Raw genomic sequence first — 115,343 nt, forward strand, 5'->3', positions numbered from 1 at the left:
AAAGTCAACCACGTGTGGCTGCAGGTGGCCGGCGTGCTGGCCGACCGCACGCCCAGCAAGTCGGAGTTCGAAGGCGTCAAGCTGGGCCTGGACGACGAGCGCCTGTTCGTACCGTGGGAAACGGCCCGCGCGCGCTTCAGCTTCCGCCGCATCGAGGACGAGGTGGACGGCATCAGCGTGCGCCTGGACGGCCAGGTCGCGCCGGACGACGCGGCGCGCGTGCTGCAGGCGGTCATCCACCAGCGCCATGGCGGCGTCGACGACACGAACCTCATCGTGCCCATGGGCCTGTACCGCCAGAACCAGCAGACGCAGCGCATCTTTACCATCGTCATGAGTTCGATCGCGGCAGTCTCGCTGCTGGTGGGCGGCATCGGCATCATGAACATCATGCTGGCCAATGTGCTGGAGCGCCGGCGCGAAGTGGGCCTGAAGCGCGCACTGGGCGCGCGCCGCCGCGACGTGGTGGAACAATTCCTGGCCGAGGCGCTCGTGATCGCCGTCAGCGGCGCCCTGCTCGGCCTCGTGCTGGGCGCCGTAGCCGCGTACAGCATCGCCGCGCTGGCCGGGTGGTCGGTGGCGTGGTCGCCGGTGAGCCTGCTGCTCGCGGTGCTGGCATGCGTGGCGGTCGGGCTCGGGTTCGGCGTCTACCCCGCGCGCCAGGCGGCGGCGCTCGACCCGATCGCCGCCCTGCGCAGCGACGGCTGAAGGTCAGTCCATGTGGAACACGGGCTCCATCATCGCCCAGTGCTCGCCTTCGGCCCGGCTGGCCAGCGGCACCTGGCACGGGCTGCAGAACGTCCACCAGCGCTGCGTTTCCGGATCGGCCGCGATATGCGCCATGTCGGCGGCGAAATCGGTGCCGTGGTATTCCCAATAGCCGAACAACAGGTTTTCCGGCTCGCGCAGGAAGATCGTGTAGTTGCGCACATTGGCTTCCGCGAGGCGGGCCAGCACTTGCGGCCACACGGCCGCGTGCAGCGCTTTGTATTCCGCGATCTTTTCCGGCTCGATGCCGATGACCATTCCCATTCTTTGCATATAAGACTCCTCAATCGATACGGTAGAAACGCAGGGCATTCAGCCCGAACACGGCAAGCCGGTCGGCACCGGCCAGTCCGTCCAGCAGGGACGCGCAGGCGGCGAGCCAGCGCCCATAATCGGCGGCCAGGTGCAGCACCGGCCAGTCGCTGCCCCAGATCAGGCGCTGCGGCCCGAAGCACGCGAGCAGGTGGTCGACGTACGGCCGCAGGCAGTCGACGTCCCAGTCGGCGCCCGCTTCGGTGACGAGCCCGGACAGCTTGCAGCTCACCTGCGGCAGCGCGGCCAGGCGCGCGATGTCGGTGCGCCACGGTTCCAGCACGCCCGCAGCGATCAGCGGCTTGGCGCCGTGGTCGATCACGATGGGTAGAATCGGATGCCGCTGCGCGAACGCGAGCAGCGCGGGCAGATGGCGCGGCAGGACGAGCGCGTCGAAGCTGAGGCCATGGCGCAGCATCGCCGCGACCGAAGGCGCCAGCGCCGGATCGGCGATCCAGTCGTCGTCCTCGATGTCCTGCAGCATCGGCCGCAAGCCCTTGAGCAGCGGGTCGGCCGCGAGCGCGGCGATCCGCCGGGGCGCGTCGGGCGCCTTCAGGTCGGCCCAGCCGACCACGCCGCCGATGAACGGGTGAGCATGCGCCAGGCCGAGCATGAAGCGCGTGTCGTCCTCGTTGGGCATCGATTGCACGAGCACCGTCCTCGCGACGCCGTGCTGCGCGAGCGTCGGCGCCAGGTCGGGCGGGAAGAAATCGCGGTAGATGGCGGCCAGGTCCGGCGGCGGCCACGCGCCGTTGCGGTCGGCCAGCCGCCAGAAGTGTTGATGGGCGTCGACAAGCATCATGCTCCCTCCCGCGCCCGCGGGAGCGTCAGCCCGGGTGCGCCTTCATTTCTCTGACTCGGATCGATTGCAGCAGGGTGCTGCGTGCGGAACTCAGGTGGACACGCATCGCCTCGCGCGCGCCCGCGACGTCGCGCCGCGCCAGGGCCCGCAGGATGTCCAGGTGCTCGTGCACCGCGTACTCGTTGCGCACCATTTCCTGCGTCTTGTCCCACTGGTAGTGGTAGTGGAACACGAGCGACACGAGGTCGAAGAAGCCCTGCGCGAAGCGGTTGTCCAGTTGCCCCATCAGGAAGGCGTGGAAATCGCGGTCGAGCGCGGGAAAATCCTTGTGGTGCGTCGGCATGACGGAGCCCAGCTGCTCGTGCCGCGCGATCAGTTGCAGCAGCTCCGCGAAGGCCGGCGAATCCGGCGGCAGCGCGGCGAAGCGGTCGATCGCGGCGAACTCGAACATCTGGCGCACGTCCGCCAGCTCCATCGCGAACGAGCGGTCGAACGCGCACAGGCGCCAGCCGCCACGCGGCTTTTTCTCGATCAGGCCCGAGTGCGAGAAGCCGATCAGGAATTCGCGCACGCTGATCGTGCTCGTGCCGGCCGCGCGCGCCAGTTCCGTCTCCGAGAACTCGGCGCCGGGCGGCAGGTCGCTGTGATAGATGCGCTCCATCAGCACTTCGCGGATGCGGTCCGCGCCCGTGCGCAGCTCGTCCAGGTCGAAGTAGTCCGTGCGGACGGGCTTGCGCAGCAGCCGGCGTTCCTTCAGGTCGCTGATCAGGCCGCACTCGTGGAAGTGCGCCAGCGCGCTGCGGATCGCCGTGCGGCTGCCCTCGCCCAGTTCGGCCATGTGCTGCTCGGTCGGCAGCGCTTCGCCGACCCCCACGTGGTCGGCAATGTATTGCAGCAGCAGGTTCGCGCTGCGCTTGAAGATGGTTGGAGGTCGGGCCATGAAGTCCGGAGTCGAGAAGGCCGGGTGGACAATCCCCCATTCTACCGGAACTCGCTGCCGCGCTGGGAAGCGGCATCGTTCAAACCTCGACGATGGCCTTGATCACGCCGCTGGCCGGGTCCATCCAGCGCGGCAGCGTGTCGATGAACTCGTCCAGCGTGGCGCGGTGCGTGTTCATCGCCCGCGTCGGCACCAGGCCCGCCTTCATCGCCGCGAGCACCTCGCGGAAATCGTCCACGGTCGCGTTGCGGCTGCCGAGCAGGGTCGTCTCGCGCTTGTGGAATTCGGGATCGGCGAACGAGATCCGATCCAGCACGATCGACACGAGCACGTACGTGCCGCCGTGCGCGACGAACTCCAGGCCCCGCTCCATCGCCTTGATGTTGCCGGTGGCGTCGAACACGGCGTCGAAGAAGTCGCCGCCCGTGATCGCGCGGAGTGCCTCGACGTCGCCCTCGCCCGCCGTCACCGTGTGCGCGACCTTCAGCACGTCGCGGCAGAAGCCGAGGCGGTCGTCGCGCGCGTCCAGCACCGTGACCTGCGCGCCGTTCAGCGCCGCAAACAGCGCGACGGCCACGCCGATCGGCCCCGCCCCGACGACGAGCACGCGCTGCCCTGCCGCGACGGCGCCGCGGCGTACCGCATGCAGGCCGATGGCGAGGAATTCCACCATCGCGGCATCGTCGAGCGAAATGCCTTCCGTCTTGAGGACGAACTGCGCCGGGACCGCGAGGTATTCGGCCAACCCGCCGTCGCGGTGCACGCCCAGCACCTGGATCCGCGTGCAGCAGTTCGTCTTGCCCTTGCGGCAGGCGACGCAGTCGCCGCACGACAGGTACGGCATCACGAGCACCTCGTCGCCCGGCGCGAGGCCGGAGCCGGCGGGCGCCGTGGCCACTTCGCCGGACAGTTCATGTCCCATCACGCGCGGATACGCGAGGAACGGCTGCGTGCCGCGGAAGATGTGCATGTCCGTACCGCACACGCCGATACGGCGTACGCGCAGCAGCACCTCGCCCGGACCGGCCTCCGGCACCGGCTTGAAACCCAGCTGCAGGTCGCCGGGGGATTCGCATACCACGCACTTCATCTGACTCATGTCGTTGCCTTTCGTTTTGTATTCTATAAATTTAAGACATTTATAGTCGTAAAGCAATCGAAAACCGCCATTCCCGCGTATGAAATTGAATAGCCGGCGCGGCCGCGCCGGCGCAGAAGGTCAGGCCAGGCAGTCCGGCCCGATGTCGCGCACGGATTGCACGCCCGTCAGGACCATGCTGGTGCGGATGTCTTTTTCGAGGATGGCGAGCAGGTTGCGCACGCCGGCCGCGCCGCCCGTCGCGAGCGCATAGATGAACGCGCGGCCGATCAGGACGCCGTCCGCGCCCAGCGCCAGCAGCCGGACGACGTCCAGGCCCGTGCGCACGCCGGAGTCGGCGAAGATCGTCAGGTCGCCCTTCACCGCCGCCGCGATGGACGGCAGCGCCTTCGCCGTGGACAGCGCGCCGTCCAGCTGGCGCCCGCCGTGGTTCGACACGACGATGCCGTCCGCGCCGAACGCCTTCGCGTCGCGCGCGTCGCCGGCGTCGAGGATGCCCTTGATGACCATGGGCCCCTGCCACTCGTCGCGGATCCACTGCAGGTCGCTCCAGCTGATGCCCGGATCGAAGTTGGCGGCCAGCCAGCCGATGTAGTCCGCGAGGCCCGTCGCGTGGCCGCGGTACGCGGAGATGTTGCCCAGGTCGTGCGGCCGGCCGAACAGACCGACGTCGAACGCCCAGCGCGGATGCAGCATCGCCTGCAGCACGCGGCGCAGCGGGCCGTGGCGCCCGCTCATGCCGGAATGGGCGTCGCGGTAGCGCGCGCCCGGCACCGGCATGTCGACGGTGAACACGAGCGTGTCGATGTTCAGCTCGCGCGCGCGGCGCAGGTAGTCGCGCATGAAGCCGCGGTCCTTCAGTACGTACAGCTGGCACCACAGCGGCTGCGACGATTGCGCCGCCACCTCGGCCAGCGGGCACACGGAGACGGTGGACTGGATGAACGGGATGTTGCGTTCCGCCGCCACCCGCGCCGCCTGCACCTCGCCGCGGCGCGCGTACATGCCCGCGAGGCCGATCGGCGCCAGCGCCAGCGGCAGGCCGCGCTTCACGCCGAACCACTCGGTCGACAAATCGAGGGTTTCGGAACCCTTCAGCACGCGCTGGCGCAGGCTCACGGCCTGCAGGTCGTCCACGTTGTGGCGCAACGTCGACTCGGTGCCGGAGCCGCCGTCGAGGTAATGGAACAGGAACGGCGGCAACCGGCGGCGCGCCGCCTCGCGATAGTCGGTGGCGGAAGAGATGATCATCAGGCGGCTTTACGTGTTCAGGGTGATGAAGCCGCCGTCGATCGGATAATCGGTTCCCGTGATGAAGGCAGCTTCGTTGCTGCACAAGTATAGCGCGAGCGCGGCCACTTCGTCCGGCCTGCCCATGCGGCCGATGGGCTGCGTCTTCGACAGCTGCTCGAACATCTCCGCCTCCCGGCCCGGATAATTCCGCGCCAGGAAACCGTCCACGAACGGGGTGTGCACGCGGCCCGGCGAGATCGAATTGCAGCGGATCCCGTCCTGCAGGTAGTCTTTCGCGACCGACAGGGTCATCGCCATCACGGCGCCCTTCGCCGTGGAATACGCGAAGCGCTCCTTGATGCCCACCGAGCCCGCCACCGACGCCATGTTGACGATGACGCCGCCGCCGTTCGCGCGCAGCTGCGGGATCGCCGCGTGCAGGCAGTTGTAGACGCCCTTGACGTTGACGCTCATGACGCGGTCGAAGTCCTCTTCGCTCGTCGTGTCGGCCTTGCCGATGTGGGCGATGCCGGCGTTGTTGACGAGGATGTCGAACGGGCCGATCGCGGCCATCAGCGCTTCCACGTCGGCCTGGCGCGACACGTCGCAGGCGTGCGAGGTGACGCGGCCGGCCTCCTCGCGGATCTCGCGCACCGCCTGCAGGCAGGCGGCGTCGTTCAGGTCGACCACATGGACATGCGCCCCCTGGCGCGCGAACAGCTGGGCGATCGCCTTGCCGATGCCGCTGCCGCCGCCCGTGATGACGGCTTTCTTGTCGTTCAATTCAAACACGTTTCGTGACTCCCATGGAAGATGGCGTGGCGCGGGCTTCGCGGCTGGCCTGCCGCAGCGAGGCGCGCGCGAACCAGGCGATGACGACGAAGCACAGCAGCGGCACCGCATAGCCGTACTGCACGTTGTGCGTGACGTCGCTGACGAAGCCGAACAGCAGCGGCAGCAGCGCGCCGCCCACGATGGCCATGATGATCAGGCCACTGCCCATGTCGGCGTGGTGGCCGGCGCCCTGCAGGCCCAGCGAGAAAATGGTGGGGAACATGATCGACATGAAGAACGCGATGCCGATCACCGCGGCAAGGCTGGCGACGCCGGTCGCCACCATCGCCACCGCCGCGAGCACCGTGCACGCCAGCGCGTACATCCACAGCAGCCGCGCCGGCGCCACGACGCGCATCAGGCCCGTGCCGACGAAGCGGCCGACCATGAACGCCATGCCGCAGCCCCACCCGAGGTAGTCCGCCGCCGTCACGGGCGAAACGCCCGCCGACCGGGTGGCGTACAGGATGAAGAAGCTGAACACGCACACCTGCGCGCCCACGTAGAAGAACTGGGCGATCGCGCCGCGGCGGATCGACGGCACGGCCAGCGCCTCGCCGAGCGAGCTCTTGGCCGGCGCATTGTCCGAGCGGCCGCCGACTTCCGGCAGCTTCAGGAACCAGAACACGACGGCGATGGCGAGGATGACGAGCCCCAGCATCATGTACGGCCCCTTCACGCTGGCCGCTTCCGCCGCCAGCGCCGCCTGGCGCGCCGCTTCCGGCATCGCGGCGAGCTGCGCGTCGTCGGCGCCGTGCACGAGGATCAGGCGCGCGCCGATGATCGGCGCCAGCGTGGCGGCGAGACCGTTGAACGACTGCGCCAGGTTGATGCGCTGGGCCGCGCGGTCCGGCCGGCCCAGCAGGGTCACGTACGGATTGGCGGCCGTCTCCAGGATCGTGAGGCCGCACGCGATGGTGAACAGCGCGGCCAGGAACACGATGTATTGCTGCGTGTTCGCGGCCGGGATGAACATCAGCGAGCCCGTGGCGAACAGCAGCAGGCCGCAGATGATCGCCGCCTTGTAGCCGGCGCGGCGGATCAGGAGGCCCGCCGGCAGCGCCATCACGAAATAGGCGATGAACACGGCCGAATCCACCAGCGCCGACTCCAGCACGGTCAGGCTGAACGACCGCCGCAGGTGCGGGATCAGGATCGGGTCGAGATTATGGACGAACCCCCACATGAAAAACAGTGTGGTGATCATCACGAGGGAAAACCGGTACTGCCGCGTCGAGGGGTCCGTCATGTCTGCAATGTCTCCGTATTGGCGCTCGTGCGCCTTTTATTCACGAACGATCACGAACGATCAGCCGTCGATCAGCGCCTCGTTCCACGCGTGGACGGTCTGCGCCTGCTCGCCCAGGCCTTCGATGCCGAGCCGCATGCGGTCGCCCGGTTCCAGGTAGACCGGATCCGGCTTCTGGCCGAGGCCCACGCCCGGCGGGGTGCCGGTGCTGATCACGTCGCCCGGCTGCAGGGTCATGAAACGGCTGATGTAGCTCACCAGGTGCGCGACGGTGAACACCATCGTGCGGGTATTGCCCGTCTGGTAGCGCTTGCCGTTCACTTCCAGCCACATGTCCAGGTTCTGCGGATCGGGCACTTCGTCGGTCGTCACGAGCCATGGGCCGACGGGGCCGAACGTGTCGCAGCCCTTGCCCTTGTCCCATTGGCCGCCCCGCTCCAGCTGGTATTCGCGCTCGGACAGGTCGTTCACGACGCAGTAGCCGGCCACGTAGTCGAGCGCATTCGCTTCGTCGACGTAGCGCGCGCGCTTGCCGATGACGACGCCCAGTTCCACTTCCCAGTCGCTCTTGACGGAACCGCGCGGCAGCACGACGGGGTCGTTGCAGCCGATGATCGAACTGGTCGCCTTCGTGAACAGCACGGGTTCCGCCGGCACGGCCATGCCCGATTCGGCCGCGTGGTCCGAATAGTTCAGGCCCACGCAAATCAGCTTGCCGATGTCGGCGACGACCGGCGCGTAGCGGACCGGCTGTTCGACGACGGGCAGGCGGCTCGGGTCGAGGTCCGACAGGCGGGCGATCGCGCCGGCGGCCAGCTGGGCCGAGGTCAGGTCGGGCAGCACGCCGGACAGGTCGCGGATCACGCCGTCGGCGTCCATCAGGCCAGGTTTCTCGGCGCCCTTCGGGCCATATCGCAGCAGTTTCATGGTATTCCTTTGTTACGGTGATATTGAAAAATCAGGCCGGAGATCAAGTCGACGGCACTGGCGCGGCCGGGTCCAGCAGGCCGGCATCCTTCAGCGCGGTCCACAGGCCGGCCGGCAGCGGCTGGGAAAACCAGTGCGCGTTGCGGCGCAGCTGGTCGATGTTCTGGGCGCCGGGAATGCACGACACGACGGCCGGATGGGCCATCGGAAATTGCAGCGCGGCGGCCTGCAGCGGCACGTCGACGTCGCGGCAGACGGCGGCGATGGCGCGCACGCGCTCGACGACCGCCGCCGGGGCGTCCTCGTAATTGAATTTGTTCGTGCCCGCCAGGATGCCGGAGTTGAACGGCCCGCCGATCACGACGCGCGTGCCTTGCCGCGCGCAGCGGTCCATCAGCGGGGCGAGCGACGCCTGCTCCAGCAGGGTGTAGCGCCCGGCCAGCAGCACGCAGTCGAGCGCGCACACGTCCATGGCATCGGCGATCACCTCCCACTCGTTGACGCCGAGGCCGAAGCCCTTGATCGCGCCCTCGTCGCGCAACTGCGCCAGCGCGCGGAAGCCGCCGCCCTCGGTCAGTTGCCCCCAGTAGTGCGCATGGCGTTCGCCGTGGGTGACGCGGCCGATGTCGTGCACGTACAGCATGTCCACGCGGTCCAGGCCGAGGCGCTGCAGGCTGTCCTCGTGCGAGCGCATGATGCCGTCGTGCGTGTAGTCGTAATGCGGCCGGAACGGCAGCGGCGCCGCCCACCCGCATTCGCCCGGCTGCACGTCCGGATCGGGCCACATCAGGCGACCGACCTTCGTGCTGATCGTGTAGTCGCCGCGCGGCCGCGATCGCAGCGCCGCGCCCAGGCGGTGCTCGGACAGCGTAAAACCGTAGTACGGCGCCGTGTCGAAATAGCGGATGCCCAGGTCCCAGGCGGCGTCGACGAGCGCGTACGCGTCCGCTTCCGCCATCGGGTCGTACAGGCCGCCCAGTTGCGCGCAGCCCAAGCCCAGTCGCGTGACGTTCATGTCAGGCTGCCTCATATCAAGCTGCCTTCAAGGGCAGGCAGCGCGGCCCGATCGGCTCGAACTGCTTGTACGTGAGGATGAATTCCTGGTGGCCCAGGTCTTCCGACTTCGTGCACTCGCCGTTCGCCACGCGGGCGACGAGGTCGACGATTTCGTCGCCGACTTCCTCGATGGTCGCATGGCCCGTGAGGATGCGGCCCGCGTTGACGTCCATGTCGTCCGCCAGGCGCTCGTAGGTCGCCGGGTTCGCGCACACCTTGATGACGGGAGAAATGGCCGAGCCGACCACCGACCCGCGGCCCGTCGTGAACAGCGTGACGTGCGCGCCGCACGCGATCAGTTCCACGATCTCGGCGTTGTCCGAGATATTCGGGAAGCCGAAGCGCGGTTCGCCGTCCGGTACGACGTCCAGCAGGTACAGGCCGCCCGTGGGCGGCTGGTCGCCCGGCTTGATGATGCCGCTGATCGGCGACGCGCCGCTTTTCGCGTATGCGCCCAGCGATTTTTCTTCCAGCGTCGTCAGGCCGCCGTCCGCATTGCCCGGCGCGAAGCTGCCGTGGCCCATGATCGTGTAGTAGCGCGACGCCTTCTCGACCGTCTTGACGATCTCGTCGCCCAGTTCCGGCGTGACGGCGCGGCGCTTCATGTGGAATTCGCAGCCGACCAGTTCACCGGTCTCCTCGAACACGCACGCGCTGCCCGCGGCAATCAACCGGTCGAACGCCGCGCCGACGGCCGGATTGGCCGTGATGCCGCTCGTGCTGTCGGAACCGCCGCAGATCGTCGCGACGACCAGTTCGTCGAGGCGCATCGGCACGCGCTCCTGGCGCGCCAGGTCCTCGACGGCCCACTGCACCCATTCGACGCCGCTCTTCACGCCGGAGCGCGTGCCGCCGACGTCCTGGATCGTCACCGTGTGGACGGGCCGGCCGCTGTCGGCGACGGCTTGCGCGACACCGTTCTTGTCGAAGCTCTCGCAGCCGAGCGACACGAGCAGCGCCGCGCCCACGTTCGGGTGCGTCAGCACGCGGCGCATGATCGTGTCGGCGTATTCGTTCGGATAACAGCCCGGGAAGCCGATCAGGTGCACGGGCTGGCCGGGGAACGCATTCACGATCAGTCGCGCGACGTGGTGCGCGCACTCCACGAGGTAGGCGACGACGACGACGTTGCGGATGCCCTTGCGCCCGTCCGCGCGCGGATAACCGGACAGGGCGGCCAGGGTGATGTCGGTGGAGGTGGTCATGGTGCTTTGCTTCCGATGAAATGGTGGCCGTCCTGGTCGAGCGTGAAGGTCGGGATGTAGTCGCTTTCCAGGTTGTGCGTGTGGATGTGCGCGCCGATGGCGACGGGCACCGTGGCCGTGCCGATGATGGCGCCATAGCGCAGCACCTTGTCGCCCGGCGCCAGGTCGCGCCGCGCGACCTTGTGGCCGAGGCGGACGTCGCCGGGTAGCGCAACCTCGCGGCCGTCGATGACGACCGTGGCGCCGGCCTTGAGGTCGACGCGCGCGATGAGGCAGTTATCCTCGCGCGACATGAGCAGCAGGCTGCCCGCCTGCGCTGGGGTGGTGCTGGACATGACGATCCTTTGCGGCTGACTTAAGTAACAGCATAATTGTATTCTATAAATTGAAAACATACGACTATTTGCTTTGTTGCGCTGCAGCACAAAAGGAATCGGCAATCGTAAGTACGCACGCGCAATAAATGTTACTCTTACGCAATTCAAAGCCTTCAGGTCAGTCATCGTCCCTTCATGCATCCCAAGCTGCTCCTTCGTCTTGCGGCCCTGGCGCTCGCGTTCCTGTGCGCGCGCGCGCCGGCACAACACCTGCCGCTGAAGGCCTACGGCCAGGCCGAGGGCCTCGGCAACCTGTCCGTCACGGTGGCGTCCCAGGATGCCGCCGGCTATGTATGGATCGGCACGCAGAACGGCCTGTTCCGTTTCAATGGCACCGGCTTCCGCCGCTACGGTCCGGCGCAGGGCTTTCCCGACAAGATCGTGACGGCGCTGGTCGACGGCCGCGCGACGGGCATGTGGGCCGGGACATACGAGAATCTATACCGGTTCGACGGCAGGCGGTTCCGTTCCGTCCGGTTCGACGGCAAGCCGATCGAGGTCTGGCCGGGCCAGCCCGTCGCCGCGACGGCGGACGGCCGCGTGCTGGTGGTGGCGCGCGACCGGCTTGTGGAGATTACGCCACGCGGCGACGGCGGCGACGTCCGCGCCTACTTTACGCCCGATCAAATCCGCGCCTACCCCGGGCTGGCAACGATCCTGAGCATCCACGCCGACGCGGACGGCGCCCTGTGGATGGGTTGCGGCACGGCCCTGTGCAGCGTCGCCCGCGGCCGCGTGACCGTCCGGGACGGCAAGGACGGATTGCCCGCGGATGCCTGGAGCAGCATCCTGCGTGACGGCGCGGGCACGCTCTGGGTGCGCAGCGCGACGCACGTCTTCGTGCTGCCGGCGGGCGCCACGCGCTTCCAGGAGCGGACGCCGTCCGAGATCCGCAAGCGCCAGCTCCTCACGGAGATGCGCCTGGACGCGGATGGCCGGGTGCTGACGAACGCCGACGACGGGCTGCTGCGCTGGCAGGACGGCCGGTGGCAGCTCTTCGGCCGCCAGAACGGCCTGGACGTCGGCGGCGGCGTCACCGCGATCCTGCAGGACCGCGAACACGGCATCTGGCTGGGCACGCTGGGCCGCGGCCTCGTGCAACTACTCGGCTACGGGAACCTCGAAAACTGGACCACGTCGCAGGGCTTGCCCAACGACGTCATGATCTCGGTGCTGCGCGACCCTCGCGGCATCCTGCACGTCGGAACGCGCTCCGGCCATGCCTGGCAGGTGCCCGGCGAACGCCGCTTCCGCACCGACCCCGCCCAGCCCGCGTACGCGACACAGGAATGGGGCAGTATGGCGCTCGACGCGGACGGCCACCTGTGGGCGGGCACCTACGGCGGCGCGCTGCTGCGGCGCACGCAGGAGGACGGCAGGACCGCGCTGGTCGCGCGGTGGCCGCAGATCAACCAGGTGCTGGCGGACGGCGGCCGCGTCTGGATGGCCACGGAAGCGGGCATGCACGTCTTCCCCGCGACGGCGCCCCTCCCCGCCGTCGGCAACGAACCGGTCACCGATGCGGTGACCGACGGCTGTACCGACGGGCGCGGCCATCTGTGGTTTGCCGGGATGAGCGACGTCAGGCGTTTCGACGGACGGGCCTGGGAGACCCGGTCGTACGACGCGGCGCTGGGCGGTGCCGAAATCCTCAGCCTGGCCTGCGCGCGCGACGGCAACCTGATCGCGACCACGCACGACGGCGTGTGGCGGCTGCAGCGCGGCGGCCGCGCGACGCGGATCGATGCGCCGGTGTTGCGCGACCGGTTCATCCTGAACGCCCGCGAAGACCGCCGCGGCTGGCTCTGGGTCGCGCTGGACGTGGGCTTCGCGGTATGGAACGGCAGGCACTGGCGCACGCTGGACCAGACGCAGGGCCTGGCGTGGAACGATTCGAACGGCCGCGGCACATACGAAGACCGGGACGGTTCGATCTGGCTCATCACCAGCAACGGCCTGTCGCACGTGCTTCATCCGGAACGCCTGTTCGCGTCGGCGCTGCGCCAGCCCGTGATCGAAGAGGCGCTGCGCGGCAACGGTCCGCTGCCGGTGGGCGACGCGCCGATGCCGTGGCGGGCGGACCAGATCGTGTTCCGCCTGGCCCACCTGCAGTTCGACCAGGGCCGGGGCTGGCACTATCGTTTCCGCCTGCTCGGCGTCGACGACGCGTGGAACGACACGGTGCAGCCGGAAGTGCGTTACGCGGCGCTGCCGGGCGGCCGGTACCGCTTCCAGGTCGCCGCCGTCGACAGCGCCACCGGCGAGCAGTCGGCGCCGGTGGAACTGGCGTTCACGATCGCACCGCCATGGTGGCGCAGCGTCCCGTTCTACGTGCAGTGCGCCCTCGGCGTCGCGGGCGCATTCGTCGCGTTCCACCGCCTGCGCCTGCGCGCGCACCGGGCGCGCGAAGCGAAGCTGACGGCGCTGGTGCGCGCGCGCACGCACGAGCTGGAACAGTCGCGCGAGGAAATGCGCCTGCGCGCGCTGAAGGACGGGCTGACCCAGTGCTGGAACCGGGTCGCGATGATGGACATCGTCGCGCGCGAAATCGAACAATGCGCGCGCTCGGGCGAAGGCTTCGCGCTCGTGCTGCTGGACCTCGATTACTTCAAGCGCGTCAACGATACGCACGGCCACCTGGCGGGCGACGCGGTGCTGGTCGAAACGGCGCGACGCCTGCGCGCGGCCGTGCGGCCCTACGACGCGGTGGGCCGCTACGGCGGCGAGGAATTCGTCGTGGTCCTGCCCGGCCTGAACCTGCCGGCCGACGCGTCCCGCATCGACGCCCTGCGCGCCGTCGTGCGCGGCGAACCCGTCGACATCGGCGAAGGCAACACGCTGGCCGTCACCGCCAGCTTCGGCGTCGTCGCCTTTACGCCCGGCACCCCGCCCGATCCGGTCGCCCTGCTCGGCCGTGCCGACGAGGCGCTGTACCGGTCGAAACACGCGGGCCGCGACCGCATCAGCTACGCGGATTGATCGGCCGCGGCCTGGGCCAGCGCGACGAACGCATCGACGAGCGGGCCGCCGCCTTCGGCATGGCGCGCGAGCAGCATTGCCGTGGTGGCGTCCGGATCGGCGAGCGGCCGGTAGACGACGCCGTCCATGTGGATGCCTTCGAATGAGCTGGGCAGCACGGAAATGCCGCAGCCCGCGGCGACGAGGCCGATGATCGTCGACGGCTCGCCCGCCTCCATTGCGATGTGCGGCGTGAAGCCGGCGGCGCGGCACAGGTCGAAGATCTGGTGGTAGATGCCGGTGCCCGTCTTTTCGGGGAAGACGACGAACGCCTGATCGGCCAGGTCCTTCACCGCGATCGTCTTTTTCCGCGCCAGCGGCGCGTCGGCCGGCAGCACGAGCAGCAGCGGATCCCGGCGCAGCATCGTCAGCGCGACCGTGCGCGGCAGCGGCATGGGGCCAGGCCGCACGAAGCCCACGTCCAGTTCGCGCGCCTCGATCTGCGCGAGCTGCGGCTGCGTGGGGATCTCGAGGAACGTCAGCCGCACAGCCGGATACTGCTGGCGGTAGCGCCGCACGACGCGGGCGAACAACGGCGTGAACGGCGTGGAAAACGTGAAGCCGACGCGCAGCTCGCCCGCTTCCCCCAGGTGCGCGCGGCGCGCCGTCTCCTTGGCCTGTTCGGACAGCGCCAGCATGCGCCGCGCGTCCGCGAGGAACAGCCGCCCCGCTTCCGTCAGCAGCACGCGCCGCCGGTTGCGCTCGAACAGCCGCGCGCCGATCTCGTGTTCCAGCGCCTGGATCTGCTGGCTCAGCGGCGGCTGGCCGATGTGCAGCCGCTCGGCAGCGCGCGTAAAGCTCAGCTCCTCCGCCACGGCCACGAAGTAACGCAGGTGCCTGAGTTCCATCTTATATTTTCAAACGATAAGTAACGCCACAAATATATATTGGACAGCCATTTCCGGCAATCCTAGGATGGCCCCATGACCAATCGCACCAACCGCGCCCTGTTCTTCGGCGGCTTCTCCTGCTTCGCCCTGCTGTATTGCGTGCAGCCGCTGATGCCCCTGCTGGCGCACGATTTCGGGCTCACGCCCGCGCAGAGCAGCCTGTCGCTGTCGCTCTCGACGGGCGCGCTGGCGGTGTCGCTGCTGTTCTCGTCCGTCCTGTCCGACCGCCTGGGCCGCAAGACCATGATGGTCGTGGCGCTCGTCGTGGCCGCGCTGATGACGGTGCTGGCCGCGGGCGCGCGTACGTACCCGCAGCTGCTGGCGGCGCGCACGCTTCTCGGCTTCGCGCTGGGCGGCATGCCGGCCGTCGCGATGGCTTACCTCAGCGAAGAGATCGAGCCGGCGGCGCTCGGCGTGTCGATGGGCCTGTACATCAGCGGGAATGCGTTCGGGGGCATGGTCGGCCGGGTGCTGGCGGCCGTGCTGTCCGACTTCGTGTCGTGGCGCGCCGCGTTCGCCGTGATGGGCGTCGCGGGCCTGCTGGCCGCATGGGAATTCTGGCGCAGCCTGCCGGCGTCGCGCAACTTCCGGCCGTCATCGGGCGGCGTGCCGGCGCTGCTGCACGGCCTGCGCGGCCACTTCGGCGACGCCGGCCTGCCCTGGCTGTTCGTCCTGTCGTTCCTGCTGATGGGCTGCTTCGTCAGCGCATACAACGTGATCGGCTTCCGGCTGCTGGGCGCCCCGTTCGGGCTGCGCCAGAGCGTGGTCGGCGGGATCTCGCTGCTGTATTTGCTGGGCATCTTCAGTTCGGTCTGGGCCGGCCGCCGCGCCGACCGCCTGGGCCGGCGCCACGTGCTGTGGACCGTGATGGGCACGATGTTCGCGGGTCTGCTGCTGACCATGGCCCACAACGTGGCCGTCATCGTGGCCGGCATGGCCGTGTTCACGTTCGGCTTCTTCGCGTCGCACTCGATCGCCAGCAGCTGGGTGGGCCGGCGCGCGCGCACGCAGCAGGCGCTCGCGTCCGCGCTGTACCTGTGCTTCTATTACCTCGGCTCCAGCCTCGTGGGCTGGCTGTGCGGCGTGCTGTGGGAACACGGCGGCTGGGGCGGCGTCGTGGCGCTGCTGGGCGTGCTGCTGGGCGCCGCCCTGCTGATCGCGCTGCGCCTGCGCCGGCTGGAACCGGTCGGGCAGGCGCTGGCGCCGGCGTGACGATCCGCTCCCCTGCCACGGTCGGGTAGATGGCGCCGGCTGTTACGATAGCGAACCGTCACCCTGGACCGCTACCGTCATGTTCACCCGCATCCACCACGCCGCGATCATCTGTGCGGACTACCCACGATCCCGGCACTTCTACACTGAGGTGCTGGGCTTGCGCATCGTCGCCGAAAACTACCGCGCGCAGCGCGACTCCTGGAAGCTGGACCTGGCGCTGCCGGACGGCTCGCAGGTCGAGTTGTTCTCGTTCCCGAACGCGCCCGCACGCCCGTCGTATCCGGAAGCGTGCGGCCTGCGGCACCTCGCGTTCGCGGTCGACGACCTGCAGGCCTGCAAGCAGCATCTCGAAGCGCACGGCGTCGCCGTGGAACCGGTACGCACGGACGAATTCACGGGCAGGCGCTTTACCTTCTTCGCCGACCCGGACGGCCTGCCGCTGGAGCTGTACGAGACCTGATCCCGGCCCGCGCAGCTACAGGTAATGCGCCCCGCCCTGCCAGACCAGCTGGAGTCCGGTCACGAGCAGGCAGGCCTGCGAAATCCGGTAGAACCACACGAGGTTGATCCGGCCCTGCAGCCAGATGCCCAGCTTCACGCCCAGCGGCACGAGCGGCGCCAGCACGAAGCTGGTGCCGAGGTTGTCGAGCGACAGCTGGCCCAGCCACGCGTATGGCACGAGCTTGACCGCGTTGACGGCCGCGAAAAACACGCTGATGGTGGCGACGTAGCGCACCTTGTCCATCCGCTGCGGCAGCAGGTAGACCATGGCGGGCGGTCCGCCGGCATGGGCGAGGAAGCTGGTCAGGCCCGAGACCGCGGACCAGAAGGTGCCTTTCGCCAACGAGGGGCCGGCCTGGCGCTGGTGCGCGGCCAGGCCCAGCACGTTGTTGACGGTGAAGGCCACCGCGATGCCCCCGATCAGGATGCGGATGACGTCCTCGCCCAGCATGCCGAACGTGAGGAAGCCCGCGACGATCCCGAGCAGGGCGCCGGGCAGCATGATGCGCAGCGTCGGCTTGTCCCACTTGCCGAAATAGGCGCCCAGGCCGACGAGATCCATCAGGCACAGCACGGGCAGCAGGATCGCGGCCGCCTGGACGGGCGAGATCGCCAGCGCCATCAGCGGCACGCCCACGCCGCCCAGCACGCCCCCGAAGCCCCCTTTCGAGATGCCGGTCAACAGGACGGCCGGTACGGCGACGGCATAGAACAAGGGGTCGGCGATCAGCATGCTGCCCCCTCCGCCACCAGCTGCCGGATCAGGTTCTTCACGGCGGGCGCCCCTTCGCTGCGGCGGAAGAGGGCGGCCAGTTCCGACGTGACGGGGTCTCCGGCCAGCGGCTTGTAGACCACGTCCGGCAGCGCGAGGGTCGTGGCCACCACGTCGGGGACGACCGCGACGCCCTTGCGCAACGATACCTCGGTCAACACCGTCAGCAGATTGCCCGGCGCCGAGACGATGCGCGGCACGAAGCGCCCGCGCCGCCCGACTTCGCGCGTACCGAGGTCCTGTTCGGGCACGACGAAATCGTCGTCCTCCAGCGCGTGGGCGTCGACCGCGGCGGCGCCGGCCAGGCGGTGGCTGGCCGGCAGCGCGATGCAGAAGCGGTTGCGCTGCAGGACGTGCACGCGCAATTCGTCCGGGAGCGCCATCGGCAGGCGCACGAAGCCGATATCGACATGGCCCTCCGCGACGAGGCCCGGCAGCCGCCCCATCGGCTGTTCGTTCGCCTGCAGCTGGACATCCGGCCACTCGGCACGGAAACGCCGCATCTGCCGCTGCAGGATGCCGGCCAGGGCGGCGGAGCCCACATAGCCGATCACGATCCGGCCGAGCTCACCGCGGCCGGCGCGGCGGCCGACGCCGACGGCCTGGTCGAACCGCAGCAGGCTGGCGCGCGCCTGCTCGAGGAACAGCTCGCCGGCCGCGGTCAGGCCCACGCTGCGCTTGGTCCGCTGCAGCAGCCGCGCCTGGAGCGTCCGCTCGATTTCCTGGATCTGCACGGTCAGCGTGGACGGGGCAATGCCCAGCCGTTCGGCGGCGCGCGCGAAATGCAATTCTTCGGCCACCGCCACGAAATAGCGGAAATGTCGCAGCTCCATCCGTCTCCAGCAGGCATGAGTATTCGATAGGAACGAATTATTTCACGTTTTCCCGTTAATGAATGAAATTCCCGGCTGGGGTGTAATGCAGCTTTCATTCGAACTCAGGAGCCCCCGCGATGCCTGCCGACTCCCCGCCACGCCCCTCGTCGACACCGCTGCTGCTGACGGCCTCGCTCGGCTGTGCCGTCACGGTCCTCGACACCAACGTGGTCGGGATCGTCCTGCCGACCATCGCGCGCGAGCTGGCCGCGACGTTCGCCGACATCGAATGGGTCGTGAGCGCCTACCTGCTGTGCTTCGCGGCCCTCCTCCTGCCCGCGGGCGCCATCGCCGACCGGGCCGGGCGCAAGCGCGTGCTGCTGCTGGGCCTCGCCATCTTCGCCGCGGCCTCCCTCGCGTGCGCCGGGGGCGGCGCACGGGCACTGTACCTCGCCCGCGCCGCGCAGGGCGTCGGCGCGGCCTTTCTGCTGGCGCCGTCGCTGGCCGTGATCGGCCATGCGTTCCATGGCGAGCGGGAGCGCGCCCGCGTGTGGGCCTTCTGGGGCACGATCATGGGCCTGACGATGGTGTGTGCGCCGCTGATCGGCGGCGTCATCAGCCGCTGGCTCGGCTGGCGCTGGGCATTTTTCGTCAACCTGCCCGTGTGTGCCGGGCTGGCGCTCGCCGTCCTGCGCCACGTGCCGGAGTCGCGCGGTGCGGCGCAGCGGACGCTCGACGTGCCGGGCATCGTCCTGTTCGCGGCGGCCATGTTCGCCTTCACGTGGACCCTGATCTCCGGCCCCGCCGAGGGCTGGACCAGCCAGGCCGTGCTGGCACGCGCCGCGGCCGCGCTGGCCCTGTTCGCGCTGTTCCTCGCCACCGAGCGCCGGGTCCGCGCACCGATGCTCGACCTGTCCCTGTTCGCGCAGCGGCGTTTCGTCGGCGCCGTCGCGGCCATGCTGGCCTATGCGTCCTGCGCCCAGGTGATGGCCTCCCTGCTGCCGCTCTATTTGCAGAATGCGCGCGGCGCCACGGCGCTGGGAGCCGGCGTCGGCATGCTGCCCTTCGCCCTCGCGATGCTGCTGCTGCCGATGGCCGGACGGCGCCTGGCCGCGTTCATGCCGGGCTACCGGATCCTCGCGCTCGGCCTGATGGTCGTCGCGGCCGGGAACCTCGTCATGACGTGGGCGGCGCACCTGCCGGGCAACCGGCTGCTGGACGGCATCGGCATGGCGATCCTCGGCGCGGGCGGGGGCCTGCTGAACGGCGAGACGCAGAAGGCGATCATGGGCACCGTCGCGCCGGAACGGGCGGGCATGGCGTCCGGCATCAGCACGACGTCGCGCTTCTGCGGCATCCTGCTGGGCTTTGCCGGCATCGGCGCCGTACTGGCGAGCGGCACGCGCGCGGCGCTGCTGGCCAGCGTGGCGCAAGCCGGCGCGACGATCGCGCCGGACCTGGTCGAGCGGGTGATCGCGGGCGACACCGGCGCCCTGCCGGCCGGGCTGCTGCGGCGCAGTGTCGAAGCCGGGTTTGCGCATGGCTTCCTGGCGGCCGGGATGGCGGCGGTGCTGGCGAGTGCGGTCGTCATGCGCTGCATGCACACGCCGACCGCGCGCTGACGTCAGTCCCGACGCCCGTTTGCGGCTGCGTAAGGACCGACCACGACGCCCACGAATCCGCCCGCCTTCTGCGTCGACAGGAAGCGGATATCGAGCTTGTCGGCCAGGGTCGTCGTCGTACCCCCGTCGCGGTAGCGGTAGCTGGCCTCGCCGCCGTTCATGTCCATGACGAGTTCGACCCGTTTCGACGCAACCGGCCGGCTGGCGACCAGCGTCTCCTTGCCGCCCTCCGTCTTGTACAGGGCGACCACGTTCTTCCCGGCGCTGCGCGCCACGCCGAGGAACACGTGGTTGCCGTCGTCCTGCATGGCGACGAGGCCCGCACGGTCGCCATCGTGCTGCGGCACGAAGTCGACGACGGTCGATACGGTCGCGACGTGATGCTGCTGGCGCCGGCCGACGAAGGCGGGCACGCCGCGCAGGTCGCCCAGCGGCGCGCCGGCACGCAGAACCAGTGCCCCGCGTTCGACGGAGTACAGCCGTGCACGCGGAATGCGGATGCCGATCCAGGCCGAGGACAGCGGGCCATCGAATTCGTCGACGTACGCGAAGTTGCCGCTGGTGGGCACCGGTACGGGCGGTTGCGCCGGCAAGGCGGGCTTGGCGACGGCATACGGCACCGTCTTGCCCTGCTCCAGGATCAGCGGCCAGCCATCCTTCCAGTCGACGGGCAGCATGAAGGTTTCGCGCCCGATGTTAAAGAAATTGCCCGGATAAGGCCGCGTCGCCAGGAAGACGGCCCACCATTGTCCGTTCTGCGTCTGCACGAAATCGGCGTGGCCGGCCGTGGTGACGGGATGCGGACGTTTCGGATCCAGGTCGCGCTGCGTCAGGATCGGATTGACGGGCCCCGGCACATAGGGTCCCGTGACGGTGTCGGACCGGAGCACGACTTCGGAGTGGTTGTCGGCGGTCCCGCCTTCGGCGCAGATGAGGTAGTAGTGGCCATCCTTCTTGAAAATGTGCGGGCCCTCGATCCAGATCGGCCGCTTGTCGGGCGCCACGCCGCCGTCGACGAGGACTTTCGGCTTGCCGGCGAACTGCAAAGTGCGCGGGTCCAGCTCCGCGATCCAGATCGCGCGATGGCCCTCGTAGCGCGGCTGGCCTTCCGGGGCATTGTTGTATACGACGTAAAGCTTGCCGTCATCCCAGACGAGGGACGGATCGATCCCCTGCAAGCCCCGGATCGTGACCGGTTGCGACCACGGGCCGGCCGGATCCTTCGCCGTGATGACGAAACTCCCCGTGCCGCCCGGGCAGCTCGAACACGTGGTGACGATATAGAACGTGCCGTCGTGGTAAGAGATGTCCGGCGCATAAATGCCCTGCGATGCGCGCACGCCGGTGAAATCGACCTGGCCGGGGCGGTCGAGCGCGTTGCCGACCTGCGTCCAGTTGACGAGATCCCTGGAGCGGAAGACGGGCAATCCCGGGAAATTCGTGAACGAGGAATTCACCAGGTAGTAATCGTCGCCCACGCGCGTGACCGACGGGTCCGGGTAATAGCCGCTCAATATCGGATTGACGAACTCGCCGGCGCGCGGCCGGACGTTTTCCTGAGACTGGCCCCGGTAGGAAAACCGCTCGAAGCGCGCGACGGTCGCGCCCGGGGCGTCTGCTGCAACTGCTGGCGCCATGGAAGAGGCGGTGCCCAGGGCCAGTGCGCCCAGGAGACACATGGCCCGTACGGAAAATTTTTTCATGTGGATCGAGCTCCCGATGCTGGACCAGCCTGTGCGCTGTTCCGGTTCTTGCGTGGGAGCCACTCTATGTCAACTAATTATCCAAAACCAATGCTTTGTTTGGATTAATTAATACATAAACGGTATCGATCGGGTGCCCGGGCGCCATCCGTACCGAACTGCCCCACCAGCGCCACGAGCCGGTCGGCCTGCTGCTGCAGGCTGTCCGCGGCCGCCGCCGCCTCCTCGACGAGCGCCGCATTCTGCTGGGTGATCCCGTCGATTTGGCCGATCGACGCGTTGATCTGGGCCAGGCCGACACTCTGCTCGGCGCTGGCGGCCGCGATCTCGGCGATCGTGGCCGTCACGCGGCGCACGCTGTCCACCACCTCGTCCATCGTCCTGCCGGCTTCGCCGACCAGTGCCGTGCCGGCGCCCACCTGCGCGGCCGCGTCGCCGATGAGCCCCTTGATTTCCTTCGCCGCCGCGGCGCTGCGCTGCGCCAGGGTCCGCACCTCGCTCGCGACGACGGCGAATCCCCGGCCCTGCTCGCCCGCGCGTGCCGCTTCCACCGCCGCGTTGAGCGCCAGGATATTCGTCTGGAACGCGATCCCGTCGATCACGCCGATGATGTCGACGATCTTGCGCGACGCCGCATCGATCGATGCCATCGACGCCACCACCTGCCCGACCGCGGTACCGGCGCGGCCCGCGACGGCCGACGCGGCGGCGGCGAGGCGATCGGCCGTGCGCGCATTGTCCGCGTTCTGCTGGACCGTGCCCGTCAATTCCTCGATGGCCGCCGCCGTTTCCTCCAGCGCGCTGGCTTGGCTTTCGGTGCGGGCCGACAGGTCGGCATTGCCGCGCCGGATCTCGCCGCTCGCGACCGCGACGTCGCCGGAACTGCCGCGTACCTGCGCCATCACGTCCTGGATCTTCGCGACGAAGCGGTTGAAGCCGTCGGAGATCGTTGCCAGCTCGTCGTTGCCGCCGACTTCCAGGCGGCGCGTGAGGTCGGCCTCGCCGCCGGCCAGCGCCGTCATCGCGGTCCCCAGGCTGCGCAACGGCCGCGTCAGGCGATGCAGCACGGCGACCAGCACCGCCGCCGCGAGCGCTGCGCACAACAGGGCTGCGACCACGGCGTGGCGGACCAGCTCGCGCGCGGAGGCGGTCGCCACGCTCTGCGGGAACGACAGCCTGACGGCCCACGGCGCCGCGCCATACCCCAGCCGCAGCGGCTGCAGCAGGTGGATCGTGCCGGCGCCGTCGCGGTATTCGTAATCCCGGCCGGCGCGCACGTGCGCCAGTCCCGCGGCCGGGACGTCGTCCGCCCTCGCGCCGTTGCGCCTTGCGTCCGGATGGCTCGCGTACACGCCGCCGTTGGAGACGAGCGCCAGGCGGCCGCCGTCGATGGTCTTGATCCCTTTCAGGATGGCGCCCAGCCGCGCCAGCATGAAGTCCGCGCTGGCGATCCCCTGGAAGCGGCCGTCGATGAGGATGGGCGCGGACAGCGTCGTCATCAGGACCTTCTGCCCGTTGACGGGATACGCGTACGGTTCGCTGAAATAGGCGTGCCCGGTGTCGCGCGGCACGTTGTAGACGTCGATCGCGGCCGAGGGGACGGACGGTTCGACGTTGATCGTGCCGCCCGGGCCGCGGCTGAAGTAAGGCATGTAGCGGCCGGTGTCGTCGTACTCGGGCGCCTTGCCTGCGAACTCGGCGTCCCTGCCGTCCAGCGCGTTCGGCTCCCACAGCACGGAGGCGCCGACGAGATCGTCCGAACCGAGCAGCGTGGCCTTGACGAGGGCGCTGACCTGGGGCCGCGACAGCGCGAGGCCGGCGCCGCGGCTCGCGGCCATCGCGCCGGCCAGGTTGCCCACGGCGGACAGGCTGGCGCCGAGGCGGCTTTCCAGCGCATACGCGGCTTCGTGCGCGGACGTACGCGCCTGGCGCATGGCCGCCGCCTCGGCCGCCCGGCTGCCGCTCACGCCGATGACCGTTGCGGTGGCGGCCAGGCTCAGGATCACGAGTGCGGTGGCGGTGGCGCAGATGCGTGCGTTCAGGGACAGCGGGAAGCGGGGCATGGGGTCGTCTCAAGCTGGATAGTGTGAGCCATTCTAGGCATCGATACGGCGGCAGCAGTATCGAAAATCGGCAAGCAGTTCCCTGCGCAGGTCTGCCAGTTTTCGATAACGATGCGCGCGCCCCGCCCCGGATACTGGCATCGACAACAGGGCGGCGCACGCCGCGCCGCCCGCTCGCAGTCGGACAAGGTGCATCATGATCAATATCGAAACAGCGACCTATTACACGGCAACCAAGAAGTACGACCTCAGCTTCCCCAGCCTCGAGGAGGACATCGACGTCGACATCGTCGTCATCGGCGGCGGCTTCAGCGGCGTCAACACGGCACTCGAGCTGGCGGAGAAGGGTTTCAGGAACATCGCCCTGCTGGAAGCGCGCTACCTCGGCTTCGGCGGCACGGGCCGCAACGGCGGCCAGATCATGGCCGGCATCGGCCACGACCTGGACAAGGTCAAGAAGGACGTCGGCGAAGACGGCGTGCGCGCGATCTTCGAGATCAGCGACCTGGGCGCCGACATCATCCAGGACCGCATCGACAAGTACGGCATCATGGCCGACTTTTGCCACGGCTACGGCTACATGGGCTTCAACGGGCGCCAGGGCAAGACGCTGCGCGCGTGGGAAAAGGACTTCAAGTCGTTGAACTCGAAGCACGAGATCCGCTACCTGGAGGGTGCGGACGTCAAGTCCATCATCGGCTCCGACGCGTACCACTGCGCCCTGCTGCACATGGGCGGCGGCCACGTGCACTCGCTGAACCTGCTGCTGGGCGAAGCGCTGGCCCTGACCGGCCATGGCGCGAAGATCTACGAATACTCGCCGGCCGTCGAAGTGACCTACGGCGAACGCATCAAGGTGCGTACCGCCAAGGGCAGCGTCACGGCCAACAAGCTGCTGTGGGCCTGCGACAGCTTCCTCAACCGCATGGAGCCGGAACTGCACCGCTCGACGATCAACACGTTCGCCTTCCAGTGCATGACGGAGCCGCTGTCCGACGCGCTGATCGAGCGCATCAGCCCGATCCGCGGCGCCTACAGCGACATCCGGCCGATCATCGACTACTACCGCGTGACGAAGGAAAACCGGCTGCTGTTCGGCTCCGCCACGCCGCTCCTCGACCATATCCCGAACGACCTGAAAGCGTGGAACCGCGACCTGATGCTGAAGATCTTCCCGTACCTGCGCGACGTGAAGATCGACCTGGCCTGGGGCGGCCCGATGGCCTGCAGCCCGAACCTGTTCCCGCAGATCGGCTCCCTGCCGGGCCGTCCGAACGCGTTCTTCGTACAGGGCTACTCCGGTTTCGGCGTCACGCCGAGCCACATCATCTGCAAGATTCTCGCGGAAGGGATGGCGGAGGGTTCGCCGCGCTATGACCTGATCAGCTCCGTCCGGCGCGCGACCGTGGTCGGCAAGGACCAGTTCCGTCCCCTCATCTGCACCGCCGGCAAGACCTGGCACCAAGTTTCCGGTTATTGGACCGGTCGTCGCTAATCGAAAGGACTTTCATCTATGAGCATTACCCGGATCACCACCTCGCTGCGCCAGCAGGACCTGCACCCGATCGGCTCCGTCGCCAACCTCGGGGCCACCGTCGAAGCGGGCGACGTCCAGGCCTTCGTACGAGGCACGTTCGGCGGCCCGACGGATCCCGTGTCGGCCGGCTACTTCGGCGTCACGCACGGCACGTTCCGCATGACCTATCCGTTCAACGAGCAGGCCACCGTCGTGCAGGGCAGCGTCAAGCTGACCGACGTCGCCGCCGGCACCTCGGTGACCTACAACGTGGGCGACAGCTGGTTCGTCACCCAGGGCACCGAAGTCCTGTGGGAGATCCAGAGCGATTTCTTCGTCAAGCATTTCCTGGCCGTGGTCGACAAATAAGCCAGGCAATCTCTCCACTTCCCCACTATTTCTTTTCCAAAAAAATAGTGTTTTGCCCGCCTGTATCGGCGGGTTTTTTTTGGGCTGTGCTCGCGGCGCAGTTGTCGCCGGACGACTTGGCCCGGTTGCAGGAATGGATCGCCGCGAACAGGCTTGGCAGCCGGGGCGCCCCCTTGATGACGATGCGCTGCCGGTGGTCGTCGCGTAGACGACAGGCTTCGTCGACGCTCCCCGGCCCCGGGCAGGTGACATCCCGCGCATCCGCGCGGAACGAAAAAAGGCCGCGAGCGCTCGCGGCCTTTCTCTCCTGCGCTGGCGTCCGGTCACGCCACCCTGGCATCCCCGGCCACCGGCACCGGCCCCGCCGCGAACAACCGCTGCTTCATGAAACACTTGACCCAGATGGCCGCCACGAGGCCGAAGACACCGATCACGCTGCCGCTGTACAGCACGATGGACCGGGTCATCGCGGGATCCGGCGAGCTGTTCGCGATCACGTAGACGATGCCGGCGATCGCCGCCAGCTGCGGCAGCGGGTAGAACGGCGTGCGGAACGGGCGCGCCAGGTCCGGGCGGCGCGCGCGGAGCACCAGCAGCACGACGTGCGCCAGCAGGTAGACGAGCATCCAGCAGATCGTCGCCGCGATCGTCAGCGGCAGGATGTTGTTGGCGTCGCCCCGCGCCCACACGAGACCCACGACCGGGCAGGCGGCCACGAACAGCAGCGCCGGCACGGGCACCTGCCGCGTGCGCGACACGCGCTTGAAGAGCGGGAACACCTGGCCGTTCAGCGCCATCCCGTGCAGCATGCGCGGCACGGCGCCCAGCACCGCGTTGATCAGGCTCGCGCTGGCGGTCAGCGCGATCACGGCGAACACGATGCGGCCCGCGTGGCCGAACACGGCCGACACGACGTCCAGGTGCGGCGTGACGGATGCCGTCAGGACGGCGCGCGGCAGCACGTGCGCCGTGCCCCATGCGAACAGCAGGTTCACGGCCGAGATGCACGTGAGGCCGACGATCATGGCGCGCGGCAGGTCGCGGCGCGCGTCGCGGGCCTCTTCCACCATCGGCGTGACGTATTCGCAGCCGATCAGGGTCCAGAAGCACAGCACGGCCACCGGCGCGATGGCCGTGTGCACGGTGAACCCCTGCCATACCTGCGCGGCCGGTTGCGCGCCGGCGTGGAAGCCGCCCGCCACGTACAGGCCCACGACGAGGAAGAACGAGACGATCACGAACGTGAGGATCTGCTGCGTCGTCGCGAACACGTCGGTGCCGGCGAGGTTCAGCACGACCAGGATGCCGAGGAGCGACAGCGCCCAACCCATGTTGGGCATCAGGCCGGGGAACAGCTGGCCAATGACGCTATCGAACAGCATCAGCTCCGCCGGCAGGCCGAAGATCGCCGGCACCACGTAGCCGGCGAACACGGCGAGGATCGCCGGGAACTGGCCGACGGTGACTTCCGCATACGTGCTGATGCTGCCCGCCTGCGGCAGCGTCAGCGCCAGCTCCGCATAGCTCAGCGCATTGCAGATCGAGAGCAGGAACGCGAGTCCGTACGCGATGAAGAAGCCGGTGCCGCCGATGCCGACGGCCTGCAGCAGCGATACGGTGCTCGTCTGGCTGACGATGACGCCGATCGCGATCGAGAACAGCGCGAAGAACCCGAGGGTCTTCGCGGCCGGTGGGTGGTACGCCCGTGTTTCCATGTTCATCCGTCCTAGCGCTCGCTGATCGCCCGCAGGTTTTCCGACGTGTAGAACGATTCCTTGAACTTCTGGCCGTCCGGCTCGACGGCCCAGCGCATGTCCTTGCCGGTGCCCGCCGCGTGCTCGTCGATCACGTAGCGGCCTTCCAGCAGGTTGTACTGCGCGAACGCCGTGGCATCGCAGGTGCCGGTCTCGTACACGGGAATCGTATAGCCTTCCTTCACTTTCCACATCTTGCCCTGGCCATCATAATCCTCCGCGGCCACCAGGTTGTAGCTGTCTTCGTCCACGTAGAAGACTTTTTTCGGCGACGAGTGGCGCGTGCCGTTCTTCACGGTCGCCTCGACCACGTAGACGCGGTGCAGCTCGTAGCGGCGCGCATCGTTGCTCACGAAGTCGTTCTGGGCGATCTTGTGGAAGTCGCCGTCGAACTTGTACAGCCCGAACGAATTGTAGGGCACATACAGTTCCTTCTTGCCGACCAGCTTCCAGTCAAAGCGGTCGATCGGGCCGTTGAACACGAACGGCTCGTCGAGCGTGTACTGGTTCTCGAAGCCGATCTGCGGCGCATCGTAGGCATAGGCCGGCATGCGGCGCACGCGGCGCTGGCCCGGGAAGTAATAGAACGTTTCCGTGCCCGGCTTGTTCAGGAAGTTCTTGATCGTGAGGCCTTGCCCGGCCAGCGCTGTCGGCGTGTTGTAGGCGAAGTAGACGAACGATTCCGCGTCCGGCAGCGTGTTGAAATGGCGGCTGCCCTTGGCGCCCCACGGATAATAGTTGGTCTGCTCGGAACCGGCCGTGATCCAGTCGGTGCTGCCCTTGCGCGGCGAGACGGCCGTGTAGTTGTTCTTCCATTCGACGCCGACGCCGCGGTAGCGCATCTTGCTGTCGTAGATGACTTCCGTGCCGGTTTTCGGGAACGGGAACGGATAGCCGGGGACGATCGCGTCGGCCAGCGTCCAGCCGTCCGCGCCGATCTTCGCGACGCCCACGTTCTTCTTCGTGTTCTCGGCCACGAAATCCGGGACGCCGCACGAGCGGTGGCTCGGGTAGACGTCCATGCGGTAGCCCTTGTTGCCCTTCACGAGCGCCACCTGGCCGGGCGTCAGCTTGTCCTTGTACTTGTCGACGTTGCCCGCGTCGATCGAGAACAGCGGCTTCTCGGCCTTGTGTTTCCAGTAGTCGCCGCGGAATTTACCGTAGGCCCAGCCGGACGCCGGCGCTGCGCCGCCGGTCCAGGCGGGGATGGTGCCGTCCTTGTTGCCGGCCTTTTCCGCGCCCGACGGGGTCAGGTCCTTGCCGAGCCGGCTCGCGTCGTCGTCGGCCGCGCCGGCGGCGCCGCAGGCAAGCAGCAGGGTGGCGAGCAGCGCGCTCGCGCGCACAGTGCGGGAATTCCTCATCGATGTTCTCCTGTAGTGAAAATAGGCTGCGGGCGGGACATTCATCGTCCTCTCGGGCAGGTTCGAATCGATGGTAACGAGGCGGTCATCGTCGCCGGTATCGAAATTCGGCAATCTTCCATCGCCCATCTGGCGGATAGGCGGCGCGCGCCCTGCCCGGCAAAGTGGCGGCATGTTCAACCCACCGAGGATCATCATGACCACGTCCCCTACCTGGATTCCCGTCGGCGCGCTCGGCGACGCCTTCGCTCCCGACAACCACTGCCTGCCGCCGGATGCCGGCCTGGATGGCCGCACCCTGCAGTTGCACGGGGAAGATGGCCGCGCCACCACGCTCGCCTTCGGCACCGGCGGCACGCTCGTCCGCGACGGCGTCGCCACGAGGCAGTGCAACGTCACGCGGCCGCGGCCCGGCATCTGGTTCGTCGACTACCTGACGGAGGACGCGCCCCGCGGCGGCATCAGCCTCGTGCTGGACATCGAGCGCGGCAGCTACATCGAGATCGACGGCACGCTGCCGACGCGCGAGGAGGCCCTCGTGCCCCTGCTGACCCGCATCGCCCGCGGCGAAGAACTGACGCCCGTGAAGGCGCGCATCGTGCGCGGCACCATCGACCGGCCGTTCGCGCCGGACGCCGACCTGCCGCAGCCCACCCGCGACCTGCTCGGCAAGCGCGTCGAATACGTGTACAGCCCGCACGAGCGCTACGAGCACATCTACCTGAACGACGGCCTGTACGCGTGGCGCTGCATCGAGGGCTCCGAGCGCGGCCTGGGCGACACCGATGCCTGCCACTATTACCGGATCGACGCCGACCTGTACCTGTTCATCTGGCGCGAAAAGATCATTCCGACGCTGGGCATCGTGATGGTCGACCTGCGCGCCATGAAAACGACCGGCAAGATCATGGGCTATGAAGGCGACGACTTCGCCGGCGTGCGCAACTTCGGCGTCGGCGCCCATGCGCGCGTGCTGTCCGTGATCCCGGCGGAGTGACGGCCATGGCGAACCCGCAAGGACGATTCGCCGGCCAGGTCGCGCTGGTGACCGGCGGCGGCACCGGCATCGGCGAGGCCTGTGCCCACCTGCTGGCGCGCGAAGGTGCGCACGTCGTCGTGCTCGGACGGCGGCGCGAACGCGTCGAGGAAGTGGCACGCGCCTGCGGCGGCACGGCCCTCGCCTGCGATGCGAGCGACGCCGCGGCCATGCGCGACGCCGTGGCGACGGTACGCGCCCGTCACGGCCGGCTCGACGTGCTCGTCGCGAACGCGGGCGGCTTTGGCCAGGGCGCGTGCGGCGACACGACGGACGCGGACTGGCGCCAGGCCTTCGACGCCAACCTGAACACGGCATTCGTCAGCGCGCGCGCCTGCCTGCATGCACTCCAGGAATCGCGCGGCAACATCGTGTTCGTCGCCTCGATCGCGGCGCTGGCGGCGGGACCGGAGGTATGCGGCTATACGACGTTCAAGCACGCCCTGGTCGGCCTCGCGCGTTCGATCGCTCGCGACTACGGCCCGGCCGGCGTGCGCGCCAACGTCGTGTGTCCGGGCTGGGTGCGCACGCCGATGGCGGACGCCGAGATGGCGCCGCTGATGGCCGCGCGCGGCATCGGCCTCGACGCCGCCTACGAGGCCGTGTGCGCGGACGTGCCGCTGCGCCGTCCCGCGACGGCCGGCGAGATCGCGGACGTGTGCGCGTTCCTGGCGTCGCCCGCCGCCGCGATCGTGACCGGGGCCGTGCTCGCGGCCGATGGCGGCTCGACGATCGTCGACGTGCCCACCCTCGCCTTCGCGCGGCTGGAGGCGGCATGAGCGGGCGCAAGGACATCGACTTCGCGGGGAAAACCGCCATCGTGACGGGTGGCGCCAGCGGCATCGGCGAGTCCATCGCCCGGTTGTTCGCGGCCCACGGCGCATCCGTGCTGGTCGCTGACCGCGATGCGGACGGTGCCGCGCGGGTCGCCGCCGGCCTTGCGCACGGCGCGGCCCTGGCCTGCGACCTTGCCCGCGCCGATGCCCCGGCCCGCATCGTGGCGGCGGCGCGCGAGCGCTTCGGCGGCGTCGACATCGTCGTCCACAACGCGGCATATTTCCCGCTGACGGACTTCGCGCACATCGACCGTCCGCTGCTCGAACGCACGTTCGCCGTCAACGTCCACGCCGCGTTCGGCCTGCTGCAGGCGGCCCTGCCCCTGATGCGCGCACGCGGCGGCGGCAGGATGCTCGTGACGTCGTCCGTGACGGGGCCGCGCGTCGCCTATCCGGGCCTCGCGCACTATGCCGCGTCCAAGGCCGCCGTGAACGGTTTCATTCGCGCCGCCGCGCTCGAGGTGGCGGCGGACGGCGTCACGGTCAATGGCGTGGAACCCGGCATGATCCGCACGCCGGCACAGGGCAACCTGGGCGGCGACGACGTCGCGGCGCGCCTGCGTGCACGGATCCCGCTGGGCCGGATGGGCGAGCCGGACGACATCGCGGCGGCGATGCTGTTCCTCGCCTCCGACCATACGGCGTACGTCACCGGCCAGACGATCGTCGTGGACGGCGGTGCGCTGCTGCCGGAGGGGTGATCAATAGGCCAGCCGCGCCAGTTCGCCGCGGCTGGCGATGCCGCACTTGCGAAAAATGTGCGCCAGATGGGTTTTGACGGTGGACGGCGCCATGCCCGCATCGCGCGCCACCTGCTTGTTCGGCATGCCGGCGGCGACGGCCAGTGCGATGTCGAGTTCGCGCGGCGTCAGTTGCGGACACCGTGCCGCGAGGCGACGGCGCGGATCGGCCCCGGCGAGCAGCTGCGCCGCCAGTGCGTGGAAATCGGCCAGCGCGTCCATCTGGTCGTTCGAGAAGCCGGGATGCGGCGCATCGCGCAACAGGCTGACGCCCAGGCGCGGGCCATCCGGGCCGGCGGGCAGCAGCATGTCGAGCGCGTCGCTCAGCCGGTACGGACGCATGAAGTCCTGTTCGTACCGGGCGACCCGGCCGTCCCCGTGATCGAGGCGCTGGCGCAGCCACCCGATCGCGTGCGGCGCTGCGGCGATGCGGTGCGGCGCCAGCGGGTCGTCGCGGTGGTGGCCGGAAAAATAGGCGGCGCAGCGGCGCGCGTCTTCCTCGGCCCACAGCACGCGGCCCGCATTGCCGTCCGCGCCGATCGTGTAGACGACCCAGCCCTGCGCCTGCACCAGCAGGGCAGCCACGCGGCCGATGCGCCGGGCCGTTTCGGCGAACCCGCTACGCACCGGCGAACCCGGCGTCGAGCGCGGCGACGATGACGTCGGCATGCGCTTCCTCCAGCACCAGCGGCGGCGACAGGATGATCTTGGTGCCGACCGGCCGCACGATGGCGCCGTGCTGGCGCGCGATCTCGGCGACGCGGGCGGCGTGGCCGGCCGTGGGATCGAGCGACTCGCGCGTGCGCTTGTCGGCGACCAGGTCGATGGCGAGCATCAGGCCCTTGCCGCGCACCTCGCCCACGACGGCGTAGCGGTCGACGAACGGCTGCAGCCGCGCCAGCAGGTAGTCGCCCATGCGTGCGGCGTTCGCGGCCAGGTTCTCGTCGCGCACGATCTTCAGGTTCGCGAGCGCCGCGGCGCAGCCGACCGGGTGGCCGGAATACGTGTAGCCGTGGAAGATCGCGCCCGCGAAGTCGGCGTTGCCGTCGAAGGCGTCGACGATGCGTTCGTTGAACATCGTCGCGCCGAGCGGGAAGTAGCCGGACGTGATGCCCTTGGCCAGGCACATGATGTCGGGCTTGACACCCCACAGCCGGCTGCCGAACATGGCGCCCGTGCGGCCGAAGCCCGTCACCACCTCGTCCGCGATGAACAGCACGCCATGGCGGTCGCAGACGTCGCGCACCAGCGGCCAGTAGCTGGCCGGCGGGACGATGACGCCGCCCGCGCCCTGCACCGGCTCGGCGATGAAGGCGGCGACGGTATCCGGCCCCTGGAAGACGATTTCGCGCTCGAGCAGCGCCGCGCAGATGCGCGCCAGCTCGTCGGGATCGTCGGTGAACGGATTGCGATAGGTCCACGGCGTCTCGACGTGGAAGCAGCCCGGCAGCAGCGGCTCGTAGCTGCGCCGGAACACGTGGTTGCCGTTGACCGAGGCGCCGCCGAAATGGGTGCCGTGGTAGCCCTGCTTCAGGGAGATGAACTTGGTGCGCTCCGGCTGGCCGGCGACTTTCCAGTACTGGCGCGCGAGGCGCAGCGCGGTCTCGACGGCGTCCGATCCGCCCGAACTGTAGAACACCCGCTTCATGCCTTCCGGCGCCAGCATGTCGACGAGGAGGTTCGACAGCTCTTCCGCGCGCGGGTGCGTGAGGCCGTCGAAGATCTGGAAGTACTCCAGTTCGTCGAGCTGGGCGGCGATCGCCCGTTTGACCTCGGGCCGGCCGTGGCCCACGTTCACGTTCCACAGTCCGGCGATGCCGTCCACCAGCCTGTTGCCGGCGTCGTCGAACACGTGGCAGCCTTCGCCGCGCACGATGCGGATCGGTTCGCGCACCTTCATCTCGTTCGGGTGCAGCATCGGATGCCAGAACTGGTATGCCGGCTCGTACATGGTCGTCTCCCTTCTGCTGGTTTGGAACCAGTCTAGGGAAACGCCACGGCGTCCGTTATCGAAAACCGGCAAAACCGGTCACTGGAACGTCCGGCCGCCCACGCGCTTGACGGTCTCGGACGGCAGTTCGCCGAACAGGCGCTTGTAGTCGACCGACAGTTGCGACAAATGCCAGAAGCCCCAGCGCGCCGCCATGTCGCCGATGGTCTTCGCGCCGCGCGAATTCATCAGGTCGCGGTGCAGGCCGTTCAGGCGCACGATCTTCAGGTAGGCGGCCGGGCTCATGCCGATCACCTGCGTGAAGCAGTATTGCAGCGTGCGGCGCGACGTGAAGGTGCGTTCGCACAGGTCCAGCACCGTCACGGGACGGTCCGGGTTCGCCTCGATGTACTCGCGCGCCTTGGCCACGACGTGCAGCGCCTTCTTCGCGTCCGGCGTGGCGTCGCCGTGGGTGGCGAGGCCCAGGTATTCGTCGACCAGGCCGACCAGCTCGCTGACCAGCTGGTCGCGTGTCTCCGTCAGCGCGAGCTGGTAGGGCTGGTAGGTCATCGTCAACAGCGCGATGCTGAGACGGTGGCGCAGGATCGCGGCGAACGCGGGATTGTGGACGTGGTTGGCGGCGTTCGCCAGTAATTCGGCGGCATCCAGCCGCACCTGGTCGTCCTCGACCGGCAGCATGGACACCGGCATCGTGACGCTCAACATCGTGCAGTTCGGCGGGGTGCTCAGTTCCAGCGTGGCGTGATCGCTGAGCGCCGTCACGTGGTCCATGCCGACCGTGTGGCCACGCCAGCGCGCCTCGCCGTCGAGGTGAGCGAACACGCCCAGCGCCACGACGCCGGTGCGTCCGGGGCCAGTTTCGAATACGGCCTGCGACGTCTTTTCCTCGAACAGCTGGACGTCGCCGATCAGGGCTTCGGTGATCTGGCCGCTGAAGCGGCCCTTGGAGAGCTGGTCGTAGACCTGGTTCCAGCCGGTCAGCACGCGCTCGTGCTGCCAGAGATTGGAGGTGTGGACCGTCTTGCGGCAAGCGTTGATGGCATTGCCGACCTGCGGCACGGCCGTGGCCGTCCCGAAATGCTGTTCCGCGGAGCTCATTGCCTCCTCCCAAGCGTGGATGAATCGACTCTAGCCGGCCGATTTCATTAAGATGTTAGCAAACCCGCGGGCGCGTGTCAGCCGGATTCGCTCGACTGTAATGTTTCGCAAAAAATGCTCCAAAACTGACGCGTGCGCGCAACGCGCAAGCGCAACGCCCGCCGGGGCGCATGCGTCCCGGCGGGCGAAATGTTGAACAGCGATCGTTCAGGATTTCATGATCTTGACCGTCTGGATCGTGGTGAATTCCGCCAGGCCGTGCTTGCCGAATTCGACGCCGATCCCCGACTGCTTCACGCCGCCGAACGGCGCGTCCGGCTGCACGGCGCCATGCTCGTTGATCCACACGCTGCCGCATTCCAGGCGTTTGCCGATCTCGACCGCGCGCGCCGGATCGCTCGACCAGACGGAACCGCCCAGGCCGTTCGGATTGTCGTTCGCCAGGCGCACGGCCTCGTCGACGTCGCTGTATTTGATGACCGGCAGGATCGGGCCGAACTGTTCTTCGTCGACGAGGCGCGCACCGTTCGTCAGCCCGGCGACGATGGCGGGCTCGAAGAAGTAGCCCTTCCCTTCGCGCACCTTGCCGCCGGCGAGCACCTTGCCGCCGTGTTCGCGCGCATCGTCGAGCAGTTCGCGCACGATGTCGAGCTGCGCGCGGTTCTGCACGGGACCCAGTTCGGTACCGGGCTCCAGGCCGTCGCCCACCTTCACCGCGCCGGCCAGCCGCGCCAGTTCGGCGCACAGCGCGTCGTATTGGCTCTCGTGCACGTACAGGCGCTTCAGGCACGCGCAGGTCTGGCCATTGTTGTGGAACGCCACGCCGAACAGCTTCGGCGCCACGGCCTTGACGTCGACGTCGGGCAGCACGATGCCGGCGTCGTTCCCGCCCAGTTCCAGCGTGAGGCGCTTGAGCGTCGCGGCCGCGGTTTCCATGATGCGCTTGCCCGTGCGCGTCGAACCCGTGAAGACGATCTTGTCGACGTCGGGATGGCCCGTCAAAGCCGCGCCGACGGCACCGCCACCCGTCACGAGATTCAGCACGCCCGGCGGCAGGATCGCGTTCGCCAGCTCGACGAAGCGCGCCGTCGCAACGGGTGTGTACTCGGACGGCTTGAGCACGACGGTGTTCCCGGCCCGCAGCGCGGGGATGACGTGCCAGATCGCGATCATGAGCGGCCAGTTCCACGGCGTGATCGATGCGACGACGCCCAGCGGCTTGCGATGCACTTCGACGCGCGCCTGCTCATTGTCCTGGATGACCTCCGGTTCCAGGTCGATGTCGGCGGTGACGTGGGTCCAGGCGATGGCGCCGCCCAGTTCCATGCCGGCGCCCACGCCGTTCAGGCCCCGCAGCGGTTTGCCGGTTTCGCGGGTGACCAGTTCCATCAGCTCGGGCATGTTCGCTTCCAGCGCGTCGCCCAGCGCATGCAGCTTCGCCTTGCGCCCGGCGTCCGGCAGCGCGCTCCACGCGGGAAACGCGGCCCGTGCGGCCGCCACGGCGGCGTCCACGTGTTCCGGGCCGGCGTCGTGCACCTTCGCGAACGGTTCGCCCGTCGCCGGGCTGATGATGGCCAGCGTGGGGCCGGCGTTGACGGTCTGGCCATCGATGATCATCGAATACGTCTTCATGTCCACTCCTCCAGTGATTGATTATTGTGCGTCTCGCGCCACGCCGCGCTTGGAAAACCGGATCACCCGTCCGGCATCCGCGACCACGCTCGTCAGCGACAGGCGGTCGCCGCGCTGGCGCGCCCTGAACGTTGCGCCGGCATCGCCGCTGTCGAACATCGTGCCGTCCAGGCCCACCGCTTCCACGGTGCCGTCCTGCGTCTGGACGATGCCGGTCACCGAACTTTTCGCGCCGCTGCCGACGGCCTGCCAGTGCGCGCCGCCGTCGGTGCTGCGGTACATGCTGCCGCGCAGGCCGCCGACGAGCAAGGTGCCGTCACGCAGCGCGGCACCGGTCCAGAACGAGCCCTTGTAGCCGGTGTCCAGGTAATCCCACGAGCGGCCGCGGTCCTTCGTGCGCAAGACCATGCCGCGCTCCGCCGCGACGAACAGCGTGCCGTGCGCATCGGCGAACGCGGCCAGCAGGTTGCGGTCGGCGCGGCCGCCGCCGGGCGGCGCCGGCAGGGTCAGGGGTTCCCAATGGGCGCCGCCGTCGTGCGTCGCCAGCACCAGCGACCACAGGCCCACGGCGATGCCTTCCCGCTCGTCGAAGAAGTGGACGCCGAACAGCGGCCGGTCCTCGTTCGTGTCGCTGCGCTGCACGGTCCAGGTCTCGCCGCCGTCGGACGTACGCAGGATCACGCCCCAGTGGCCGACGGCCCAGCCGTTCTTCGCATCGGCGAAGGACACGGCCGTCAGGGTCGACGATACCGGCACCGCGCGCGCCTGGCGGAACGTCTTGCCATGGTCGTCGGACAGCAGCACGACGCCGTAGTCGCCGACGCCGACGATGCGCGCGCCGGCATGCGTCGCGCCGAGGATGGTGGCTTCGCCGGCGTACGCGGTCGGCACGGCCGGCTGCTGCCTGAGCGCGGGCGCCGTCGTGCCTTCCGCATGCGCGCAGGCGGCTGCCAGTGCCAGTACGAGGGAAAGAGAAAAGCGTGTCATGTCGGTTCCTCGATCAGTGGGCAAGAATGCCGGGTGCCTGCACGGGCTTGCGGCGCGGGAAAAGGCGCTCCAGCCAGACCGCGAACGCGGGCAGCGCCGTCATCGCCATCACCATGTTGATCATGAACATGAAGGCGAGCAGCTTGCCCATGTCGGCCTGGAACTTCAGGTCGGAGAACGCCCAGGTGGCGACGCCGATCGCGAGCGTGATCGCCGTGAAGATCGTCGCCGTGCCGACTTCCAGGATCGAGTGCTCGATGGCCTTGACGATGCCCTGCCCCTGCGACAGGTGCAGCTGCAGGCGGTTGTAGATGTAGAACGCGTAGTCGACGCCGATGCCGACCGCCAGCACCATCACCGGCAGGGTGGCCACCGTCAGGCCGATGCCTTCCACTTTCATGAACCAGTAGCCGATGAACGTGCCGACCGTCAGCGGCAGGCAGCACGCCAGCACGGCGCGGAAGTCGCGGTAGACGACGGCGACGAGGATCACGATTGCGGCGTACACGTACAGCATCATCGGCAGCTCGCTGTGCTCGACTTCCTCGTTGACGGCGGCCAGTGCGCCGGCATTGCCCGACGCGAGGCGGATCGTCACGCCCGGCAGCACGTTCGCCTGGCGGAACTGCTTCACCGCCGCGATCACGCGGTTGATCGTCGTCGCCTTGTGATCGGCCAGGAACAGGTGCACGGCCGTCATGCTGCAATCCTTGGTCATGAACCCGCGCACCCGGCCGATCTCGGTCGACAGCGACGCATAGTTGGCCGGGTCGATCGGCACGACGGCCATCTTCGGATTGCCCTCGTTATAGCCTTCGTTGTAGCTGCGCAGCTGGCCCGCGTAGGAGCTCACGGACAGCACGCCCGGCGTATGCTGCAGGGCCCACACGAACTTGTCCTGGTAGGTGCCGATGGCGACGTTCTCGCAGGAGCCCGGCGGCGCCTCGAAGATCACCGTCAGCCAGTCGAGGCCCGTGTCGTAGCCGGTCGAGATGGCGACGGCGTCCTGGTTGAAGCGCGCTTCCGGACGCAGTTCGGGCGCGCCCGGCTGCAGGGTGCCGATCACGCGGTCGCGGCTCTCCCAGGCGGCCAGGCCGAACACGCCGGCGGTGATCACGATGACGACCAGCGCATTGCGCGGCTCGGCCACGCGTGCCAGCGTACGGAGCCAGTTCGAACGCTTCTCGCGCTGTTCCATGGCCTTTTGCGCATATTCCTTCGTGAACGTGAAGTACGACGCGGCGATCGGCAGCATGGCGAGGTTCGTCGTGATCTTGAAGAACACGCCCAGCGACGCGGTGATCGCCAGTTCGCGCACCATCGGGATCGGAATCAGGATCAGGGTGATGAACGAGACGAACGCCGTCACCAGCGCCAGCACGCCGGGGATCAGGAGGCCGGTAAAGCTCGCGCGGGCAGCCTGCTCCGTCGTCTTGCCGTGCGAGAGCTCGCGCATGATGAAGTTGATCTGCTGGACGCCGTGCGACACGCCGATCGCGAACACGAGGAACGGCACCAGCACGCCCAGCGGGTCGAGACCGAAGCCGAGCAGCTTCAGCGCACCGAACTGCCAGACGAGCGACGTCAGCGAACAGACGATGGGCAGCAGGGTAAAACGCACGGAGCGGCAATACCAGTACACCGCCAGTGCGGTCAGCAGCAGCGCGACGACGCAGAACTGCAGCACGGACCGGGCGCCGTCCGCGATGTCGCCGATCTGCTTGGCGAAGCCGATGATCTGGATCTCGAAGTCCTTGTCCTCGAATTTTTTGCGCAGCTGCTGCTCGAGCAGGTGGTTGTACTGGACGTAGTCGATCTTGTTGCCGTCCTTGTCGACCTCCGCCAGCTCGGCGATGATCATCGCGCTGGTCTGGTCGCGCGAGACCAGCGTGCCGACGAAGCCGCCCTGGTTCGTCGAGCGCTGGATGTCCGCGATCAGTTCCGGCGTCAGCAGCTCGGGCGTGATCGTCCCGGCGATCACGGGATCGGCCCGGAAGCCCTCCTCCGTGATCTCGTTGACGAAGCTGTTCGGCGTCCACAGCGACTGCACGCCGAGGCGGTCGATGCCGGGCAGGTAAGTCACGGCCTGGGTGACGTCGAACAGGCGTTTCAGGCCCGGCGCCGTCCAGATCGTGCCGTGGCGCGCCTTGACGACGACGTTCAGGCGGTTCGCGCCCAGCACGTCGTTGCGGTATTTCTGGAACGTGGTGATGTATTCATGGCCGATCGGCAGCTGCTTTTCGAAGCCGGCCTCCATGCGCAGCTGCACGGCGAAATACCCCATCGCCGCGGTGAACAGCGCGAGCCAGAGCAGGAACGGCGTGCGCCAGCGGAAGCACGCGTCTTCCAGGGATTTCAACAGGCGCGGCAGGCGGCCGGGCGTGCCGGGTGACGTGGACACGATGACGCTCCCTTCAGAAGTTACGGGAGACGTAGGCGCCGACGAAACCGCGGTCGCGCAGCGGCTGGTCGAACACGCGCTCGCCGCCCCAGAAGCGGCCATAGTTCACGGCGAACTGCCACGTGGCCGGATTGCGCATGAACGTGAGCGTCAGGTTGGCGGACTTCGCGCCGTTCATGAACAGGCCCATGGTGTTGGGCGTGCGGCCGTTCACGGCCTGGAAATAGTAGATCTCCGGGACCACCTGCCAGCCCGGCACGATGGTGCCGTCGTACACCCAGCTGAAGTCGACGTTATAGCCCCACGACGTCTTCGTGCCGACGGATTCCGGCGTGCCCGCGGCGTTGAACTCCTGGCCCCAGCCCCACAGCCCTGCCGCGACGGGATCGGCGCCGTACATCGATTTCAGGTGCGGGTAGCGCACGACGACGGTTTCGGCCATGAGGGTGGCCGTATCGGCACCGCCCAGCGCCTTGAGGATGCCGCCGTATTCGCTCGGCGTCAGGCTCAGCATGCCCGTCACGTGCCACTGGAATTTCTTCTCGTCGACGTAGCAGTTGCCGCGGTTGTAGCTGCAGCCGCTCGCCGCCGGGTTCAGCGCCACCGGATCCTTCGGCCGGTACGACAGCTCGGTGCCGATCGACCAGTCGCCGACCGGGAAGTTGGCGCTGATGCCGTACAGCGTGCGGCCTTCCGGGAACACCCATGCCGGGCCATTCGCGACGCTGAGCTGCGGCGCCTTGTCGTGGTAGCGCATCGCATAGAAGCCGACGTTCAGCGACGTGCCTTCCGGCTGCCAGCGCAGCGACGCGCCGTACTGCCCGCCGTTCTTCGCCTCGTGCTTCGCGAAGCCATATTCCGCATAGCCCTTGCCCAGGCCGTTCGCGACCGACCAGTAGCTGCCGGTCGGCGGGAAGTAGTTGTCGTTCCAGTTGGCCTGGACATAGCCCTCGAAGTTCAGGCCGTGGCCGAGGCCCGTGGCGAAGCTGGCGATGGGCGCCGGCAGGAACACTTCCTTCAGCTGCGTACCCGGCTGCGACAGGCGCATGATGTCCTGCGCGTTCGTCTGGTTGATCCCGCCCGGCAGGAACAGGCTTTCGCCCCAGCTGATCACCTGGTTGCCGACGCGGACGCGGGCGCGTTCCTCGCCCAGCGAGAATTCCTTGCTGACCCAGAAGTCGAGCAGGCGCGCCTTGAAGCGCAGGTCTTTTGCGGCCGAATCGGTCAGCGAGCCTACGTCCGGCGGGTTCGCGGCGCTGGCGTGGCCGGTGGTGCGGGTCGACGCGAAGTCGCGGATCCAGCTCACGCGGCCGAGGAATTTCCAGTCGTCCGGCAGCTTGAGCAGCAGGTCGTGCGTGCCCTTCAGGTACGTGGTGAACGCGTCGCCGCGGTCGTAGTTCAGGTCCCCCTGGTCGCCCAGGCCGCTGGTCGGCGCCAGGCAGCCGGCCGGTGCGCCGTCGCCCGTGGCGCCGGCCGTGACCAGCGTGCAGGCCTGCTTCTGGGCGCGGATGCCGATGCCGGCCGTGACCGTCGAATCGAAGGAGCCGGAAATCGATCCGGACTGGAACGTGGCCGCCTGGGCTGCGCCGGCCCAGGCAAGGAACACGGCGAGTGCTGCGCGCGTCTGTTTGGTTGTCATCCTGTTTCCCGTCTTGTTATGCATGTTGTGGTTCGCTGTCGATGCCGGCGGCTGCCGGGGTACGATGCATCCTAATGGTGGTGTTTCGGGCGCCGGTATCGAAAACTGGCAATTCGCCGCTCACGCCCGGCACGATGAGGACGCCGAGGATGTGGAGTGCGTTGTCCATGCTGCCGGTGGCCGTCTTGATGCCGCTCGCGCGCGCCTCGGCCGACAGGTGCGACGCCGGGATCGCCCAGAAGATCGGCATCGCGGCGAACAGCAGCACGGTCGCCGTCGACAGCAGTGCCAGCGCGCCGATCGCATTCGGGATCACCGAATACAGGCCGCCCAGCACGCCCGCGACCATCACGCCGGCGAAGAAGATCGACATGACGGACGCGCGCCGGCGCGGCGGGAACCAGTAGGTCAGGTACAGCACGATGCCGGGGAAGAAGCCGGCTTCGAACACGCCGAGCAGGAAGCGCAGCAGATAGAACTGGTCGGGCTCGCGACGAACATCATCGCGACGGAAGCGGCGTCCCACGACAGCATGATGCGCGCGAACGTCTTGCGTGCGCCGTATTTCGCCGGCAGCAGGTTGCTGGGCACCTCGAACAGCACGTAGCCGACGTAGAACACGCCGGCACCCAGGCCGTACATGGCGTCCGTGAAGCCGATGTTGATGCGGTCGAGGAAGGATACGACGTAGCAGATGAAGAGGAACGGGATGATGCGGCGGGATATCTTGCGGTAGAGCGCGTCGTCGGTGCCGTCGGCGGTTGCAAACGGCCCCCCGTTCGCTCGGGCGGTAGCGTGAGCCATGCGTGTCTCCGGATTTTATTATGGAATCCATGGCAGGAGCGCATGAGGTATGTGACAATCTCATAGCGCTCATACCTGTTATGAACGCCATGAGTGCAGCGTCAGAGTCCGCCCATGGCGACGTACTTCAGTTCCATGTATTCCTCCAGCCCGTGGCGCGATCCCTCCCGGCCGATGCCGGACGACTTGACGCCGCCGAACGGCGCAACCTCGGTCGAGATCAGCCCCGTGTTCACGCCGACCATGCCGTATTCCAGGCGGCGCGACACGCGCCAGGCACGCGCGTGGTCCTTCGTATAGAAGTACGCCGCCAGGCCATATTCGGTGTCGTTGGCCAGCGCAATGGCCTCGGACTCGTCGGTGAAGCGGAACAGGGGCGCGACCGGTCCGAAGATCTCTTCCTTCGCCACCGCCATCGCTTGCGTGGCGTCGGCCAGCACCGTGGGCTCGTACCAGCTGCGGCCCAGCGCATGACGGCGGCCACCGGCCAGCACGCGCGCGCCCTTGCCGAGCGCGTCGCCGACCAGTTCCTCGACCTTGGCCACGGCCGCGTCGTCGATCAGCGGACCGACAGTCACGCCGTCGTCGCGGCCGTCGCCGACCTTGAGCAGGCCGACGGCGGTTGCCAGCTTCCCGGCAAAATGGTCGTAGATACCGTCCTGCACGAGGAAGCGGTTGCTGCACACGCAGGTCTGGCCCGCGTTACGGTATTTGGACGCGATGGCGCCGGCGACGGCCGCGTCGACATCGGCATCGTCGAACACGATGAACGGCGCGTTGCCGCCCAGTTCCAGCGACAGCTTCTTGACCGTGTCCGCGCATGCGCGCATGAGGTGGATGCCGATCGGCGTCGAGCCCGTGAAACTCAGCTTGCGCACGACGGGGCTTGACGACATCGCGCCGCCGATGGCGCTCGCCTTGCCCGTCACGACGCTGAACACGCCGGGCGGCACGCCCGCGCGCACGGCCAGTTCGGCCAGCGCCAGCGCCGACAACGGCGTCTGCTGCGCCGGTTTCAACACGATCGTGCAGCCGGCGGCGAGCGCCGGCGCCACCTTGCGCGTGACCATCGCGGCCGGGAAGTTCCAGGGCGTGATGGCGGCGCACACGCCGACCGGTTCGCGCGTGACGACCAGCTGGCGGTCGCGTGCCGGCGACGGGATCACCTCGCCGTACGCGCGCCGGGCTTCCTCGGCAAACCATTCGATGTACGCGGCCGCGTAGGCAATCTCCCCCTTCGCCTCGGGGAGCGGCTTGCCCTGCTCCGCCGTCATGATCGCGGCCAGGTCGTCCTGGCTGGCCAGCACGAGGTCGTGCCAGCGGCGCAGGATGCGGGCGCGTTCGGCCGCCGTCGTGTCGCGCCACGTCTGGTACGCGGTATCGGCCGCCGCGATCGCGCGCTGGGTCTCGATGGCGCCGCAGAACGGCACGTTGGCGATGGTGGTGCCGTCGGCCGGATTGACGACGGGCGCGGTGGCGCCTTCGTCGGCGTCCACCCAGGCGCCGCCGATGAGGCAGGACTGGCGCAGCAGCGCCGGATCGTTCAGTTCGAGCATGGGATTCCTTTCAATATGCGGCGCCGGCCTTGACGCCGTCTGCCTTGAAACGCGCGGCCAGCGCGACGGCGGCATTGCGCAGCAACAGCGCGTCGACGCCGACGAGCACGAAACTCGCGCCGATGTCCCGATAGCTTGCCGCCAGCGCCGGATCGGCCGAGAACACGCCGGCAGCCTTGCCCGCGGCGGCGATCTGGCCGATGGCGCGGGCGACGGCGTCCCTGACCTCGGGGTGGCCTGGATTGCCGAGGTGTCCCAGCGAGGCCGCCAGGTCCGACGGTCCCACGAACACGGCATCGACGCCGTCGACGTCGAGGATGGCGGCCAGGCCGTCCAGCGCGGCACGCGACTCGATCTGCACGATCAGGCATTGCTCGTCGTCGGCACGCGCGACATAATCTGCGACGCCGTTCCAGCGTGCCGCGCGCGCCATCGCCGTGCCGACGCCGCGGATGCCGTGCGGCGGATAGCGCATCGCGCGGACCAGCGCTTGCGCCTGTCCGGCCGTCTCCACCATCGGCACCATCAGCGTCTGCGCGCCGGCGTCGAGCAACTGCTTGATGGCGCCCGGGTCGTGGTCGCGGGTGCGCACGACGGGCCGCACCGGGTACGCGGCCAGCACCTGCAGCTGGGCGATGATGATGCGCAGGTCGTTGGGACCGTGCTCGCCGTCGATCAGCAGCCAGTCGAAGCCCGTGCCGGCCACCAGGTCGGCGACGTACGGCTCGGCCATCCCGAGGAACAGCCCGATCTGCTGCTCGCGCGCGGCGAGCGCACGTTTGAAGAGGTTGCGTGGCATGTCCATGCGGCCTCCTTACACGAAGCGTGCGCCGATCGCGCCCAGCGTGCCGTAGTCGATGTGGAAGGTGTCGCCCGGACGGATCTTGACGGGGCGCGTGAACGAGCCGGCGAGGATGACCTGCCCCGGTTCCAGCGCCACGTCGAACGGCGCGAATTTCTTCGCCAGCCACGCGATGCCGTTGGCCGGGTGATTGAGCACGCCTGCCGCGACGCCGCTTTCCTCGATTACGCCGTTGCGGTACAACAGCGCCGCGATCCAGCGCAGGTCGACGTCCATCGGCTTGATCGGACGGCCGCCCATGATGATGCCGACGTTGGCGGCGTTGTCGGAAATGGTGTCCATCACCTTGCGCGGGCGCCCGGTCTCCGGATCGATGCGGTGGCAGCGCGCGTCGATGATCTCGACGGCCGGGATCACGTAATCGGTGGCCGACAGCACGTCGAGCATGCTCACGTGTTCGCCGGCCAGGCGGTCCTTCAGGATGAACGCCAGTTCCACTTCGAGCATGGGATCGATGAAGCGGTCGCACGGGATGTCGCTGCCATCCTTGAACACCATGTCGTCCAGCAGCGTGCCGTAGTCCGGTTCGTCGATCTGCGACGACATCTGCATGGCGCGCGACGTCAGGCCGATCTTGTGGCCGATGATCCTGCGGCCCTCCGCCAGTTTCAGCCTGATCCACTCGCGCTGGATCGCATACGCGTCGGGGATCGTGATGTCGGGATGGTCGAGCGAGATCTGGCGCACCTGGCGGCGGCTCTTCTCCGCTTCGTGCAGGCGCCAGGCGGCGTGTTCGATGGTGGTTTGGTCGAGCATGTTGGTCTCCTTCCGTGTCACGCGGCGGGCTTCTTGTAGCGCGCGTGGATGTTGTTCTGCTTCCAGGTGCCGGCTTCGCTGAACTCGGCGATTTCCAGCGACAGCGCCAGGCCACGCCGGGCGTACAGGTCGGCGAAGTGTTCCGTCATCAGGCGGAACAGCGCGTCGCCGGTCCGCTGCTTCGTTTCAGGCGACCGGCCGCTGCCGATCTTCAGCGTGGCGTGGACGAACGCGTCGTCCTGGCTGCCATCGGCCACGCACCAGTCCAGCAGCCGGATGGCACGCGAGCGGATGCCGCCCGTCGGGTAGACCCCGCCCTGGGCGATGAGGACGTCGTTGGCCCGCTTCAGCAGCGCGGGCAGCGCGACCTCGTCGTAGATGTTGTCGGTGCACTCGAACGTGAGGTGTGGCATCGCATGCCTCACACGGGCAGGATGGCGTTCAACTGCCCGGTGCCGGACGAGCCGAAGTAAGGCGTCACGATCTCCGCCCTGCCTTCGTAGTCGTCCCAGCCGAGGGCACCGAGCAGCATCGCGGTGTCGTGCATGAAGCCTTCGCCGTGGCACTTGGTCGCGTACTCGGGCAGCATGCCGCAGAAGGTCTTCCAGTCGCCGTTCTTCCACAACTCGACGACGTGCCGGTCGGTCGTTTCGAGGAATGGATCCCAGACCTTGTGCAGGAATTGCTCGGACACGCCGTTCTGCGCGAAGCGGTGCGACAGCGAGCCGCTGGCGAAGATCGCCACGGTGCCGTCGTACTCCACTTCGATCGCGCGGCGGACGGCACGGCCGAATTCCACGCTGTCCGGCAGGTTGTGCGCCATGCACAGCGCCGCCGCGGAAACGATTTTGAAACGCTTGTCCCCGTTCATGTAGCGCATCGGTACCAGCGCGCCGTATTCGAGGCCGAGGCTCGTGTCGTCGTGGGCGCGGGTGTGCACCCCGGCCCGCGTCGCGGTGTCCGCGACCAGCTTGCCCAGCTGTGGATTGCCGTGGTACGCGTACGGCAGGTTCTTGATGAAGTGCGGCAGTTCGTTGCTGGTGTAGATGCCTTCCCAACGCGGTGCGCAGTTGATGTGGTAGCCGCTGTTGACGAGCCAGTGTGTATCGAACACGACGATCGTGTCGACGCCCAGTGCGCGGCAGCGGCGCGCGATTTCCTTGTGGCCGTCGATGGCGGCCTGGCGGCAGCCCTTGTGCGGTCCGTCCTGCTCGGACAGGTACATCGACGGCACGTGCGTGATCTTGGCCGCGAGTGCGAGTTTGCCCATGTCGGTCTCCTCCTTCGTTGTGTCAGACGCCCCAGCGCGGGATGGGATGGTTGCCGTACGAGATGGCGACGTTCTTCGCCTCGCAGAACACCTCGTAGCTGTAGTGGTTGCCCTCGCGGCCCGTGCCGGACGCCTTGACGCCGCCGAACGGCTGGCGCAGGTCGCGCACGTTCTGGCTGTTCACGAACGTCATGCCCGCTTCGATGGCCTTCGCCATGCGCATCACGCGGCCCGTGTTCTCGGTCCACAGGTACGAGGACAGGCCATACACGGTGTCGTTGGCGAGGCGCACGGCCTCTTCTTCCGTCTTGAAGCGGATGATGCAGGGCACGGGTCCGAAGATTTCGTCCTGTGCGATCTTCATACGGTTGTCGACGTCGGCGAACACCGTCGGCTGCACCCAGTTGCCGCCCTTGAGGTGGGCGGCAACGTCGGGCGTGCCGCCGCCGTAGACCAGCTGCGCGCCCTCGCGCTGTCCGAGCTCGATGTAGCCCGTCACCTTGTCCCAGTGGCCGCGGCTGATCAGCGGCCCGATGATGGTGTCCGGATCGAGCGGATCGCCCACCTTCAGCCGTGCCGCGCGGCCGGCGAAGTCGGCGACGAACTTGTCGTAGATCCTGTCGTGCACGAGGATGCGCGACCCCGCCGTGCAGCGCTGACCGTTGTTCGAAAAGATCATGAAGATCGCCGCGTCGAGCGCGCGCTCGTAGTCGGCGTCGTCGAAGATGATGAAAGGCGATTTGCCGCCCAGCTCCATCGAGAATTTCTTCAGGCCGGCCGCCTTGACGATGCGGTTGCCGGTGGCGGTCGACCCCGTGAACGAGATCGCGCGCACGTCCGGATGCGCGATCAGCGGCTCGCCCGCCGTGTGGCCGAAACCGTGGACGACGTTGAACACACCCGGCGGAATGCCGGCTTCCAGTACCAGTTCGCCGAGGCGGCTCGCGGTCAGCGGCGACAGTTCCGACATCTTCATCACGGCCGTGTTGCCGAGCGCGAGGCAAGGTGCCGTCTTCCACGTCGCGGTCATGAATGGCACGTTCCACGGCGAGACGAGCGCGCACACGCCCACCGGTTGCCACAGCGTGTAGTTCAGGTGGCCCGTGTCGGAGTCATATGTTTCGCCGTGCTGGTGCTGGGCCAGTTCGGCGAAATAATAAAAATTGTCGGCGGCGCGCGGGATCAGCGCCTTCTTCGTCTGGCCGATGACCTGGCCGCAGTCGCGCGTCTCCAGCTCGGCCAGTTCAGGCACGTTCGCGGCGATCAGGTCGCCCAGCTTGCGCAGCAGCCGGCCGCGCTCCCTGGCGGGCGTCGCGGCCCAGCCGGGAAACGCCGCCCTGGCCGCGGCGACGGCAAGGTCGACCTCCGCCTGCCCGCCACTGGCGACGGTGGCGAGCACCTCGCCGGTGGCCGGATCGATCGTGTCGAACGCATCCCGGCTGTCGACCAGCTTCCCGCCGATCAGGTGTTGTACGTGTTGGGTCATGGTTTACTCCTTGTCCTGGACGATGGTGTTGACGAGCGTGCCGATGCCCTCGATCCCGGTCTCGACGACGTCGCCTGCCTTCACGTCGGCGAGACCTTCGGGTGTGCCGGTCAGGATCACGTCACCGGGGTATAACGTCATGAACGAGGACAGATATTCGATCAGCGTCGGGATGTCGAAGATCATGTCGGCCGTCGTGCCCCGCTGCGTGGTCATGCCGTTGACGCGCGTCGTGAGCTTCAGATTCATCGGGTCGGGCACGTCGGCGCGGTCGACCAGCCACGGCCCCAGCGGCGTGCAGCCATCGCGGTTCTTCACGCGCAGGTTCGGGCGGTACCAGTTTTCGAGGTAGTCGCGGATCGCATAGTCGTTGGCGACGGTATAGCCGCGCACGATGTCGTAGGCGTGCTCCTTCGGGACGCGGTAGCCCTGCTTGCCGATCACGACGGCCAGCTCGCACTCGTAGTGCATGTAGCTCGCGTCGGCCGGCCGGCGCGTCGACGCGCGGTGGCCGACGATGCCGTTCGTCCCCTTCAGGAAGACCAGCGGCACCTCCGGCGCCTTGAACGCGAGTTCCTTCGCGTGGTCGGCGTAGTTCAGGCCCAGTGCGAAGACGGTGCCGGCCTCGATCGGCGCCAGCCACGCCACCTTGTCTTCGTCGAGCCGGCGGCCGTCGGCGAGGCGCACGCGCCCGTCGGCGGCGTGGGTCACGTCGTGGATGGCGCCCTCGAAGGCGATGCGTCCGTGTTTCATCGTGCGCCTCCTTCGATCGTGAATGCCAGCGTGCCCAGGCCGTGGGCCGACACGCGCACGCGGCTGCCGATATGGGCGCGCGGGGCGCCGTAGCGCACGCCGACCAGCAGCACGTCACCGGCGCGCAGGGTCATGAATTCGGTGACGTCGGCCAGCAGCTGCGCCGGATCGCGCAGGAGGCTGGACAGCGCCCAGCCATCCGCCACGCAGCCGTCGATGTCGATGCCCAGCGCCACGCGCGACAGGTCGCGCAGCGGATGGATGGTGCCCAGCGGGAGCGCGCCATCGAAGCATTTCTCGCGTATCGCCGGGCGGTAGTAACTGGCGTGCGGCAGGCTCAGGTCCGCCGCCAGCACGATGCCGGCCACGGCATCCAGCGCATCGCGCGGCGCCAGGCGTGCGGCCGCCCGGCTCATCACGAGGCCGATCGTGGCGCCCACCTCCACTTCCGTCGCGCCCTGCGGCAGGCGCACGGTCCCGCCGTCGCCGACCCGCGTGCCGGCCGGCTTGATGTACAACACCGGCGCCCTGGGCGCCCCCTTGTAGGGCGCGGCATCGAGGTCGCCGAGCGCCCTCGCCGACGCGCTGTCGTTCAGCACCACGCCGTACACGGTGGCCGTGGGCGCGACGCTATCCCGGATGAATTGCATGAGATTGTCTCCTTCGCGAAAATTCATTAAGATGTTAATCATTAAGATGTTAACGAGTCAACCGGTTTTTCGCGCAGCGTGTCGGGCGAGGGATCGACTACAATACGGCCATGGTCAAGAAAATCGAGTATCGCAACCTGCCCAACATGTTCCTGAAAGCCAGGGAAGTCCTGCTGGGCCAGTTCCGTCCCATCATCACGCACTTCGGGCTCACCGAGCAGCAATGGCGCATCCTGCGCGTGCTTGCCGACGCGGGCGAGCTGGAACAGCGGGAGATTTCGGAGACATGCGTGATCCTCGGTCCGAGCCTGACCGGCGTGCTGTCGCGCATGGAAGACATGGACCTGATCGTGCGCACGCGCATGGAGGAAGACCAGCGCCGCGTGACCGTGCGCATGACGAAGCTGGGCGAGAAGATCGTCGACACGCTGAGCCCCCTGATCACGCAGCAGTACCGCAACCTCGAACAGGCGTTCGGGCCGGCGCTGATCGCGGAGGTCTTTTCCGTGCTGGACAGGTTTGTCGACGCGGACCGGGAAGCGATCCGGCAGGTCGAGCTGCCGGATCGGCGCGCCGTCGACAAGGAGATCGCGCGGCTGATGAAGTAGCGCGCAAGGAAACGCCCCGCGCGTGGCGGGGCCTCGTGCCGCGTTATTGCTGCGGAGACGGCGCCTCCACATTGCGCCGTGCAATCGCGAACGCTGCGCGCAGCACCTGCAGGTCGCCGATGTGGTTCGCCAGCAGCAGGATCAGCTGGGCGTTGAGCATCTTGCTCTGCCCGTCGTCCAGGTCCTGGTGCGTGTCCACCAGCATCTCGTAGAAGGCATCGTGGTCGGCGATGTTCGGCTCGACGTTGAGCAGCGTGTCGGTTCGGGCGTTCATGCGTGCTCCACCTGGCGTTCGGTTTGAGGAATGGCGTGCGGCGCCGCCGCGTTGCCGGTGGCACGCGCCACGGCCGCGCGGACCGCTGCCGTGTCGACGTAGCGCCAGCGGGCGCACACGTGCTGGTCGGGACGCAGCAGGTACAGCGTCCCTGGCCTGGCGTCGTAGCGTGCGGCGAGCACGCCATCGACGTCTTCCAGCATGCCCGGCTGCGCCTGGCCGGCCGGGGCCACGACGAGCGTCTGCACGGGAATGCGTTCGCCGCTCAGCATCTCGAGCTCGCGCAGCGTCCCGGCATCGTTCTCGGCGCCGGCGAAATACAGGCCGGTGAACTCATTCCCCGTCTGCCACAGGAGCCAGTCCGCTGCGCCCTGCATGCGCACCGGCGCATCCGAGGCCGGCGAACCCGGACGCATCGCCGCGCTGAACACATCGCTGTCCGGCGTGTTGAGCGCCGTGTCGCCATACACGGACGGCATCGACAGGCGGCCGCTGTTGACCAGCTTGCGGGCGAACGGGAACTCTTTCGACAGTTGCAGCACGGCGTCGCGGAACAGCCGGCTCACCGCGCTCTTGGGCGTGATGAAGTCGGTGGCGCGCGTCGAGTTCAGGATGTTCTCGTCGGCCGCATACTCGCGTTCGCGGGCATACGTGTCGAGCAGCGCGTCGGGCGCCTTGCCTTCGATGACGAGGCGCAGCTTCCAGGCCAGGTTGTCCGCGTCCTGGATGCCGCTGTTGGCGCCGCGGGCGCCGAACGGCGAGACGCCGTGGGCCGAGTCGCCCGCGAACAGCACGCGGCCGTGGCGGAAGTCGTCCATGCGCAGGCAGCAGAACGTGTAGATGCTGACCCATTCCAGTTCGAACTGCGTGTCCTTCCCGAGCAGCGCCTGGATGCGCGGGATGACGCGTTCCGGCTGTGTTTCCGCGACGGGATCGGCATCCCAGCCGAGCTGGAAGTCGATGCGCCAGACGTCGTCCGGCTGGCGGTGCAGCAGCACCGACTGGCCCGGGTGGAACGGCGGATCGAACCAGAACCAGCGCTCGGTCGGGAAGTCGGCCGTCATCTTGACGTCGGCGATCAGGAAGCGGTCGCGGAACACGCGGCCGTGGCTTTCCAGACCCAGCAGGCGGCGCGTCGCGCTCTTGGCACCGTCGGCGGCGACCAGGTACTGGCCTTCGAGCACGTATTCGCCGTCCGGCGTCTCGACGGTCAGCACGACGTGGTCCGGATGCTGCAGCAGGCCGACGACCTTGCTGCGCCAGCGCAGGTCGATATTCGGCAGTTCCTGCGCGCGTTCGTGGAGGTAGCCTTCCACGTAGTACTGCTGCAGGTTGATGAACGCCGGGCGCTGGTGGCCCTGTTCCGGCAGCAGGTTGAATTCATAGACCTCTTCGTCGCGCATGAACACGCGGCCGACGTTCCAGCTGACGCCCTTGTCGACCATGCGCTCGCCGCATTGCAGGCGGTCGAAGATCTCGAGGGTGCGCTTGGCGAAGCAGATCGCGCGCGAACCGGCGGAGAGCTTGTTGTCGTCGTCCAGCAGCACGACGGGGATGCCCTGCTGCGCCAGGTCGATCGCCGTGGCCAGCCCGACCGGGCCCGCGCCGACGACGATCACCGGATGGCGCCTGGCGTCGCCGGTGGCTGGCGCGTAGTCGAATACGCACCGTTGGTAGTCGATATCCATGTCTACTCCCGGTCAGGCCTGCAGCGAGTGCCACATGTCCTTGTCGCGCTCCGCGGTCCAGATGCGCGGATGCTTGATGCCGCTGGCCTCGTCGTAGGCGCGCGTCACGTCGAACGGCAGGCAGTGCTCGTAGATGAACACGTGGCCGAACTTCGGATCCATCTTGCTGCGCGTGTGCGCCATCGCTTCCTTCAAGGTCATCCTGGCGGCCACGGCTTCCTTCGCGGAATCCAGCAGCGTCGTGACGAAATCCTTCGTGTAGTCGATGCCGGCGTTGACCTCCTGCGGGTTGACCAGGGCGGGACCGCGGCCCGGCACCAGCTTCTCGGCGCCGAGGGCGCGCAGCGCTTCCAGCGTGGCCGGCCACTCTTCCAGCTGGGCGTCGCCCGTGTAGGCGGCGGCGTCGAATTCGACCAGGTCGCCCGAGAAGCAGATCTTCTGCGACGGGATCCAGGCGATGGTGTCGCCCTTCGTGTGGCCCATGCCGATGTGCGCCAGGCGCACTTCGAGCTTGCCCATGAAGATCGTCATCTCTTTTTCGAACACCATCGTCGGCCAGGACAGGCCCGGCACGGATTCGACGCCCGCGAACAGGCGCGGGAAGCGTTCGATCTCCGATTTCATGTCCTGCTCGCCGCGCTCGGCGATCAGTTCGTAGGTCCCGCGCGATGCGATGATCTGCTCGCCGCCTTCCTGGAAGTAGGCCGATGCGCCCAGCACGCGCACGGCGTGGTAGTGGGTCAGCACGACGTACTTGATCGGCAGGTCCGTGACGCTGCGGATATGCTTGATCAGCGACTGGGCCATGATCGGCGTGGCGGTGGTGTCGATCACCATCACGCCGTCGTCGCCGATGATCACGCCCGAGTTCGGGTCACCTTCCGCGGTGTAGGCATAGGCGTTGTCCGACAGCTTGATGAAGCTGGTCTTCTTCTCTTCCAGGTCCGCTTGCGAAGCGAATTTTTTTTCTGCCATGATGCAATCTCCTCGATGATGCCGAGCTTGTTGTCGGTAGGCAGACGATACGAGTTGCCGTATTATCCGTAAATCGGGTAACGTCGATAACCACTATGAACACCATACATAACGCGGACCTCGACCTCAATCTGCTGCCCGTATTCGATGCGTTGATTCGCATCGGCAACGTCAGCCGTGCGGCCGAGGAATTGAACATGTCGCAGAGCGCCGTCAGTCACGCGTTGAAGCGCCTGCGCGCCTTCTTCGGGGATCCGCTGTTCCTCAAGACCGGCAGCGGCATGCAGCCGACGCCGCGGGCGCTGGAACTGCGGCAGCCCATCCTGAACGTGATGGGCACGGTGCGCGGCGAACTGCTGGTGCGCGAAGGCTTCGATCCGACCGTCGCCCGACGGTCCTTCACGCTGTGCCTGACCGACATGGGAGAACTGATCTTCCTGCCGCGGCTGATTTCCCGCCTGCGCGGGGCGGCCCCCGGCTGCACGTTGCGTACGCTGCAGTTGCCGATGGACCGGGTGCCCGACGCGCTGGAAAGCGGCGAGGCCGACCTGGCGCTCGGGTCGCTGCACGCGATGCCGGAGGGGTTGTACCAGCAGCAGCTGTTTACCCGCTCCTTCGTCACCATCGTCAACCGGAGAAACCGCGCCATCGGCGACGTGCTGTCGCGCGCGCAGTTCTTCGCGCTGGAACACATCGTCGTGTCGATGTCGGGGCGCATCGAGGATGCGTACGATGCCGTGGTCGACGAGCTGGCCGGCCCGCGCCGCATCTATCTCACGACGCCGCACTTCCTCACGGTGCCGATGATCATCGAGCAGAATCCGCAGCTGATCGCGACCGTGCCGCGCGAACTGGCGACCAAGTTCGCCGGCTATAACAGCATCCGCATGGTCGACACGCCCGTCGCCGTGCCGCCGTTCGCGATCCGCCAGCACTGGCATCCGCGCTTCCAGCACGATGCGGCGAACACGTGGCTGCGCCGGCTCGTCAAGGAGACGTTCGACACGCACCCGGAGTGAAAACGATCACTCGGCGAAGTGCTCGGCAACCAGCGTGCGCAGCCAGCGGTTGCCCTCGTCCTGGTTGTAGCGCCGGTGCCAGAACATATTCGTTTGCAGCGCCGGCAGCTCGAGCGGCGATGTCACGGCCTCCAGCTGGAACGGCGCCGCGGCCCGCTCGGCCAGCTTTTGCGGCACGGTCGCGACGAGGTCCGTCGTGCTCACGATGTACGGTACGGCCGCGAAGTGCGGCACGCTGAAGCTGGCCGCCAGGTCGATCCCGGCCCGCGCCAGCGCCTCGTTGATGGCGTCGTACGGGCTTTCCATCGACGTCACGACGAGGTGACGCACTCCGCCCAGGCGCTTCATGCCGAGCGTCTCTCCCGCCAGCGGATGGCCGCGCCGGAACAGGTGCACGTACGCCTGACGGAACAGGCGGCGTTGATACAGCACGGCCGGGGCGTCGGCGAACGCGCCGATGGCGAGATCGACGCGGCCCGCCTCCATCTCCGTACGCAGGTCGACGAGGCCGGCCCGCACCGACGCGATGTCGACTTGCGGCGCCAACTGCGCACAGACCTCGACCAGCCGCGGCATGAAATACATCTCGCCGACGTCCGTCATCGCGATCGTGAAGCGGCGCCGGCTCGTGGCCGGATCGAACGCCTGCTCCGGACGCAGCGCCTGCTCCATCAGGCCCAGCGCGGCCGCCACCTGCTCGGACATGCGCTCCGCGTACGGCGTCGGCTGCATCCCCTCGGTCGTGCGCACGAACAGCTCGTCGCCGACGCTGCGGCGCAACCGCGCCAGCGCATTGCTGACGGCCGACTGCGTCACTTTCAGCCGGCGCGCCGCGCCGGAAATCTGGCGCTCGCGGAACACTTCATGAAAGACCACCAGCAGGTTCAGATCCAGTTCGCGCAGCTCCATCCGGGCACCCCATTTACATTGGAAATAGTCATAATTTTTCCATTTATATCGTAAAATCCACGCGACTGCACTACATTGTCCCTGTACGCAACGTCCAGCACAGGAGACAACGTGAGCCTTACCCAAGACCACGCCGGCTACCAGTCCGGCTTCGGCAACGAATTCGCCACCGAGGCACTGCCGGGCGCCCTGCCCGCCCACCAGAATTCCCCGCAGCGCGCGCCGTACGGCCTGTATGCCGAGCAGCTGTCCGGCACCGCGTTCACCGCGCCGCGCGCCGCCAACAGGCGCAGCTGGCTGTACCGCATCCGCCCGTCAGCGATGCACCAGCCATTCAAACAGATCGACAACGGCCGCATCGCCGGCGGCTTCGACGACGTCGCCGCCCCGCCGAACCAGCTGCGCTGGGATCCTCTGCCGATGCCGCAGGTGCCCACCGACTTCATCGGCGGCTGGGTGACGATGGCCGGCAACGGGTCGCCGGCCGCGCAAAGCGGCTGCGCGATCCACCTGTACGCCGCGAACCGCGACATGGGCCACCGCTACTTCTACAGCGCCGATGGCGAACTGCTGATCGTGCCGCAACAGGGCCGCCTGCACGTCGCGACCGAGATGGGCGTGATCGACATCGAGCCGCAGGAAATCGCCGTGATCCCGCGCGGCGTGCGCTTCCAGGTCAGCCTGCCCGATGGCGAGGCGCGCGGCTACATCTGCGAAAACTTCGGCGCCTTCCTGCGCCTGCCGGACATGGGCCCGATCGGCTCGAACGGTCTCGCCAATCCGCGCGACTTCCTGACGCCGCGCGCCGCGTATGAAGATCGCGAAGGCGATTTCGAGCTGGTCGCGAAATTCGGCGGCAATCTATGGCTTGCTTCGATCGGCCACTCGCCGCTGGACGTCGTCGCCTGGCACGGCAACTACGCGCCGTACAAGTACGACCTGCGTCACTTCAATACCATCGGCTCGATCAGCTACGATCACCCGGACCCGTCGATCTTCCTCGTGCTGCAGGCGCCGTCCGACACCCCCGGCGTCGACACCCTGGACTTCGTGATCTTCCCGCCCCGCTGGCTGGCGGCGGAGGACACGTTCCGCCCCCCCTGGTTCCACCGCAACGTCGCCAGCGAATTCATGGGCCTGATCCACGGCCAGTACGACGCCAAGTCCTCCGGCTTCCGTCCCGGCGGCGCCAGCCTGCACAACTGCATGAGCGGCCACGGTCCGGACGAACCCACGTTCACGAAAGCAAGCGACATCGACACGCGCTCCCCGCAGAAAGTCGACGACACGATGGCCTTCATGTTCGAGACGCGCGACGTCATCCGTCCGACCGCGTACGCCCTGTCCTCGCCGCAGATCCAGCCGGATTACTTCCAGTGCTGGCAAGGCTTCAAGAAGCTCTTCAATCCGAATAAGGCGTAATCATGCAACTCAACGAAACCCACGATCCGTCGCTCGCCAGCTGGGTCGATTCGGCCAACACGCCGGACACCGATTTCCCGATCCAGAACCTGCCGTTCTGCGTGTTCCGTCCGCGCGGCAGCGCCCAGGCCTTCCGTGGCGGCGTCGCAATCGGCGACCGGATCGTCGACCTGGCCGCGCTGGGCGACGCGCTCGACGATGCGGGCAAGGAAGCGCGCGCCGCCGCCGTATTGGCTGCGCGGGACAGCCTGAACGACTTGATGGCGGCCGGCCCGCAGGCGTGGTCCGCGCTGCGCCTCGCGCTGTCGCGCCTCCTGCGCAGTGGCGCCAGGCCGCGCCCGGAACTGCTGGTGGCGCAAGCGGACGCGGAATACGCGGTGCCGGCCCGCATCGGCGACTACACCGACTTTTATACGTCGATCCACCACGCGACCGCGGTCGGCCGCCTGTTCCGTCCCGATAACCCGCTGCTGCCGAACTACAAATGGGTGCCGATCGGCTACCACGGCCGCGCATCGACCATCGGTGTCTCGGGCCAGACCTTCACACGTCCGCGCGGCCAGACGCGCGGTCCCACGGATGCGGAACCGAGCTTCGGCCCGTGCAAGCGTCTCGATTACGAGCTGGAAGTCGGCATCTTCGTCGGCCCCGGCAACGACCAGGGCGCTCCCATTCCAGCGGACCAGGCCGAGTCACACGTGTTCGGCCTGTGCCTGCTGAACGACTGGTCGGCACGCGACGTGCAGGCCTGGGAATACCAGCCGCTGGGGCCCTTCCTGTCGAAGAATTTCGCGACGACGATCTCGCCGTGGATCGTCACGCTGGAAGCGCTGGCACCCTACCGCGCCGCGTGGCAGCGCGACGCCGCCGATCCGCAGCCGCTGCCCTATCTCGACTACGCCGACCTGCGCGCGCGCGGCGGCCTCGATATCGAACTCGAAGTGCTGCTGGAGACCGAGACCATGCGCCGCAATGGCGAGGCCCCGGCACGCCTGTCGCAGTCGAACTTCCGTCACTCGTACTGGACCGTCGCCCAGCTGATGGCGCACCACACCGTCAACGGCTGCGCGCTGAACCCGGGCGACCTGCTCGGCTCCGGCACGCAGTCCGGTCCGGAAGCCGCGGAAGCGGGCTCGCTGCTGGAGCTGACCGTCGGCGGCAAGCAGGCGCTCCTGCTACCGAACGGCGAGAAGCGCGTGTTCATCGACGATGGCGACCGCATCGTGCTGCGCGGCTGGGCCGCCGCCCCCGGCCGTCCGCGCATCGGCTTCGGCGAAGCGTCGGGCACCGTGCTGCCGGCGAGGTGACGCATGAAACTGCATACCTACTTTCGCAGCTCGGCGGCCTATCGCGTGCGCATCGCGCTGAACCTCAAGGGCATCGCGGCCGAGATGGCGCCCGTGCACCTGGTGAAAGACGGCGGCGAGCAGTTCAGCGCCGCCTATGACGCCCTCAATCCATCGCATCTGGTGCCGCTTCTGGAAGACGACGGCATGCTGCTGACGCAGTCGCTCGCGATCATCGAATACCTCGACGAAACGCATCCCCAGCCGCCGCTGCTGCCGCCGGATTCGCGCGGCCGCGCACGCGTGCGGGCGCTCGCGCAGGCCATCGCGTGTGACATCCACCCGATCAACAACCTGCGCGTGCTGACATACCTGAGCGACGAGCTGGGCGTGTCGGCCGAACAGAAAGGCGCATGGTACCGCCACTGGGTCGCGCTGGGCCTGCAGGCGCTGGAGACGCAGCTGGCGCGCGATCCGGGGACGGGCCGCTTCTGCCACGGCGACACGCCCACGATCGCCGACTGTTGCCTGGTGCCGCAGCTGTACAACGCGCGCCGCTTCGAATGCGATCTGGCGCCCTACCCGACCGTGGTCGCGATCGCGGAACGGTGCGAGGAACTGGCCGCGTTTGCCGCTGCGCGGCCGGAGCGGCAGGCGGACGCGCAGTAGGCTCGCCGTTACCAGTGTGCTCCGTTCAGCCCGTGATCGGGCCGGACGGCGTCGCGGCCGCATCGTTGCATGGTGTCAGGGCCGGTCACAAATACTCGACGTTGCCATCGACACTGATCGACTGCCCCGTGATGTTCGCCGCGGCCGGTGAAGCGAGGAACAGCGCCATCGCCGCAACGTCCTGCGCCGTCACCATGCGGCGTAACGAGATCTTCTTCAAATACTCGTTTCGCATCTCGTCGACGGTGACGCCAAGTGCCTGTGCCCGCGCCGCGATCACGCCGTCCATGCGGGGGCCTTCGACGACACCGGGCAGGATGGTATTGACGCGGATTCCCACCGGCCCCAGCTCCATCGCGAGCGATTTCATCAACCCCATGATGGCCCATTTCGTCGAGGCATACGGAGTACGATAGGGGTAGCCGAGCCTGCCGGCCACCGACGAGATGGCGATGATGCTTGCGTTATCGGAGGATTGCTTGAGTGCCGGGACGGCGTGCTTCAAGAAATAGAATTGGCTGTTCAAGTTGGTGTCGATCGTTCTTTCCCAATCTCCGGTGGCGATGTCTTCGACCGCCGCGGTAGGGCCGGCGATGCCGGCATTGTTGATCAGGACATCGATGCCGCCAAGCCTCGCAAGCGCTTGCGCGATGACGTGCTCGACCTCGTCCGCCTTGGCGACATTGGCCAAGCCGGTGAAACAGCCGGGATGTCGCGCCTGTATCGACCGCAGCGCCACGGGGTCGACGTCACACACAAAAACGGCGGCCCCCGCTTCCAGGAATGCTTCGGCAACGGCAGCGCCGATGCCGGCAGCCGCGCCCGAGATGAATACCCGCAGTCCCGCTTGAGGTTTCAAGAGTTGAAAAGTCTTCATGGCTGTATGGTTGTTTTAAGAACGCCTGGACCGCCAGGCCGCATGAAACGACTAGATGACGAGTCCGCCGGAGACCTCGATCACGGCACCGTTGATATAACTGGCGTCGTCGGACGCCAGGAAGGCGTACAGATTGGCGACTTCTTCCGGCCGGCCCAGGCGCCGCAGAGGAACCTGGCTGCGCATCTTGTCCAGGACCTCGTCGGGCACCGTGGCGATCATCGGCGTCTCCACAAAACCTGGAGCGATCGCATTGACACGGATGCCCTTGGGGCCCAGCTCTCGGCTCCACGTCTTCGTGAAGCCGATGACGCCGAACTTTGCCGCTGAATAATTGGTTTGACCAAAGTTGCCGTAGATGCCAACGATGGAGCTCGCGTTGAGAATCACGCCCTTCCCTATGGCAGCCATGCAGTCCGCCACTGCCTGCGACAAGAAAAAGACGGCCCGCAGGTTGACGTCGATGACGTCGTCGAATTGTTGCTCGGTCATCTTTTGCAGGCGCGCGTCGCGGGTAATGCCGGCATTGTTGACCAAGGTATCGATCCGTCCGTATTTCTTGCATATGAATCGGACGAGCGTTTCGATGTCGTCGCGCGAGGTGACATCCACCGCGTAGCCTTCCGCCGTACCGCCACCGGCGCGACATTCCGCAGCCACGGCGGCAACGCCCGCCGCATCCAGGTCGCACGCGATAACAGTCGCGCCTTCCCGTGCGAATTTCAGGGCAGTCGCCTTGCCGATACCCTGGGCCGCGCCGGTGATGATGGCGACGTTGTCAAATAGTTTCATCGTATTCCTCGGTTTTCAATCATTGGCAGGTCGCCGAACGGCGACGCTCCCGCTTTCAATGGCTCAAGCACGAGCCTCCAATCCGACCGCCACGCCGGACTCCCTGGCGAACGCGATGGCCAACAGCGGCACCAGCAGCAGCCCCAGGATGGCGGCGACCAGGATCACCAGGAAGCCCGATTCACTGCGTCCCGTCGCCGACTCCGCCATACCGAACAGATAGGGGCCGACGAAACCGCCCAGCAAGCCGACCGTGTTGATGAAGGCCAGTCCGGCCGCGGCCTGGATTCCGCTGAGACGCTTCATCGCGATGCTCCAATAGGACGGGAGGACGCCGCCGGCAAAGAAGGCGGTCACGGCGAGCAGCAGCACCTTGCCCACCAGGCTGGCAGTCAGGATGAAGGCGGCTGCGCCAAGGACCAGTCCGAAACTCAACGCGCCCAGATAGCGCGAATCGCTGGCGACGCGGCGATGAATGCGCGGCAGTACCAGTACGCCGAGCAGGAAGCCCAGGCCGACGCTCGCGGACAACAACCCGACCACCAGGGGAGAATCGATCTTCATCTGGCTGATCATTGCCGGGGCAAAGAAGTACAAGCCGACGAAGGCGACCTGGTTCAGGAAGTAGATCAGGCCGATGAGGATCGTCGTGGGACGCTTGATCGCCGCCACCCAGTCGCTGGAGAAATACTCGGCATGCTGCGGCACGTCGGCCTGCGCCTGGTTCTCCAACGCGGCCGCTTCATCCCTGTTCAGCCAGGCAGCTTCACTTGGGCGATCCGGCATCTTGAAATACAGCACCATGCCCAACAGGATGCTCGGGATGCCTTCGACCAGGAACATCCACTGCCAGCCATGCAGGCCGCCATGGCCATCCAGCTGCAGCAACGCACCACCGATCGGATTTCCCAGGAGAAGTGCCAGCGCCGGCGCGGTGTAGATCCACCCGATGGCGACCGGCCTGTCAGCCGTCCCGAACCACAGCGTCACCATGTACATCAACGCGGGGAACAGGCCGGCCTCCGCGATACCCAGCAAGACACGCATGATGTAGAACGACCGCTCGCCGGCGACGAACATCATGCCGACGGACAGGATGCCCCACGATACGGCGATCCGCGCAATCCAGCGGCGCGGGCCGATACGATGCGCCAGGAGGTTGCTCGGCACCTCCAGCAGGGCGTAGCCGAGGAAGAAGATGCCGGCGCCCAGGCCGTAGGTAGCTGCACTGATACCGACGTCGGCTGCCAGGTGCACTTTCGCGAGTGCGACATTGGTGCGGTCCAGAAAGGACATGAAATAGATCGCGCACATGAGCGGAATCAGTTTCAGGAACGCCTTCCTCGTGGCTCGTCGGTGCAATTCGTTGGAAAGGCTTGGAATCTGGTTCATGATGTCTCCTTGGATAGGCGTTGTTTTATTCTGCGCGGTCCGAGCAGGCTCAGGAATACAGGCCGGCATTACCCTTCAGGCCCAACATCTCCCGCGCCTCGTCGGGCGTGGCGATCTCGAAGGACAGTTCCTCGAGAATCCGCTTGATCTTGCTGACCTGCTGGGCGTTGTTCTCGGCCTTGGTGCCCTTGCTCAGGTAGACGCTATCCTCCAACCCCACCCGCACGTTTCCGCCCATGATCGCCGCCATCGTTACCAGCGCCATCTGGTGGCGCCCCGCTCCCAATACGGAGAAGTGATAATTCTCCCGGCCAAAGAGCCGGTCCGCCGTGTTGCGCATGATCGTCATGTTTTCCGGATCGGGACCGAGTCCCCCCAGGATGCCGAAGGCGGCCTGGATGAAGAACGGCGCCTTCACCAGTCCCTGTTCCACGAAATAGGCAAGGTTGTAGAGATGGCCGACGTCATAGCACTCGAATTCGAAGCGCGTGCCATGCTGGCCCAGCTCCTGCAGGATACGTTTGATGTCGTCGAAACTGTTCTTGAAGATCGTGCCTTCCATGCCCCGCACGAAGTCCCGCTCCCAGTCGTAGCGCCAGGAGGTGATTTTCGAGGCAATCGGATGGATGGAGAAATTCATTGTGCCCATGTTCAAAGAGCACATTTCCGGCTTGGCGAGACGCGGGTAAGCCAGGCGCTCATCCAGCGTCATGCGAGTACTGCCCCCGGTGGTGATGTTGATCACCGCATTCGTGCGCCGTGCGATTTCCGGCACAAACTGTTCGAACACAGCGGGTGCGGGCGTCGGACGACCGTCCTGCGGATCACGGGCATGCAGGTGAATGATTGCCGCGCCCGCCAACGCGGCATCAATGGCGCTGTCGCGAATTTCCTCAGGGGTAATCGGCAGATATTCCGACATGGACGGAACGTGCGTGGCACCGGTGATGGCGCAGGAGATGATGACTTTTCTTGTCGGCTTGCTCATGAATATGTTCCTGCCATGTGGATGGCGTTCTCGATGCCGGCAGCACATACGTCTCCCTCCCGGGGAACGAATGGGATGTACGCGGCGTGTCTCTGGTTTCTAATAAAGAAGCCCGCCTGCGCGGAGCTCCCGGGTTATGGACCAACGATAGTGAGTCGGATTACGTCAAGTTGCCTTGCTCAACGACTTCAGCGCTTTCTTCAAAAACCGACGGCACGGCATGCCACAGTTCCGATCTGATCTTTTCCAGCGGCGGGAGCGGTGATGGCCTGGGCGACCACGGAATAACGCGACCATATGTAATCGTTTGCCACTGCCGCCAGCAGCAACGGCGCCGCGGCCAACAACCATCCGCAGGCCGGAATGCTCCCGTCCACCTCCTGCTCCGACTGTTGCCAATCCCTGATGTCCACGTCGCTGATCATGCTGGTTCACCTCTTGCCGTGTAGCGGCTGTCTCCGGTTGCTGATAATGCTAGTGTCCTCAAAACGCTCCTGGAAAACTATGTATGACCGCACACATTCAATGGGTTCAAAGTGTGCGGTTATGACATTGCTGGTCCGGAACGCGTTGCGAGAAAAGTTATGCAGGCAATGATCGGGTGGTGCGCGCACGCGCCATTGGCGCCATAGCGGACCGGTGCCCCGGCGCAGTTGCCGCGGCCATGCGGAACACGCTCACCACCGCGGCCAGCTTCGCGGCCTGTTCCTGCATCGCTTCGGACGCTGCCGCCGCTTCCTCGACGAGCGACGCATTCTGCTGGGTCACCTGGTCCATCTGGGCGATGGCCTGGTTGATTTGCTCGATGCCCTGGCCCTGCTCCTGCGCCGCGCCGCTGATCGCGCCGATCATCGTGCTGACCTTGTTCACGCTTGCGACGATCTCCTGCATCGTCGCGCCCGCTTCCTCGACCAGCTTCGCGCCGTCGTTCACGCGTGCGACGGAATCGCCGATCAGGGCCTTGATTTCCCGGGCGGCCGTGGCGGAACGCTGGGCCAGGTTGCGCACTTCGCTCGCCACCACGGCAAAGCCACGGCCCTGCTCGCCCGCCCGGGCCGCCTCGACGGCTGCATTCAGCGCGAGGATATTCGTCTGGAACGCGATGCCGTCGATGACGTCGATGATGTCGACGATCTTGCTCGACGATTCGTTGATCGACGTCATCGAGTCGACGGCGCGCGCGACCACGGCGCCACCCCTTCCCGCCGCCTCGGCGGCGGAATCGGCGAGCCGGCTCGCTTCGCGCGCGTTGTCGGCGCTGTTCTTCACGGTCGACGTCAGTTCTTCCATCGAGGCCGCCGTCTCTTCCAGCGAGCTGGCCTGCTCTTCCGTACGGCTCGACAGGTCGAGGTTGCCGCTGGCGATCTCGCGCGATGCCGTCGCGATCAGGTCCGTGCCCGAGCGCACGTCGGCGACGATGCCGGCCAGGGCGTCGCGCATGCGCTTCATCGCGGCCATCAGGCTCGCCTCGTCGCCAACGCGCACGGGTACCTCCATGCCGAGGTCGCCGGACGCGATGCGCTGCGCCACCGTGACGGCGCTCTCCGGATCGCCGCCGATCGAGCGTTCGACGCTGCGCACGACGAACCAGACGATCGCCGTCAGCAGCGCGCCGATCACGGCCACCCAGGCAGCCGCGCTGGCCAGCTGGGCGTCGAACGCACGGTCGAGGTCGTCGACGTAAAGGCCGGTCAAGAAGTACCAGCCCCACGGTGGATACGCCTGGACGTACGTCAGCTTGGGCTCCGGTTTCTGCGAGCCTGGCTTGACCCACACATATCTGATGAAACCGGCGCCGCTTGCCTTCGCAGCGGCGATGCCGTCCACGTACGGCCTGCGCCCTTCCGGATCGACGTTCTGTCCGACCGGCGTCCCATTCAGTTCCGGCTTGATGGGGTGCATCAGCACGATATTGTCGTTGTAGCTGACGATGTAGCCGGTGGCGCCGAAGCGCAGCGCGCGGATCCGGGCCAGCGCCTCCTTTTTCGCGTCGTCAAGGGATAGCGTGCCCGCGGCGGCGAGGGCCGCGTACTCCTTGGCGATGGACGCGGCGATCTCGCCGGCGTTGGACAACTGGATCTTGCGTTCCTCGAGGCGTAACGTCCGGCTCTGCAAGATATTCACGCTGAACACGGCCAGCAGGCAGATCCAGCTGAGGAATAGAGGAACGAAGAGTTTTTGGCGAAATGTAATTTTCATGATAGTGACCCGTCATTTTGGTGCATCGCCGGCCGACGTAGCGTGGGCGTGCAAACGTCCTCGATCACCCGCTTGCAGATCGTTGAGGTATTTCGGTTGCACCGAACGTATTCGTCAAATTGACTCGATGATTTCCGCAGCTGTGCGAAACCCATCTGCAGCAATCGGGACGCCGCAATAGATGGCTGCATGCAGCAGGACTTCCCGTATTTCCTCTGCCGTGGCGCCGTTATTGAGGGCGCCACGCACATGACCTTTCAGTTCATGTGTGCGCCCGAGCGCAGTCAGCATTGCAATCGTGACCAGGCTTCGCGTCTTCCTATCGAGCTCGGTGCGGCACCACACGGTTCCCCAGGCATTCCGGGTAATGAATTCCTGCAGCGGCATCGTGAAGTCGGTTGCATTGGAGAGCGCGTCGTCCACGAATGACTTGCCCATGACTTCCTCGCGCACCTGCAAGCCATTGTCATACTGTTGATCCATGAGGTTGCCTTACCCGGACGAGTTACCCGAAGGATGCTCAGCCTGGTCTCCAGTTACCTATTGATGGGAATACAGCGTCGTGCCTTTTGCAAAGCCCTTGGCATGGAAAATCCACGACCCCTCGCCACCTTTTCCGTCGTTGGTAAGGATTAACATGTCATTCGTTCCAGGCACGAATCCGATGCTGGTCGACCTCATGTTGTGGCCCGTTTCCCGCTTGGGCAGGAGGATCTGTCCGATGGCGATACCGTTCGGATTGAACACAAGGACGCGTCCTTGCGAATACATCGCGACGTAGATATTGCCGTCACTGTCCGAACGCATCGAGTCGGGCGCAAAACCGCTGAAATAGTAAGGTACCGCCGTGCCGAATGGAGCGATCGTCGTAGCTCCGCTCAACTCGACCTTATGGAGGCGCCCCGCACTCAGTTCGGTGGCCCAGAGGACGCTTCCGTCGGGGCTCAGGCAAACGCCATTTGCAATCGCCATGTGGCTCAGTATGGGCGTGATCGTCTTGAAATCCGGCGAGACGTAATGCACGCCGCCGACCGGATTGTCCGAACTGCCCCGGAAGTCGGTGAAATAAAAGCCGCCGTTCTTATCGAACACCAAGTCGTCCGGCAGGTAGCCTGCGCTCGCGGGAACGATGGTTGTCAGGCCGGAGCCGTCCGGATTCAACCAGAAAATACTCCCGGTATCCACGAAGTTGCCGAGGCCCGAGACAAAGATCCTCCCATCCTTGTGAATGGCAATGCCGGCTGAGCCAAGGGAATTCGGTGGCAGCACGGTGCTGAGAACCTTGTCGGGCGTAAGGCGAAAAATCGTACCGCCAAACACGTCGACAAAAAGGAGGTTGCCTTTCCGGTCAAACGACGCGCCTTCCAGTTGCAGACCCTTGTCCGATACCTTGAAGTATGGGGTGGCCGTGATGGTATGCAGCCCGCGCTCGTTCTGCGGAATCGGGAAAGGACCTCGGATATCCGGAGTATAAGCAAGCCCGCGATCCGGGGTCTTCGTGCTGGCGACGCTGTCAAGCGCCACCAGGGCTCCCAACGACCCGACAAGCCTGGTCAGACAGGCGCGACGACCCGACGACGCCGGCGTAAGTAATTCGTTTTTGCTTCGATTTCCCTGGTCCATGTATTGTCTCCTTCAGGTGGGTGAGTCTCACTCTTGGTTTTCCCGTGGACGGAAGCCACGATGTGTTGGCAGTCCGTGCACAGACAGTATGTGAGGCGAGCGGAGACAGAACAATGTGTGGATGAGCCATAAATACGCGATTTTTATGGCATAGAGTTACTTTTCAGGTGAGGCGCCACAGCCGCAACGCAACGTGGATTTCAAGCGCGCGATTAGGATTGCCCCAGTAGCCGAGCATCTCCTCGATACTGCTCAAGCGCTGTCGAACGGTATTCACATGGATGTCCATGCGCATCGCCGTCGTCCTGGCGTTCTGGTTGCTGTCCATGTAGCACAGCAGCGTCTCGGCCAGTTGCGTATTGCGCTTTTCGTCGTAGGCAACCAGCGGGCCGATCGTCGCCTGGAGAAAGGCCTTCAAACTGGCCTCGTCGTGGGTTTCGAAAATCACGGAGTACAGCGCCATCTCGTTTTGATCGACGATCTGGTTCTTCACGCCCAGCCGTCGCAGCACCGCCAGTCCGCGCCGCATCACCGTGCAGGACGCCGGGATTTCCGCCGGCGACAGGATGGGCCTCGAGAGAATGCCGCTGAAGCTGTCGACGAATTCACGTTTGGCGACGGCTGTGAATTCGGTCAAGATGTGCTGCACTTTGGTTGTCGATACAATCATCGCCAGCGTGCCATCGATCTCATCCAATACGAGTTCGGAAAGCGCCGAGCCGGCGCGCAAACGCCGCGCCAGCGAGTCCGGTCGCAAGCCTTCCGTTTCCACGAGTATCAACGACACGGGTTGCGACAAGTCGAGCCCGAACCGCTTCGCCAGCTCCGAGGTCGAGGCCATGTCATCGCGGTGACCGCCTGACGTCAGCGAACGCACCAGCGTCGACACATCGCGGCTTTTGCCGGCTTCCATGCGTTCCTGCGACAGCAGCACGATCCCGATAATGCTCGAACTGCGTTCGAAGGTGCGCACCGGTATCTCGCCGAGGTCTTCCTTGCGAAACAGGAGCACGGCACCGAGCAGGTCATTGCCGCCGATAACGGCGATCGCGCGGCACAATTCGCCATCGCCTTGATACGCAACGACGGAACGGCCGCCTTGCCGGCTGTTCCGTATGGCATTCGTGATGTCCGCACTGATGGCGCCGTGCGGCGTGTACGTGCTCGCCAGCTTGCCGCTATAACCGGGCGCGGCGGCATGGCTGATGACCTGGAATGCCTCATTCAGCACGACGACGCCGCCATTGAGTAGCTGGGCGATCGTTTCGGACAGCGTGTCCAGCGAAGCGCCTTTCGCCAGCGACGACGTCAATTGCTCGTGCGCTTCGGCGGCATTCTGGATCTCACGCACATGGTGCTCGAGCTCGGCGCGTGCCTGGTCCGCGCGCTGGAATGCTTCGTTGGCCTGCTTGAACGCCCGCGCATTGTTGATTGCCACCGCCGCGTGCGTGGCGAGCGTGCTGAGGATGGCAATGTTCAGGGCTGTGTAGGTGCGGTTGTAGCGGTCGGCGATAAACAGCAGGCCGAGGACTTTTTCATCGAACAGGAGTGGCACGCCGGCCAGCCCCGCGATCCCCTCGTCGCGAAAGGTGTCGTCGATCACCGGATCGTGCGGGAAGCGCTTGTCGAGCAAATAGTTGGGCGTATAAAAAGGCAGACGCGTCGACATCACCACGCTGGCAATGCCCAGCCGCCGGCTGACTTTCATTGTCGTCGTATTGAACGAGATCGCGCCGTCCGACGCCAATACCTGGAACTCGTCCTTGTCGGCGTCGTACACGGTCAGCCAGGCGACATGCGAACCGAGCAGGTTCCTCGCGCGAGTGACGATGGCGCCGAGCAGGCTTCCCACGTCGAGGCGGCTGGTCAGGTCCTTGGCCGATTCGAACATCGCCAGCATGCCTTGCTCGCTCAACTGGTGCAGGTCGAGCCGGTTCTTCACCGCCAATGCCATCCGGGCAACCTCAATCGATCCGGCATTCCCTTCGTCTTCCTTGCCCAAGGCCTCCGCGCGCGCGAGGTGTGCCGAGAATTCCTCGATCGGCGCATTGCGGTGCAGCAACGTGATCAGTTCGGTAGCGAGGTCCGGGGACATTTTCATATGCAAGAGAAACCCTATGGAAGCGTAATCCAAATGGTGCACGCCAACCGCCGGCACCGTTGTCGCGTGGACTTTAGTTTATCCCACTGCAGCCAGCCATGTCATAACCGCACACTTCCAACGTGTTGAATATGTGCAGTCGTACATAGTTTTTCAAAGCTTATTTGGGGACACTAGCATCCAACAAGCACGCGGCAGTCGTACAGGAGACATCATGGAAAACCAGCGAAAACCCAAATGGTCCAGGGATGACATGGCCAGGGCAATTCGCCGTAATGAATTCATCCCTTTCTTCCAGCCCAAGATCGACCTTGCTACCGGCACTGCGTCCTGCGTGGAGATCCTGGCGCGATGGATCCATCCTGACCTGGGCATTCTGCCACCCAGACAATTCATCAGCCTGATTGAACAGGCCGGCTTGATCGACGAATTTACCGATAGCGTCTTTCGGCAATCGCTGCTCGGTGCCCGCGACAACAAGCTCATGGATGGGGTGGGAATGGCCATGAACTTTTCATCGGCCACCCTGGAAAATCCCCGTTTCGCAAGCCGCATATGTTCGATGGTCAACGAGCACGGCATACCGTTTGATCAAATCACCATTGAAGTTACCGAGACCACCTTTCCGGAAAATTTTTCCTCAGTCCTGGCGTCGCTCAGCATCTTGCGCGACAGAGGCTTTCGCATTTCAATCGACGATTTCGGCACCGGCTACTCCTCGCTGAAATTGCTGAGCAAGCTGCCTTTTACCGAGTTGAAGATCGATCGCATCTTCATCGCAGGGATTTCCGAAGACAGAAAACTGACCGGAATTCTGGAGGCCATTGTGCAGTTAGCCAGAAAAATGCACTTGCGCACTGTCGCCGAAGGGATCGAAACGAAGGCACAGCTGGATTTCATTCAGAGCCTCGGTTGTAACGTCGGCCAGGGATTTTATTTTAGCGCCGCAATGAGAAATATCGATGCTGCCATGAGAAACGTCGAGCGCCGGAAAGTTCGCAACGAGGCACTGCTGATCGCAGCCTGAAGGCCTTTTTTGTTGCCGGCCCATTAATCCCGATTACACGCTGCTTATTTTGCCAGGCACCTCGGGTGCCTGATTGCACCCTCATTTTCTTTCGGAGGCATGCGCGTTCAATCGTCGTGGAAATCGCGAATCCACAAAGTCACGTTGAAGATAATTAGACCAACATATTTTGGAGACAATAATGAAAAAACAATTCATGGGGATGGCCTTGTTCGGTTTGTGTGTTGCGCCCGCATTTGCGGAATCGTCGACGACGTTTTTCGGCGCAGTCGATGTCGGGATTCGCCACATTCAATATTCCGGGAGCGGCTCGGCCACTTCGGTGAGTACGTTCGGCAACTCGCCATCACTGTTCGGCGTCCGCGGCACGGAAGACCTGGGCGGGGGCATGAACGCCATCTTCCTCCTCGAAAGTGCATTTACACCGGACACCGGGCAATCCGCGACCGGTGCATTTGGCGTGCCATTCTTTAACCGTAGTGCCTGGGTCGGACTGAACGGCAACTTTGGCGAAGTGCATCTCGGTCGCGACTGGTCGCCGAACTACGTGAACATGTACTCGTTCGACCCGACTTACAACCTTGGCGTGGGCAATGTTTCGCACTATTCCAATCTGCTCAACCAGGGGCTGGTGCCGAACTACTACTGGACTACGAATGCGATCACCTATTCGACGCCGGGTGGACTTGGAGGCATGTATGGATCCTTCCAGGTGTCCGCAGGCGAAGGCGGAAATGGTTGCAACGGCAACACGGTGTGCGGCACCACGATCCGCCGCTCCGTCAGCGGCCGGCTGGGGTATGCGGGAGGTCCGTTCGAGATCGCAGGCGCGCTCGCGCAAACCGATATCACGTCGAATACCCGCGCTACTTCGTCAACAGGAAAGTGGACCCAGGCGAATGCAGGCGTGAGCTATGACTTCAAGGCCGCGAAGATCATGTTATGGGCTAATACGGACAAATTTGTCAATCTGCGCGAATCGCGGGCAAGTATTGCTGCGGTAATTCCGGTCCAGAACGACCATGCCTGGATTTCCGCTGTGGCATCGCGTTCCGACAATGCCGCAAACTCTGCAGGCGTGTACGGAGCACATGGTTTTGCGGCAGGTTATGTACACAACCTTTCCAAACGCACGGCGCTGTACGCGGCAATCGCACGATTGAGCAACCACGGACAAGGGCGATTGAATATCGAAGATATCGGATCTTTTTCGTCAAATACCGTCGCGGGTGGAAGAAGCACGGGCGGGGAAATCGGCATCCGTCATAACTTTTGATTGAGCTTGGCTGCCTGGTCAAAATGCTGGACCGAGGCGAGGATATCGCCTCCAATCAATTTGCCAGGGCGCTTCCAACCTCAAACACTTCATAACATTACTTCCGGCAGGCTAACAGTCACCCCGGATCAAAACGCCTACATCTATCTACGATTGATATCCATGCAATTCAATATGTGTATTTATCCGGGGTCATCCCCTGTGAGGGAGTAGAAATTCGCGTACACATCGCGACGACGAGTGTTGCATGTTAGCGCACAACATTTTTTGATATCACCAAGTCTTCCGCGTCCTTACAGAGCGTAGAACATAGGAATTCAAATATTGTATTGACTGAATCAAAATTAGAATTGGCATTTTGTTAAAGCGAAAAGATACCGTTATATGGCGCCGGCGCGAACCCGCTCTATTCCGCCGGAACAAAAAATATTCAATAAACGGAGATAAGCTTGAAAAACCATAGAACACCATGCCAACCCCGCAGCCGCGTCGGATCCAACGTTTTTACGCTCACGCTGCTGGCAGCGCTCATTTCGAACGCCTACGCACAATCCGCGTCCGAATCGGATAAAACCGCCGGAAAGGAGAATGTCGAGAAAGTCACCGTGACCGGTTATCGCAGTTCGCTGGCCCTGTCTGCGAACGAAAAGCGCGAGAATATCGGCTTGAGCGATACCGTGTTTTCGGAAGACATGGGCAAATTTCCCGATCCGAACATCGCAGACGCGTTGTCGCGCGTACCCGGTGTGACGGTCACCCGGGCGTCGATCGATGGCGAGGGCATGAACGTCTCGATCCGCGGCATGGGCCCGGCATTTACCCGGGTGCTGCTGAACGGTGCGCCGATGGCGTCCGCATCGGCGGGCAGCTGGGGCGGCAATATCAGCGCCAACCGGGAAGTCGACATGGACTTTCTTCCGTCCGAACTGTTCCGCAGCGCGACGGTGTACAAGAGCCAGCAAGCCAGCGTCATCGAGGGCGGCATCGCGGGAACCGTGGACATGCGCAGCGTCCGGCCATTCGATAAAGCCGGCTTCCGGTCGGCCTTTACGCTCAGCGGCAATTACCGCGACAGGGACAAGAAGCCGGGTACGACGGGTTCGGCCCTGATCAGCAATACCTGGAACACCAGCAGGTTCGGCAAGTTCGGGATTCTGGGCGGCGTCGCCTGGGGCATGACCAAGTACCGTACCGACGCATTCGACACGGTCGACATGCGGAACCTCCAGTTGAAATCGTTCCAGGCCAACGCCGCGGACAACCCGAACAGCACGGGGGGCGGGTCGCAATCGACACCGGACAAGGTACCGGCGGGCCTGCCTTTGAACCTGTTGCCGGACTACGCCCGTTCGGTCCTCGTGCCCGGCGCGACAATCGACCGGGCGATGTTATTGGCGCTCAACCCGGGTGCCACCATCCAGCAGATCGACAATGGACTGATGGGCCGCCTGGGCCGGCATCAGGTGTTCGAAGGCCAACGCCGCCGCGCAGGCGAAGTGATCAGCGTGCAATGGCAGCCGAACGAGGACTGGAACCTCTACTTCGACACGGTGTTCGCGCAAAAGCGGAATGAGATGGAATGGCAGGCAATGAACGTGGGCACACGTGCCAATACGCCGATCCCCATCGGCATGGAATTCGATCGCAGCGATTGCACGATCGGTTGCGTCATTACGAAAGCGACCCTGGCCAACACGTTCTGGGGACTGGAATACCGCCCGGATATCGACAAGACCAAGTTCCGCAGCCTTAACCCCGGCTTCGAGTGGCGGCCGAGCGACAAGTGGACGATCGACGGCGCATTCAACTACACGCTCAGCAAGTTCTCCCGCGACATGCCGCAGGTTAAGGTCGCGACGATGGCGGCGCCGTCGGTCATCACCTACGACAACACGACGCCCGGCCAACCGCCGACGTTCACCGGCAACCTGAACCCCAACGATCCAAGCAACTTCGGCTGGTACCAGGCGGGCCAAGGCATGTCGGGCCTGGTCATGGATTTGTACGAACGCAGCAATTCGACGCGCGGCACGCGCCTGAACGTCAAATGGGGCGACGACGACTTCAGTATCAAGGTCGGCGGCACCTACGACGATATCGAACGGCGTTACCGCAGCTATACGGTCGCCGATGCCTGGGCCAACGTTACTTGCGGCAACAACCTCAACTATACGTTCTTCGGTCCGAACACCCAGATCCAGTCCCCCGGTTGCGACGGACGGTACGCCCCGGGGCCGATGACGAATGCCGCCACCGCCTATCCGGGCTACGGTACGGGTTCTTCAGCCGGCCAGACCACGCCGCTGGCGTACCTCGGCTCCCTCGTCCCGAATAGTGCACTGGCAAATTACCTGCAGCCGACGGACCATGGTTTCATTACCCTAGACTGGAACAAGTTCGCCAAAGACACCAATTACCAATATTTCCGCGACAACATTTACAAAGGTTTCTTTAGCGGCAGTGGCGGCTACATCCGTGAAGCCGTGGGTGGCGCCTATGTCGAAACGAATGGCCGGCTGAACGTGTATGGCCGGACCCTGCGCTTCAACGCCGGCGTCCGCTATGCCCGTACGCGGCAGACGATCGGCGACCTCGCGGCCACTGCGGATCCTCGCAACGCGACGCTGCAAAACGGCGGCCTCTATCCTTCCGTTGGAACCTGGTCGTACGAAACCGTGACTTACCACAACCTGCTGCCGTCGGCGACGCTCGCCTATAACATCACGCCGAAGATGATTGCCCGGATTGCCGCGTCGAAATCGATGACGCGGGCGAATCCCGCCGACCTGCGCCAGACCAGGCTCTCCATCGGCGACCAGGGTGCGCGCCAGGGCAGCATCACCAATCCGGATCTCAAACCGTTCCAGGCCAATAACCTGGACCTGGGTCTGGAATACTATATGTCGCGCGACTCCTATCTGGCCTTGGGCGCGTTTGCCAAGGACATCGTCGACCGTCCCGGTACGCATATCGTGCAGTACACGCTCGCCCAGCTGAACCAGATCTATGGCACGGTCGGCCTGACGGCAGCGCAACAGCAATCCGTCGATGCGAGCGGTGGCCCGGACAAGCACCTGGTCGAGATCACCGAGCCCTACAACATCGCGACGAAGCTGAAGATTCGCGGTGTCGAACTCACCTGGCAGCAAGCACTGGATATGTTGCCGGTGAAGGGCTTCGGCTTTACCGGTAACTTTACCTACACCAGGCAGAAAGACGAGACCCCGAATGCGCCGCCCGTCTCCGGCGTGCCGCCACGCACCAACAACCTGACCCTGTATTACGAGCGCAACGGTGTGAACCTGCGCGTGACGCGCCAGTATCAGGCATCCACGGTCGTCAACGTCAACACCGGCCTGACCGTGGCCGGGGGCGCCTACGCATACAGTACCGGGCGCCAGCAGGTGGACTTGTCAGCAGGCATGAATCTGAAAAAGGTCTTCGGTTTCGGTTACAACACGGACCTGACGTTGAGTGTATGGAACGTGAACAACGCGATCAGCCAGACCTACACGCAATTCAACGGCGCCGTGTTCAACCAAAATATCCCTGGCCGCAGTTATACGTTGTCACTGCGTAGTACCTTCTAACACTTTTTGCCGCCCCGCAGTCGCGGGGCGGCGTCCGACTGTCTCCGCACGATGTCAAGGCTCATACTGGATCGCTCTACACTCGGAGCCCGTCCCTCGCGTACGGCCCGCACTTGCCGAAGAAGCGCATGTATCGCCAGACCCGCCATGTCGGCAACTGGATATTTCAGCGTCGTCAGTTCGGGCCAGTTCGATGTTGCAATCGTGGTGTTACCGAAACCCGTAACAGTCAGATCGCCGGGGACAGTCAAGCCGAGACGAAACGCGACCGCGATTGCCGCAGCTGCCATGTCGTCGCTGCTTGCGAAAATCGCCGTTGGACGTTTCGATAAACCGAGCAATCGTTGTGCCGCATCCAGGCCTGATCGATAAGTGAAGTCGCCGCACACGACAAGATGCTCGGAGCCGTCTACCCCATGTTCGTTGACGGCGCGACGATATCCTTCCAGGCGACGGATGCCGACCATATTATCCCTGGGTCCGGATATGAAGCCGATTCGATGATGGCCGAGACGAATCAAGTGGCTTGCCATTTTGTATGCCGCCTCGCGATCGTCGCCATAAACGGCGCTGACATGCTCGTCGCTGAATGCGGACCCAACCACTACGGAAGGCATGTCCGGCTCGCAGAAAGCTCTTGTTACCATTTCGTCCGAATAGGGTGATGGCAAAAAGATCACCCCGTCGACCCGTATGTCCCTGGCGACGACCAGATTCACATTATTGGCGACAGATTGATTAAAGAGATTCAGCAGGAATTCGCTCAGAAAACGGGAATCCTGGTTGTGAACGACACCGATCCGGACAGTTCTGGAACCGGCCAGAATGCGCGCCTGATCATTCGGCGCGTAGTGCAGTGCCTCGAGCGCAGCGGCGACCTTGCGCCGGGTACGCTCGGTGACTGCCGACTCTCCGTTCATGGTTCTCCATACGCTCATGACGGAGACGCCGGCGAATCTCGCGACGTCGGCAAGCGTTGGAATTTCGCCGTGATCAAAACTTCGGCGCGTATCGTCGATCCGAGATTTTTTCATGGTTCGAACCCAGGGAGGTTTCGTGCGGATCTGCGCGCTACCACAAGCAACAACATGTCAAAAAAATGCCCTGTCTGCCTTTCGGTGAACAGGGCATTAATACCCGATTCCGGGCGAGAGGAGACGAGAAACTGAGGTACGAAACCATATTACAGCAACGCACCGAATAACCCGATTCAAATCGTATTCCTGCCGATACAACGAATGAATTGAGTGAAATCCGGTATTGGACCGTTCAATGGACAGGCCGGGAGCGGCGAAGTACCCGGTAGAAAAATCAGCACAAAAAATACCATTATTGTATTTCACCATACAATAAATGCATGGATTAGTATTGATAACTGCACTACCCTAAGTATGATCGGACCAAACGGCATCCACCCCGAACCCGATCTGTTTTTTCAATACGCCAACCGGTACGCTGTGCTCGCGTACGGCAGGTCTTTCCTGGAGGAACCAAAATAAACAATCTTGATAATCTTCACGTCGGCTGACTCATGATTTAAGGAATAAATCGATGTTTGAATTAAGTCAGCTCCGTTGTTTCGTTGCCGTGGCCGAGGAATTACATTTCAGTCGCGCCGCGGAAAGGTTGAATATGACTCAACCTCCCCTCAGTCGCCAAATCAGGCTTTTGGAACACCACGTTGGCGCGCAACTTCTCGAACGAAATAGCAGAGTAGTACGTCTTACCGCCGCCGGGAAAGCGTTTTTACCCGAGGCAACGCAGATTTTACGCTTCGCGGAGCAGGCCTCTTTAAAAGCGCGTCGTGTCGCAAAAGGAGAGCAAGGGGCGCTGACGATCGGTTTCACGTCCGCTTCCGGATATAGCCTGCTTCCGGAAGTCGTCCGTCGCTTACGCGATTGCCGTCCCGGTATTGCACTTTCGCTTAAAGAGCTGGTCAGCACCAGCCAGGTCGAGGCCCTGAATGCCAGACAACTGGACATTGGCCTGATGCGCCCTCACCTTTTGAATAACGAGCTGGAAAGCAAGGTCCTTCTCAGCGAACCGCTCATGCTCGCCGTGCCTGCCGAATCCGTTGATCAGTGGCCAACAGAACCGACGCTCGATTGCCTTCACGGAAAGCCGTTCGTCATGTATTCACCACAGGAAGCCAGACCCTTTTATCACATGCTGAACGCGCGTTTTCAAAGCGCAGGCGTGATTCCGGACATCGTCGAGCATGTCGGCCAGGTCCACACGATGCTGGCGCTCGTGCGCGCCGGACTCGGCGCCGCACTGATCGCCGAAAGCGCGACGAGCCTGCAATTCAATAACGTTGCTTTTCTTCCGATACAAACGGAGCCTGTCGAGACGATTGGCGCCTGGCGGCGGGACAACGACAATCCCGCGCTTGGTCTTTTCCTGGAAGAAGTCTTGCCGTCGTTTGGCTCGAACGAATAGCCGAGGCCAACATTCAATTAGTGGATCAATCGAGTCATTGATTGATTTGGACAGAATAAGCTAGAAGTATAAGATCGTTTCAGCTTGTCAACGCCATCGATCACTTCCAGCTTACTCATGAATAGTGCCGTCAAGAATGCTCCCGTCGTAACCGATCTGCGCGTCGTACCTGTTGCCGGCCAGGACAGTATGCTGCTGAACCTGAGCGGCGCCCATGGCCCCTGGTTCACACGCAACGTTATTATCCTGACCGACAGCAGCGGCAATACGGGCCTCGGGGAGGTACCTGGCGGCGAGAGCATTCGCCGCACGATCGACGATGCGCGAGCGCTCGTCGTCGGCAAATCGCTTGGCGAGTACAACAGCGTGCTGGGCGCCATGCGGACGGCGTTTGCGGACCGCGACGCCGGCGGCCGGGGCACGCAGACCTATGATCTGCGTACGGCCATCCACGCGGTAACCGGCGTCGAATCGGCGTTATTGGACTTGCTGGGCCAGTTTCTGGGCGTTCCCGTAGCGGCCCTGCTGGGAGACGGCATTCAACGCGACGCCGTCGACATGCTCGGCTACCTGTTTTATATCGGCGACCGTGACCGGACAACGCTGGGTTACCGCGCTGAGCCCGCTGGCGAGGATGCCTGGCTGCGGCTTCGTAACCAGCCGGCCCTGACCCCCGACGCAGTCGTGAAGCTTGCGGAGGCGGCCCATGCCCGCTATGGCTTCAATGATTTCAAGCTCAAGGGCGGTGTGTTTTCCGCCAACGAAGAGATGGATGCCGCGATCGCCTTGCATGAGCGGTTTCCCGATGCCCGCGTCACGCTCGATCCAAACGGGGCATGGTCGCTGAGCGAGGCGATCCGGGTCTGCCGCGACCGGGGCAACGTGCTCGCGTATGCCGAGGATCCCTGTGGCGCCGAGAACGGCTTTTCGGGTCGTGAAGTCATGGCGGAGTTCCGGCGCGCGACGGGTCTGCCGACCGCCACCAACATGATCGCGACCGATTTCCGCCAGATGGCACATTCGATCCAGCTGCAGTCCGTCGATATCCCGCTGGCGGATCCCCATTTCTGGACGATGCAGGGATCCGTTCGTGTCGCGCAGCTGTGCGAGATGTTCGGCCTGACCTGGGGATCGCACTCGAACAATCATTTCGATATTTCGCTCGCCATGTTCACCCATGTGGGAGCGGCTGCGCCTGGCCGTGTCACCGCGATCGACACGCACTGGATCTGGCAGGACGGCCAACGCCTGACGAAGGAACCCCTGAAGATCGAGGGAGGCGCGGTACGGCTGCCGCAAAAACCGGGGCTCGGCATCGACATCGATATGGTCGAGCTTGAAAAAGCCCATCAGGATTACAAGAACCTGGGGACGGGCGTCCGCGACGACGCGGCCGCAATGCAATTCCTGATCCCCGGCTGGAAATTCGATAACAAGCGCCCCTGCATGTTGCGTTGATTCCAGCAAGCGCCGGCGCAATGCATTGAACCCTCGAGGCCTTTTCCGCATGTCGCGAATCGAACGGTTGCGTGAATACGCATCGCCGACAGGGTTTGTACTTTTTTATTTTGTTTATAAAAATAAACTTTGGAGACTATATGAACAGCAGCAAGAATCGTTCACGATACGACGCCCGTACGGGCACCCGCATCCTGCAACTCACTATCCTGGCAAGCATGGTGTCCACCGCCTATGCCCAGGAAGCGGCGCCGATGGCCCCGCAGACGGTGACCGTAACGGGTTACCGCGCCTCGCTGGCCTCCTCCGCGCGCGACAAGCGCGAAGCCACCGGCTTCCAGGACTCCATCTTCGCCGAAGACATCGGCAAGTTCCCGGATACGAATATCGCCGAATCGCTGAATCGCATCCCGGGCGTCCAGGTATCGCGTGAAATCACGGGCGAAGGCGTCAACGTCCAGATCCGCGGTCTCGGTACGAGCTTCACGAAAGTGCTGTTGAACGGCGCGCCCGTCGCCGTTGCGTCGACCGGCACGACCGACGCCCAGAGTTCGAACCGCGAGGTCGACCTCGACCTGCTGCCGACTGACCTGTTCACGAAACTGACGGTCAGCAAGAGCCCGACGGCATCGATGCTGGAAGGCGGCGCTGCCGGCGTCGTCGACATGCGCAGCGCGCGCCCATTCGACCACAAGGGCGACTTCAATTCGTTCAACGTCGTCGGCACGCGCAGCCAGGTCGCGGGTAAATGGGGTAACCGGGGTTCGCTGGTATCGAGCCGCACCTGGAACAACACCTGGGGCTTGCTGGGCGGCATTGCCTGGGGCAGCACCAAGGTCCATACGACCGGCTACGAGACCATCGGCTACACGAACCCGAATCTCTCGGCCGCACAAAACAACAGCCCGACGCGCAACAATACCGGCGGCGGCAACTTCACGATTCCGGCCACCGTGCCGTCCAATGCGGGCAACGGACTGACGCCGGGCGCCCCCATCGACCAGGCGTTCCTGCTCGCCCACAACCCGGGCCTGACCATCCAGCAAATCGACAACGCCCTGATTCCGCGCCTGGGACGCAGCATGGCCGAGTACGGCGACAAGGGCAAGATCACCGCCGTCCTGTCCGGCGAATATCGCCCGAGCGACAGCTTGCACTTCTATGTCGACTCGATGTTCAGCGAAAAACACAATACGCTGGAGCGCACGGACACGTCCTGGGTCGGCCGCAACGGCGCCGTCATTCCGCTCAACATGAAAGTGTCGGGTGGCGACTGCGCCAATGGCTGCGTGGTGGAAAGCGGCACGTTCGCCAATGCCCAGTACTTCCTCGAGTATCGTCCCTATAACGAACGTGTACGCCTGATCGGCGTGAACCCCGGCTTCGAATGGAAACTGTCCGACAAACTGAAGATGGACGGCCAGGTGAACTACACGCGCTCGACCTTCACGCGCCAGTCGCCCACCGTCGGTCCCGTCACGGCACAGAATTCGGGCACGACCATCGATTATCAGAACGGCGCGCTCCCGAGCATTACCAGCAACGTCGACACCTATGATCCGGCCAGCTGGGTCCTCAATACCTCGCAAGGCGGTCGCGTCAGCATCAATGCCGAAGAGCGCATGACCAGGACGCAAGGCGTGCGGTCGTCCCTGACGTGGGGCGACAAGGCCTTCAGCATCAAGGGCGGCTTCGCGTATGACGACATCATGCGCCGCATTACCGCACGCGACAACACGACGGCATGGCAGAACCTAGTCTGCGCCAACTCGGCCAATTGCCAGGGCCCCGGTTCGCTCGGCCTGGGCATTGCCAACTACCTGGTCCAGGGTCCGGACAACCTGCTGTCGGTCGACTTCAACCGCTTTGCGGCCGCCACCGGTTACGATGCCCTGCTGCAGTCCGCGCCGGTCGCGGGCTCCTCCAATACGGGTGCCAGCACGGGCTATATCGACGAGAAGACCACCGGCCTGTTCCTGCAGGTCGACGGTACGGTGCCTGTATTCGACCGTTCGCTGCGTTACGACGCGGGTGTGCGCTACGTGCGTACCAAGCAGAATGTCGGCGCCTACAACTCCACGGTGGACCCGCGCAACGCGACCCTGCCCGCGGGAAGCACGCCTTTCCCGAACATCAGCCAATGGGTCTATATCGACAAGACCTACAACAATACGCTGCCCTCGGCCAGCCTGGCCTACGACCTCGCCAAGAACCTGGTGCTGCGCGCGTCGGTATCGCGCAGCATGACCCGTGCGAACCCGGATGCGCTGCGCCCCGGCATCAACTTCTCGTCGCCGTCGGCCGATACCGCGACGCTGGGCAGCCCGGATCTGAAACCGTATATCTCGGATAACTTCGATTTCGGCGTCGAGTATTACATGGGGCGCGAGGGCTATCTGTCGGCCACGGTCTTCCAGAAAAACCTGAACGGGTTCACGTTGAACCAGAACGTGACGGTGCCGTTCAGCGCCCTGGCCGCCTACGGCATCACGTACAGCAACCTGACGCCGACCCAGCAGGGCTCGCTCGATGCGCGCGGCGGCCAGAACGCCGCGACGATCGTCACGACGTCGCAGCGCAACGCCTCGGGCCTGCTGAAGGTGCAAGGACTCGAGCTGGGCTGGGTGCAGCCGCTCGACAAGCTGCTGCCGTGGCGCGGTTTCGGCTTCTCGGAAACGCTCACCATGATCAACCAGAAGGCGAGCGGCGAAGGCTCCGCGGGCTTCGTCGCACTGGGTGTGCCGAAGAAGAGCAACAACTTCCAGGTCTACTACGAAAACCATGGTTTGCTGGCACGCCTGTCGCACACGTATTCGCAGGGCAGCCAGAATTCCGGCCCGAACCAGAACGGCATCACGAACGCCGCCTTGTTCGGCGATGATTTCAAACAGCTCGACTTCTCGTCGCAGGTCGACCTGGCGGAAATCATGGACCGCGACAACTATCCCACGCTGACGCTCGACGTCGTGAACCTGACGAACACGACGCGCCGTGCCTACTTCCAGTACCCGAACGCGACGTACACCAGCTACAAGCCGGGACGTACCCTGGCCGTCGGATTGCGCATGAAGTTCTGATGACCATGCCGTCGCGGTGGCCTGGCAGTCCCACCGCGACAAGACCGTGCATTGCTCCCTCCTGGCTCTCGGGAGTTTGATCGCTCTGCTCACGCGGAGCGATTTTTTTCAATGTGCGAACGACGCATCAGTGTTTTTGATAGAGGGAATCATGCAACACATGTCCGTATTCAAGCGGCGGTTTGCCACGTTCTGGCAAATCGCCTTCGTTCTTGTCCTGTCGCTGGGGACGCCGTGGGCCTGCGCGGCGCCGAGTCTCGGTCTCGGCGTCCAGCTCGTTTCTGCAACCCCGAGCGCAAACAGTATCCCGCTCGTGAGTGACGGCAATGCCGCCCCGCTGTACGTGGACAAGGCGGACCACTGGGGCGTCATGCGTGCGGCAACCGACCTGCAAGGCGACATCGACAAGGTCACGGGCGCGAAGCCGGCGCTGTCGACCGCGACCGCCAATACACGCACCGCCGTCATCATCGGGACGCTGGGCCACAGCACGCTCGTCGATGCATTGGTCAGTGCCGGCAAACTCGACGTGAAAGCGATACGCGGCAAATGGGAATCCTTCGTGATTGCCAACGTCGCCAATCCGATGCCCGGCGTCGAGCGTGCGCTCGTCATTGCCGGCAGCGACAAACGGGGCACGATCTACGGCATTTACGAGATCTCGGAACAAATCGGTGTGTCACCGTGGTACTGGTGGGCCGACGTCCCCGTGAAGAAGGCCAGCGCGCTGTTCGTACGTGCGGGCGCCTGGGTCCAGGGTCCGCCGGCCGTGAAATACCGCGGCATCTTCATCAATGACGAGGAGCCGGCGCTGGGCAAGTGGTCGCGCGAAAAATTCGGCGGCGGGAATTCGAAGATGTACACGCACATGTTCGAGCTGCTGCTGCGCCTGCGCGCCAATTACCTGTGGCCCGCGATGTGGACGAATGCCTTCAACGAGGACGATCCGGACAATCCCCGGCTTGCCGACGCCTACGGCATTGTGATGGGCACGAGCCACCACGAACCGATGGTGCGCTCCCACCACGAATGGCTCGCGCACCGCCGCGACTATGGCAATGGCGAATGGAACTATGCGACGAACGAAGACGGCCTCAAACGCTTCTTCCGCGACGGCATCCGGCGCAACAAGGCCTACGAAAGCATCGTGACCATGGGCATGCGCGGCGATGGCGATACGGCGATGCCGGATGCGGGCGGTCTCGAGGCCAACAAGAAGCTCATCGAGAAAATCATCCACGACCAGCAGCAGATCCTCACCGAAGAGATGGGCGTCGACCAGCGGCAAGTGCCGCAGCTGTGGGCGTTGTTCACCGAGGTCCAGAAGTATTACGACGCGGGGCTCAAGGTCCCCGACAACGTCACCCTCCTGTTCACGGACGACAACGTCGGCAACCTGCGCCGCCTGCCGACGCCGGCGGAGTGCAAGCGCAGCGGCGGTTCGGGCATCTACTTCCACATGGACATGAATGGCGGCCCGTTCTCGTACAAGTGGCTCAACAGCAATCCGCTGCCCAAGATCTGGGAGCAAATGAATCTCGCCCACGAATACGGTGCGAACCAGATCTGGATCGCCAATGTCGGCGACCTCAAGCCGCTGGAAGTGCCGATCGAGTTCTTCCTCCGCCTTGCATGGAGCCCCAAAGGCATGGGCAAGGACGACATCGCCGGGTGGACGCAACGCTGGGCCGAACGCGAATTCGGCGCGCAGCACGCCGCGGAAATCGCCGACCTCGTCGCGAAGTACGCGAAATACAATGCCTGGCGCAAGCCGGAACTGGTGCGGCCCGATACGTTCAGCCTGGTCAATTACCGCGAGGCCGAACGGGTTTCCGAAGCCTGGAACGCGCTGGCGAAACGCGCCACGCTGCTGAAAACCTCGATTCCCGCGGACCAGCAGGACGCGTATTACGAACTGGTGCTGCACCCTATCCTCGCGCTCTCGAATTTCATCGATCTCGAGATCGCGGCAGGCCGCAACCATCTGTACGCCAAACAAGGACGCTACGCCGCGAACGCGCAGGCCGAGCGCGTCCGCGCCCTGTTCAAGCGCGACCAGGACCTGTCCGATTTTTATAACACGCAGGTGGCGGGCGGCAAATGGAATCACATGATGGACCAGACCCACATCGGCTACCGCGACTGGCGTTCTCCACCCGAAAACGTCATGCCGGCGACCTCCTCCGTCCCTGCCGGCGCCGCGGGCGAATTCGGCGTCGCCATCGACGGTTCGGACCAGGCCTGGCCGGGCGGCGAAAACACGCCAACCCTTCCGTATTTCGATTCCATCAACAAGCAGCGCTCGTACATCGACGTGTTCTCGAAAGACGGGCGCCCGCCCCGCTTCACCGCCCTCGCCGACAAACCATGGGTCAAGCTGTCGCAGGCGCCCGCGCCCGACGGGAGCAACGACCAGCGCATCTGGGTCGATATCGACTGGAGCCGCGTTCCGGTCGGGTCGGCACAACTGGGGCAAATCACGGTCAGCGAAGGCAACCAGCGCGTCGTCGTGCGGTCTTACGCGACCATCGCCGTCGGCGACGAGACCAAGGCCGCGGCCGGCGCGTTCGGCGGCCAGACGGGCCCCATCGCGTTCGACGCCCAGGATGCCGTGCGCAACATCCCCGGCAAATATGCCCGCTGGGAATGGTTGCCCGACTATGGACGGGGCCCGGGCGCGATGACTGTGTTCCCGGTCACGGCGCGTAGCGCACCGTTTGCCGACTCGCCGCGTCTCGAATACCCGGTCTATTTTGCGTCGGCAGGCACCTGGCAGGTCGATCTGGTGACGGCGCCCACGCTGGACAATTATCCGGGACGCGAGCTGGCCGTCGCCGTCGCCCTCGACGACGCCACGCCGCAGGTCGTTCGGGTATTTCCGCCGGCAACGCGAGCCGACCAGACGTTCCTTGGAAAATATCACTTCAAGAATACGTCCGAGAATGCACGTACCATGCGCTTCACGGTGAAGGTGCACGGTCCCGGCAAGTACGACCTGAAGATCATCATGGTCGACCCGACGATCGTCGTGCAGAAAATCGTCCTGTCCGATAGTCCGCTGCCCGACAGTTATTTCGGGCCGCCGTCGACCCCGCGCAATCCGCCTGCCCACTGAGCGATTCATCACCCACCGATGAGGACCTGACATGAACCTGCGTTGCATTGCCGTCGCCGTTGCCGTTTGCTGGGGGGCTTGCCTCCCGGCGTTCGCCGAGAATCCGATTATCCAGACCAATTTCACGGCGGACCCTGCACCGCTGGTGCACGGGGACACGGTGTATCTCTACACCTCGCACGACGAAGACGATGCGCAAGGGTTCAAGATGCGCGACTGGAAGCTGTACACGTCGAAAGACATGGTCAACTGGACCGATCGCGGGACGGTCGCCGATCTCTCGATCTTCGCCTGGGCCAACCAGGACAACGATGCCTGGGCGCCGCAAGTCGTCGAACGCAACGGCAAGTTCTACCTGTACGCGCCGGTCACGGTCAGCGGCTCGCCCCGGAACGTGATCGGCGTGGCCGTCGCCGACAGCCCGCTCGGTCCGTTCAAGGACCCGTTGGGGCGTCCGCTGATCGATCGCGGTGAAGGCTATTTCGATCCGACCGTCCTGATCGACGACGATGGGCAAGCCTACCTGTACTGGGGAAATCCGAACCTCTGGTACGTCAGGCTCGACAAGGACATGATCTCCTATTCGGGCAAGATCGAACGGATCGATGCGAAGCCCAAGAACTACCAGGAAGGCCCGTGGGTCTACAAACGGAACGGCAAGTACTACCTGGCCTATGCATCCACGTGCTGTTCGGAAGGCATCGGCTACGCGATGAGCGACACGCCGACCGGACCATGGGAATACAAGGGCCAGATCATGGACCCGACCACCGAATCGACGGGCAACCATCCCGGCATCGTCGATTTCAAGGGCAAGTCCTACGTCTTCGGCTTCAGCTACCGGCTGAATTTCGCGGACACGCCGTTGCACCGGGAGCGGCGCTCCGTCTCGGTCACCGATTTCAGCTATCGGCCGGACGGCACGATTCCGACGCAACCATTCTGGAACGCGACGGGCGTGAAACAGGTCCAGCCCCTGTCTCCGTATGAGCGGGTCGAAGCCGAGACCATCGCATGGGAATCCCGCGTGAAGCGGGACTGGGATCGTCCTTTCGACTGGGTGGCCGGGGTCAAGACCGCGAAGGATTCGCGTGGCGGGATGGTCGTGTATCCGGTCGGCCCGCGTGCTTACGTGAAAGTGGCCGGGGTCGATTTCGGCGCGCGCGGGCCGCGCACGTTCAAGGCGAGCGTGGCCAGCGCCCGCCCGGGTGGCCACATCGACGTCCGGGCCGGATCGCCGCAGGGCACGCTGGTCGCAAGCGTGGACGTGCCGGCCACCGGCGGCGCGGACGCATGGAAGGAACTGGCCGTACCGGCATCCGGCGTCACCGGCGTACAGGACCTGTACTTCGTCTTCAATGCCAACGGACGCCACATCGTCTTCAACGTCGATTACTGGCAATTCGACTAGATGCACAATGCCCGGGCAACATTGCATTGCCCGGGCACCTGCTACGCTTACTTGCCCGGATAATACGGGCTTTCCTGCGGACCGAGATAACTCTGCCGCATCCCGCCCGCGTCGAGTACCAGCCTTTCCAGCACAAGTCCCGGATCGAGCGCCCAGAACTTCACGGTATGCCGTCCGGGGGACGTGATGCGGTGCGTGGTCACGAAGTCCACGGCGTTGTTCGAGACCGCGCGGCTCCAGAACCCCTCGGACTGGTCGGCATGCACGTTGACCTCTTGCGGCGCTTCGTCATCGATCGATACCGCGTAACGGAAGCCACTTCCGGGCTGGAACTTCAGCGTCGGTCCGAGGACCGCATGCAGTTTCACGTCGCCGGCCGAGAACACGTTCACGGTGTAATCCAGATGCATGCCATCCTTGACGGCGAGTGCCGGTGCGGCGCCGGGCGTCGTGGTCATGCCGGACAGCGTGCGCCCATAGCCGGGAATCTTCAGCCACTGCCGTCCCGGCGGCGCGTAGGAGGCCGTATAGTGTTCGGCTTCGATGGCGACGACGCCCTGGCTCTCGACGTGGCCCTGCGCCGAGGCTGGCGTCAGGTCCGCGGGCTTGTGCACGGGCACCCTGACCAGGACTTCGGCGGTGTCGGGTCCCTTGATCGTCAACGTCGCCTGCGTGGTACCGGTGGGAACCGCATTCCAGTCGACGTCCACCATGATGCGCTGGTCCTTCGCGACCCGTCCGCCCGTGTGGCTGAGACGTAGCCACGGATGGCTCGCCGTGATCGTGTAGTCGAACGGCGCGCTACTGCGGTTGAACACCTCGACGTAGCGCGGCTGCTTCTCGAACACGCTGAGCGCCGGCAGCACCAGCGGCTTGGGCGGGAAGACGGGCCATGCCGTCGGCTCGCCCTGGATCGCCACGCCCATGTGGTCCGACCTGTGGATCCCGTTCGGTGCCGCCAGCTGGCCCGGCTCGGGCACGCGCAGTTCCGACACGGCCGGCATCACGTCGCGGTAGGGCTGGTCCCAGGTCGTGTAGCCGAAGTGGGTCTGCGACATCATGTGGTTCCACTTGCCGCCGCTAATGCCCTGCTGGTACTGCTTGACGAGATCGGCGTCGCGCTGGAACAGCCGGCGCACCCGCGCGGCCATGTCGTTGGTGGTCACCCTGCCCTGGCGCGCGTACAGGCGGTTCCTGCCGGCCGAGACGAGCATGTCGACGGCATTGGCGGAGGCGAGGACCGGATACTCGACGAGCTGGAAATAGGCGTCGCGCATGGTCTTCGGCAGCGACTGCCCGACGCGTTTCGCCTCGTCCGCCAGCTGGTTGTAGTCCGCCACGACGCGCTCCGCCTCGTCGTAGGCGGTCAGGCTGTACGTGTCGGGATCGATCTGCTCCGGATGGCGGCGCGCGTTGTAGCGCGTGTAGCGTTCGACGATGGACGCGATCTCGTTCGCGTGCGCCGCGCCGAATTCACGCGCAGCCCATTCGCGCAGGAATTCGGGCAATCGCTCGGCCGGCCATGCCTGCGGGTTCCAGCCGTAGGCGAGGAAAAACTCGGTCGGGATTTCCATCGGCTTCAGGTCGCCCACGTTGACGATCCACAGCCGGTTCGCGCCATACTCGTTGGCCAGGTTCATCTGCTCCCACACCTTCGGGATCTGCGTGACGTTCAGCCACTTGTAGGAGCGGGGCACGCCGACATAGTCGAAGTGATAGTAGATGCCGGCACCGCCGCTGCGCTTGCGCTCCTCGTTCGTCGGCAGGCGCCGGATATTGCCCCAGTTGTCGTCGCACCAGAGCAGCAGCATGTCGTCGGGAACGCGCATGCCCTTCTCGTAGTAGTCCTGCACTTCCTTGTACAGCGCCCACAGCTGCGGCACCTGTTCCGGCGGCTTGCCCAGTTCCTTGCGGATGATGGCGCGCTGGTCGCGGACGATGTTCTGCAGCAGTTCGACGTTGGCGTCCTGCGACATCGGCTCGTCGCCGTCGCCGCGCATGGCCATCGTGATCACCTTGTCGTAGTTGCCGGCATTGCGCAGGCCCTGCGCCCAGAATTCGCGCAGCACCTCGCCGTTGCGGTGATAGTCCCACGGACCCTTGCCGTAGCGGTGCCATTCCTTCTGCGCCCGCATCATGGGCTCGTGGTGCGACGTGCCCATGACGATACCCATCCGGTCGGCCAGTGGCCAGTTTTCCTTGTCGTCGTCGAAGAACGACGAATTCCACATGGCCGGCCACAGATAGTTGGCACGCATCCTCAGCATCAGTTCGAACAGCTTTTCGTAGAACTTGTGATTGAAGCCGCCGAACCGTTCCTTCGCCCAGTTCGACAGGGCGGGCGCCTCGTCGTTCAGGAAGATGCCGCGATACTGGACCGCCGGCTTTTCCGCGATGCGCGTTCCCGCCGGGACGGTGAGCGCCTTGTGATGGACCACCGGAACGTCCGCCCACCAATACCAGGGCGACACGCCGATCTGCTCGGAGACGGTATAGGTGCCGAATATCGTGCCGCGCTTGTCGCTGCCCACGACGACCAGCGCGCGCTGCACGCCGGGCATGGGGTTGTCGACGGCCTGGATGACGAAGCCTTCCCACTGCCCCGCGAGTTCGCGGACGTCGAGCTTGCCTTGCTGCGCCAGGCGGTCGATCAGCGGATTCTTGCCGAGCGTCCCGATGATGATCACGTCGCGCGCGGTGCCCGGATCGCCCTCGATCCACTGCGGCGTCTTGCCGGTGACGCTGCCGATGTCGCGCTGCAGGTCGCGCGCCGCGCGCACCACGCCGGGGAAATCGTCCTTGCCGACCAGGATGGGCGCCACGCGCCCGCTCCCGGCGAGCACGACGCCTGCGCCGGCCTTCTCGTCGAGATCGACGAAATGTTTGATACCGAGTGCCTGCGCCTGCGGCGGGGCCGTTCCCAGGACGGCCGCGATGGCGACGGCAAGCGCGCTCGCGACCCGCCTGTTCAACTTGTGCTTCATGTTTCCTGACTCCTTTGTTAACAAGAGGCGGGCACCACGAGGGAACGTGGTGCCCGCCCATGGACCGCTCACGCGATCCGGCCAGCCTTAGAACGACGTGCGCGCGGACAGCGTATAGCTGCGGCCGGGCTTGTACTGGTCATAGATGGCGTTCGGGAACTGGACATAACTCTGGCTGACAGCGTTATTCAGGTTCCAGGCACTCAACGTCACGTCCAGGTTGTTCTTCATGTCGAACAGTTGTTTCAGGTTGGCACCCAGCGACAGATCGATCGACTGGCGGCCGGACTGGTACGCATATGCCGTCGCGCCATCCGGTGGGCTGATACCCGTGTTCGTCTGCGTGACCATCGAGGATTGATATTGGCGCGAGACGCGGACGTTGAAGCCCCTGCCCTCGTAATAGAGGGTCAGGTTGTTCGTGCGCTCGGGGACGCCTGCCACGGGCGGTGCCCCGGCCGTGGAGTCCTTTTGGTGAACGAACGTCATATTGCCCGTGAAGCCGAAGCCCTTGATCGGCAGCATGTCGAGGGGCTGCTGCCAGGTCAGCTCCAGGCCCCGTACCTTCAGCTTGGTGGCAATGTTCACCGGCTCGGACACCGTGACGATATGGTTGTCCGGACCGCCGTCGTTGTCCACCACCGTCTGCTGCGTCGTCGTCAGGGCGACCGCGTAGCCGTACTTCTGCTGGTACTGCGACAGCGACATCACGTTGCTCATCGTAACCGGACGATCGATCAGGTCCTTGGCAAAGCCTGCCACCGCGACATAGGCTTCCTTCGTGTAGTACCACTCGAGACCGACGTCCAGGTTGTTTGACTTGAACGGCTTCAGGTTCGGATTCGTCACCGTGATCTTGGCCAGGCTGATGTCCGACGTATCGTAGCGGGTCTGCTTCAGCGAATTCGGATCGGGCCGGGTCATCGACCGCGACGCCGCGATGCGCAGGAGCAGGTCGTTGCGCAGGTTGTACACGAGGGCGCCGGCCGGCAGGACGTTGTTGTAGTACCTCGTCTCGTACTCGAACGCGATCTTGTTCGGATACAGGCCGCCGTTCGCCAGCGTCGCATTCCGTGGATCCGTCACGACGTTCGATGCGCCGATCGTCTGTCTCGTCCGCACATAGCGCACGCCGGCGTCGTAGCGCAGGGTATGGCCGAACAGATTCACGCGACCATCGAACTGCACATAGGCCGCCCCCACGGTCTCGCGGAGATAGCCCCCGACATTGCTGGCGGTGCTGCCGGCGGCTGCGCTGTTGACGACCTGGTTCGCCATGTTCTCGAAGTACTGGTAATTCGTGTCCCTGGCGAACTTCGCCCAGTCCAGCGTGACGAAGCCGTGGTTGGTCGCTCTCAGATAATTGGCCACGGCGGCATTCGGCACGACCGAACCCTGGTAAGCCAGCGGCTGCGCACCATTGGCCGACGACCCCGTGCCATAGCCGGGATAGGCCGTGGCCGCAACGGGGCCGGGTGCGACGCGTCCATCGCACGTGCCCTGCATCCCCGTATTCGGCGGCAGGAACGTGGCGTTCATGTTGTTCCCGCACGTGAGGTTCTGCCAGCCGTTCGCCGGCTGCTGGTCGTAGCTGAACGACCGGCGCGCAATGTCGTCGTAGCTGACGCCGGTCTTGACGGTAAAGTCGCTGTCGCCCCAGGCGACGTTGAACCTCGAACCGCGCGTGGTGTTATACCGCTGGTACAGGTTCAGGCGCAGGCCGGACGTGCTGTTGCCGGCCTGGTACCAGCCGAAACCGGCATTCGGGTCGTTGACGTCGATATTGCCCGTGTAGGTCGGCGGCTGGTCCGGCGTCGTGTTGTCGTAGCTGATGACCGATGGCGCGGACTGCGTCGCCACCAGCACGCCCGGCGTGATCCGGTAGAAGGAACTGCGCGTGTAGTTGATGTTGCCGTCGATCGTCAGCTTGTCGGTGGGACGCCATTCGAAACCCGGGTTGGCGCTCTGGAAGTGCGTGTTTTCCTTGATGGGGTGGTATTCCAGGCCCCAGAACGTGTTGGCGAAGATGCCCTTCGTGATCGTGCAGCCGGTGGTGCAATCGCTCCGGTCGAACTCCAGCCCGATCGGAATCGGCGTCGAAGCGCGCGTACCGACGTTCATCTCCTGCTGGACGACGTTGCTGCCCTTCTGGGCAAACATGGTGTCCAGGTAGAGCATCAGGTCCTGGTTCGGCTGCCACTGCGCGCTGATCACCTCGCCCTTGCGATGGCGATCGCCGGAGTTCAGCATATGGCGCCCCAAGCGTCCCATCAGGCCGTTGTCGATCTGCTGGATCGTCGCACCGGGGTTCAGGGCGAGCAACATGGCCCGGTCGATCGGCTTGCCGGGCACGAGTACGGCGCGGGCATAATCGGGCAGCAAATTCAGCGGCAGGCCGGCGGGCACGGTGGCCGGCGTCGATTGCGAGCCGCCGCTGGTGGGATTCGCCTTTTCGCCAGGGCCGACCTGGCTGGACGTCAGCTGGAAATTGCGCATGTCGACCGACTGGAACGCGTCCGTCGAAAACTTGGTATTACCGAAGGCGAATCCGCCCAGCAGGCCGACCTTGCCGAAGCGCGTGTTCCAGGTATTGCTGATCACGCCGGAACCCGTGTTGCCGGGCTTTTTGTCACGGTCGCGATAATTGCCGCTGAGTGTGAATGCCGACCGGAAGCCGCTCTTGTCGAACGGCCGCACGCTGCGCATGTCGACGACGCCGGCAATGCCGCCCTCGATCATGCTCGCCGTGGAACTCTTGTACACCGTGGCGCGGCGGAACAGTTCGGACGGCAGGAAATCCATGTCGACTTCACGATTGGCGCTCGGCGTGTTCCCGTAACCGCCACCGGAGGCCGACGCCATCGGTGCTCCGTTGAGGATCACCCGGGTGAACGACGCCCCCATGCCGCGGATCGAGATGTTCGTTCCCTCGCCGTCGAGGGTACTGCGGGTGACCGTCACGCCCGGGACGCGCGCGAGCGCGTCGGCAATGTTCGGGTCGGGGAATTTACCCAGGTCTTCCGAAAACACCGAGTCGCTCAATCCGATATTGTCGCGCTTTTCCAGCGCCGACATCGCGAGCGACGAGCGAATGCCCTTCACCTCGACCTTGTTCGCGACGGGCACGACATCGCCCTGTACCGGCGCCGTCTGCGCATAAGCGCTCGAAATCAAACCAGCCAGGACCGTCATGGCAAACAGGTCGCGGCCTCCGGAAAGACAGCGCCGCGTATTAAATTTCGAATAATTATTCATTGGTTTTTCAAGTCTCCGCTATTTCCTTTCCATGTTTAAAGCGCGCAAACATGGAAGACTATTTATTAGCATTTCTGCTCTGCTAATTTACGTTAGCCAATATATAAGAACCAATCTTTTGTTTATATTGACCAATACAACTTCCGCATCCACAGGAAGTTTTTGAAATAGGAAATCGTGTGATCTCGAAGGATCGCGGAGAAGCCAACCGAATGAATATTCAAACAGTGGGAAGTCACGCCGGTATCTCGGGAAGCGACGATCCGGCGTGCGTATTGCTAGACCAGCTTGTAATACTGTTCCCACTCCTTGCGTGGCGGCATGCCGGCCAGCAGGGCGTTTGCCAGCTTGTGGTTGGTGATCTGTTTCGTCGCAGGATCGAACGCGAGCCTGGCGTTGACCCGCTGGGCGATCACGCCGAGCCCCATCGTCTGGCACAGGGGTCCCGCGACGGCAAAGCGCGAGCGGCAGGTTTCCTCGCCCATGCAGGCCTTGAGGAAGTTGGCGAAGTGGTTCGACGGACTCCTCGGCACGGCGGGCAGCGCGATATCCCGCGCGGCGTCGCCGAGGATCTGGAGCTCCGAGCCATGCGAACCGCCCTTGAAGGTCAGGCCGTCGCCGTAGATGACCTTCCCGGGCGGAAGCACGGCGCCGGTGGCGCTGCCTTTCGAAGGCGGCGGCACGCTCGGATCCACGATTGCGGTGCCGAAGTTCTTCGGCAGCGGCGGCAGATTGTTCACGCCGTCGTACCAGGTCAGTTCCAGCGGCGGCAGCGCGCCGCGTTGCGGGAACCGGAATGCCAGCGTCGACGCCTGCGGGAAGATGAAGGGGCTGTGCCCTTCCAGCCGCACGGCCTCGACTTCGGTCGGCAGGCCAAGCTGCAGGAACTCGTGGGCGGTATCGAAGATATGCGCGCCCCAGTCGCCCAATGCACCGTTGCCGTAGTCGAACCAGGAGCGCCAGTCGCCGTTGACGTATCCGCGATTGAAATCATGGTAAGGGCCGGTCGCGGTCCAGGCGTCCCAGTCCAGCGTTTCCGGTACCGGTTGCCGCGGCAGATATCCGGACACCGCCATGCCATGCCAGCGGCGCGGATTGTTCATGAACGCCGTGATCGTGCGCACGTTCTTGATGATGCCGGCGTCGACCCACGATTTGAATTGAAAGTAATTCGCCTCCGAATGGCCCTGGTTGCCCATCTGGGCAGCCACCTTGTACTTGCGCTCGGCGGCCATCATCATCTCGATTTCGCGGAAGCTTTGCCCCATCGGTTTCTCGCAATAGACATGTTTTCCCTGCGACATGGCGAGCATCGCGATCGGGAAATGCGAGAAATCGGGCGTGCCGACGCTGACCGCGTCGAATTCCTTGCCCATCTTGTCGAACATGCGGCGAAAATCCTGAAAGCGCGGCACGTTGGGGAACATGTTGAGGATCTCGACGGTATGCGGCGCGCCCATGTCGACGTCGCACAAGGCCACGACGTTCGCGAGCCCGGTCGCGTGCAGCGCCTTGATGACCTGGGCTGCGCGATTGCCGATGCCGACGCAGGCCAGGTTGACTTTGCCATTGGATGCCTTCGCCTGCGCCAGCATCGGCGTGGCCATCGCGGCCAGGGCGCCCTTGACGATCGTACGGCGACGGGTAGAGAAAAGCGGCTGCGGCATGGTGTCTCCTTGTAGTAGTCGGGTTGTCGTTATTGATAGCTGCCGGGCCAGGCGATCTCGCGGCCCTCGTCCATTGCCGCCTGCCCCATCAGCGCGGCGATCCCGGAACGGTAGGCGTGTTCGATCATGTGGGGCATCCGCTGGCCCAGGCGGATCGCGTTGGCGAAGGCGGCCATCGACAGGTCGGTGCCGTCGCCGCCGCCCAGTTCGTGCCGCAGTTGTTGTCCGACCTCGCCGGACTTCGCTTCCGGCTTCCAGCTCGGCGCACCGATAGCGACCGTTTCGGCCCTGCCCTGCCCGATTTGCTTGACGAGTGCCGCGACGGCGGGCGCCGGGGGCGGCTCCTCCGTGTAAAACCTGCCGCTCTCGCCTTCGATCGTTCCCTTGGGTCCCATGATCTGGATTTCCAGCCCGTGGTGACGGTTGCTGGTGAGCGAGTCGTAGACCAGGGTCACACCGTCGCGATAGCGGAACAGCACATTGACGTTGTCGTACACGTCGCGCCCGTCCTTCCAGTGATTGACGCTGCCGTAGCCGACGCAGGACAGCGGCGCGGCGTCGAGATACCAGTTGGCGACCTGCAGGTGATGCGACGCCAGCTCCGTCAGCAGGCCGCCCGAGGTGGCGCGGTACAGCCGCCAGTTCAGCTTGCGCTCCAGGCGCGGGTCCGGCACCGGACGGCGCCAGTCGTTGTTGCGGTGCCAGCTGGCGCGGATCTGCGTGATCGGGCCGATGTGCCCGGAGCGCACCAGTTCGTGCGCATGCAGGAAGGTGGCGCTGAACAGGCGCTGGTGACCGACCTGGAACACCCGCGGGCTGGCGCTCGCCGCCCGCGCGATCGCCTTGCATTCGTCGACCGTGAGCGCCAGGCTCTTTTCGCAAAACACGTGCTTGTCGGCCGCGAACGCGGCCAGGCAGACCGGCGCGTGCTGGTGCAGCGGCGTGGCAACCACCACGCCGTCGATCCCCGGCATCGCCAGCAGCTTGCGGTAATCGGTGAACGCCTTCGGCCTGCCGCCCGCTGCCGCCATGGCGTCGGCCAGGTGCGGCGGATAGTCGTCGCACAATGCCGCGACTTCGACGCCCGGAGTCCGCAGCAGGTACTGCAGCAGCAGGCTGCCACGCGACCCGGTGCCGATCACGCCGATGCGCACCCGGTCCGAGGGCGCGTCGCCTGCCGGCTGGGCGCGGAGCGGCGCCATCCACGGCAGCCCGCTCAGCAACGAGGAGCCTGCCACCACGCCCGCCACGCGCGCCAGGAAGCGCCGCCGTTCCTGCGCCTCATGGCGAATGTCGTCCAAAGATTTACTGCGCATATCGCCATTCCTTTTCTACGCGCCAGGCCCCGCCCTCCAGGCCATAGTCGAACGCCACGGCCTGCGCGCCCCGATAGCGCCGCAACACCTCCGCACGCCGCGCCGCCGGCAGCACGAACAGGGCAGTCGACAACGCCTCGGCATCCGCGGCGCCGGCACAGGCGACGGACACGGTCCTGCAACCGGTCACCGCCTGGCCGTTCGCCGGATCGATGATGTGGGTCTCGCCGGGACGATTGCCCGACGTGGACATCGCGCCGTCGCGCAAGTCGAAGCGGTGCAACGACGTCCCGGGCGCGAACATGTGCTCGACGCCGACCGGCCAGCAGGCGCCGGCGGGATGGCTGCCGATCACGGCCACCGAACTCTCCCCGAAACTGAGGAAGGCCTGTGCGACGTGCCGATCGAGCAGGAGCTGCCTGATGAGGTCGAGTGCGATTCCCTTGCCGATACCGCCCAGGTCGAGTTGCACCCCCGGCTCGGTGAAGCGCACGGTCTGCCCACCGGGATCGAGGTCCAGCAGGTGCATGCCATGGCCGGGACGGCCTGCGCCCTGGGCGATGTCGAATGCGCCCCCGGTCAGGCGGTGATGCCGCATGCAGGCGTCCAGGACCGTCCACAGGGCGTCGCTCACCCGGACGGCCCCTCGGCCGGCGCTCCGGTTGAGCACCGCCAGGTCGCCATCGGCCACGAAGCGGCTCATGATCGACTCCTGTTCGCGCAGCAGTCCCCGCACCTCGTCCGCAAGCCGCTCGCCAGCCTGGTCTGCCGTTGAGGGCAAGACCAGGCTCAGCCGCGTGTTCATCGACGCGAAGGTCCGGTGAAACATCGGGTCGCTTATTTCCCGTGGAGGTCGCGGATCAGGATATTGCGGAAAGCAACCTCGTCACCGTGATCCTGCAGGAGGATGTGCCCGTCGGCCCATTCGCCGAACCCGGGGATGTCGCGAAACTTGCTGGCCGCGACGGCTTCCCGAAAGGCGGCCGAGCCGCGCTCGAATTCCACGGTCTTCCTGCCGTTCAGCCAGAAAGTCACGGTCTTCCCTCGCGACAGGATCCGCACGTGATTCCATTGGCCGACCGGCGCGGGGATCTTGTCCTTTGCGGCTGGAATGAGGTCGTAGAGCGAACCGATGGTCCGGTTGCCGTTGCGTCCCAGTTTGGCATCGGGATGGCGCTTGTCGTCCAGCAACTGGAACTCGAGGCCGATCGCCGAACCCACCGCGGCCGGCTTGCCCGTCACTTTGTCGATCGGTGCCAGATTCGGCTGGGTAAAGACCTTGACCCCGCTGTTCGCGCCGGATGTGAGCCGCGCATCCAGCGTCAGCTCGAAATCGGCATAGCGCTTGCGGGTGATGATGTCGCCACCGCCGCGCGATTCCTCGCCACCTTTCCCTGCCATCGTGAGCAGGCCGTCGCAGGTCCGCCATCCATGTTCCGGGAACCGGTCCGATTTCACGCTGCGCCAGGCGTCGGTCGAGGTGCCGTCCCACAAAACGGTCCAGCCTTCGGCTTTTTGCTGAGGTGTCAGCGCCAGGGCCGTCCTGGTGACAGCGCATTGACCGGATTGCGCCTGAGCGAAAGGCGGGGCGGAAAACATCGCGGCGACGAGGATCGCCGGTAACATGCGGTAGCGAGGCATTACGGTCTCCATGTGTACGAAACGCTAATCAGCAGGGCCGCGAGCACAACATGTGGAAACCCGCAATCGATTCCCTACCCGGATAACAGAATAAATAAAAAGACGTTATCCACGGGCGCATTTGTCAATACAAAGGATTCGATTCAATCGCGAGTTAATGCAACACGATGCTGACCGGCACTCATTCATTCACTCTATTTCAATAAGATAGTTAGAACCAATGTTTTGTGTATATCGATTGGTTCAAAAAAGGTATCGGCGAGGACCTTTTAATGACAAATGAGTCGAATTCGGCCGCCGCCCGGACGGCCCGCACACGTAGATATGCGCGCCTCGAGGCGCAGCGCGGCGTCCAGATCGAGCTGTTGGCTGGGCTCGCCGGCGGCGACATGAAACCGCACCCGGCTACGCGACCATCAGCCAGGCCTCGCTGGCGTGCAGCCTGGTATCGCCCTGCTGGACAGGGCGGTGCGCATGCGCGTTCACGTCGGGCGTCAACCGGAACCTGACGACGACGGCCGCGAGCCGCTGGGCCTGTTCGTGACAATTATCACTCTGACATGCACTTGCTCAACTTGATACAAGAAGAAGTATGCGCAGGATCAGGTTGTGCGGCCGGAATGCTCCGGCCGAACCGCGTGCTCGGAAAGGAGCGGTTCAGACGGGTGTTTCTGCCCGGGCGTTGTCGGCGGGCTGTTCCTGCTGCGGCTGCTGGGCGGCTAGCATCCGGAATGACTTCGGCGTACAGCCGAATTCTTCCTTGAACAGCTTGTTGAAATATGGAACATTCGAGTAGCCAACCAAATACGCGATTTCCGACACGGCGGCGCTGCTTTTCTGAGTCAGCAGCCTGGATGCCTCAGTCAGCCGCAGTTTATTCACGTAAGCGGTGAAGGTCATGCCAAGTTCGGATTTCAGCACTTCATTGATTTTGTAGCGGTTCGCGCCGGTCCCTGCCGCCACGGCTTCGAGATCCAGTTTGGGGTCGGTATAAGTGCTGGCAATATACCGCAAGACCGATGCTTTTTCCTTGTCCTTGTACGGTTCCAGGGTTAGCTGGCGATAGGCGACCAAGGGCAAATTGGTCTTCATTTTTGTATCCACGCTGGCCAACAGCGCGCGCGAATGAGCCAGGAAAAACCACACACCAAATGCCACCCAGCCACCCAGGACAATGACCGCCAGCGCGGCCAGGTAGCGGTAATCCCGGCCATGCAATGTCAGTTCGCTGATCTCAATATACCCGTCGACATTACGTGGAGTGGCCATGCTGGTGCCAAACAGGATTTTCGCGACCTTGTCCAGTTTATAGCCCTGACGCGCCAGGTCCAGCTTCATCGCGGGAAACCACCATTCGGGAATCAGCAGCCGGGCCAGGTCGAGCGTCACCGGCATGCCCTGCTCATTACACGAAAAATACGTTCTAGGTGGGCGGTAAGTCTCGAACTGGCCTGGCTTCGAGATTTTTTCATCGAAGGCGGACATCTCGAACGTCACCGACGTGGCCGGCGCACATTTGGCAACGAAGGTAATGGTACGGAACCTCGACCAATCCTGGAGAATCGGCCGCCCTTTGTCGTCCTTGAAGGTCAGGTCGGCGGCGACAAAAGGATACGCGGCCGCATCCTTGAGCTTGAAGTCGAACCGCAGCCGGTCGCGCGACATGTCGTGCAAGCGCACTGACGACGCTCCGCCAGTTGCCACATCGGAATACGTTCCGTAATGCCAGCGGGAGCTGCCATTTTGCGCCGGCAACAGCGTTTGTGTCGGATAGGTCCGATAAACAAAAACCACCGCCACCAGCGCGTCCACGAGAAGCAGGACAATCAGCGCCAGCAGCGCCTTCTTATAGAACTCTTGCATATAGGTAGGGGCCTGAACTGTCTCGGCGCCGCAGGTGTCGACGGCTACGATCCCGGAATCATAACAGGCGGTATATGGACAGTCCCAGTTATTTTTGCAGCGGACCGTGCTCACGCCGACAGGCCGCAAGTCTTCCTGTCGCCCCAGTGGCCGGCGTTGGCGATGCCGACCCGGTCGCCTGCGCGGGCGCCCGCGCAGGCGAGGCGCAGGCTGGTGGTCAGGGCGGCGGCGACGACGGAATAGCGTTGGTCTTTTCGATAGCAACATCTTCATCGATATGCTCAACGACGGCCCTGAAGCAACGGCCGAGCCAGGCGGCTACACGCATCCCGCCACCGGCGTCATCACTGATTAGGGGCAATAGCCTCCTGGTCGGCCCCAAGGTCTATCTGCATGTTCAGGGCGCAGACGGCACGAATGTGACGATAACGCGTCCGTAACGCGTCAGCGCCGGACTGCCCTTATCGATCACCTTGACGATGAAGTGGGCGGTCTCCGTCTTGCTGACCACGGGCGCCTGCCCCCAAACGGTATGATGGTTTTCCGCATACCCCAGCTTGATCTCCTGCCTGTAGCTGCCAGCTTCGGGATACTGAAACCACAGGTAGCTCAAGCTATCTCCATCGGGGTCGGAACTGCCGGCCGCGCTCAGCATGAAACCCTCGCCGGATTTGACGGTCAGCCGATCGCCCGGCGCAAGCTTTACGACTGGCGGATGATTCGCCCCCTTGTACGGCTTGGTGGTCCACTCCATTCGAGCTGCGAAATCGTTCTGGAAGTCTTTGCGCCAGCGCCAGATGGTGGTCCTGTACCCGGTGGAGACCTTGTCGTGGGCGCGCACGGCGCGGCCAAAATCGCTGTGGACCATCGGCCTGTAACTATCCACTGCGTTGGTCCAGATGGCATGAGGCTCTTGTAATACAGGTACGTTGCCGGTAAAGCCTTCCGGATTGGTATCTTTCAACGCAGGCGTATAGAACTCGTAGCGCCCACCCCAGCCGCCCCAGTCCGGATGCTCGGGTGCGTTCAGGCCGTTCGGTATCAAGGACAGGAAGGATGGCGTATCGCCCTCGACGCCAAAAGAAACATCCGGATACACCGCACCCAGCGGCCCATGCCCCTGTTGAATATGCGCGGCGATCCAGTCGTTGCTCACTTCCGTGCTGTCGAAGCCAGGCTCGGTCGCGTGCATCCCAGTCCAGGTGCCATTGCCATACCCGCCGGGGCTGACGATATAAAACAGATCGGGAAACTGGGTGCGTATCCAGAAACCGGAATCGTCCTGATCAGAGATCGTGTAGACGCGCAACTTCTTCACCAGGTGACCGACCTCCTCCGGTGTCCTGTCGTGGCTGATCCGATACAACGCTTGAGCAAGGGTATTGGCACCGCCCCAGACCGCAACCCAGAGGGGGCGCGTATCATTTTTCTCCAAGGCCTTGATGATGGCGTCCGACCCCGGCGAGTCCTTGCCGTCGCCGACACCTAGCATGCCGTAGACTTGCGAGCCGGAGCGCACCACGGCTTTGAGTGCCTGCGCTTTCGGAAACCCCGGTTCGTGCTTCAACAAGTTGGGTTGGACCCGGCCATAGGCGTCGACGATCGCATGGATGGATTCCGGGGCAATGCGCGACTTCTGATGCGTAGAGGTCGTGGCGACGATACCTTCGATATCGATCTGGTTCGCGTATAGAAGCAAGCGTACGAGCGACTGGCTGTCATCGGGATCGGCCTCGATATCGGTGAGGACAATCAGGCGTTGTCTGGGTTCGGCAGCGCCAAGGGCCGGCACGCAAACCAATACGGCCGTCAGCATCGCTGTAATTGAAAGTAATCGCATCATCTCTGTATTGCTCTGTATTGAATCGGGGCCTGTCTCGCCGGCCGGGCTGTGTGCAAGACCGGAACCGAACCCGGCCAAACGAAACGGCCCGGCGAAGAACGCGCCGAGCCGGACCGCATCCGCTAGAAGCCACTCACGTCATGCGGATGTGCGTGTGGCAGCTTACCGGATTGCGCCCTTCACCAGCGCATCGAGGAGGTCCGGGTCGAGGACTGCGTTATTGCTGCCCCGATCGATCAGGCCGCCCACATCCCAATAGAACGGTAACAAGCCATGGGCCACTGCCGACCTGGTGACGTAGTTGATATAGTAGACGCGCGACTTCTTATGCAGGGCCAGTGCATCGCCCGTCAGATTATTGCGCAGCATTGCGGCGTACTCGCCGAGCACGACCGGAATGCCCTTGTCGACAAACTGCTGCCTGATCTTCGAGAACTGCTGATCGACATAAGCCTCTTCCATCTGGTCGGCATTGTGGGCGGTGTCCGTGGTCGAATGATTGTCCTTGCCCCAGTAATAGAATGCATGGCCCCACCATTCATCTTTTTCCATTAAAGTAAATTGCCACGGGTAGAAGTGCACCTCATACATCAGCTTATTGCTGACAGTGTCGGTCGGCATGGCGGTCCACATCGTCGCTGATTTATCGATGTCCACGGCCGGTCCCTGCACCGCCAGGACACGGTAGGCATTCTTGCCGCCCGTCGCGCGCACCGCATCGATGAAGGTCTGGTGGTAGGACATGAGCACCGGCATCTGGTTGGCCGTATCGACAGCCGGCTCGTTGGCGCCGGCAAATATCAAATGCTCGTCGAAGTCGCGCATTTGCGTGGCAATCTGGGTCCAGAACGCCTTTTGTTTCTCGTTGACGGCCACTTGCTTGTCGGGCTGAACGTTTCTTTCGAGCCAACCGCCATCCCAATGGATGTTCATGAGCACATACATCTGGTTGTCGACGCAATATTTGACGACTTGCTTGACGCGGTCCATCCAGGCCTGGTCGATCTTGCCAGTCTGTTGGTTGGCGTACTGGTCCCAGGCAACCGGGAGCCGGATGGCGTTGAATCCGTCCGCCTTGGCCGCCTTGATCAGCGCCTCGGTGATCAGGGGATTGCCCCAGGCGGTTTCTCCGCCGATCGCCTCCATCGTGTTGCCAATATTTAGCCCCAAACGAATCTTGCTGGCAAGCTGGACAGCGGTGCTGCCCATGCCGGCAGCATCGGGCGCGATCGGATTCTGGTTGTAGTCGGGAAAGAGACCCGCGGCCGGCGTGGTTGGCGCCGGTGTCGTCGGGACTGGCGTCGGCTGGGCTGGCGTGGTGGGCGCTGGCGTCGTTGCGGCTGGCGTCGTTGGCGCCGGCGCCGCAGGCTTCGTGCTGGCCGCGCCGCCGCCACAGCCAACGTTTAATGACAGAATTCCAACTAATATAAGTACACGGCTGAGCTTCAAATTAACCTCGAAATATTCATGCTGACAAATTACCCGTTGGCCTCGAATATTTTTTCGGCCAAGCGCCAACATACCGAGATCCGCGCCACGGCCGTTATCGCTTCCCCAGAAATTGCTAGCAATATGCGAAAAATTGCACAACTTGGGGATTTACAGCTACGGCTTGGGCGAGCGGATCGTCAGGCTGCGTAAGTGCGATAACAGGACGCTGTCAATGTCGCGTGTCGGCGCAAGCCGCGGCTGCATCCGTTCCGTCACAGGCCGCCGCCGCCGCCGCCGGGCGGATGCAAGGAAGTGCAGTATCAATGCGATTTTCCGCACCCTGTAAATGTCTTCACCGCTAGCGTAATTTCGGTCCTTACTCTTCCCGAACCCCTGGGATAGACTTCGCCGGTTTGCTGGACCGGCGCGCCAGCTATGGCGCCGGTGGACGCATGCGTCATGGCGGCCTTCTTCACCACTGATGCATCGACGCGCCAAAAAACATACGACTTTCATGGATACGACTGAATGAACATCATCAAACATAGCCTCGCCGTTCTCGGCCTGATCGCGGCACCGGCTTTTGCCGCCAGCCAAGTCAGCATCAGCATCGACGCCAGTCGACCCGGCCCTGTCATCAACAAGAACGTCTACGGCCAGTTCGCCGAACAGCTCGGCACTGGCGTCTACGGAGGCATGTGGGTCGGCACGAAGTCGAGCATCCCCAACACCCGTGGCTGGCGCAATGACGTCGTCGGCGCGCTCAAGGCCTTGCATGTGCCGCTGGTGCGCTGGCCGGGCGGCTGCTTCGCCGACAGCTACCATTGGCGCGATGGCATCGGTCCGCAGGACAAGCGCCCGAGCAACATCAACGGGGGCCGCGTAGAGGAGATCAACGCCGTCGGCACCCATGAATTCTTCGACTTGATCGACATGCTGGGCGCCGACGCCTACGTCAACGGCAACGTCGGTACCGGCAGCGTGCAGGAGATGGCCGATTGGGTCGAGTACATGACGTCGGACGGCGGTTCGCCCCTGGCCAGGCTGCGCGCCCGGAACGGGCACGCAAAGCCGTTCAAAGTCGCCTACTTCGGTATCGGCAATGAGTTATGGGGCTGCGGCGGCAACTTGAAGCCGGACTACTACGCGAACCTGTACAGTAATTACGAGAATTTCCTGAGGGCGCCCGGAAATTCGAGGCCGAAGATGATTGCCAGCGGCGGCAGTGGTTTCGACACCGCCTGGACCGACGTCCTGAGCAAGGAACTGAAGGGCCGAACGGTGGGCATCAGCGTCCACCAGTACACCATCCCGGGCGGCAGCTGGGCGGTCAAGGGCAAGGACCTTGGCTTCAAGGAAGACGAGTGGATCTCGACCCTTGCCAATACCTTGAAAATGGATCAGCTTATCAAGGATCACGTGGCCGTACTGGACAAGCACGATCCCGAGAAGAAGATCGGGCTGATGATCGACGAGTGGGGCACCTGGTATGACGAAGCGGGTGCCAGAAGCGCCTTATTCCAGCAGAATTCCCTGCGCGACGCGCTCGTGGCGGCACTCAACTTCCACATCTTCCATGATCACGCGGAGCGGGTCCCCATGACCACGATCGCCCAAATGGTCAATGTCCTGCAGGCAATGATCCTGACTGACAAGGAAAAGATGGTCCTGACCCCGACCTACTACACGTTCCAGATGTATGTGCCGTTCCAGGATGCCAGGTCGCTGCCGCTGGCAATCAAGGACAACACGAGCTATACCCTGGGCGCAACGACCATTCCGGGGGTGAGCGCATCGGCGTCACTTGCCAAGGACGGCAAGGTGTATCTGGCACTGGTCAACACCGATCCGCACAAGGCGGTCGACGTCGCCGTCGACGTCGCCGGCGCGAAGGTAAATGCTGCGGCCGGCAAGGTACTGACCTCGGCCGCGATGGATGCGCACAACACGTTCCAGAATCCGCAGGTCATCAAGCCGGCAGCGTTCAGCGCGCGTGCCGCGGGCGGCAAACTATCGATCAAGGTGCCTGCAAAGGCCGTGATGGTGGTCGCTCTGGAGGAGTAAACGCCGCGCGCGCAAGGGCATGGTGATCACCTTCGGCATGTCCGATGGTACCGACGCGGCCCATCCTGAACAGCAGCGGCGGCAGCTCGCCGCTCCGGCAACGGACGCCGCAAGGGCGTCAAACCTCAATCAATCGACCTTGTATTCGGAAACGTATGCGTTCAACACCGGAATCCAGTTTGCCCCCGCCCGCAACTGAAGGGCAGCCGTCATTGCGGCCCGAGAAACGGCGCTACGCGTTGGGTATCGTGCTGCTCATCCATCTTGCCTTGCTGATCGCCATGCTGCTGTCGCCCGCGCGCCGTCCCGCGCCTTCACCGCCGCGCGCCCTGGAAACGGCCCTGATCGAAGAGAAAGTACCGGAAGAAAAAATTCCCGAACCTGCGCGCGCCGACATCGCCCCACCCACCCTCGCGCCACCGCCCCTTCTCGTCCCGCCGCCGCTGCCAGTGCCCGACGTCGTGCCCGACGCTATCCGGGCTCCGGCTCCGGCTCCCGCTCCGGCGCCTGCTGCGGCCCCGGCGCCGGACGCGCCCCCGCCCCGGCCCCGGCCGCGCCCGCGAAGGAGGTCGTGGCCAGCGCGCCTCCCAAGCTGTTTGAGGAATGCGCCGAAGCGTCGGATCGGCATATGGTCGCCGACGTATATCGCCTCGCTGCCGGCAACCAATCGGTGTACGACATGCGCGGGCGTAAGCCGATCAAGCGCGTTTGCCTGGCCCAACTCGATATCGTGCCGCGCTCCTTCCGCGAAGGCTTTCCCGGTATGGGCTCGACGATCGAATGGTTCGGTCTGGATATTCGCTTTACCGTCAATATTGCCGAAACCGGCACCTGGGAGCTGATGCTGTTGGCCGACGATGGTGCCGTTCTCAGCATCGACGATGAAAACGTGATCGACAACGACGGCATCCACGCCCCTACACCCGTGGCGACCAGGATCAAGCTGGAGAAGGGCTTGCACAATTTCCGCCTGCGCTACTTCCAGGGCCCAGGCCCAGATCTTGCGCTGATGCTTGCGTGGAAAAGGCCCGGTGCGGCCGATTACAGCTATTTGCCGCGCAGCCTGATAGGGCGGCCGCCTGCCGGCACGCTGCCGCCGATCCGCCCGAAGGAGTAATCAGGGCCGCTCCACGTTCCACACCTCACTTCCGACATTCATGAAAAAGACACACTGCCCCGCTCTCGTTCTCTTGTCCGTACTGGCTTCGCTGCCCGCGGCGTCATTCGCGCACAACCCGATTATTCAAACGATGTATACCGCCGATCCGGCACCCATGGTCCATAAGGGCACGCTCTACCTGTTTTCCAGCCACGACCAGGATGTCGGCGAAAAAAACAACTTCAACATGAAGGACTGGGTGCTCGCCACGACGACGGACATGGTGAACTGGACCCAGCATGGCGCGATCGCCTCCCTGCGGGATTTCGCCTGGGCCGCCAAGGAGATTTCCGGCTGGGACGGTTTTGATAATGGCGCCTGGGCTCCCCAGGTGATCGAGAGGGACGGCAAATGGTATCTCTACGCCCCGGTGCAAGGCCGCGGCATAGGCGTGCTGGTGGCCGACAATCCCCTCGGCCCGTACACCGATCCCATCAAGAAACCACTGATCGCCGGCCACGCCGGCGGCCTGTACGACAGCATCGATCCGACCGTCTACATCGACGACAACGGCCAGGCCTATCTCGCCTGGGGCAACCCGAATCTGTGGTCGGTGAAGCTGAACAAGGACATGATTTCCTACGACACGAGCGTCGGGGAGAATGGCATCATTCGCCATCCGATGACCGTCAAGGCGTTGGGCGAGCGCAATCCTCCGGACACACAAGGCACGACGCTTCCGAAGCGCGCCTTGCGCGGCACGTCCTACGAAGAAGGTCCCTGGCTCTACAAGCGCAAGAATCTCGCTTACCTGTTTTTTGCAGGTGGTCCCATCCCTGAGCATCTCGCCTACGCCACCGGCCCCACACCGGAAGGCCCGTGGACCTACGGCGGCGTCGTCATGCCCCCGCAAAGTGCGTTCACCAACCATCCGGGCGTGGTCGATTTCAAGGGCAAGACCTACCTCTTCTACCACAACGCCGCGCTTCCAGGAGGCGACGGCTTCAAGCGTTCCGTTGCCGTCGATGAGTTGAAGTTCAACCCGGACGGCTCGGTCCCGATGGTGCAACCGACCAGGGAAGGCCCGGCACCGGTCGCCACCCTCGATCCCTACAAGCGCGTCGAAGCCGAGACCATTGCGTGGTCGTCCGGTGTCAAAATCGAACCCAGCAGCGCCGGCGGCCAGAATGTGCGCGACATCCACGACGGGGCCTACATCCAGGTGCGCAATGTCGATTTCGGCGCGCCCGGCGCGCGCGCCTTCATGGCCAGCCTCTCCAGCACGGCCAAGCCGAAACAGGCCTCCGGGGCGAAGATCGAGATTCGTTTGGGCAAGCTCGACGGCCAGCTGATCGGCACGCTGCCGGTCTCGGGAACCGGCGGCCAATGGAAGCCGCAGTCGGTCCGGGTCTCCGGCGCCTCCGGCGTCCAGGATGTCTTCTTCGTGTTCCGCGGTGCGGCCGGCGAAGAACTCTTCAAGTTCGATTACTGGCAATTCGCGCACCACGACCTGCCGGCGGACCGCGACTCCGGCGCGCCCCGGCCCGGCCCGGCGGCAAAGGCGGATCGTGCCCATAATCCCGTGATCTGGGCCGACGTCCCGGACATCGCAGTCATCCGGGTCGGCAAAACCTACTACATGAGCAGCACGACGATGCACATGAGCCCGGGCCTGCCGATCATGAAGTCGACGGACCTGGTCAACTGGAGCATGGCCTCGTACGCTTATGACACCCTGGCCGACAACGAAGCCTTCCGCCTCGAAAACGGCAAGAACGCCTACGGTGAGGGCTCCTGGGCCAGCAGCCTGCGTTACCACGACGGCATGTTCTATGCCTCGACGTTCTCCGCCACCGCTGGAGGACGCACCCATATCTACGCCACGCGCAATCCGGAGCGCGGCCCGTGGAAAGAAACGAGTTTCGAGCCCGCGCTGGGTGACCACAGCCTGTTTTTCGACGACGACGGTCGTGTCTACATGGTGTTCGGGGGCGGCCGCATCTCGCTCAGGGAGCTGAAACCCGATCTCACTGGCTTCAAGCCCGGCGGCGTCAACAAGGTCATCATCGAAAACGCCAATGCCCTCTTCGGCGCCGACCAGGGCGGACTCAAAGCCGAGGGCTCGCAGCTCTCCAAGATCAACGGCCGCTACTACCTCTTCAACATCGCCTCGCCCAAGACCCGCTGGGCACGCACCGTCATCGTCCACCGCGCCGACAAGATCGACGGTCCCTACGAGGGCCGCATCGCGCTCGATGATCGCGGTATCGCCCAGGGCGGCCTCATCGACACCCCGGAAGGCAAATGGTATGCCTATCTTTTCAAGGACAACGGCGCCGTCGGTCGCGTTCCCTACCTCGTGCCCGTGACCTGGAAGGACGGCTGGCCCGTGCTCGGCCAGGACGGCGAAGTGCCCATGACGCTCGACATCCCCGCCGGCCGACAGGGCCGCTCGGGCGCGTCCGGTATCGTCGCCTCCGACGAATTCGACCGCTCGCCCGGCGCCCCCGCCCTGCCACTCGCCTGGCAATGGAATCACAATCCCGAGCCGCGTAACTGGTCGCTCACCAAGCGCCCCGGCTACCTGAGCTTCGTCACCAGCCGGGTCGATTCCAGCCTGCCTGAGGCGAGGAATACCCTCACCCAGCGCACCTTTGGCCCTGACAGTTACGCCACCACCAGCATCGACGTGAGCGGCATGAAAGACGGCGACTGGACCGGCCTTGCCGCCTTTCAGAAAAAATACGGTTTTGTCGGCGTAAAGATGAGCGCCGGCGCCAGGTCGCTCGTCATGGTGAGCGCCGACTCCGGCCAGCCCGAGGAGGTCGCCTCCATTCCCCTTTCCGGCAAAACCGTTCACCTCAAGGTCGAATGCGAATTCCAGTCCGCGCCTGACGATGCCCGTTTCGGCGTAGACGAGAATGGCGCCAAGACCTATGGCATACCGGGGGCGCCTGAAGTCGCCCGCTTCTCCTACAGCCTCGACGGCAAATCCTGGACCCCGATCGGGCGTCCCTCGCGCCTTACCTATACCTTCCCGCACTTCATGGGTTACCGCTACGCGCTCTTCTATTATTCGACGCAGACCGCCGGCGGCCGCGTCGACTTTGACTACTACCGGATCGGTCAAAGCGGGGGCTCCCGCTGACCGCCGCCAGCGGAGGGCCTTATCGCGCCGGCTCGCGCGCGTCCTTTTTGCATGCATCCCGGAATGCCTTCGGGGTGCATTGGTATTCTTGCTTGAAGAGCTTGATGAAATACGAGGAATTTCTGTAGCCGACCGAATAGGCGACTTCTGCAATACTGGCACCGGTGTTTTCCACCAACAGGCGCGATGCTTCGGTCAATCTGAGCTTGTTCACGTAACCGATGAAGGTGCAGCCTATTTCCGCCTTTAATATGTCGTTGACCTTGTTGCGGTTGACACCGGTTTCCGTCACTACGGTCTCCAGATCCAGTCCTGGATCCGCATAACGCGTCGCCAGCAATCGCAGAATGGCGGATTTTCCTTTTTCCTGGTGTGTCTCCAGCGCCAGCTGCTGGTACGCCACCAGTGGCACGTCCTTCTGCATCCGCGCATGAAGGTCATTGGCCAAAACCACGGCGTACTGCCTGACGAACCAGAACCCGAAACCCGCCCAGGCTACCGTCAGGAATGCGGCGAGAAAATACAGGTAGCCATATTTCCGCTTGTGCATTTCGATATTCGCGATTTCGATACGCGACGGGATGCCGACGCCGCTGGCAGTGCTGGTGCCCACTTCGAACTGCGCAACCTTGGCCAGCGAGTAGCCCAGGTCGGATGGATTGAGCTTGTTCGAGTCGACCCACCATTGCGGAACAGTCAAATGCGCCAGATCGAGTTCGGCGTGAACCCCGTCCTGATCGCAGTTAATGTATGCCGACGGCGAACGGTAGGTCATCAGATCATCCACTTTGGACAGCTTGTCATCGAAGGTGGTGAGACTGATCCGGATGGTACCGGCGGGGAGGCAGCGTGCCTCGAAACTGATCTTGCCGAATCTGGACCAGTCGAGCAATGCCGGTTTACCGTTGCTGTCTCTGAAGAGCAGGCCGCTCGATACATAGGGTTTGGAATTGCTGCCTGACAGGACGAATTCCATGATCAGGCGCGCGGCATCGACTCGCGCATCCAGGCTCGTTGTCGCGTCGTTGCCTTTATGCGTTCGCAACTGCCAGGAAAAATCTGCCTGCCCAAACAACGGGACGCGGTGATGGCTGCGGCTGATGCAAATATACCCGGTCAGTGTACTCATACCGAGAAGCAGGACCAGCCGGACCAATGCTTTTGAATATAGCGGGTGCATGTCAATGAAGGTGGCAGGTCCGACAGTGGCGAACCGGTGGCCTGGCGGTCAAGCCGCATACCAGCGAATAAAGCCGGTCCACACCGGGCCCGGCTTGTCGACGCAGAGGCAGGGGCGGCCCCGCAGGCGGGACCGCCTTTTCCTTTAGTACGTGTAACGCAGGCTCAGGCGGAAGCTGCGGCCCGGCTCGAACCAGGCGCGGGGCATGTTGCCGATGCCTTGCTGCTGCGTCTGACGCACGACCATGTCCGTCAGGTTGCTCGCCGAGAAGTTGCCCGAGATGTGCTCGTTGAACCTGTAGTCCACGCCAAAGTCCAGCTGGCCCGTCGCTTCCTGCCACGTCGGCAGGCCGTAGCCTACGTCCGTCGGCGCCGTGCCACCGTTCGCGGCGGCGCGGGCCGGATCGGCACTCGTGGCGTCCTCACCACCCGTGCCGTTCGCACCCACGCCCTGCAGGAAGCGGCTGCGCCAGCTATAGGCCAGGCGCGCAGACAGCGGACCGCGGTCATACAGGAACATGAGGTTGTACGCGTTCTTCGACAGGTACTGGATCGGCAGCGACGTGAAAGGCAGGCCGTTCGTGTCGCAGCCGTACAGGCTCAGCGAGCTGTTGTTGAACGATCCTTTCGCCGGGCAATACTTTTGGGTGAACGGATGGTACAGGTCCTGCTTGCTGTCGATGTACGTGTAGTTCGCGGAGATGCCGAAGCCCTTGGCCCAGTCCGGCAGCATGCGGTCCAGCCCCGGCACATTGTTGAAGTAGGTCTGGCCCGCCAGTTCCAGGCCCGTCACCGAACCCTTTGCGACGTTGTCCGGCCCCGTGATCAGGAACGTCTGGTCGTTGCCCGCCAGGCTCTTGTAGGTCCTGGTGAATGCCGTGTTCAAGATGATGTCACGCACATTCTTGCGGAACACGGCCATGGTCAGCGACGAACCGTTGCCCGGATACCATTCGAGCGTCCAGTCGAAGTTGTTGGAGCGGACCGGCTTCAGCTTGGCGTTACCCCTGTCGTTGCCCGTGTAGCTGATGCTCTTGATGGTGCCGGCCTCGGCGCCGGTGCCCGACGTGATGTTCTGGTTCAGGTTGATGTACTCGTTCAGGTTGTCGAACGGCGGACGGTACATCGACTTGGCGAACGCGAAACGGGTTTGCAGCTTGTCCGTCAGGTCGGCCTTCAGGTTCAGGCTGGGCAGCACGTCGACGTACTGTTGCGACGCATTCACCGGATCCTTGATCGCGGCGAAGCGCGGGATCACATCCGACGCGTTCGAGCCATACGTCGGATTGAAGATCGTGAAGCCGTGGGACTCGCTGCGCGTGTGGATCACACGCACGCCGAGGTTGCCCTCGACGGGGAAACGCAAGTTGTCGAAGCCGAAGCGCAGTTGGCCGTAGGCGGCTTCGGTGCGTTCCTGCTGGCTGCTGGTCTGGGCCGGATCGTCGTTGTAGGCCAGCGGTTTCCAGCCGCCATCCGCGGTCGAGCAATCATTGTTGGTGCCATAGTATGCGTTGCCGTCCTGGCACTGCATCTGCAGGGCCGGGATGAGTTTCGCATTATTGGCCAGGTTCCGGACGAAGGCCGGGTCCGGAACGACCATCGTTGGCACCTGGGGAATCTTGCCATTGAAGAACGTCGGGAACGTATACGAGGACGTCTGCACCAGGTTGCCGTAGCGCGGATCGCTGAAGTAACTGACGTTGGGGCGTGCTTGCCAACCCTTGTCCGCGAGCAGCGGCAGAGTGCCCGGCACCTTCGTCGCGTTGACGGACCACGGCTCGGCAATGCTCTTCCAGCCACCGATGCCACCGGAGGCGTCGGAGCGGACCGCCGTACGCTTGGTGAGGCGCACGCCAAAGCGCAGGTCGCGCAGCACGTCGTCGTCGAAGTGGAAACGCGCGTCCGTCTTCCAGGCATACAGGTCGCCCTTGGCCTTGGTCATCGACGGCATCATGAAGCTCATGTAGTAGTTGTCGCGATTCGCCAGGAAGGCGCGGTCAGTGTCATCGAACGTCACCTTCGGCAGACTGCCCGACAAGTCGATGCCCAGGTTCGGCACGAACGTGCCCAAGGTCATGACGTTGCCCTCGGAACTATTCGTCGCATGCACCCACTGCAAGTCGCTCTGGATGGCCCAGCGGTCGTTGATTCTCCACTTGACGTTCCAGGCGACCTCGCGCGTCTGCGATTTGCTGGTGTCGAAGCCAGTGTCGGACTGGTAACCCAGGCCGCCGGCCGCGAAGGTGTTCGCGCCCACGCCGCCGATCGGGTAAGTGTAGAGGCCATTCTGCAAAATGCCGGCCTGGTTGAAAACCGGATCGAGCGGCTTGACCAGGTACGGCGACTCGACGGCCGTAAACGTGGCGTTCTCGGTGTTGGCCGACTTGTAACCGGTATGGAAGTACGTCAGTGCCGATTCCATGCCGTTGTTCTTCCACTGCAACGCGCCATAGACACCGGCACGGTCGACCTGGCTCGTGTTGGTGCGGAAAGACGCGGACTTCGGGATCCAGACGGTCTGGCTGTCAACGATGTCGGTGCGTGGGAAATACGCATCCACCTGAACCGTATCGTTGTGGGAATTGGTGCGGTTGGCAGACAGGTCGATCAACGCGCCCCATTGTCCGGTGCTGGTATTCCACCGCTTCGACACCAGGGCCGACAGGCCCGGCGACTTCTTGCTGCCCAGGGCGTTGTAGTTGCCGTTCACCGACAGGGCGACCTTGCCGTCCTTGTAGTCGAATGGCAGCGCGGTACGCAGATCCACCTGACCGCTGACGCCGCCTTCGACCAGCTCGGCGGGCGGATTCTTGTGCACGACCACTGCGGACATGAGTTCCGGCGGGATGTCGCCCCAACTCAGTTCCCGGCCCGGATAGCCGGCCGAGAACGATTCGCGGCCGTTCAGCGTGGACGAACCCCAGGTCAGGCCACGCACCGAAATGCCCGAACCTTCGACCGAGAAGTGTTCCGGGTCGCCGCGCGAACGGTTGCGGTCGATCGTCACGCCCGCGACGCGCTGCAGCACTTCGGTGATCGACTTGTCCGGCAGTTTGCCGGCTTCTTCCGCAACGACGGCATCGATGACTTCCTCGGCGTTCTGCTTGAGTTTTTGCGCCGACTGCATGGCGGCGCGCTGGCCGCTCACGACCACCGTCTGCGTAGGCGGATCGCCGGCAGCTGCCGTTTGCGCATGCGCCGCGCCGCCCCAGACCAGTGCGGCCTGCGCCACCGCCAACGACAGCGCGGTCATCTTGATCGGTTTCCTCACGATCTTCGTCTCAATTCTTGTCATTATTTATATCCTTTTATGTAATGCCTTGGATGCCGTCCGCGGTCATTGGAAGGTGATGGGGCCGGTCAGCGTGAGTTGGGTCGAGTAGGTCAGCTTGTCCGTACCCGCAGTCGCCATCGAGGCGTTCGCGCTCACTGCGGAGAATTCGACTTGCGCGATCGGGTAATCCTGCAACTCGGTCCAGAGGTCGAGTCCCGTCAGGCCGCACGATTCCGCAATCGTGAACTTGTCCTTGAGATCGACGCTGTAGCTCGTGGCGGCTGCAGCGGTCGGCATTACCGTCGCGTGCAGCTTCACGTTGCAGGCCTTGCCGTCCTTGACGGCGAAGTGGCCGAGGTACAGGTTGATATCGACCCCGTTGTTGCCGTTGCCGAACCATTCAGGGTTCTGCGCGAGCTTGAACTTCAGGGCCGTCTGGGCATCGATCCGTGCGCCAGTGGGCGTGTCGCCGTTCTCGACGAGCTTCGCCAGGCCACCCGCGAGCAGCTTGACGCCCATGTAACCCCCCAGTCCATTGCCGGAATCCGGCTGGATGTTGTAGTACCAGGTGAAGCTGTTGCCGTCGGTGGGCACGGTGCGGCCGCACCAGTTCGTGGCACACCACCAACCGTCCGCGCTGCTGCCGGCGTAGGTCTCGATGCTGCCCGACTCATTGGTCTGGTCGATGCTCTTGTAGCCGCTCAGGAACGTCAGCGCATCCGCTTGCGCGGTGCCGATCGGGATGCTCCGGACAACCGTGCCGGGGGCATAGATATCATCGACTACCTGCGCCGTGATTTCGCACAGCCCGTTGTCGACCTTGGTCATCGTGTTGCCGCTGACCGTGCAGACCGATGGCGTGCTGGACGTAAAGGTAACGGCTTTGCCGGCAATGCTGGTCGTGGCGACCAGCGGAACCGGCGTCGAATCCAGCGGCAGCGCCCCTGGATTGCGGAAGGTCACCGTCTGCGACCGTTTGGGGATGCCGAAAATCTGGTTTTCCGACGCGGGGGTGTAGCCGTTGCCACCCGCCTGGTTTGCAGTCACCGAGCACTCGCCCGCTTTGATCAGCGACAGCGTAGCGCCGTTGACGGTGCAGATATCCGGCGTATTCGACGTGAAGGTCACCTCGCCACCGCCGCTCGCCGTCGCCGTCAGCTGGACGGTCGCGACGTCGGGCGGGGCGGCGAGCGTCGGTCCGCCCACGAATGGGAACGAAATGGATTGCGCCATCGCGCCGTCGCTCGAACCGCCGCCGCCGCTGCAGCCGGCCAGCAACATGCCGCAGGCCAGTCCGACTGCCGTCAGCTGGAATCTCATGGTTTGTCTCCTCATTGGAATCTTCCTTTCTTTTTTGTTTGCTGAAGTTGCTCGGCACCGGCTGCGCCGATGACAAGAAAAGATCGCTCCCTGCCCGCTTCGCTCCACATTCGCGGCAGGGAGGCTGGTACTGGTCAAGGATGTACGGACTGGCAGAGCGTCGCCGGCGTTATGAAATCGTTTTCAAAAACGCGGAAAAAAACAGCGCGCGACGATGTACGCGAGGACGGCGAAAGGTTTGCGGACCGGTTGCTGCTGCATGCAATGAGCCTGAGGTGCACGTCTTGTCTCCCTGCTTTTATTATCGATACCGTTCAACCAGCTGCTTCGATGGCGCCGTATTGACATATCTTGATCTTTATATATTTAAAACAATGGTCTCGGTGCTGGGCGGCTCCGAAAAAAGGGGCAGCCAAAGCTGCCCCATAAAACCGCTGCGGAAACCCGCCACGGAGGAGAGCGAAAATGTGTGAAGCCCAGGATCGTCTGCGGCCGGGAGGCGGTTGCGAAACCCAACCCATGTGTGAAGCATAGGCCGTCCGTCATGGACAACGATATCGCCGCTAATCGAATTTCTTGCACTCCGCAGAAATTGCAAGGAATGTCAGCCATAGTAAAAATCGGACGTGACGGGTGGCGTCGGTCAGGCAAGCGGGCCGGAAGAAATGGCTGCCACACCACAGGCCGATCGTGGAACCAAGGGGTGGGATGCCCGGATCAAAGGAATACGTTTCCGTACGGCTCCGTCGACCCCGCCACGGTCAACCGATGGGCAGTGCGTTTCCTGCCGCTGGTCGAAAAGCTGCCACGCAAGCATGCGCGCCAGGGGGGCGATCTGGAGGGAATGGACCGGCCAGCATAAGCCGGGGCCATGCTCGACACGGAAGCGACTTCATCACGTGCAAGATGGCAAAGGGACTTGATGCACGCGGCCTGACGACACCGGCGCTCCGGTTGCAAGCTGCGGATCAGATCGAAAGACCGCCGCGGCACGTTTGCGGTGCCGCAGCGGTCATTGGCGGCGTCTGGGACGTATCACTCAGTTGGTGTAGACCAGACCGCGGCCGGTGCCACTGAAGTAGACGCGCCCGTAGGTGTTCCAATCGCCCGCCATCGCGCCGATGCCGCCGTACTGGTGCGCATCATCGTTGAAGCGTGCCCAGGTCGCACCGCCATCGTCGGAGTGGTACAAGCCCCATACGCCGTTCATCGTACCCACGACGTAGACCGCGGCCGAGTACGGGCTGCCTGCCTGTGCCTTGCCCAGGGCGATCACGCTGGCGCCATGCAGTTGGCCCCGCGCGCCGTCGTCACCGACCGTCGCGAAGCCGTTCAGCTTGGTCCAGGTCGCCCCCGAATTGGTCGAGTGGTACACGGCGTTGCCGTCGGCCAGCCAGAGGTCACCCTCGACGTTGGGGTTGACCACCATCGACGTGAGATCAAAGGCGTTGTGGTACAGGTTCGCCGACACCGAGCCCTGGCTCAGCGTGAAGTTGTGGCCGCCATCGGTCGAGACGTAGACCTTGCCCGCCGGCCCCCAGAATGCGCCGCCCGAATCGTACGCATAGACCTTGTTCGGATTCTTCCGGTCGACGACCAGGCGATAGCCGTTAGCCCAGCCGCCGGGGTTTGCCGGCGCCGGCAGGTTGGTCGCGGTCCAGCTCGCGCCATTGTTCGTGGTATAGGATGGCACCGAGCCGGACGGCGCCCAGATCACGTTGTTGCGAGACGTGGTCACGATACTCCCGTTGTCGGAATCGTTCGCTGCCGCGCCCGCAGGCAGGGTCGCGAAGTTCGACCACGAGTTGCCGGCGTCGCCGGACCAGAAGCCGAAGACGCTTTTTGGTTGCGTTGAGTTGTTGAGGCCGGCACCGACGATGTAGTTCGGATCAGACCACAGCACGTCGGCGTAGTTGCCATTGTTCCAATCGGCGAGAGGGCCCCTGGTCGGCGTCGTCGCGAGGTCGGTCTGGACCCATGTCCCGATGTCGCCTGCGCTGTTGACGAACTTGTACGGCGCGCCGGCCGGCGGCGTGACGACGGCCAGGGTGGCGGTCTCCTCGAGGTTGTTGTTCGGGAAGTCCCAGCTCGGCGTGGCCGACGACGCGTTCCAGGTTTCCCAGACGCCGCCGCCGGTGACGTGCATGATGTGGTCGCGGTTGGCTGGATCGATCTCGATGTCGTCG

At 64.7% G+C, this 115,343-nt stretch carries 87 protein-coding genes and 1 pseudogene (2 of these 88 running past the window's edge); 27 read left to right on the top strand and 61 right to left on the bottom strand.

Annotation, left to right across the window (positions count from 1 at the left end; genetic code table 11):
* Positions 1-708, top strand: the 3' portion of a protein-coding gene (locus ACEN9G_RS01145) for an ABC transporter permease (RefSeq protein WP_483127598.1). 528 nt of this gene lie to the left of the window's left edge; the window shows 708 of its 1,236 coding nt (coding positions 529-1,236); its start codon lies beyond the left edge, outside the window; it ends in the stop codon at positions 706-708.
* A 3-nt stretch (positions 709-711) separates the two neighbouring features.
* Here the strand turns inward: ACEN9G_RS01145 and ACEN9G_RS01150 are convergent, their stop codons facing one another.
* The 11 genes from ACEN9G_RS01150 to ACEN9G_RS01200 all read right to left on the bottom strand — a co-directional run bounded on the left by ACEN9G_RS01150 (position 712) and on the right by ACEN9G_RS01200 (position 10,760).
* Positions 712-1,041, bottom strand: coding sequence for an L-rhamnose mutarotase (locus ACEN9G_RS01150; protein WP_413346260.1), 330 nt, complete (start codon positions 1,039-1,041; stop codon positions 712-714).
* 10 nt (positions 1,042-1,051) lie between these two features.
* Positions 1,052-1,882, bottom strand: a complete 831-nt coding sequence (locus tag ACEN9G_RS01155; RefSeq protein WP_483127599.1) for an amidohydrolase family protein — start codon at positions 1,880-1,882, stop codon at positions 1,052-1,054.
* Between the two features lie 25 nt (positions 1,883-1,907).
* A complete protein-coding gene (locus ACEN9G_RS01160) occupies positions 1,908-2,822 on the bottom strand; it encodes a GntR family transcriptional regulator (protein WP_483127600.1) in 915 nt (304 codons plus the stop codon).
* Positions 2,823-2,901: 79 nt separating this feature from the next.
* A complete protein-coding gene (locus ACEN9G_RS01165) occupies positions 2,902-3,912 on the bottom strand; it encodes a zinc-binding alcohol dehydrogenase family protein (protein ID WP_413389098.1) in 1,011 nt (336 codons plus the stop codon).
* A gap of 129 nt (positions 3,913-4,041) precedes the next feature.
* A complete protein-coding gene (gene lldD, locus ACEN9G_RS01170) occupies positions 4,042-5,172 on the bottom strand; it encodes an FMN-dependent L-lactate dehydrogenase LldD (protein WP_056125748.1) in 1,131 nt (376 codons plus the stop codon).
* A 9-nt stretch (positions 5,173-5,181) separates the two neighbouring features.
* Positions 5,182-5,946, bottom strand: a complete 765-nt coding sequence (locus ACEN9G_RS01175) for an SDR family NAD(P)-dependent oxidoreductase (RefSeq protein WP_413341746.1) — start codon at positions 5,944-5,946, stop codon at positions 5,182-5,184.
* The gene (fucP, locus tag ACEN9G_RS01180) at positions 5,939-7,237 is read right to left on the bottom strand and encodes an L-fucose:H+ symporter permease (RefSeq protein WP_413341748.1); all 1,299 of its coding nucleotides are present in this window, start codon (positions 7,235-7,237) and stop codon (positions 5,939-5,941) included. The genes ACEN9G_RS01175 and fucP overlap by 8 nt, the downstream gene beginning before the upstream one ends.
* Positions 7,238-7,297: 60 nt before the next feature.
* Positions 7,298-8,164 carry a fumarylacetoacetate hydrolase family protein gene (locus ACEN9G_RS01185; RefSeq protein WP_413341750.1) on the bottom strand — a complete coding sequence of 289 codons (867 nt, stop codon included), beginning with the start codon at positions 8,162-8,164 and terminating at the stop codon, positions 7,298-7,300.
* A gap of 43 nt (positions 8,165-8,207) precedes the next feature.
* Positions 8,208-9,179: an aldo/keto reductase gene (locus ACEN9G_RS01190; RefSeq protein ID WP_413341752.1), complete on the bottom strand. Its 972-nt coding sequence runs from the start codon at positions 9,177-9,179 to the stop codon at positions 8,208-8,210.
* Between the two features lie 16 nt (positions 9,180-9,195).
* Positions 9,196-10,425 carry a UxaA family hydrolase gene (locus ACEN9G_RS01195; RefSeq protein ID WP_413341754.1) on the bottom strand — a complete coding sequence of 410 codons (1,230 nt, stop codon included), beginning with the start codon at positions 10,423-10,425 and terminating at the stop codon, positions 9,196-9,198.
* The gene (locus tag ACEN9G_RS01200) at positions 10,422-10,760 is read right to left on the bottom strand and encodes a UxaA family hydrolase (RefSeq protein ID WP_413387944.1); all 339 of its coding nucleotides are present in this window, start codon (positions 10,758-10,760) and stop codon (positions 10,422-10,424) included. The genes ACEN9G_RS01195 and ACEN9G_RS01200 overlap by 4 nt, the downstream gene beginning before the upstream one ends.
* 177 nt (positions 10,761-10,937) lie before the next feature.
* Here ACEN9G_RS01200 and ACEN9G_RS01205 point away from each other — a divergent pair, with 177 nt between their 5' ends.
* Positions 10,938-13,781: a ligand-binding sensor domain-containing diguanylate cyclase gene (locus ACEN9G_RS01205; protein ID WP_483127601.1), complete on the top strand. Its 2,844-nt coding sequence runs from the start codon at positions 10,938-10,940 to the stop codon at positions 13,779-13,781.
* Here the strand turns inward: ACEN9G_RS01205 and ACEN9G_RS01210 are convergent.
* Positions 13,769-14,668, bottom strand: coding sequence for a LysR substrate-binding domain-containing protein (locus ACEN9G_RS01210; protein WP_413343593.1), 900 nt, complete (start codon positions 14,666-14,668; stop codon positions 13,769-13,771). The two genes, ACEN9G_RS01205 and ACEN9G_RS01210, sit on opposite strands and share 13 nt — an antisense overlap.
* A 75-nt stretch (positions 14,669-14,743) precedes the next feature.
* Between ACEN9G_RS01210 and ACEN9G_RS01215 the strand changes: the two genes are divergently transcribed.
* Positions 14,744-15,922 (top strand): MFS transporter, encoded by a 1,179-nt coding sequence (locus ACEN9G_RS01215; RefSeq protein ID WP_413343594.1) that lies wholly within the window; start codon positions 14,744-14,746, stop codon positions 15,920-15,922.
* 79 nt (positions 15,923-16,001) lie between these two features.
* Positions 16,002-16,385, top strand: coding sequence for an SMU1112c/YaeR family gloxylase I-like metalloprotein (gene gloA2 / locus ACEN9G_RS01220; protein WP_413343596.1), 384 nt, complete (start codon positions 16,002-16,004; stop codon positions 16,383-16,385).
* 15 nt (positions 16,386-16,400) lie between these two features.
* Here the strand turns inward: gloA2 and ACEN9G_RS01225 are convergent, their stop codons facing one another.
* Together ACEN9G_RS01225 and ACEN9G_RS01230 are read right to left on the bottom strand one after the other, a co-directional pair.
* The gene (locus tag ACEN9G_RS01225) at positions 16,401-17,159 is read right to left on the bottom strand and encodes a sulfite exporter TauE/SafE family protein (protein ID WP_413343597.1); all 759 of its coding nucleotides are present in this window, start codon (positions 17,157-17,159) and stop codon (positions 16,401-16,403) included.
* Positions 17,153-18,031, bottom strand: a complete 879-nt coding sequence (locus tag ACEN9G_RS01230; protein ID WP_483127602.1) for a LysR substrate-binding domain-containing protein — start codon at positions 18,029-18,031, stop codon at positions 17,153-17,155. Before ACEN9G_RS01230 ends, ACEN9G_RS01225 begins: the two co-directional genes overlap by 7 nt.
* A 119-nt stretch (positions 18,032-18,150) precedes the next feature.
* Here ACEN9G_RS01230 and ACEN9G_RS01235 point away from each other — a divergent pair, with 119 nt between their 5' ends.
* Positions 18,151-19,635 carry an MFS transporter gene (locus ACEN9G_RS01235; protein ID WP_495605515.1) on the top strand — a complete coding sequence of 495 codons (1,485 nt, stop codon included), beginning with the start codon at positions 18,151-18,153 and terminating at the stop codon, positions 19,633-19,635.
* A gap of 2 nt (positions 19,636-19,637) precedes the next feature.
* Here the strand turns inward: ACEN9G_RS01235 and ACEN9G_RS01240 are convergent, their stop codons facing one another.
* Positions 19,638-21,338, bottom strand: a complete 1,701-nt coding sequence (locus ACEN9G_RS01240) for a glycoside hydrolase family 43 protein (protein ID WP_413345271.1) — start codon at positions 21,336-21,338, stop codon at positions 19,638-19,640.
* Between the two features lie 104 nt (positions 21,339-21,442).
* Positions 21,443-23,401, bottom strand: coding sequence for a methyl-accepting chemotaxis protein (locus tag ACEN9G_RS01245; protein WP_483127604.1), 1,959 nt, complete (start codon positions 23,399-23,401; stop codon positions 21,443-21,445).
* Positions 23,402-23,597: 196 nt separating this feature from the next.
* Between ACEN9G_RS01245 and ACEN9G_RS01250 the strand changes: the two genes are divergently transcribed.
* Both ACEN9G_RS01250 and ACEN9G_RS01255 read left to right on the top strand, forming a co-directional pair.
* Complete coding sequence (locus ACEN9G_RS01250) at positions 23,598-24,896, top strand: NAD(P)/FAD-dependent oxidoreductase (protein ID WP_413343069.1); 1,299 nt, start codon at positions 23,598-23,600, stop codon at positions 24,894-24,896.
* Between the two features lie 18 nt (positions 24,897-24,914).
* On the top strand, positions 24,915-25,286 hold the full coding sequence (locus tag ACEN9G_RS01255) for a cupin domain-containing protein (RefSeq protein WP_413343071.1): 372 nt from the start codon (positions 24,915-24,917) through the stop codon (positions 25,284-25,286).
* Positions 25,287-25,609: 323 nt separating this feature from the next.
* Here the strand turns inward: ACEN9G_RS01255 and ACEN9G_RS01260 are convergent, their stop codons facing one another.
* Entirely contained in the window at positions 25,610-27,001 is a 1,392-nt protein-coding gene (locus ACEN9G_RS01260; RefSeq protein WP_413343072.1) for an APC family permease, read from the bottom strand.
* Positions 27,002-27,012: 11 nt separating this feature from the next.
* On the bottom strand, positions 27,013-28,401 hold the full coding sequence (locus tag ACEN9G_RS01265) for a DUF1329 domain-containing protein (RefSeq protein WP_413343074.1): 1,389 nt from the start codon (positions 28,399-28,401) through the stop codon (positions 27,013-27,015).
* Between the two features lie 196 nt (positions 28,402-28,597).
* Here ACEN9G_RS01265 and ACEN9G_RS01270 point away from each other — a divergent pair, with 196 nt between their 5' ends.
* Genes ACEN9G_RS01270 through ACEN9G_RS01280 form a run of 3 tightly spaced genes read left to right on the top strand, consistent with a single transcriptional unit; the run spans position 28,598 to position 30,974 of the window.
* A complete protein-coding gene (locus tag ACEN9G_RS01270) occupies positions 28,598-29,398 on the top strand; it encodes a MoaF C-terminal domain-containing protein (protein ID WP_413343076.1) in 801 nt (266 codons plus the stop codon).
* A gap of 5 nt (positions 29,399-29,403) precedes the next feature.
* Positions 29,404-30,216, top strand: coding sequence for an SDR family NAD(P)-dependent oxidoreductase (locus tag ACEN9G_RS01275; protein WP_483127605.1), 813 nt, complete (start codon positions 29,404-29,406; stop codon positions 30,214-30,216).
* Entirely contained in the window at positions 30,213-30,974 is a 762-nt protein-coding gene (locus ACEN9G_RS01280; protein WP_483127606.1) for an SDR family oxidoreductase, read from the top strand. Before ACEN9G_RS01275 ends, ACEN9G_RS01280 begins: the two co-directional genes overlap by 4 nt.
* Here ACEN9G_RS01280 and ACEN9G_RS01285 read toward each other — a convergent pair whose 3' ends face one another.
* From ACEN9G_RS01285 to ACEN9G_RS01360, 16 genes and pseudogenes are all read right to left on the bottom strand, one after another.
* On the bottom strand, positions 30,975-31,682 hold the full coding sequence (locus ACEN9G_RS01285; RefSeq protein ID WP_483127607.1) for a helix-turn-helix transcriptional regulator: 708 nt from the start codon (positions 31,680-31,682) through the stop codon (positions 30,975-30,977).
* Complete coding sequence (locus ACEN9G_RS01290) at positions 31,633-32,964, bottom strand: aspartate aminotransferase family protein (protein ID WP_483127608.1); 1,332 nt, start codon at positions 32,962-32,964, stop codon at positions 31,633-31,635. Before ACEN9G_RS01290 ends, ACEN9G_RS01285 begins: the two co-directional genes overlap by 50 nt.
* A 78-nt stretch (positions 32,965-33,042) precedes the next feature.
* Positions 33,043-34,062, bottom strand: coding sequence for a helix-turn-helix domain-containing protein (locus ACEN9G_RS01295; RefSeq protein WP_413344078.1), 1,020 nt, complete (start codon positions 34,060-34,062; stop codon positions 33,043-33,045).
* A 207-nt stretch (positions 34,063-34,269) separates the two neighbouring features.
* On the bottom strand, positions 34,270-35,694 hold the full coding sequence (locus ACEN9G_RS01300; protein ID WP_413344079.1) for an aldehyde dehydrogenase family protein: 1,425 nt from the start codon (positions 35,692-35,694) through the stop codon (positions 34,270-34,272).
* Positions 35,695-35,715: 21 nt separating this feature from the next.
* Positions 35,716-36,681 (bottom strand): YCF48-related protein, encoded by a 966-nt coding sequence (locus ACEN9G_RS01305; RefSeq protein WP_483127609.1) that lies wholly within the window; start codon positions 36,679-36,681, stop codon positions 35,716-35,718.
* 13 nt (positions 36,682-36,694) lie between these two features.
* A complete protein-coding gene (locus ACEN9G_RS01310) occupies positions 36,695-39,052 on the bottom strand; it encodes an efflux RND transporter permease subunit (protein WP_413337182.1) in 2,358 nt (785 codons plus the stop codon).
* A gap of 43 nt (positions 39,053-39,095) precedes the next feature.
* Positions 39,096-40,721 carry a DUF1302 domain-containing protein gene (locus ACEN9G_RS01315; protein ID WP_413337148.1) on the bottom strand — a complete coding sequence of 542 codons (1,626 nt, stop codon included), beginning with the start codon at positions 40,719-40,721 and terminating at the stop codon, positions 39,096-39,098.
* A 316-nt stretch (positions 40,722-41,037) separates the two neighbouring features.
* Positions 41,038-41,525: pseudogene (locus ACEN9G_RS01320) on the bottom strand (MFS transporter); the annotation flags it as partial.
* Positions 41,526-41,626: 101 nt separating this feature from the next.
* Positions 41,627-43,081 (bottom strand): NAD-dependent succinate-semialdehyde dehydrogenase, encoded by a 1,455-nt coding sequence (locus ACEN9G_RS01325; protein WP_413337149.1) that lies wholly within the window; start codon positions 43,079-43,081, stop codon positions 41,627-41,629.
* Between the two features lie 10 nt (positions 43,082-43,091).
* Positions 43,092-43,886: an aldolase/citrate lyase family protein gene (locus ACEN9G_RS01330; RefSeq protein WP_413337150.1), complete on the bottom strand. Its 795-nt coding sequence runs from the start codon at positions 43,884-43,886 to the stop codon at positions 43,092-43,094.
* Positions 43,887-43,895: 9 nt separating this feature from the next.
* A complete protein-coding gene (hpaH, locus tag ACEN9G_RS01335) occupies positions 43,896-44,699 on the bottom strand; it encodes a 2-oxo-hept-4-ene-1,7-dioate hydratase (RefSeq protein ID WP_413337151.1) in 804 nt (267 codons plus the stop codon).
* A 17-nt stretch (positions 44,700-44,716) separates the two neighbouring features.
* The gene (locus ACEN9G_RS01340) at positions 44,717-45,112 is read right to left on the bottom strand and encodes a 5-carboxymethyl-2-hydroxymuconate Delta-isomerase (protein ID WP_413337152.1); all 396 of its coding nucleotides are present in this window, start codon (positions 45,110-45,112) and stop codon (positions 44,717-44,719) included.
* A gap of 8 nt (positions 45,113-45,120) precedes the next feature.
* On the bottom strand, positions 45,121-45,969 hold the full coding sequence (gene hpaD, locus ACEN9G_RS01345) for a 3,4-dihydroxyphenylacetate 2,3-dioxygenase (protein ID WP_413337153.1): 849 nt from the start codon (positions 45,967-45,969) through the stop codon (positions 45,121-45,123).
* Positions 45,970-45,991: 22 nt separating this feature from the next.
* Entirely contained in the window at positions 45,992-47,455 is a 1,464-nt protein-coding gene (gene hpaE / locus ACEN9G_RS01350; protein ID WP_413337154.1) for a 5-carboxymethyl-2-hydroxymuconate semialdehyde dehydrogenase, read from the bottom strand.
* A gap of 3 nt (positions 47,456-47,458) precedes the next feature.
* Positions 47,459-48,208, bottom strand: a complete 750-nt coding sequence (locus tag ACEN9G_RS01355; protein ID WP_413337155.1) for a fumarylacetoacetate hydrolase family protein — start codon at positions 48,206-48,208, stop codon at positions 47,459-47,461.
* Positions 48,205-48,858 carry a fumarylacetoacetate hydrolase family protein gene (locus ACEN9G_RS01360; protein ID WP_483127610.1) on the bottom strand — a complete coding sequence of 218 codons (654 nt, stop codon included), beginning with the start codon at positions 48,856-48,858 and terminating at the stop codon, positions 48,205-48,207. Before ACEN9G_RS01360 ends, ACEN9G_RS01355 begins: the two co-directional genes overlap by 4 nt.
* 110 nt (positions 48,859-48,968) lie before the next feature.
* Between ACEN9G_RS01360 and hpaR the strand changes: the two genes are divergently transcribed.
* Positions 48,969-49,466: a homoprotocatechuate degradation operon regulator HpaR gene (hpaR, locus tag ACEN9G_RS01365; RefSeq protein ID WP_413337158.1), complete on the top strand. Its 498-nt coding sequence runs from the start codon at positions 48,969-48,971 to the stop codon at positions 49,464-49,466.
* Positions 49,467-49,509: 43 nt separating this feature from the next.
* Here the strand turns inward: hpaR and ACEN9G_RS01370 are convergent, their stop codons facing one another.
* From ACEN9G_RS01370 to ACEN9G_RS01380, 3 genes are read right to left on the bottom strand one after another with little or no spacing between them, the layout of a single operon-like run.
* Positions 49,510-49,740 carry a DUF2783 domain-containing protein gene (locus ACEN9G_RS01370; protein WP_413337159.1) on the bottom strand — a complete coding sequence of 77 codons (231 nt, stop codon included), beginning with the start codon at positions 49,738-49,740 and terminating at the stop codon, positions 49,510-49,512.
* Positions 49,737-51,428, bottom strand: coding sequence for an FAD-dependent oxidoreductase (locus ACEN9G_RS01375; protein ID WP_413337160.1), 1,692 nt, complete (start codon positions 51,426-51,428; stop codon positions 49,737-49,739). The genes ACEN9G_RS01370 and ACEN9G_RS01375 overlap by 4 nt, the downstream gene beginning before the upstream one ends.
* A 12-nt stretch (positions 51,429-51,440) precedes the next feature.
* A complete protein-coding gene (locus tag ACEN9G_RS01380; protein ID WP_413337161.1) occupies positions 51,441-52,403 on the bottom strand; it encodes an MBL fold metallo-hydrolase in 963 nt (320 codons plus the stop codon).
* A gap of 95 nt (positions 52,404-52,498) precedes the next feature.
* On the opposite strand from ACEN9G_RS01380, the gene ACEN9G_RS01385 reads away from it, so the two are divergent.
* Entirely contained in the window at positions 52,499-53,422 is a 924-nt protein-coding gene (locus ACEN9G_RS01385) for a LysR family transcriptional regulator (RefSeq protein ID WP_413337162.1), read from the top strand.
* Positions 53,423-53,428: 6 nt separating this feature from the next.
* On the opposite strand, the gene ACEN9G_RS01390 is transcribed toward ACEN9G_RS01385, so the two are convergent.
* Complete coding sequence (locus tag ACEN9G_RS01390; protein WP_413337163.1) at positions 53,429-54,331, bottom strand: LysR family transcriptional regulator; 903 nt, start codon at positions 54,329-54,331, stop codon at positions 53,429-53,431.
* A gap of 111 nt (positions 54,332-54,442) precedes the next feature.
* On the opposite strand from ACEN9G_RS01390, the gene hmgA reads away from it, so the two are divergent.
* From hmgA to maiA, 3 genes are read left to right on the top strand one after another with little or no spacing between them, the layout of a single operon-like run.
* Complete coding sequence (gene hmgA / locus ACEN9G_RS01395) at positions 54,443-55,753, top strand: homogentisate 1,2-dioxygenase (RefSeq protein WP_413337164.1); 1,311 nt, start codon at positions 54,443-54,445, stop codon at positions 55,751-55,753.
* 2 nt (positions 55,754-55,755) lie between these two features.
* On the top strand, positions 55,756-57,060 hold the full coding sequence (gene fahA / locus ACEN9G_RS01400; protein WP_413337165.1) for a fumarylacetoacetase: 1,305 nt from the start codon (positions 55,756-55,758) through the stop codon (positions 57,058-57,060).
* Between the two features lie 3 nt (positions 57,061-57,063).
* Complete coding sequence (gene maiA / locus ACEN9G_RS01405) at positions 57,064-57,708, top strand: maleylacetoacetate isomerase (RefSeq protein ID WP_413337166.1); 645 nt, start codon at positions 57,064-57,066, stop codon at positions 57,706-57,708.
* A gap of 85 nt (positions 57,709-57,793) precedes the next feature.
* Here the strand turns inward: maiA and ACEN9G_RS01410 are convergent, their stop codons facing one another.
* The 9 genes from ACEN9G_RS01410 to ACEN9G_RS01450 form a co-directional block, all read right to left on the bottom strand.
* Positions 57,794-58,585, bottom strand: coding sequence for an SDR family oxidoreductase (locus tag ACEN9G_RS01410; protein ID WP_413337167.1), 792 nt, complete (start codon positions 58,583-58,585; stop codon positions 57,794-57,796).
* 51 nt (positions 58,586-58,636) lie between these two features.
* Positions 58,637-59,377: a 3-oxoacyl-ACP reductase FabG gene (gene fabG, locus ACEN9G_RS01415; protein ID WP_413337168.1), complete on the bottom strand. Its 741-nt coding sequence runs from the start codon at positions 59,375-59,377 to the stop codon at positions 58,637-58,639.
* Between the two features lie 63 nt (positions 59,378-59,440).
* Positions 59,441-60,769, bottom strand: coding sequence for an MFS transporter (locus tag ACEN9G_RS01420; RefSeq protein WP_413337169.1), 1,329 nt, complete (start codon positions 60,767-60,769; stop codon positions 59,441-59,443).
* A 49-nt stretch (positions 60,770-60,818) separates the two neighbouring features.
* Positions 60,819-61,757, bottom strand: coding sequence for a 3,5-dioxohexanoate:acetyl-CoA acetone transferase (gene kce / locus ACEN9G_RS01425; protein ID WP_413337170.1), 939 nt, complete (start codon positions 61,755-61,757; stop codon positions 60,819-60,821).
* 200 nt (positions 61,758-61,957) lie between these two features.
* Complete coding sequence (locus ACEN9G_RS01430; protein ID WP_413337171.1) at positions 61,958-62,182, bottom strand: hypothetical protein; 225 nt, start codon at positions 62,180-62,182, stop codon at positions 61,958-61,960.
* 157 nt (positions 62,183-62,339) lie between these two features.
* On the bottom strand, positions 62,340-63,959 hold the full coding sequence (locus ACEN9G_RS01435) for a methyl-accepting chemotaxis protein (protein WP_413337183.1): 1,620 nt from the start codon (positions 63,957-63,959) through the stop codon (positions 62,340-62,342).
* A 111-nt stretch (positions 63,960-64,070) separates the two neighbouring features.
* Positions 64,071-64,439 carry a 4-carboxymuconolactone decarboxylase gene (pcaC, locus tag ACEN9G_RS01440; protein WP_413337172.1) on the bottom strand — a complete coding sequence of 123 codons (369 nt, stop codon included), beginning with the start codon at positions 64,437-64,439 and terminating at the stop codon, positions 64,071-64,073.
* A gap of 57 nt (positions 64,440-64,496) precedes the next feature.
* Positions 64,497-65,579: an SMP-30/gluconolactonase/LRE family protein gene (locus ACEN9G_RS01445; protein WP_413337173.1), complete on the bottom strand. Its 1,083-nt coding sequence runs from the start codon at positions 65,577-65,579 to the stop codon at positions 64,497-64,499.
* Between the two features lie 163 nt (positions 65,580-65,742).
* On the bottom strand, positions 65,743-67,674 hold the full coding sequence (locus ACEN9G_RS01450) for a helix-turn-helix domain-containing protein (RefSeq protein ID WP_413337174.1): 1,932 nt from the start codon (positions 67,672-67,674) through the stop codon (positions 65,743-65,745).
* 220 nt (positions 67,675-67,894) lie between these two features.
* On the opposite strand from ACEN9G_RS01450, the gene ACEN9G_RS01455 reads away from it, so the two are divergent.
* The 3 genes from ACEN9G_RS01455 (at position 67,895) to ACEN9G_RS01465 (ending at position 73,573) form a co-directional block, all read left to right on the top strand.
* Positions 67,895-68,707 carry an EAL domain-containing protein gene (locus tag ACEN9G_RS01455; protein WP_413337175.1) on the top strand — a complete coding sequence of 271 codons (813 nt, stop codon included), beginning with the start codon at positions 67,895-67,897 and terminating at the stop codon, positions 68,705-68,707.
* A gap of 181 nt (positions 68,708-68,888) precedes the next feature.
* A complete protein-coding gene (locus ACEN9G_RS01460; protein ID WP_413337176.1) occupies positions 68,889-69,983 on the top strand; it encodes a porin in 1,095 nt (364 codons plus the stop codon).
* A 449-nt stretch (positions 69,984-70,432) separates the two neighbouring features.
* Entirely contained in the window at positions 70,433-73,573 is a 3,141-nt protein-coding gene (locus ACEN9G_RS01465; RefSeq protein WP_413337177.1) for a TonB-dependent receptor, read from the top strand.
* Here the strand turns inward: ACEN9G_RS01465 and ACEN9G_RS01470 are convergent.
* Entirely contained in the window at positions 73,570-74,607 is a 1,038-nt protein-coding gene (locus ACEN9G_RS01470; RefSeq protein WP_413337178.1) for a LacI family DNA-binding transcriptional regulator, read from the bottom strand. The genes ACEN9G_RS01465 and ACEN9G_RS01470 overlap by 4 nt on opposite strands.
* Before the next feature lie 517 nt (positions 74,608-75,124).
* Between ACEN9G_RS01470 and ACEN9G_RS01475 the strand changes: the two genes are divergently transcribed.
* The 5 genes from ACEN9G_RS01475 to ACEN9G_RS01495 all read left to right on the top strand — a co-directional run bounded on the left by ACEN9G_RS01475 (position 75,125) and on the right by ACEN9G_RS01495 (position 85,073).
* On the top strand, positions 75,125-76,012 hold the full coding sequence (locus ACEN9G_RS01475) for a LysR family transcriptional regulator (RefSeq protein ID WP_413337179.1): 888 nt from the start codon (positions 75,125-75,127) through the stop codon (positions 76,010-76,012).
* Positions 76,013-76,129: 117 nt separating this feature from the next.
* A complete protein-coding gene (locus ACEN9G_RS01480) occupies positions 76,130-77,470 on the top strand; it encodes an enolase C-terminal domain-like protein (protein WP_413337180.1) in 1,341 nt (446 codons plus the stop codon).
* 140 nt (positions 77,471-77,610) lie between these two features.
* Entirely contained in the window at positions 77,611-80,547 is a 2,937-nt protein-coding gene (locus ACEN9G_RS01485; RefSeq protein WP_413337181.1) for a TonB-dependent receptor, read from the top strand.
* Between the two features lie 151 nt (positions 80,548-80,698).
* Positions 80,699-83,662 (top strand): glycosyl hydrolase 115 family protein, encoded by a 2,964-nt coding sequence (locus ACEN9G_RS01490; protein WP_413337790.1) that lies wholly within the window; start codon positions 80,699-80,701, stop codon positions 83,660-83,662.
* 31 nt (positions 83,663-83,693) lie between these two features.
* On the top strand, positions 83,694-85,073 hold the full coding sequence (locus tag ACEN9G_RS01495; protein ID WP_413337791.1) for a glycoside hydrolase family 43 protein: 1,380 nt from the start codon (positions 83,694-83,696) through the stop codon (positions 85,071-85,073).
* A gap of 47 nt (positions 85,074-85,120) precedes the next feature.
* Here ACEN9G_RS01495 and ACEN9G_RS01500 read toward each other — a convergent pair whose 3' ends face one another.
* The 9 genes from ACEN9G_RS01500 to ACEN9G_RS01540 all read right to left on the bottom strand — a co-directional run bounded on the left by ACEN9G_RS01500 (position 85,121) and on the right by ACEN9G_RS01540 (position 101,163).
* Complete coding sequence (locus tag ACEN9G_RS01500; protein ID WP_413337792.1) at positions 85,121-88,057, bottom strand: glycosyl hydrolase 115 family protein; 2,937 nt, start codon at positions 88,055-88,057, stop codon at positions 85,121-85,123.
* Between the two features lie 87 nt (positions 88,058-88,144).
* Positions 88,145-91,249 (bottom strand): TonB-dependent receptor, encoded by a 3,105-nt coding sequence (locus tag ACEN9G_RS01505; RefSeq protein WP_413337793.1) that lies wholly within the window; start codon positions 91,247-91,249, stop codon positions 88,145-88,147.
* A gap of 341 nt (positions 91,250-91,590) precedes the next feature.
* Entirely contained in the window at positions 91,591-92,979 is a 1,389-nt protein-coding gene (locus ACEN9G_RS01510; protein WP_413337794.1) for a Gfo/Idh/MocA family oxidoreductase, read from the bottom strand.
* A gap of 29 nt (positions 92,980-93,008) precedes the next feature.
* A complete protein-coding gene (locus tag ACEN9G_RS01515; RefSeq protein ID WP_413337795.1) occupies positions 93,009-94,295 on the bottom strand; it encodes a Gfo/Idh/MocA family protein in 1,287 nt (428 codons plus the stop codon).
* The gene (locus tag ACEN9G_RS01520) at positions 94,285-95,124 is read right to left on the bottom strand and encodes an FAD:protein FMN transferase (RefSeq protein WP_483127611.1); all 840 of its coding nucleotides are present in this window, start codon (positions 95,122-95,124) and stop codon (positions 94,285-94,287) included. Before ACEN9G_RS01520 ends, ACEN9G_RS01515 begins: the two co-directional genes overlap by 11 nt.
* Positions 95,125-95,132: 8 nt before the next feature.
* Positions 95,133-95,936, bottom strand: coding sequence for a 3-keto-disaccharide hydrolase (locus ACEN9G_RS01525; RefSeq protein ID WP_413337797.1), 804 nt, complete (start codon positions 95,934-95,936; stop codon positions 95,133-95,135).
* 657 nt (positions 95,937-96,593) lie between these two features.
* Positions 96,594-97,799 (bottom strand): helix-turn-helix transcriptional regulator, encoded by a 1,206-nt coding sequence (locus ACEN9G_RS01530; RefSeq protein ID WP_413337798.1) that lies wholly within the window; start codon positions 97,797-97,799, stop codon positions 96,594-96,596.
* A 397-nt stretch (positions 97,800-98,196) separates the two neighbouring features.
* Positions 98,197-99,642 (bottom strand): nucleoside hydrolase-like domain-containing protein, encoded by a 1,446-nt coding sequence (locus ACEN9G_RS01535; protein WP_413337799.1) that lies wholly within the window; start codon positions 99,640-99,642, stop codon positions 98,197-98,199.
* A 162-nt stretch (positions 99,643-99,804) separates the two neighbouring features.
* Positions 99,805-101,163 (bottom strand): glycoside hydrolase family 5 protein, encoded by a 1,359-nt coding sequence (locus ACEN9G_RS01540; protein WP_413337800.1) that lies wholly within the window; start codon positions 101,161-101,163, stop codon positions 99,805-99,807.
* A gap of 438 nt (positions 101,164-101,601) precedes the next feature.
* On the opposite strand from ACEN9G_RS01540, the gene ACEN9G_RS01545 reads away from it, so the two are divergent.
* The 4 genes from ACEN9G_RS01545 (at position 101,602) to ACEN9G_RS01560 (ending at position 107,384) form a co-directional block, all read left to right on the top strand.
* Positions 101,602-103,137, top strand: coding sequence for an alpha-N-arabinofuranosidase (locus ACEN9G_RS01545; protein ID WP_413337801.1), 1,536 nt, complete (start codon positions 101,602-101,604; stop codon positions 103,135-103,137).
* A 19-nt stretch (positions 103,138-103,156) separates the two neighbouring features.
* Positions 103,157-103,336 (top strand): hypothetical protein, encoded by a 180-nt coding sequence (locus tag ACEN9G_RS01550; protein WP_413337802.1) that lies wholly within the window; start codon positions 103,157-103,159, stop codon positions 103,334-103,336.
* A 429-nt stretch (positions 103,337-103,765) separates the two neighbouring features.
* Positions 103,766-104,254 carry a PA14 domain-containing protein gene (locus tag ACEN9G_RS01555; protein WP_495605516.1) on the top strand — a complete coding sequence of 163 codons (489 nt, stop codon included), beginning with the start codon at positions 103,766-103,768 and terminating at the stop codon, positions 104,252-104,254.
* A 40-nt stretch (positions 104,255-104,294) separates the two neighbouring features.
* Complete coding sequence (locus ACEN9G_RS01560) at positions 104,295-107,384, top strand: family 43 glycosylhydrolase (RefSeq protein ID WP_413339994.1); 3,090 nt, start codon at positions 104,295-104,297, stop codon at positions 107,382-107,384.
* Positions 107,385-107,403: 19 nt separating this feature from the next.
* Here the strand turns inward: ACEN9G_RS01560 and ACEN9G_RS01565 are convergent, their stop codons facing one another.
* The 4 genes from ACEN9G_RS01565 to ACEN9G_RS01580 all read right to left on the bottom strand — a co-directional run.
* Complete coding sequence (locus ACEN9G_RS01565) at positions 107,404-108,513, bottom strand: helix-turn-helix domain-containing protein (RefSeq protein WP_413339996.1); 1,110 nt, start codon at positions 108,511-108,513, stop codon at positions 107,404-107,406.
* 195 nt (positions 108,514-108,708) lie between these two features.
* A complete protein-coding gene (locus ACEN9G_RS01570) occupies positions 108,709-111,858 on the bottom strand; it encodes a TonB-dependent receptor (RefSeq protein WP_413339998.1) in 3,150 nt (1,049 codons plus the stop codon).
* A 42-nt stretch (positions 111,859-111,900) separates the two neighbouring features.
* The gene (locus ACEN9G_RS01575) at positions 111,901-113,157 is read right to left on the bottom strand and encodes a hypothetical protein (RefSeq protein WP_413339999.1); all 1,257 of its coding nucleotides are present in this window, start codon (positions 113,155-113,157) and stop codon (positions 111,901-111,903) included.
* A gap of 1,039 nt (positions 113,158-114,196) precedes the next feature.
* Positions 114,197-115,343, bottom strand: partial view of a dockerin gene (locus ACEN9G_RS01580; protein WP_413340001.1) — the 3' end only. The gene runs 1,190 nt beyond the window's last position; the window shows 1,147 of its 2,337 coding nt (coding positions 1,191-2,337); the start codon falls outside the window, past its right edge — the gene reads right to left on this strand; its stop codon occupies positions 114,197-114,199.

It is taken from the genome of Massilia sp. Masssp94, from assembly GCF_059491305.1.

Bases quoted from the DNA above. Each gene is read 5' to 3' on its own strand.
- ACEN9G_RS01390 (WP_413337163.1), bottom strand. From the start codon at position 54,331: ATGGAGCTGCGCGAACTGGATCTGAACCTGCTGGTGGTCTTTCATGAA.
- ACEN9G_RS01570 (WP_413339998.1), bottom strand. From the start codon at position 111,858: ATGACAAGAATTGAGACGAAGATCGTGAGGAAACCGATCAAGATGACC.
- hpaD (WP_413337153.1), bottom strand. From the start codon at position 45,969: ATGGGCAAACTCGCACTCGCGGCCAAGATCACGCACGTGCCGTCGATG.
- ACEN9G_RS01420 (WP_413337169.1), bottom strand. From the start codon at position 60,769: ATGAACCAGATTCCAAGCCTTTCCAACGAATTGCACCGACGAGCCACG.
- ACEN9G_RS01255 (WP_413343071.1), top strand. From the start codon at position 24,915: ATGAGCATTACCCGGATCACCACCTCGCTGCGCCAGCAGGACCTGCAC.
- kce (WP_413337170.1), bottom strand. From the start codon at position 61,757: ATGAGCAAGCCGACAAGAAAAGTCATCATCTCCTGCGCCATCACCGGT.
- ACEN9G_RS01495 (WP_413337791.1), top strand. From the start codon at position 83,694: ATGAACCTGCGTTGCATTGCCGTCGCCGTTGCCGTTTGCTGGGGGGCT.
- ACEN9G_RS01285 (WP_483127607.1), bottom strand. From the start codon at position 31,682: ATGCCGACGTCATCGTCGCCGCGCTCGACGCCGGGTTCGCCGGTGCGT.
- ACEN9G_RS01430 (WP_413337171.1), bottom strand. From the start codon at position 62,182: ATGATCAGCGACGTGGACATCAGGGATTGGCAACAGTCGGAGCAGGAG.
- ACEN9G_RS01540 (WP_413337800.1), bottom strand. From the start codon at position 101,163: ATGTTGGCGCTTGGCCGAAAAAATATTCGAGGCCAACGGGTAATTTGT.
- hpaE (WP_413337154.1), bottom strand. From the start codon at position 47,455: ATGACCCAACACGTACAACACCTGATCGGCGGGAAGCTGGTCGACAGC.
- ACEN9G_RS01165 (WP_413389098.1), bottom strand. From the start codon at position 3,912: ATGAAGTGCGTGGTATGCGAATCCCCCGGCGACCTGCAGCTGGGTTTC.
- ACEN9G_RS01460 (WP_413337176.1), top strand. From the start codon at position 68,889: ATGAAAAAACAATTCATGGGGATGGCCTTGTTCGGTTTGTGTGTTGCG.
- ACEN9G_RS01500 (WP_413337792.1), bottom strand. From the start codon at position 88,057: ATGAAGCACAAGTTGAACAGGCGGGTCGCGAGCGCGCTTGCCGTCGCC.
- fahA (WP_413337165.1), top strand. From the start codon at position 55,756: ATGCAACTCAACGAAACCCACGATCCGTCGCTCGCCAGCTGGGTCGAT.
- gloA2 (WP_413343596.1), top strand. From the start codon at position 16,002: ATGTTCACCCGCATCCACCACGCCGCGATCATCTGTGCGGACTACCCA.
- ACEN9G_RS01550 (WP_413337802.1), top strand. From the start codon at position 103,157: ATGGTGATCACCTTCGGCATGTCCGATGGTACCGACGCGGCCCATCCT.
- ACEN9G_RS01290 (WP_483127608.1), bottom strand. From the start codon at position 32,964: ATGTACGAGCCGGCATACCAGTTCTGGCATCCGATGCTGCACCCGAAC.
- ACEN9G_RS01475 (WP_413337179.1), top strand. From the start codon at position 75,125: ATGTTTGAATTAAGTCAGCTCCGTTGTTTCGTTGCCGTGGCCGAGGAA.
- ACEN9G_RS01520 (WP_483127611.1), bottom strand. From the start codon at position 95,124: ATGTTTCACCGGACCTTCGCGTCGATGAACACGCGGCTGAGCCTGGTC.
- ACEN9G_RS01505 (WP_413337793.1), bottom strand. From the start codon at position 91,249: ATGACGGTCCTGGCTGGTTTGATTTCGAGCGCTTATGCGCAGACGGCG.
- ACEN9G_RS01535 (WP_413337799.1), bottom strand. From the start codon at position 99,642: ATGATGCGATTACTTTCAATTACAGCGATGCTGACGGCCGTATTGGTT.
- ACEN9G_RS01230 (WP_483127602.1), bottom strand. From the start codon at position 18,031: ATGGAGCTGCGACATTTCCGCTATTTCGTGGCGGTGGCCGAAGAATTG.
- hpaH (WP_413337151.1), bottom strand. From the start codon at position 44,699: ATGCTCGACCAAACCACCATCGAACACGCCGCCTGGCGCCTGCACGAA.
- ACEN9G_RS01185 (WP_413341750.1), bottom strand. From the start codon at position 8,164: ATGAAACTGCTGCGATATGGCCCGAAGGGCGCCGAGAAACCTGGCCTG.
- ACEN9G_RS01210 (WP_413343593.1), bottom strand. From the start codon at position 14,668: ATGGAACTCAGGCACCTGCGTTACTTCGTGGCCGTGGCGGAGGAGCTG.
- fabG (WP_413337168.1), bottom strand. From the start codon at position 59,377: ATGAAACTATTTGACAACGTCGCCATCATCACCGGCGCGGCCCAGGGT.
- ACEN9G_RS01150 (WP_413346260.1), bottom strand. From the start codon at position 1,041: ATGCAAAGAATGGGAATGGTCATCGGCATCGAGCCGGAAAAGATCGCG.
- ACEN9G_RS01260 (WP_413343072.1), bottom strand. From the start codon at position 27,001: ATGGAAACACGGGCGTACCACCCACCGGCCGCGAAGACCCTCGGGTTC.
- ACEN9G_RS01240 (WP_413345271.1), bottom strand. From the start codon at position 21,338: ATGAAAAAATTTTCCGTACGGGCCATGTGTCTCCTGGGCGCACTGGCC.
- ACEN9G_RS01445 (WP_413337173.1), bottom strand. From the start codon at position 65,579: ATGGACCAGGGAAATCGAAGCAAAAACGAATTACTTACGCCGGCGTCG.
- ACEN9G_RS01295 (WP_413344078.1), bottom strand. From the start codon at position 34,062: ATGAGCTCCGCGGAACAGCATTTCGGGACGGCCACGGCCGTGCCGCAG.
- ACEN9G_RS01265 (WP_413343074.1), bottom strand. From the start codon at position 28,401: ATGAGGAATTCCCGCACTGTGCGCGCGAGCGCGCTGCTCGCCACCCTG.
- ACEN9G_RS01190 (WP_413341752.1), bottom strand. From the start codon at position 9,179: ATGAACGTCACGCGACTGGGCTTGGGCTGCGCGCAACTGGGCGGCCTG.
- ACEN9G_RS01530 (WP_413337798.1), bottom strand. From the start codon at position 97,799: ATGCAAGAGTTCTATAAGAAGGCGCTGCTGGCGCTGATTGTCCTGCTT.
- ACEN9G_RS01330 (WP_413337150.1), bottom strand. From the start codon at position 43,886: ATGGACATGCCACGCAACCTCTTCAAACGTGCGCTCGCCGCGCGCGAG.
- maiA (WP_413337166.1), top strand. From the start codon at position 57,064: ATGAAACTGCATACCTACTTTCGCAGCTCGGCGGCCTATCGCGTGCGC.
- ACEN9G_RS01160 (WP_483127600.1), bottom strand. From the start codon at position 2,822: ATGGCCCGACCTCCAACCATCTTCAAGCGCAGCGCGAACCTGCTGCTG.
- ACEN9G_RS01480 (WP_413337180.1), top strand. From the start codon at position 76,130: ATGAATAGTGCCGTCAAGAATGCTCCCGTCGTAACCGATCTGCGCGTC.
- ACEN9G_RS01545 (WP_413337801.1), top strand. From the start codon at position 101,602: ATGAACATCATCAAACATAGCCTCGCCGTTCTCGGCCTGATCGCGGCA.
- ACEN9G_RS01515 (WP_413337795.1), bottom strand. From the start codon at position 94,295: ATGCGCAGTAAATCTTTGGACGACATTCGCCATGAGGCGCAGGAACGG.
- ACEN9G_RS01385 (WP_413337162.1), top strand. From the start codon at position 52,499: ATGAACACCATACATAACGCGGACCTCGACCTCAATCTGCTGCCCGTA.
- ACEN9G_RS01200 (WP_413387944.1), bottom strand. From the start codon at position 10,760: ATGTCCAGCACCACCCCAGCGCAGGCGGGCAGCCTGCTGCTCATGTCG.
- pcaC (WP_413337172.1), bottom strand. From the start codon at position 64,439: ATGGATCAACAGTATGACAATGGCTTGCAGGTGCGCGAGGAAGTCATG.
- ACEN9G_RS01450 (WP_413337174.1), bottom strand. From the start codon at position 67,674: ATGTCCCCGGACCTCGCTACCGAACTGATCACGTTGCTGCACCGCAAT.
- ACEN9G_RS01245 (WP_483127604.1), bottom strand. From the start codon at position 23,401: ATGCCCCGCTTCCCGCTGTCCCTGAACGCACGCATCTGCGCCACCGCC.
- ACEN9G_RS01275 (WP_483127605.1), top strand. From the start codon at position 29,404: ATGGCGAACCCGCAAGGACGATTCGCCGGCCAGGTCGCGCTGGTGACC.
- ACEN9G_RS01280 (WP_483127606.1), top strand. From the start codon at position 30,213: ATGAGCGGGCGCAAGGACATCGACTTCGCGGGGAAAACCGCCATCGTG.
- ACEN9G_RS01455 (WP_413337175.1), top strand. From the start codon at position 67,895: ATGGAAAACCAGCGAAAACCCAAATGGTCCAGGGATGACATGGCCAGG.
- ACEN9G_RS01490 (WP_413337790.1), top strand. From the start codon at position 80,699: ATGCAACACATGTCCGTATTCAAGCGGCGGTTTGCCACGTTCTGGCAA.
- ACEN9G_RS01510 (WP_413337794.1), bottom strand. From the start codon at position 92,979: ATGCCGCAGCCGCTTTTCTCTACCCGTCGCCGTACGATCGTCAAGGGC.
- ACEN9G_RS01525 (WP_413337797.1), bottom strand. From the start codon at position 95,936: ATGCCTCGCTACCGCATGTTACCGGCGATCCTCGTCGCCGCGATGTTT.
- ACEN9G_RS01315 (WP_413337148.1), bottom strand. From the start codon at position 40,721: ATGACAACCAAACAGACGCGCGCAGCACTCGCCGTGTTCCTTGCCTGG.
- ACEN9G_RS01380 (WP_413337161.1), bottom strand. From the start codon at position 52,403: ATGGCAGAAAAAAAATTCGCTTCGCAAGCGGACCTGGAAGAGAAGAAG.
- fucP (WP_413341748.1), bottom strand. From the start codon at position 7,237: ATGACGGACCCCTCGACGCGGCAGTACCGGTTTTCCCTCGTGATGATC.
- ACEN9G_RS01565 (WP_413339996.1), bottom strand. From the start codon at position 108,513: ATGAGTACACTGACCGGGTATATTTGCATCAGCCGCAGCCATCACCGC.
- ACEN9G_RS01410 (WP_413337167.1), bottom strand. From the start codon at position 58,585: ATGAAGACTTTTCAACTCTTGAAACCTCAAGCGGGACTGCGGGTATTC.
- ACEN9G_RS01340 (WP_413337152.1), bottom strand. From the start codon at position 45,112: ATGCCACACCTCACGTTCGAGTGCACCGACAACATCTACGACGAGGTC.
- ACEN9G_RS01195 (WP_413341754.1), bottom strand. From the start codon at position 10,425: ATGACCACCTCCACCGACATCACCCTGGCCGCCCTGTCCGGTTATCCG.
- ACEN9G_RS01470 (WP_413337178.1), bottom strand. From the start codon at position 74,607: ATGAAAAAATCTCGGATCGACGATACGCGCCGAAGTTTTGATCACGGC.
- ACEN9G_RS01355 (WP_413337155.1), bottom strand. From the start codon at position 48,208: ATGAAACACGGACGCATCGCCTTCGAGGGCGCCATCCACGACGTGACC.
- hpaR (WP_413337158.1), top strand. From the start codon at position 48,969: ATGGTCAAGAAAATCGAGTATCGCAACCTGCCCAACATGTTCCTGAAA.
- ACEN9G_RS01575 (WP_413339999.1), bottom strand. From the start codon at position 113,157: ATGAGATTCCAGCTGACGGCAGTCGGACTGGCCTGCGGCATGTTGCTG.
- ACEN9G_RS01485 (WP_413337181.1), top strand. From the start codon at position 77,611: ATGAACAGCAGCAAGAATCGTTCACGATACGACGCCCGTACGGGCACC.
- lldD (WP_056125748.1), bottom strand. From the start codon at position 5,172: ATGATCATCTCTTCCGCCACCGACTATCGCGAGGCGGCGCGCCGCCGG.
- ACEN9G_RS01155 (WP_483127599.1), bottom strand. From the start codon at position 1,882: ATGATGCTTGTCGACGCCCATCAACACTTCTGGCGGCTGGCCGACCGC.
- ACEN9G_RS01235 (WP_495605515.1), top strand. From the start codon at position 18,151: ATGCCTGCCGACTCCCCGCCACGCCCCTCGTCGACACCGCTGCTGCTG.
- ACEN9G_RS01305 (WP_483127609.1), bottom strand. From the start codon at position 36,681: ATGACACGCTTTTCTCTTTCCCTCGTACTGGCACTGGCAGCCGCCTGC.
- ACEN9G_RS01250 (WP_413343069.1), top strand. From the start codon at position 23,598: ATGATCAATATCGAAACAGCGACCTATTACACGGCAACCAAGAAGTAC.
- ACEN9G_RS01215 (WP_413343594.1), top strand. From the start codon at position 14,744: ATGACCAATCGCACCAACCGCGCCCTGTTCTTCGGCGGCTTCTCCTGC.
- ACEN9G_RS01370 (WP_413337159.1), bottom strand. From the start codon at position 49,740: ATGAACGCCCGAACCGACACGCTGCTCAACGTCGAGCCGAACATCGCC.
- ACEN9G_RS01555 (WP_495605516.1), top strand. From the start codon at position 103,766: ATGGTCGCCGACGTATATCGCCTCGCTGCCGGCAACCAATCGGTGTAC.
- ACEN9G_RS01225 (WP_413343597.1), bottom strand. From the start codon at position 17,159: ATGCTGATCGCCGACCCCTTGTTCTATGCCGTCGCCGTACCGGCCGTC.
- ACEN9G_RS01375 (WP_413337160.1), bottom strand. From the start codon at position 51,428: ATGGATATCGACTACCAACGGTGCGTATTCGACTACGCGCCAGCCACC.
- ACEN9G_RS01560 (WP_413339994.1), top strand. From the start codon at position 104,295: ATGAAAAAGACACACTGCCCCGCTCTCGTTCTCTTGTCCGTACTGGCT.
- ACEN9G_RS01360 (WP_483127610.1), bottom strand. From the start codon at position 48,858: ATGCAATTCATCCGGGATAGCGTCGCGCCCACGGCCACCGTGTACGGC.
- ACEN9G_RS01270 (WP_413343076.1), top strand. From the start codon at position 28,598: ATGACCACGTCCCCTACCTGGATTCCCGTCGGCGCGCTCGGCGACGCC.
- ACEN9G_RS01325 (WP_413337149.1), bottom strand. From the start codon at position 43,081: ATGCTCGAACTGAACGATCCGGCGCTGCTGCGCCAGTCCTGCCTCATC.
- ACEN9G_RS01300 (WP_413344079.1), bottom strand. From the start codon at position 35,694: ATGAAGACGTATTCGATGATCATCGATGGCCAGACCGTCAACGCCGGC.
- ACEN9G_RS01205 (WP_483127601.1), top strand. From the start codon at position 10,938: ATGCATCCCAAGCTGCTCCTTCGTCTTGCGGCCCTGGCGCTCGCGTTC.